This is a genomic window from Actinomadura sp. KC06 (assembly GCF_004348735.1).
Classification (GTDB): Bacteria; Actinomycetota; Actinomycetes; order Streptosporangiales; family Streptosporangiaceae; genus Spirillospora.
In genome coordinates, this window is the sequence record NZ_SMKT01000010.1 from 1 (window position 1) to 88,464 (window position 88,464).

The 88,464-nt window shown below is 72.0% G+C and carries 84 protein-coding genes; 32 read left to right on the forward strand and 52 right to left on the reverse strand.

Going from position 1 to position 88,464, the window contains the following annotated elements; all coding sequences use genetic code 11:
* Positions 1–868: DMT family transporter (locus E1287_RS05395; RefSeq protein ID WP_243718650.1), on the reverse strand; the 868-nt coding region annotated here is incomplete at its 3' end.
* Between the two features lie 92 nt (positions 869–960).
* On the opposite strand from E1287_RS05395, the gene E1287_RS05400 reads away from it, so the two are divergent.
* Positions 961–1,533: a TetR/AcrR family transcriptional regulator gene (locus E1287_RS05400; RefSeq protein ID WP_131963704.1), complete on the forward strand. Its 573-nt coding sequence runs from the start codon at positions 961–963 to the stop codon at positions 1,531–1,533.
* Positions 1,534–1,943: 410 nt separating this feature from the next.
* Here E1287_RS05400 and secA2 read toward each other — a convergent pair whose 3' ends face one another.
* Positions 1,944–4,271, reverse strand: a complete 2,328-nt coding sequence (gene secA2 / locus E1287_RS05405) for an accessory Sec system translocase SecA2 (RefSeq protein ID WP_131963705.1) — start codon at positions 4,269–4,271, stop codon at positions 1,944–1,946.
* A 231-nt stretch (positions 4,272–4,502) separates the two neighbouring features.
* On the opposite strand from secA2, the gene E1287_RS46240 reads away from it, so the two are divergent.
* On the forward strand, positions 4,503–4,634 hold the full coding sequence (locus E1287_RS46240; RefSeq protein WP_279503238.1) for a hypothetical protein: 132 nt from the start codon (positions 4,503–4,505) through the stop codon (positions 4,632–4,634).
* A gap of 61 nt (positions 4,635–4,695) precedes the next feature.
* Here the strand turns inward: E1287_RS46240 and E1287_RS05410 are convergent, their stop codons facing one another.
* Positions 4,696–5,922, reverse strand: coding sequence for an ROK family transcriptional regulator (locus E1287_RS05410; RefSeq protein ID WP_131963706.1), 1,227 nt, complete (start codon positions 5,920–5,922; stop codon positions 4,696–4,698).
* A gap of 269 nt (positions 5,923–6,191) precedes the next feature.
* On the opposite strand from E1287_RS05410, the gene E1287_RS05415 reads away from it, so the two are divergent.
* The 7 genes from E1287_RS05415 (at position 6,192) to E1287_RS05445 (ending at position 13,428) form a co-directional block, all read left to right on the forward strand.
* Positions 6,192–7,460, forward strand: a complete 1,269-nt coding sequence (locus tag E1287_RS05415; RefSeq protein WP_243718667.1) for an extracellular solute-binding protein — start codon at positions 6,192–6,194, stop codon at positions 7,458–7,460.
* A 22-nt stretch (positions 7,461–7,482) separates the two neighbouring features.
* On the forward strand, positions 7,483–8,454 hold the full coding sequence (locus E1287_RS05420) for a sugar ABC transporter permease (RefSeq protein WP_131963708.1): 972 nt from the start codon (positions 7,483–7,485) through the stop codon (positions 8,452–8,454).
* On the forward strand, positions 8,451–9,341 hold the full coding sequence (locus E1287_RS05425) for a carbohydrate ABC transporter permease (RefSeq protein ID WP_165968892.1): 891 nt from the start codon (positions 8,451–8,453) through the stop codon (positions 9,339–9,341). The genes E1287_RS05420 and E1287_RS05425 overlap by 4 nt, the downstream gene beginning before the upstream one ends.
* A complete protein-coding gene (locus E1287_RS05430) occupies positions 9,338–10,804 on the forward strand; it encodes a glycoside hydrolase family 3 protein (protein WP_243718652.1) in 1,467 nt (488 codons plus the stop codon). The genes E1287_RS05425 and E1287_RS05430 overlap by 4 nt, the downstream gene beginning before the upstream one ends.
* Positions 10,805–11,121: 317 nt before the next feature.
* On the forward strand, positions 11,122–11,586 hold the full coding sequence (locus E1287_RS05435) for an Rrf2 family transcriptional regulator (RefSeq protein WP_131963709.1): 465 nt from the start codon (positions 11,122–11,124) through the stop codon (positions 11,584–11,586).
* A 9-nt stretch (positions 11,587–11,595) separates the two neighbouring features.
* A complete protein-coding gene (locus E1287_RS05440; protein WP_131963710.1) occupies positions 11,596–12,387 on the forward strand; it encodes a DNA-formamidopyrimidine glycosylase family protein in 792 nt (263 codons plus the stop codon).
* 156 nt (positions 12,388–12,543) lie between these two features.
* The gene (locus tag E1287_RS05445; RefSeq protein ID WP_131963711.1) at positions 12,544–13,428 is read left to right on the forward strand and encodes a LysR family transcriptional regulator; all 885 of its coding nucleotides are present in this window, start codon (positions 12,544–12,546) and stop codon (positions 13,426–13,428) included.
* 122 nt (positions 13,429–13,550) lie between these two features.
* Here the strand turns inward: E1287_RS05445 and E1287_RS05450 are convergent, their stop codons facing one another.
* The 4 genes from E1287_RS05450 to E1287_RS05465 form a co-directional block, all read right to left on the reverse strand.
* Positions 13,551–14,018 carry a DNA starvation/stationary phase protection protein gene (locus E1287_RS05450; protein WP_131963712.1) on the reverse strand — a complete coding sequence of 156 codons (468 nt, stop codon included), beginning with the start codon at positions 14,016–14,018 and terminating at the stop codon, positions 13,551–13,553.
* 167 nt (positions 14,019–14,185) lie between these two features.
* Positions 14,186–14,542, reverse strand: a complete 357-nt coding sequence (locus tag E1287_RS05455; RefSeq protein ID WP_131963713.1) for a helix-turn-helix transcriptional regulator — start codon at positions 14,540–14,542, stop codon at positions 14,186–14,188.
* A gap of 111 nt (positions 14,543–14,653) precedes the next feature.
* Entirely contained in the window at positions 14,654–15,949 is a 1,296-nt protein-coding gene (locus tag E1287_RS05460) for a CinA family nicotinamide mononucleotide deamidase-related protein (RefSeq protein WP_131963714.1), read from the reverse strand.
* Positions 15,950–16,441: 492 nt separating this feature from the next.
* A complete protein-coding gene (locus tag E1287_RS05465; RefSeq protein WP_131963715.1) occupies positions 16,442–16,954 on the reverse strand; it encodes a DUF1990 domain-containing protein in 513 nt (170 codons plus the stop codon).
* Between the two features lie 90 nt (positions 16,955–17,044).
* Here E1287_RS05465 and E1287_RS05470 point away from each other — a divergent pair, with 90 nt between their 5' ends.
* Positions 17,045–17,830, forward strand: a complete 786-nt coding sequence (locus E1287_RS05470; RefSeq protein WP_131963716.1) for an MOSC N-terminal beta barrel domain-containing protein — start codon at positions 17,045–17,047, stop codon at positions 17,828–17,830.
* A gap of 19 nt (positions 17,831–17,849) precedes the next feature.
* On the opposite strand, the gene pgsA is transcribed toward E1287_RS05470, so the two are convergent.
* The 9 genes from pgsA to E1287_RS05515 all read right to left on the reverse strand — a co-directional run bounded on the left by pgsA (position 17,850) and on the right by E1287_RS05515 (position 30,213).
* Entirely contained in the window at positions 17,850–18,449 is a 600-nt protein-coding gene (pgsA, locus tag E1287_RS05475; protein WP_131963717.1) for a CDP-diacylglycerol--glycerol-3-phosphate 3-phosphatidyltransferase, read from the reverse strand.
* Complete coding sequence (rimO, locus tag E1287_RS05480) at positions 18,446–19,906, reverse strand: 30S ribosomal protein S12 methylthiotransferase RimO (protein ID WP_131963718.1); 1,461 nt, start codon at positions 19,904–19,906, stop codon at positions 18,446–18,448. Before rimO ends, pgsA begins: the two co-directional genes overlap by 4 nt.
* A 167-nt stretch (positions 19,907–20,073) precedes the next feature.
* Positions 20,074–20,829, reverse strand: a complete 756-nt coding sequence (locus tag E1287_RS05485) for a helix-turn-helix domain-containing protein (protein ID WP_131963719.1) — start codon at positions 20,827–20,829, stop codon at positions 20,074–20,076.
* Positions 20,830–21,016: 187 nt separating this feature from the next.
* The gene (locus E1287_RS05490) at positions 21,017–23,644 is read right to left on the reverse strand and encodes a DNA translocase FtsK (RefSeq protein WP_131963720.1); all 2,628 of its coding nucleotides are present in this window, start codon (positions 23,642–23,644) and stop codon (positions 21,017–21,019) included.
* Between the two features lie 94 nt (positions 23,645–23,738).
* Entirely contained in the window at positions 23,739–25,424 is a 1,686-nt protein-coding gene (locus tag E1287_RS05495) for a ribonuclease J (protein ID WP_131963721.1), read from the reverse strand.
* Positions 25,421–26,359, reverse strand: a complete 939-nt coding sequence (dapA, locus tag E1287_RS05500) for a 4-hydroxy-tetrahydrodipicolinate synthase (protein ID WP_131963722.1) — start codon at positions 26,357–26,359, stop codon at positions 25,421–25,423. The genes E1287_RS05495 and dapA overlap by 4 nt, the downstream gene beginning before the upstream one ends.
* A 316-nt stretch (positions 26,360–26,675) precedes the next feature.
* Complete coding sequence (locus E1287_RS05505; protein WP_243718654.1) at positions 26,676–27,755, reverse strand: hypothetical protein; 1,080 nt, start codon at positions 27,753–27,755, stop codon at positions 26,676–26,678.
* A gap of 435 nt (positions 27,756–28,190) precedes the next feature.
* Positions 28,191–29,216: a hypothetical protein gene (locus tag E1287_RS05510; RefSeq protein ID WP_131963723.1), complete on the reverse strand. Its 1,026-nt coding sequence runs from the start codon at positions 29,214–29,216 to the stop codon at positions 28,191–28,193.
* Between the two features lie 16 nt (positions 29,217–29,232).
* Positions 29,233–30,213: a DMT family transporter gene (locus E1287_RS05515; protein ID WP_131963724.1), complete on the reverse strand. Its 981-nt coding sequence runs from the start codon at positions 30,211–30,213 to the stop codon at positions 29,233–29,235.
* Here E1287_RS05515 and E1287_RS05520 point away from each other — a divergent pair.
* Complete coding sequence (locus E1287_RS05520) at positions 30,212–31,603, forward strand: PLP-dependent aminotransferase family protein (RefSeq protein ID WP_131963725.1); 1,392 nt, start codon at positions 30,212–30,214, stop codon at positions 31,601–31,603. The two genes, E1287_RS05515 and E1287_RS05520, sit on opposite strands and share 2 nt — an antisense overlap.
* Here the strand turns inward: E1287_RS05520 and E1287_RS05525 are convergent.
* Both E1287_RS05525 and E1287_RS05530 read right to left on the reverse strand, forming a co-directional pair.
* Complete coding sequence (locus tag E1287_RS05525; RefSeq protein WP_131963726.1) at positions 31,592–31,960, reverse strand: VOC family protein; 369 nt, start codon at positions 31,958–31,960, stop codon at positions 31,592–31,594. The two genes, E1287_RS05520 and E1287_RS05525, sit on opposite strands and share 12 nt — an antisense overlap.
* The gene (locus E1287_RS05530) at positions 31,957–32,235 is read right to left on the reverse strand and encodes a hypothetical protein (RefSeq protein ID WP_131963727.1); all 279 of its coding nucleotides are present in this window, start codon (positions 32,233–32,235) and stop codon (positions 31,957–31,959) included. Before E1287_RS05530 ends, E1287_RS05525 begins: the two co-directional genes overlap by 4 nt.
* Before the next feature lie 124 nt (positions 32,236–32,359).
* Here E1287_RS05530 and E1287_RS05535 point away from each other — a divergent pair, with 124 nt between their 5' ends.
* The 4 genes from E1287_RS05535 to E1287_RS05550 are packed head-to-tail and all read left to right on the forward strand — an operon-like array spanning position 32,360 to position 36,147.
* Complete coding sequence (locus E1287_RS05535) at positions 32,360–32,902, forward strand: CGNR zinc finger domain-containing protein (RefSeq protein ID WP_131963728.1); 543 nt, start codon at positions 32,360–32,362, stop codon at positions 32,900–32,902.
* A 58-nt stretch (positions 32,903–32,960) separates the two neighbouring features.
* Positions 32,961–33,500 (forward strand): GNAT family N-acetyltransferase, encoded by a 540-nt coding sequence (locus E1287_RS05540; RefSeq protein ID WP_131963729.1) that lies wholly within the window; start codon positions 32,961–32,963, stop codon positions 33,498–33,500.
* Between the two features lie 57 nt (positions 33,501–33,557).
* Complete coding sequence (locus E1287_RS05545; RefSeq protein ID WP_243718656.1) at positions 33,558–35,231, forward strand: MFS transporter; 1,674 nt, start codon at positions 33,558–33,560, stop codon at positions 35,229–35,231.
* 34 nt (positions 35,232–35,265) lie between these two features.
* A complete protein-coding gene (locus tag E1287_RS05550) occupies positions 35,266–36,147 on the forward strand; it encodes a 1,4-dihydroxy-2-naphthoate polyprenyltransferase (protein WP_131963730.1) in 882 nt (293 codons plus the stop codon).
* On the opposite strand, the gene E1287_RS05555 is transcribed toward E1287_RS05550, so the two are convergent.
* Positions 36,111–37,154 (reverse strand): hypothetical protein, encoded by a 1,044-nt coding sequence (locus tag E1287_RS05555; protein ID WP_131963731.1) that lies wholly within the window; start codon positions 37,152–37,154, stop codon positions 36,111–36,113. The two genes, E1287_RS05550 and E1287_RS05555, sit on opposite strands and share 37 nt — an antisense overlap.
* An 89-nt stretch (positions 37,155–37,243) precedes the next feature.
* On the reverse strand, positions 37,244–37,936 hold the full coding sequence (locus E1287_RS05560) for a uracil-DNA glycosylase (RefSeq protein WP_131963732.1): 693 nt from the start codon (positions 37,934–37,936) through the stop codon (positions 37,244–37,246).
* A 112-nt stretch (positions 37,937–38,048) separates the two neighbouring features.
* Between E1287_RS05560 and modA the strand changes: the two genes are divergently transcribed.
* The 3 genes from modA (at position 38,049) to E1287_RS05575 (ending at position 40,548) form a co-directional block, all read left to right on the forward strand.
* Positions 38,049–38,828, forward strand: a complete 780-nt coding sequence (gene modA, locus E1287_RS05565; RefSeq protein ID WP_131963733.1) for a molybdate ABC transporter substrate-binding protein — start codon at positions 38,049–38,051, stop codon at positions 38,826–38,828.
* 99 nt (positions 38,829–38,927) lie between these two features.
* Positions 38,928–39,596, forward strand: coding sequence for a Uma2 family endonuclease (locus tag E1287_RS05570; RefSeq protein ID WP_131963734.1), 669 nt, complete (start codon positions 38,928–38,930; stop codon positions 39,594–39,596).
* A 76-nt stretch (positions 39,597–39,672) separates the two neighbouring features.
* Entirely contained in the window at positions 39,673–40,548 is an 876-nt protein-coding gene (locus tag E1287_RS05575; RefSeq protein ID WP_131963735.1) for a sigma-70 family RNA polymerase sigma factor, read from the forward strand.
* Between the two features lie 62 nt (positions 40,549–40,610).
* Here the strand turns inward: E1287_RS05575 and E1287_RS05580 are convergent, their stop codons facing one another.
* The 17 genes from E1287_RS05580 to rimP all read right to left on the reverse strand — a co-directional run bounded on the left by E1287_RS05580 (position 40,611) and on the right by rimP (position 58,215).
* Positions 40,611–41,063 (reverse strand): GNAT family N-acetyltransferase, encoded by a 453-nt coding sequence (locus tag E1287_RS05580; RefSeq protein WP_131963736.1) that lies wholly within the window; start codon positions 41,061–41,063, stop codon positions 40,611–40,613.
* Positions 41,060–41,797: a 4-hydroxy-tetrahydrodipicolinate reductase gene (dapB, locus tag E1287_RS05585; RefSeq protein ID WP_131963737.1), complete on the reverse strand. Its 738-nt coding sequence runs from the start codon at positions 41,795–41,797 to the stop codon at positions 41,060–41,062. Before dapB ends, E1287_RS05580 begins: the two co-directional genes overlap by 4 nt.
* A gap of 35 nt (positions 41,798–41,832) precedes the next feature.
* On the reverse strand, positions 41,833–42,456 hold the full coding sequence (locus E1287_RS05590; protein WP_131963738.1) for an NAD(P)H-dependent oxidoreductase: 624 nt from the start codon (positions 42,454–42,456) through the stop codon (positions 41,833–41,835).
* 81 nt (positions 42,457–42,537) lie between these two features.
* Positions 42,538–42,909, reverse strand: coding sequence for a phage holin family protein (locus E1287_RS05595; protein ID WP_131963739.1), 372 nt, complete (start codon positions 42,907–42,909; stop codon positions 42,538–42,540).
* Positions 42,910–42,944: 35 nt separating this feature from the next.
* Complete coding sequence (locus tag E1287_RS05600; protein WP_131963740.1) at positions 42,945–44,264, reverse strand: pitrilysin family protein; 1,320 nt, start codon at positions 44,262–44,264, stop codon at positions 42,945–42,947.
* A gap of 129 nt (positions 44,265–44,393) precedes the next feature.
* Positions 44,394–46,736, reverse strand: a complete 2,343-nt coding sequence (locus E1287_RS05605; RefSeq protein WP_131963775.1) for a polyribonucleotide nucleotidyltransferase — start codon at positions 46,734–46,736, stop codon at positions 44,394–44,396.
* Positions 46,737–47,139: 403 nt separating this feature from the next.
* Positions 47,140–47,409, reverse strand: a complete 270-nt coding sequence (gene rpsO, locus E1287_RS05610; protein ID WP_067884254.1) for a 30S ribosomal protein S15 — start codon at positions 47,407–47,409, stop codon at positions 47,140–47,142.
* 211 nt (positions 47,410–47,620) lie between these two features.
* Positions 47,621–48,565 (reverse strand): bifunctional riboflavin kinase/FAD synthetase, encoded by a 945-nt coding sequence (locus E1287_RS05615; protein ID WP_131963776.1) that lies wholly within the window; start codon positions 48,563–48,565, stop codon positions 47,621–47,623.
* Positions 48,566–48,669: 104 nt separating this feature from the next.
* Positions 48,670–49,338 carry a hemolysin III family protein gene (locus tag E1287_RS05620; RefSeq protein ID WP_131963741.1) on the reverse strand — a complete coding sequence of 223 codons (669 nt, stop codon included), beginning with the start codon at positions 49,336–49,338 and terminating at the stop codon, positions 48,670–48,672.
* A 121-nt stretch (positions 49,339–49,459) separates the two neighbouring features.
* Positions 49,460–50,332 (reverse strand): tRNA pseudouridine(55) synthase TruB, encoded by an 873-nt coding sequence (gene truB / locus E1287_RS05625; RefSeq protein WP_131963742.1) that lies wholly within the window; start codon positions 50,330–50,332, stop codon positions 49,460–49,462.
* Positions 50,333–50,375: 43 nt separating this feature from the next.
* The gene (locus E1287_RS05630; RefSeq protein ID WP_243718658.1) at positions 50,376–51,863 is read right to left on the reverse strand and encodes a bifunctional oligoribonuclease/PAP phosphatase NrnA; all 1,488 of its coding nucleotides are present in this window, start codon (positions 51,861–51,863) and stop codon (positions 50,376–50,378) included.
* Positions 51,860–52,393, reverse strand: a complete 534-nt coding sequence (gene rbfA / locus E1287_RS05635; protein WP_131963743.1) for a 30S ribosome-binding factor RbfA — start codon at positions 52,391–52,393, stop codon at positions 51,860–51,862. The genes E1287_RS05630 and rbfA overlap by 4 nt, the downstream gene beginning before the upstream one ends.
* A gap of 78 nt (positions 52,394–52,471) precedes the next feature.
* On the reverse strand, positions 52,472–52,780 hold the full coding sequence (locus tag E1287_RS05640; protein ID WP_243718660.1) for a DUF503 domain-containing protein: 309 nt from the start codon (positions 52,778–52,780) through the stop codon (positions 52,472–52,474).
* A gap of 232 nt (positions 52,781–53,012) precedes the next feature.
* A complete protein-coding gene (gene infB / locus E1287_RS05645; RefSeq protein WP_131963744.1) occupies positions 53,013–56,036 on the reverse strand; it encodes a translation initiation factor IF-2 in 3,024 nt (1,007 codons plus the stop codon).
* A gap of 134 nt (positions 56,037–56,170) precedes the next feature.
* Complete coding sequence (locus E1287_RS05650) at positions 56,171–56,494, reverse strand: YlxR family protein (protein WP_131963745.1); 324 nt, start codon at positions 56,492–56,494, stop codon at positions 56,171–56,173.
* On the reverse strand, positions 56,460–57,545 hold the full coding sequence (gene nusA / locus E1287_RS05655) for a transcription termination factor NusA (protein ID WP_131963779.1): 1,086 nt from the start codon (positions 57,543–57,545) through the stop codon (positions 56,460–56,462). Before nusA ends, E1287_RS05650 begins: the two co-directional genes overlap by 35 nt.
* Before the next feature lie 25 nt (positions 57,546–57,570).
* Entirely contained in the window at positions 57,571–58,215 is a 645-nt protein-coding gene (rimP, locus tag E1287_RS05660; RefSeq protein WP_131963746.1) for a ribosome maturation factor RimP, read from the reverse strand.
* Between the two features lie 302 nt (positions 58,216–58,517).
* Here rimP and E1287_RS45415 point away from each other — a divergent pair, with 302 nt between their 5' ends.
* From E1287_RS45415 to E1287_RS05675, 3 genes are all read left to right on the forward strand, one after another.
* Positions 58,518–59,513, forward strand: coding sequence for a ferritin-like domain-containing protein (locus E1287_RS45415; protein ID WP_243718661.1), 996 nt, complete (start codon positions 58,518–58,520; stop codon positions 59,511–59,513).
* 86 nt (positions 59,514–59,599) lie between these two features.
* Positions 59,600–59,923, forward strand: a complete 324-nt coding sequence (locus E1287_RS05670) for a hypothetical protein (RefSeq protein WP_131963747.1) — start codon at positions 59,600–59,602, stop codon at positions 59,921–59,923.
* 99 nt (positions 59,924–60,022) lie between these two features.
* On the forward strand, positions 60,023–61,087 hold the full coding sequence (locus E1287_RS05675) for an SAM-dependent methyltransferase (protein WP_131963748.1): 1,065 nt from the start codon (positions 60,023–60,025) through the stop codon (positions 61,085–61,087).
* Between the two features lie 27 nt (positions 61,088–61,114).
* Here the strand turns inward: E1287_RS05675 and E1287_RS05680 are convergent, their stop codons facing one another.
* Complete coding sequence (locus E1287_RS05680) at positions 61,115–61,816, reverse strand: HAD family hydrolase (RefSeq protein ID WP_131963749.1); 702 nt, start codon at positions 61,814–61,816, stop codon at positions 61,115–61,117.
* Between the two features lie 161 nt (positions 61,817–61,977).
* Between E1287_RS05680 and E1287_RS05685 the strand changes: the two genes are divergently transcribed.
* Positions 61,978–62,247: a hypothetical protein gene (locus tag E1287_RS05685; RefSeq protein WP_131963750.1), complete on the forward strand. Its 270-nt coding sequence runs from the start codon at positions 61,978–61,980 to the stop codon at positions 62,245–62,247.
* A gap of 26 nt (positions 62,248–62,273) precedes the next feature.
* On the opposite strand, the gene E1287_RS05690 is transcribed toward E1287_RS05685, so the two are convergent.
* Positions 62,274–63,722, reverse strand: coding sequence for a hypothetical protein (locus E1287_RS05690; RefSeq protein WP_131963751.1), 1,449 nt, complete (start codon positions 63,720–63,722; stop codon positions 62,274–62,276).
* A gap of 169 nt (positions 63,723–63,891) precedes the next feature.
* Here E1287_RS05690 and E1287_RS05695 point away from each other — a divergent pair, with 169 nt between their 5' ends.
* The gene (locus E1287_RS05695) at positions 63,892–64,983 is read left to right on the forward strand and encodes a lysylphosphatidylglycerol synthase transmembrane domain-containing protein (RefSeq protein WP_131963752.1); all 1,092 of its coding nucleotides are present in this window, start codon (positions 63,892–63,894) and stop codon (positions 64,981–64,983) included.
* 134 nt (positions 64,984–65,117) lie between these two features.
* Complete coding sequence (locus E1287_RS05700; RefSeq protein WP_131963753.1) at positions 65,118–65,636, forward strand: flavin reductase family protein; 519 nt, start codon at positions 65,118–65,120, stop codon at positions 65,634–65,636.
* A gap of 9 nt (positions 65,637–65,645) precedes the next feature.
* Here E1287_RS05700 and E1287_RS05705 read toward each other — a convergent pair whose 3' ends face one another.
* From E1287_RS05705 to E1287_RS05730, 6 genes are all read right to left on the reverse strand, one after another.
* A complete protein-coding gene (locus tag E1287_RS05705) occupies positions 65,646–66,872 on the reverse strand; it encodes an ROK family transcriptional regulator (protein WP_131963781.1) in 1,227 nt (408 codons plus the stop codon).
* The gene (locus tag E1287_RS05710) at positions 66,872–67,630 is read right to left on the reverse strand and encodes an ATP-binding cassette domain-containing protein (protein WP_131963754.1); all 759 of its coding nucleotides are present in this window, start codon (positions 67,628–67,630) and stop codon (positions 66,872–66,874) included. Before E1287_RS05710 ends, E1287_RS05705 begins: the two co-directional genes overlap by 1 nt.
* Before the next feature lie 186 nt (positions 67,631–67,816).
* The gene (locus tag E1287_RS05715; protein WP_243718663.1) at positions 67,817–69,136 is read right to left on the reverse strand and encodes an ABC transporter permease; all 1,320 of its coding nucleotides are present in this window, start codon (positions 69,134–69,136) and stop codon (positions 67,817–67,819) included.
* A 13-nt stretch (positions 69,137–69,149) separates the two neighbouring features.
* Positions 69,150–69,935 carry an ATP-binding cassette domain-containing protein gene (locus E1287_RS05720; RefSeq protein WP_131963755.1) on the reverse strand — a complete coding sequence of 262 codons (786 nt, stop codon included), beginning with the start codon at positions 69,933–69,935 and terminating at the stop codon, positions 69,150–69,152.
* A 159-nt stretch (positions 69,936–70,094) separates the two neighbouring features.
* Positions 70,095–71,174 (reverse strand): substrate-binding domain-containing protein, encoded by a 1,080-nt coding sequence (locus E1287_RS05725; RefSeq protein ID WP_131963756.1) that lies wholly within the window; start codon positions 71,172–71,174, stop codon positions 70,095–70,097.
* Between the two features lie 448 nt (positions 71,175–71,622).
* On the reverse strand, positions 71,623–71,919 hold the full coding sequence (locus E1287_RS05730) for a hypothetical protein (RefSeq protein WP_131963757.1): 297 nt from the start codon (positions 71,917–71,919) through the stop codon (positions 71,623–71,625).
* Positions 71,920–72,166: 247 nt separating this feature from the next.
* Here E1287_RS05730 and E1287_RS44580 point away from each other — a divergent pair, with 247 nt between their 5' ends.
* Positions 72,167–72,916, forward strand: coding sequence for a hypothetical protein (locus E1287_RS44580; RefSeq protein ID WP_207934032.1), 750 nt, complete (start codon positions 72,167–72,169; stop codon positions 72,914–72,916).
* Positions 72,917–72,970: 54 nt separating this feature from the next.
* Entirely contained in the window at positions 72,971–75,493 is a 2,523-nt protein-coding gene (locus tag E1287_RS05740) for a M14 family zinc carboxypeptidase (protein WP_131963758.1), read from the forward strand.
* A gap of 47 nt (positions 75,494–75,540) precedes the next feature.
* On the opposite strand, the gene E1287_RS05745 is transcribed toward E1287_RS05740, so the two are convergent.
* Entirely contained in the window at positions 75,541–76,215 is a 675-nt protein-coding gene (locus E1287_RS05745) for a peptidyl-tRNA hydrolase (RefSeq protein WP_131963759.1), read from the reverse strand.
* Between the two features lie 152 nt (positions 76,216–76,367).
* On the opposite strand from E1287_RS05745, the gene E1287_RS05750 reads away from it, so the two are divergent.
* Together E1287_RS05750 and E1287_RS05755 are read left to right on the forward strand one after the other, a co-directional pair.
* Complete coding sequence (locus E1287_RS05750; RefSeq protein WP_131963760.1) at positions 76,368–77,438, forward strand: hypothetical protein; 1,071 nt, start codon at positions 76,368–76,370, stop codon at positions 77,436–77,438.
* Positions 77,439–77,589: 151 nt separating this feature from the next.
* Positions 77,590–79,293: a LamG domain-containing protein gene (locus E1287_RS05755; RefSeq protein ID WP_131963761.1), complete on the forward strand. Its 1,704-nt coding sequence runs from the start codon at positions 77,590–77,592 to the stop codon at positions 79,291–79,293.
* A 60-nt stretch (positions 79,294–79,353) separates the two neighbouring features.
* Here E1287_RS05755 and E1287_RS05760 read toward each other — a convergent pair whose 3' ends face one another.
* Positions 79,354–79,938: an HAD family phosphatase gene (locus E1287_RS05760; protein WP_131963762.1), complete on the reverse strand. Its 585-nt coding sequence runs from the start codon at positions 79,936–79,938 to the stop codon at positions 79,354–79,356.
* Between the two features lie 115 nt (positions 79,939–80,053).
* Here E1287_RS05760 and E1287_RS05765 point away from each other — a divergent pair, with 115 nt between their 5' ends.
* The gene (locus tag E1287_RS05765) at positions 80,054–80,722 is read left to right on the forward strand and encodes a TetR/AcrR family transcriptional regulator (RefSeq protein ID WP_131963763.1); all 669 of its coding nucleotides are present in this window, start codon (positions 80,054–80,056) and stop codon (positions 80,720–80,722) included.
* On the opposite strand, the gene E1287_RS05770 is transcribed toward E1287_RS05765, so the two are convergent.
* Entirely contained in the window at positions 80,719–82,851 is a 2,133-nt protein-coding gene (locus tag E1287_RS05770) for an MMPL family transporter (RefSeq protein WP_131963764.1), read from the reverse strand. The two genes, E1287_RS05765 and E1287_RS05770, sit on opposite strands and share 4 nt — an antisense overlap.
* A gap of 280 nt (positions 82,852–83,131) precedes the next feature.
* Here E1287_RS05770 and E1287_RS05775 point away from each other — a divergent pair, with 280 nt between their 5' ends.
* On the forward strand, positions 83,132–83,362 hold the full coding sequence (locus tag E1287_RS05775) for a hypothetical protein (protein ID WP_131963765.1): 231 nt from the start codon (positions 83,132–83,134) through the stop codon (positions 83,360–83,362).
* On the opposite strand, the gene E1287_RS05780 is transcribed toward E1287_RS05775, so the two are convergent.
* The 3 genes from E1287_RS05780 to E1287_RS05790 all read right to left on the reverse strand — a co-directional run bounded on the left by E1287_RS05780 (position 83,337) and on the right by E1287_RS05790 (position 85,014).
* Positions 83,337–84,014 (reverse strand): response regulator transcription factor, encoded by a 678-nt coding sequence (locus tag E1287_RS05780; protein ID WP_243718665.1) that lies wholly within the window; start codon positions 84,012–84,014, stop codon positions 83,337–83,339. The two genes, E1287_RS05775 and E1287_RS05780, sit on opposite strands and share 26 nt — an antisense overlap.
* 205 nt (positions 84,015–84,219) lie before the next feature.
* Positions 84,220–84,519, reverse strand: coding sequence for a Dabb family protein (locus E1287_RS05785; RefSeq protein ID WP_131963766.1), 300 nt, complete (start codon positions 84,517–84,519; stop codon positions 84,220–84,222).
* 39 nt (positions 84,520–84,558) lie between these two features.
* Positions 84,559–85,014 (reverse strand): NAD(P)H-dependent oxidoreductase, encoded by a 456-nt coding sequence (locus E1287_RS05790; RefSeq protein ID WP_131963767.1) that lies wholly within the window; start codon positions 85,012–85,014, stop codon positions 84,559–84,561.
* A 109-nt stretch (positions 85,015–85,123) separates the two neighbouring features.
* On the opposite strand from E1287_RS05790, the gene E1287_RS05795 reads away from it, so the two are divergent.
* Both E1287_RS05795 and E1287_RS05800 read left to right on the forward strand, forming a co-directional pair.
* A complete protein-coding gene (locus tag E1287_RS05795) occupies positions 85,124–86,824 on the forward strand; it encodes a phosphatidylglycerol lysyltransferase domain-containing protein (RefSeq protein WP_165968894.1) in 1,701 nt (566 codons plus the stop codon).
* A 60-nt stretch (positions 86,825–86,884) separates the two neighbouring features.
* Entirely contained in the window at positions 86,885–88,135 is a 1,251-nt protein-coding gene (locus tag E1287_RS05800) for a serine hydrolase domain-containing protein (RefSeq protein WP_131963769.1), read from the forward strand.
* A gap of 2 nt (positions 88,136–88,137) precedes the next feature.
* Here the strand turns inward: E1287_RS05800 and E1287_RS05805 are convergent.
* The coding region (locus E1287_RS05805; protein ID WP_131963770.1) for an SDR family oxidoreductase at positions 88,138–88,464 on the reverse strand (327 nt) is incomplete at its 5' end.

Below are 88,464 nucleotides of genomic sequence, written 5' to 3' on the forward strand. Positions count from 1 at the left end.
GGTGGGGGGTGGGTGTGTGGAGGGCTACGGTTACGGCGGCGGCGCAGACGAGGACGCCTAGCAGCGATAGCGGTGTCAGTGTGCTGCCGAACATGATCCAGCTCCACAGCATCGTCGTGGGTGGGGTGAGGTACAGCAGTGCGGAGACTCGTGCGACGCCCGTCCGGCGGACGTTCACCCAGTACAGCCCGTATCCGCCGAACATCGCTAGGACGACCAGGATGGCGACGGCCGTCCAGAACACCGGGTCGGCGGGCGGGACCAGCGCCCCGTCCGCGCCGGCGACGCCCGCGAACAGCACCGCGCTGACCAGGGCCTGGACGGCGAGAGCTTCGGGCAGGGCGGCGGCGGGCCGGGCGCGCCGTTCGAGGAGGGTCGCGCCGACGAGGGAGAGCATCGCCGCGAACGGGAGCAGGTACGCCCACGCCGGGGCGCCGCCGCGCACGTCGCCGCCGACGACGAGCGCGACCCCGGCGAGCCCGGCGGCGAACCCGGCGAACTGCCGCCTGGTGATCTGCTCGCCGAGGATCGGGACGGCGAGCGTGACGGCGACGAGCGGCTGCAGCGCGGTGATCAGGTTGTTGATCCCGGCGACGACGCCGTGCTCGGCGGCCAGGAAGACGCCGTAGAGGTATCCGCCCTGCGCCAGCGTCCCGATGACGACGTGCAGCACCAGGTCGCGGCGCGGGATCCGGCGCCGCCGCCACGCCAGCCACCCGCCGAGGACGGCCGCGGCGATGATGAACCGCCAGGCCAGCAGGCCGCTCGCGGGCGCTCCGCGGGTGCCGAGTTCCGCGCCGATGAACCCCGAGCTCCAGGTGACGACGAACGCGGCGCCTAGGAGGGCGTCCAGCCGGCGAGTGATCACGGGTCTCCTCATCAGGTATACATACCGGTATAGCAACACAGTACCTATACCGGTATGTATACTTGCGGTTTAGGCGTGACGAGGGAGGTGCCATGGCCGCTGTCGGCAACCGGCCGCTCACGCCCGCGGGACGGCGGGTGCTCCAGGTGGCGAGCGAGCTGTTCTACGAGCGCGGCATCGGGTCGGTCGGCATGGAGCTGATCGCCGCGGAGGCCGGGGTCACGAAGAAGACCGTGTACGACCGGTTCGACTCCAAGGACGCGCTGATCCTCGCCTACCTGCGCACCCGCGACGAACGCTGGCGCGACTTCGTCACCAAGCGCATCGCCGAGGTCGCGGACGCCCGTGAACGCATTCTCGCCACGTTCGACGCCCTCGCGGCGTGGCAGGCCGTCGAACCCGAGCGCGGTTGCTCGATGGTGAACGCCTGTGCGGAACTGCCCGACGCGTCCCACCCGGTGCACGGCGCGGCGGCCGAGCAGAAGGCATGGCTGAGGGATCTCTACGCACGCCTGATCGAGGACGCCGGGATCGCCGACCGGGCGAACCTGGCGGATCAGCTCCTCATCATCCACGAGGGCGCGGTCGTCGCGTTCAGTGTCGGCGGCGTCCGGAACGCGGCGTCGGTCGCCCGTGCTACCGCCGCCGCCATCCTGCCCCGCTGAACCAGACCGTCCAGCCGCATCGGGCGGGTCAACCGCACCGACAGGCCAGCCCCGCCAGGCGGGTCAGCCGCACCGGGCAGGCCACACCAGGCGGGTCAGCCCACACCAGGCGGGTCAGCCCACACCAGGCGGGTCAGCCCACACCAGGCGGGTCAGCCGCAGCAGGCAGGTCGGCCGCGCCGGGCAGGTCAGCCGCGCCCGTCGAATCAGCCGCACCGAGCGGTCAGTCCGCCGCAGCAAGCCGGTCAGCCGCACCGGGCAGGTCAGCCGGCCAGGCGAGTCAGGCGCACCGACAGGCCAGCCTGCAGCAGGCAGGTCAGACGCAGCAGGCGGGTCAGACGCGCCGGGCAGGGCAGGCGTATGGATCGGGGCGGGGTGCCGGGGATCGCGCGGGCAGGCCGGGCGGGGGGTCAGCGGCGGCGTTTGAACATGTTGATCATGCCGCGGAGGGCGCGTTCGTCGAGGGAGCCGAACGGGTTGTCGTGGACGAGGTACGTCCATGTCGCCGACGGACGTTTGAGGTCGGCGGCGTCCATGTCGATGCCGTCCTCCGACGCGGTGAGGGCCTCGAATGCCGCGAGCGAACGCTTCCGTGCGTCCGCGAGGAGGCGTTTGCCCGCCGGGACGGCCTCGCGGTTGAACTCGATCAGCGGGTCGAGGCCGCGGCCCAGCGACCGCAGATGGATGCCTTCGCGCAGGTCGGCGAGGTAGGCGAGGTGCTCGGACCAGCAGCGGTCCAGCTGGTACAGGACGATCTGCCGCGCGGCCGCCGCCACCGCGTCCGCGCCCGCGGTCTTGGTGAGTTCGGCGTGCTTGCCGGGGGCGTCCGCGGCCATGGTCCGGTCGGCGGCGTCGCCGCGCAGGACGGCGTCGCGTTCGGCGAGGACCTCCCGCCGCTGCAGGCCGATCAGGTGGTTGTAGCGCCAGGTGTTGCGGTGCAGTTCGAGATCGACGCCCTCGGCGACGCGCTGGGCGTGGCCGACGATCCAGTGCGCGCCCTTGTCGGTGATGAGGCCGTCGTCGCCGGACGACGCCTTCGTCTTCTCGTCGGGGGCGAAGCGGGTGACGAGGTCGTCCTGGAGGCTGGTGAAGAACACCGATCCGCCGGGGTCGCCCTGGCGTCCCGCGCGGCCTCTGAGCTGGTCGTCCAGGCGGCTGCTGTGGTAGCGGCCGGTGCCGATGACGAGGAGGCCGCCCGCCTCGGCGACCCGGTCGTGGTCGGAGCCCTCGACGTCGGCGGGGGCCGTGCCGGGCGGCGCGGACGGGTTGCCGCCGAGCCGGATGTCGGTGCCGCGCCCAGCCATCTGCGTGGACACGGTGATCGCGCCGTACGCTCCGGCCTCCGCGATGATCGCGGCCTCCTCGGCGTCGTTCTTGGCGTTGAGGACGACCCGGTCCAGCCCGGCCCGGGTGAGGCGGCGCGCGAGCCGTTCGGACTCGGCGACGTCGCCGGTCCCGATCAGCACCGGTCGCCCGGTGGCGTGCGCCTTGGCGATCTCCTCGACGATCGCGACCTCCTTGTCCGCGGTGGTCGCGTAGAGGCGGTCGGGCTCGTCGTCGCGGACGCAGGCGCGGTTCGGCGGGACGACGGCGATCTGCAGCGAGTAGAACTCCGTGAGCTGCCCCGCCACCGCCATCGCCGTCCCGGTCATGCCGCATCGCACCGGGTAGCGTCCGACCAGTTCCTGGACGGTGATCGAGTCGAGGATCTCGCCGCTCGGGGACGCCTCCAGCGCCTCCTTCGCCTCGACCGCGGCCTGGAGGCCGTCCGGCCAGCGCTGCAGCAGCGCGACCCGGCCGCGCGATTCGCTGATCAGCTTCACCTCGCCGTCGCGGACGAGGTAGTCCACGTCGCGGTGCAGCAGCACCTCGGCATGCAGCGCGACGTTCACGGCGGTGAGGGTGTCGAGGTGTTCGGACGCGTAGAGGTCCAGGCCGAGGACGCGTTCCACCTCGTGCGCCCCCGCCGGGGTGAGCTGGACGTTCCGCGCCTCGTCGTCGGTCGTGTAGTGCAGGCCGGGCCGCAGCCGCCGGACGAGGTCGGCGTAGCGGGGGTCGGCGGAGTCGAGGTCGGCGGCGCCCGCGAGGACGAGCGGCACCATCGCCTCGTCCACCAGCACCGAGTCGGCCTCGTCGATCAGCGCGACGGACGGCTCCGGCTGGACGACGTCATCGGCGTCGGTGGCGAGCCGGTCCCGCAGCAGGTCGAAGCCGATCTCGCTGACCGGCGCGTACGTCACGTCGGCCCGGTAGGCGGCCCGGCGCTCGTCCGGCGTGGACGACTGCCCGACCCAGCCGACCGACACGCCGAGCATGGCGTACAGCGGTCCCATCCATTCGGCGTCGCGGCGCGCGAGGTAGTCGTTGACCGACATGACGTGGACCTGGCGGCCGCGGAGCGCGTACCCGGCGGCGGCCAGGGCGCCCGACAGGGTCTTGCCCTCGCCGGTGGCCATCTCCGCGACGTGTCCGGACAGCAGCGCGAGCGTCCCGATGAGCTGCACGTCGAACGGCCGCTCGCCGAGCGTCCGGCGGGCGGCCTCCCGGCCGAGGGCGCACAGCTCCGCCAGGTCCTCCTTCCGGCGGAGGGCGGAGGCGGCCGCGGTCAGCTCGTCGTCGGACAGCTCCCGGACGCGCGATTCCCGCTCGCCCGCCTCGTCCACCAGGGCGCGGAACGGCGCGAGATCGACGCTGCCGGGCTTCTGGACGAGCCGCCGCAGCCGCTCACGCAGGGCCATGGCCACCCCTCGGTTCAACGATCACGGTTCCCCCAACGGGCCGGTACGGGAGTGCGTTCCTCACCATGATCTCAGGGGAACCCCCGCCCGTCCCAGGGGTGTTCTCCACACTTGGTCTGACCTCGAATTCATTCCTTGGACGGATCCCGCGGACCGCTCCCCTCTGGGAAGATGAGGACATCACGGGGTAGCGGGGGCGGGGGGATCGCCACCGCGGAAACAGGGTTCGCCATGACACCTACGGCACGCAAGGCGGCGGCGCTCAAGCGCAAGCGGCAGATCATCAGTCAGACCGTCATCGACCGGGCACTGAACGACCCGCGGCGCCATCGAGAGCAGGCCGCCGCGGCCACCGCCAAGTAAGAACGCTTACGAGCGCCTCCGCCACCAGGCGGGGGCGCTCGGCTCTTTCAAGACGTCCGGCTCAGGACGCCCCGGCCGCGGAGAAGACGTCGTCGCGGGCCTTCACCAGGGCCGCGTGCAGGGCGCCGCGCAGGACGGCGTTGCCCTCCACTCCCGTCATGGCCACGGCGGGACGGGTCGGGCTGATGCGGCCGACGATCTCCTCGATGCGGGTGGCGAGGGGGCGTCCGCCGGCGCGGCCGAGGTTGCCCGACAGCACCACGAGCCCCGGGTCCAGGACGATGTTGACCGAGGTCACGCCGTAGGAGATGCGGCGGGCGAGATCGTCCAGGAACGGGCCGCCGCGGGCCTCGTCGGCGGCGGCCGCGCGGACGCAGTCCACCGCCGTGGCCTCCTTGACGCCGTACTCGTGCGCGAGGGCGCGGACCGCGTCCGCGCCGACGAGCGCGCCGTAGCCGCCGGCGAGGGTCGGGATGCCCCAGGTCGTCGACTCGGTGACGCCCTCGTCCGCCGGGACGCGGCGGGCGGTGCCGAGCGGCAGCGGTGCGCCGGGGACGGGCAGGTAGCCGATCTCCCCCGCACCGCCGGACCGGCCGCGGTGCAGCCGTCCGCCCAGCATCACCGAAAGGCCCATGCCGCGGTCGAGCCACATGAGCGCGAAGTCGTCGGCTCCCCGCGCGGCGCCGTAGGCCCGTTCGGCGATGGCGGCGAGGTTGACGTCGTTCTCGATCGTCACGGGACGGCGCAGATCGGTCCGCAACGCGGCGAGGACGCCCTCGTGCCAGGAGGGAAGGTCGAAGGAGAACTGCACATCGCCGGACTGCGGGTCGACGACGCCGGGCGTGCCGATCACGAACGCGCTCAGCTTCGACAGCGCGACCTTGGCCGAGCGGCACGCCTTCACCACGGCGGCGTGCACCATCCGGACGGGCTCGTCCGCGCCGTTCGGGTCCACGGTGACCTGGGCGACGATGTGCCCGGTGATGTCGGCGACCCCGGCGGTGACGCCGTCCGGCCCGACCTCAAGCCCGGCCACATAGGCGCTGGACGGGACGACCGCGTACAGCGCGGCGTTCGGACCCCTCCCCCCGGCCTGCGATCCGACGACCGCGACCAGCCCGCGGTCCTCCAGTCTCGACAACAGCTGGGACGCGGTTACCTTGGACAGCCCGGTGTGCTCACCGATCTGTGCACGGGTCAGCGGGCCCTGCTGGACGAGCAGGTCCAGCGCCGCGCGATCGTTGAGCTCACGCAGGAGCCTCGGCGTCCCCGGGCGGTTGGCGACCATGCTGGTACCCCTCGATGTCTCAAGTGTCTCAATCCGCTAACGGCAGTTTTGTTTAGGAAAGTTTCTTGTTAGTTTACGCCCAAGCGCCGACCGGTCCGGTACCCCGGATCGGGGGCGCGCGCAGAGCGCGGACTGGCGAGCAGGGCGCCCGCGAGCGTTGCGAACGCGAGAGGGGCATGGCTGGGACCCTAAAGGGTCCCCATCTCCCCTCGCACCGCAGGCCACAAGGCCGCGCGAGGCGATGCCGGAAAGGATCCCCAGTGAAGTACATGAAGATTGCGGCCGTCGCTGCCGCGATCGCCCTGGCCGCCACGGCCTGCGGCGGCGATGACGGCGGCGAGGAAAAGGGCGCGACCAAGGACCCCGCCCAGCTCAAAGTCTGGATGATGGGCGAAGGAACCACGGAGCAGACGAAGTTCCTTGACGCCGTCGAGGCCGAGTTCAAGACCAAGCACCCGAACACGGACGTGCAGATCAAGTACGTGCCTTGGCCGCAGGTGGCTACAACGTTCCAGAAGGCGGCGGCCGGCGGCGAGGGCCCGGACGTCACCGAGCTGGGCAACACCGACGTCCAGTCCCACATCGAGCAGGGCAACCTCGCCGACATCAGCGAGGAGTTCGGCGACTGGGCCGACGGCAAGACGCTGAACAAGACCGCGCTCACCAACGACCAGGCGGACGGCAAGACCTACGCCGTGCCGTGGTACGGCGGCGTCCGGGCCGTCTGGTACCGCACGGACCTGTTCCAGGAGCTCAACATCCAGCAGCCGAAGAACTGGGCCGAGCTGACCGCGGCGGCGAAGAAGATCCAGGACTCGGGCAAGGTGGACGGCGGCGGCATCGCCGTCCCGAGCGACCAGACCAACGCGCTGCTCAGCTTCATCTGGGGCAACGGCGGCGAGGTCGCCACCAACGAGGGCGGCAAGTGGGTCGGCAAGCTCGACCAGCCGCAGGCCGTCGAGGCCGCCAAGTACTGGTCCGGCCTCGTCACCACCGACAAGGTGGCGTCCAAGAGCTACATCGGCAAGCACGAGCTGCAGGGCCCGCAGCGCGACTTCGCGCTCGGCAAGGTCGGCATGTACTTCGACGGCAGCTGGGCGCTCAAGGAGATGAAGAAGCTCGCCCCCAAGAACGTCGACAAGTGGGGCGTCTTCCCGATCCCGGCCAAGACCGGCGGGAACGCTCCCGTCATGGCGGGCGGCTCCGACCTGGCCGTCTGGGCCGACAGCAAGGCCAAGGCCGCGTCCTTCGACTACATCACGGTGCTGAACAACGCCAAGAACGCCAAGGCGTGGGCCGACTACAGCGGCTTCTCGTCCATGCGCTCGGACGTGAAGTTCTCCGACCCCAAGCTCGAGATCTTCACCTCCATCGCCGGCAACACCAAGTTCCCGCCCATCAGCGCCGGCTGGGGCGAGTTCGAGCAGGCCAAGAAGGTCCTCCCGAACGCGATCAAGGCGATCATGCAGGGCAAGTCCGCCGAGGAGGAGATGAAGAAGGCGAACGAGCAAGCCAACACCCTGCTGAACGCGTCTTAGAACCCGGCTGATCGGAACGTCCATGCTCGACACCGCACCGGCGGTGCGGAAAGCGCCCGGCCGGAGATCCTCCGGCCGGGCGCGCGCCCGCCGCGGGCCCCGCCTCGGGCCCTACCTGCTGATCGCGCCGACCGTGGTCGTGATCGCCATCCTGATGTTCTGGCCGATGATCCAGATCGGCATCATGTCGTTCCAGAAGGTCGGCAACCGCCAGCTGCGCGGCGAGCCGGCCGAGTCGGTCGGCACCGAGAACTTCGACACGATCCTCAACGACCCCTTCTTCTGGCAGACCTTCCGGCACACCGTGCTGTTCGCCGTCGTCGCGGTGTCGCTGACCATGCTCGTCGGGACGCTGGTCGGGCTGCTGCTCAGCAAGCTCGGCAAGAGGATGTCGTCGTTCGTCGCGGGCGGCGTCATGGTCGCCTGGGCCACCCCTCCGGTCACCGCGGCGATCATCTTCACCTGGCTGTTCGGCTCGACCGGCGGCGTCGTCAACTGGACCCTCGACCTGCTGCCGAACTTCCTCGTCGGCGGCGGCTGGTCCGACTACAACTGGTTCGCCACGCCGCTGTCCACGTACACCGTGCTCACCGTGTGCGTCGTCTGGCAGGCGTGCCCGTTCGTCGCCGTGTCCGTCCTGGCCGGCCTGAAGAGCATCCCCGGCGAGCTGTACGAGGCCGCCCGGGTGGACGGATCGGGCCCGTGGCGGACGTTCTGGAGCCTCACCTACCCGATGCTCAAGCCGATCTTCCTCGTGCTGATCGTGATGTCGATCATCTGGGACTTCAAGGTCTTCACACAGCTGTTCATCATGTCCGGGATGGCGAACCGCGACGCGTTCAACCTGTCGCTCTACGGCTACTCCGAGGCGTTCGGGTCGCTCAATCCGAAGCTCGGCATGGGCTCGGCGATCGCGCTGGTGCTCACGGTCATCCTGCTCATCGTCACCGCCCTCTACGTGCGGGTCATGGTGCGCCAGGGGGAGACGAAATGACGACCATGACAACGAGGCGCCAGGCCGGCACGCGGCGCCGTCCGCCCTCCAAGAAGCTGCGCCGCAAGATCATCCTGAACACGACGGGGGTGGTGGTCTTCCTCCTCGCCGTCTTCCCCGTCTTCTGGATGGCGTCCACCGCCTTCAAGCCCAACGACGAGATCTTCAGCACGACGCCGAAGCCGTTCCCCGCGCACCCGACGCTGGACCACTTCGACGTGGTGCTGAACGGCGGCATCGCCGAGGTCAGCTTCTGGGAGTACTTCCGCAACAGCGCGATCCTCGCGCTCGTCACCGTCGTCGCGTCGAGCCTGCTCGCGCTGCTCGCGGCGGTGGCCGTGGCGAGGTTCCGCTTCCGGTTCCGCACCACCTTCCTGATCATGCTGCTGATCGTGCAGATGGTGCCGCTGGAGGCGCTGGTCATCCCGCTGTTCCTCGACCTGAAGAAGCTCGACCTGCTGAACAGCCTGTCGGGCCTCGTCATCGTCTACATCGGCTTCGCCGTGCCGTTCGCGATCTGGATGCTGCGAAGTTTCGTCGCCGCGGTACCGCGCGAACTGGAGGAGGCGGCCGCCATCGACGGCGCCGGACCGATCCGGACGTTCTTCCGGGTCATGCTCCCGCTCGTCGCACCCGGACTGGTCGCCACCAGCATCTTCTCGTTCATCACCGCCTGGAACGAGTTCATCTTCGCCTTCACGTTCCTCGACGACCAGAACAAGTACACCCTCCCGATCATGCTGCAGTTCTTCTTCGGCCGCAGCGGCAACGCCTGGGGGCCCATCATGGCAGCGTCGACGCTGCTCACCATTCCCGTCATCGTGTTCTTCCTGCTCGTCCAGCGCCGCATGGTGTCCGGCCTCACCGCCGGGGCGGTGAAGGGGTGACCACCGACGACATCGCGACCACCGCGGACATCGCCCGGCTCGCCCGCGGCACCCTCCTCCCCTCCTTCCCCGGACCGACCGCGCCGCGCTGGCTGCTGGACGAGCTGGAGGCCGGCCTCGCCGGCGTCACCCTGTTCGCCCTCACCGGCAACGTGCAGAGCCCGGAGTCCCTCGCAGCGCTCACCGCGCAGATGCGCAAGGCCGGCGACCCGTTCGTCACGATCGACGAGGAGGGCGGCGACGTCACCCGCCTCGGCGGCCACCAGACGGGCAGCCCCTACCCGGGCAACGCGGCGCTCGGCGCCGTCGACGACCCGGAGCTGACCCGGCGGATCTACCGGTCCCTGGGCGCCGAGCTGGCCGACGTCGGCGTCAACTTCAACTTCGCGCCGTCCGTGGACGTCAACACCGCCGACGACAACCCGGTGATCGGCACCCGCTCGTTCGGGTCCGACCCCGAGCTCGTCGCCCGGCACGCCGCCGCGTCCGTCACCGGCACGCAGGAGGCGGGCGTCGCGGCCTGCGCGAAGCACTTCCCCGGCCACGGCGCCACCGTGGACGACTCGCACCTGTCGATCCCGCTCGTCGACGCCGACCTGGAGCTGCTGGACCGGCGCGAGCTGGTCCCGTTCCGGGCGGCGATCGAGGCCGGCACCCGCGCGGTGATGACCGGGCACCTCAACCTGCCCACCATCACCCGCGGGGTGCCGGCGACCCTCTCCCCCGAGGCGATCACCGGGCTGCTCCGCGAGCATCTCGGCTACCAGGGGGTGATCGTCACCGACGCGCTCGACATGGAGGGCGCGAGCGGCGCGATCGGCATCCCCGAGGCGTCCGTCCGGGCGCTCATCGCGGGCGCCGACCTGCTGTGCCTCGGCCCGAAGGAGCACGCCGAGACCCTCGAGGCGACCCTCGCCGCCATCGGCGAGGCCGTCCGCACCGGGCGGCTGTCGCCGCACCGGCTGCAGGACGCCGCGGACCGCACGCGCCGGCTCAAGGAATGGCTCGACGGCCACTCCTCCGCCGTCGTCGACCGCGCCGCCGGCCTGGAGGCGGCCCGCCGCGCCATCCGCGTGTCGGGCTCCCTGCCCGGCTGGGACGGCGCGCCGCTCGTCGTCGAGACGGAGTCCACCGGCAACATCGCCATGGGCCCGACCCCCTGGGGCCTGAGCCCGTGGGCGCCCGACGCCGTGCAGGTGGACGGGGCGAACGGGGCGGCGGACCGGGTCCTGGACCGTGCCAAGGGACGCGGCCTCATCGTCGTGCTCCGCGACGCGCACCGCCACGCCGCCCAGCGCGCCCTCACCACCGCCCTGCTGACGGCCCGTCCGGACACCGTCGTGGTGGAGATGGGACTGCCCGTGTGGCGCCCCGGCTCCGCCGTGTACCTCGCGTCCTACGGCGCCGCCGCCGCCAACGCCCAAGCCGTCGCCGAACTCTTGGGCCTGACCCCCGCCACCTGACCCGCCAACGAAAGACCCGCGACGCGCCCGCCGGACAACAGCCCGGTTCCGCCGGGCGCGTTGCGCTGTGCCTAGTGCAGCGCTCTCCTCCTTCGGGCGCTGGGCGCCCTCCATCGTCGAGCACTGCGCGCGATCGCTGCATCGCTTCGTCTCGCCTTGACGGCTCGCTGCGCGATCAGGTTTCTCGCAAGCTCGAAACCTGCCTTCGGACGCGATCGCAGGCGTTGAGGTTGTCGCATGGTTGCGGCGGTGGCCGAGGTAGGTGGTCCGGGGGTCGCGGTGCCGGAGCGGTGCGGCGGACAAGCGATAATGGTCGTATGCGATTGTCCGCCCGGGTCGACTATGCGTTGCGCGCCGCTGCCGAGCTGGCGGTCGCCGGGAGCCACCCGGTGACCGCGGTACAGCTCGCGGAGGCGCAGCAGATCCCGCCCAAATTCCTGGAGAACATCCTCGGCCAGCTGCGCCGGTCCGGTCTCGTCCGGAGCCAGCGGGGACCCGAGGGCGGCTACTGGCTGGCGCGGCCGGCCGACAAGATCTCCCTCGCCGACATCATCCGTGCCATCGACGGGCCGCTGCTCGGCGTGCGGGGCGAGCGCCCCGAGCACGTCGGGTACCAGGGGCCCGCGCGTTCGCTGCAGGACGTGTGGATCGCGCTGCGCGCCAGCGAGCGGTCCATCCTGGAGCAGGTCACGCTCGCGCACATCGCCGAAGGGAAACTGCCCGAGCCCGTCCAGAAACTGACCGAGGACCCGTCCGCCTGGGAAAGCCCCTCGTTCATCTGAGGCCCTTCCATGCCGGAAGGTGACGTCGTCTGGCTGACCGCCCGGCGCCTGCGCGAGGCGCTCGCCGGGCGGCCGCTGGTGCGTTCCGACTTCCGCGTCCCCCGGTTCGCGACCGCGGACCTGCGGGGACGCACCGTCCTGGACGCCGTGTCGCGCGGCAAGCACCTCCTCGTCAGGGTCGAGGGCGGGCTGACCGTCCACACCCATCTGCTGATGGAGGGGCGCTGGCAGATCCGCCGGGCCGGGCCCGTGCCGCGCGACCACCGCGTCCGGCTCGTCCTGGCGAACGCGGAATGGCAGGCGGTCGGCCACTCCCTGGGCCTGGTCGAGCTGGTGCGCACCGCCGAGGAGGATCAGGCGGTCGGCCATCTCGGGCCTGACCTGCTCGATCCCGGCTGGGGGCAGGAGACGGCCGCGGCGGCGGTCGCGCGGCTGGAGGAGGACCCCGGCCGGACGATCGGGGAGGCGGTGCTCGACCAGACCCGGCTGGCCGGGATCGGCAATGTCTACAAGGCCGAGATCCTGTTTCTGCGGGGCGTCCACCCATGGACCCTGGTCGGGAACGTTCCCGACCTTCTCGGCCTTGTGGAGCTCTCTCACAGGCTGCTGGACCTCAACAAGGACCGGCACGGCCACATCACCACCGGCGACCTGGCCCGCGGACGCGAGCACTGGGTCTACGGCCGCGCCGGACGCCCTTGCCGCCGCTGCGGAACCCGCATCGAACGCGGCGAGCAGACGTCCCACGGCGGCAAGCGCATCACGTATTGGTGCCCCCGCTGCCAACCGGCCCCCGGCTAGAGGTCGACGCCCGCCCGTCGCCCGGGTCGACTGGGGCGGGTCGCCGCCTGGCGGGGCGCTGGATCCGGGCGCCCGTGTTGAGAATCCTCGGTGTGCGATCGTTCCAAGTCAATTCTCGGGTTTTCTTATTGATCTCCTCGCCGTAGCTTGGGTCTTGTGACCCTGGACGATCTGCGCGTGTTCGTGGCCGTGTGCGCGGCGGGCAATCTCAGCGCGGTGGCGCGCGATCTGTCGTGCAGCCAGTCGGCGGTCAGCCAGCATGTGAAGCGGCTGGAACGGGAGACCGGGCTGGTGCTGCTGGAGCGGCGTCCGCGCGGGGTGGTGCCGACGCGGGCGGGACGCGTCCTGCGGCAGGCCGCGGCCGAGGGGCTCTCCGGGCTGGACGCCGCGCTGCGCCATCTCGACGACCTGCGACGCGGCGTCGGCGGGACGGTGCGGGTCGCGACGGGGGCGACCACCGTCCGGCATTTCATGGCGGCGGGCGTGGCGGCGTTCCGGGGCCGCCATCCCGAGGCGGCGCTGCAGTTCGAGACCGCGGGGTCCAGCCGGCGGTGCCTGGAGGCCGTCCGCTCGCATGCCGCCGATCTCGCTTGGGTGACGACCGGGCCGCCGCTGGAGGGTGTCGAGCAGCGGGCCTCTCACGAGCTGCCGTGGATGCTCGCCGTCCACGCCGATGATCCGCTGGCCCGGCGGACGGCCATCGCGCTGGAGGACCTGTCGGGCATCCGGCACATCGAGCTGCCCGAGCACTCCACCTCGCGCCTGCATCTGGAGACGCACCTCGAACGGCACGGGGTGCGGCTGACGTCCACCACGAGCGTCGCCGACTGGGACACCGCGCTGCTGCTCGCCGAACTGGGGCTGGGCCACGCGATCCTGCCCGCACTGCCGGGATGGGGGCGCGGGAGCGGGGACGTCCGGCTGGTGCCCATCCCGGACCTCCCGCCGCTCACCGCGGGGTGGGCGGCACGGCGGTGGGACGCGCTGAGCCCGCTCGCCGTCGAGTTCGCCGACACCGTCCTGGAGCATCTGCGGACGTGAAACGGCCCCGGACCTCGCAGGAACGGTCGGCGAGGGCCGGGGCCTCGTCGGCTCCGGGGCGGCGCGCCGGGGATCGCGGCGGCGCGCCTTGCCAGGCCGGCGTCATTGGGCTCCTGGACGCGTCAGGTCTGCGCCTGGAACATCCAGTGCTGCTTCTCCAGTTCGCGGGCGATGCCGATGAGCAGGTCCTGCGTCACCGGGTCGGGCTCGTCGGTGACCGCGATGCGCTCGCGGAACCGCGCGATGATCTGCGCCAGGATATCGGTGACCGCGGCGACGACCTTGTCGTCGTCGAGATAGCCGCCCTCCAGCTGCGGAAGCCTCGTGCGGTCGGCGACCGTGCGGGCGCGGCCGTCGGGGTTCACGCCGATCGTGACGGCGCGTTCGGCCACGTCGTCCTGGCCGCTGCGGGCGAGGGCGACGATCTCGTCAAGGTGCTCGTGGACGACTTTGAAGTTGCGTCCGGTGAGGTTCCAGTGCGCCTGCTTGGCGACCAGGGAAAGGTCGATCAGGTCGATGAGGGAGCCCTGCAGGGCGTCCCCTGCGACCTTCTTGGCCTCGTCGTCGATCGGGCTCTTGACCGCCGCCATGATGGGGCTCCTTCCGCGTCGTTACGGGTAACCGTTACAACACGGGAACCTCCCCGCAAATGCCGCATTCATGCGTGAGACCGCGCACACCCGCGGCCCCGATCGGACGCATGAACGCCCGGGAAGCGCCCGAGAACAGGCGTCGACGACGGGCCGTCGAGAGCGGGTCAGGCCGCGACCATGTCGGCGCGGAACTCCCCGGTGATCTCTTCGGGCGTCTCCGGGATGCTGTCGGCGGAAATGCGCTCGTGCTCCGGCGGCGCGCCCGCCATGACGGGCTCGTGCTGCAGCTCGGCCAGGGCCAGCTGGTCCGCCACGTCCCTGAGGACGTGCGACAGCGGAACGCCGAGCGCCTTGCAGATCGAGGACAGCAGTTCCGACGATGCCTCTTTCTGCCCCCGTTCCACCTCGGACAGGTAGCCGAGTGACACCCGCGCGGCCGCGGACACCTCACGGAGGGTGCGTCCCTGGCGCAGCCGCAGCTGCCGCAGTACGTCACCGAGCAGCTGGCGAAGCAGGACCATCGTCTCGCTCCCTCCCTCAGTTCGGACCATCTGCCGGTTCCACCGTACCCGGCTTGACGGCGGCCATGGCAGACCGTTGAATTCGTGTTCGCTCGGAACGTAACGCTGTAATCAGCCCCGATCTTCCCGATCCGCCTGAGCCTTCCCGCTCCGCTCCGTGACGTCAAGCCCGAGCAGGACGCGTCTCAGCAGCTCAAGGGCGTGCACGACGGTCATCCGCCGGATCACCGCGCGGGATTCCGGGCCGGTGCCCGGCACGGGGAGTTTCGGAGCGAACACGGTGAGCGACTCTCCTGGACCGGCCACACCGATGTAGATCGTCCCGACCGGGCGGCCGTCCTGCGGGTCGGGGCCCGCCACACCCGTCACGGCGAGCCCGTACGTCGCGTTGAGCGCGTCCCGCACACCCGCCGCCATCGCGGCCGCCACGTCCGGGTGGACGGCCCCCTCCTCGGCGAGCAGTTCCGCCGGGACGCCCAGCAGCCGGTGCTTGGTCTCGGTCGCGTACGTCACCATGCCGCCGGCGAACGTCGCCGACGAACCCGGCATCGCGGTCAGCTCCGCGCCGATGAGCCCGCCGGTCAGCGACTCCGCCGTGGCGACGGTCGCCGAGCGCTCCGCGAGCAGCCGGTGGACGACCCGGTCGAGCGACTCGTCCTCCGCCCCGTACACGGCGTCGCCGAGCAGATCCCGGACTCGCGCCTCGACGTCCGCGAGGCGCCCGGCGGCACCCGGCCCCGCGACGCTGATGCGGACCTTCACCTCCGCCGGGTCGGGCAGGTAGGCGAGCCGCACCCCGTCCATCGCCTCGACCTCGGCGAGCCGCGTCGCGACGACCGACTCCCACATCCGGGCGGTGCGCAGCGTGCGGCGCGCGACGGCGGGCAGCCCGGCGATCTCCGCCAGCTCCGGCAGGACGGTCTCGTCCATGATCGTGCGCATCTCGAACGGGACGCCCGGCAGCGCGTAGACGATCCCGCCGGGCAGCTCGACGCGCAGGCCGGGCGCCGAGCCCGCGGAGTTGGCGAGGACCCGCGCGCCCTCGGGGACGTCCGCCATGCGCAGCGCCATCGGCTGCAGCTCCCGCCCGGCGCGCTCGACCCGCTCGCGCAGCCGCCGCTCCAGCGCCGGGTCCCGGACGAGCCCGACGCCCGCCGCCTTGGCGAGCGCGTCGCGGGTCAGGTCGTCGTAGGTCGGCCCGAGGCCGCCGGTGCTGATGACGGCGTCGGCGCGGCCTAGCGCGGCGGTCACGGCCTCGACGATCACGTCCGTCTCGTCGCCGACGACGACGCTGCGGGTCACGTCGACGCCGTGGTCGGCGAGCCTGCGGCCGAGCCACGCGGCGTTCCCGTTGATCGTGTCGCCGAGGAGCAGCTCGTCCCCGACGGTGAGCAGTTCGACCCGCATCGCGTCCCCATCCCGCTGTTCACCGGCCCTGCTCTTCACCGGCAGGGCGCCACGAATCTACCGGCGGCACCCGCGCGGACGGACCGGGGCGGCCGCCGGTTGTCCGCGAAAACGACCGAATGAGGACGGGCGCGGCCGCGGCCGATCGAACCGGTCCAAGCGGATTTCCCTCTTCGCTCGCCCTTGAATTGCGACGGCCGCGCTTTGTGTCCCCTCACGGAGCCGTCCCCGCCACCGTGTGCGACGGGCATGGCGGACGAGGCGCATATCGTCGGCGGCCGCTACTGACATCGTGTCCACCAATTCTCTGAAGTGCAGGTCACAATGTGAGTCAAAACTCATTCGTCCGATTCGTGCGCGCGGGCATTCGTAGGGATAATTGCGTCCACGGGGCCTCGAACGGGGCTGCGGGGCCACGACCGGGGTGGGCGTGGCCCCGCAGCCCACTTCGTCACCGCCCCCCGCGCCCACCGTCAGCCGCGCACACAGACGTCAGCCGCGCGCGAGCCGCCGCAGGACGGCGCCGCACCGCCCGGCATAGACGCGCTGGAACATCCCGACGAACGGCCCCGCCAGCTTCGACACCGCAGTCGCCGGACGGCTGAACGCGGTGACGGTCAACCACACGTCGCCCTCATCGTCCAGATGCACGACGAACGACTCCTCGCCCGACTGCGGATGCCCGGGGAGCGTCCCGTACGCCCATCCGGCGTAGCGCTCCTCCTCGCGCGTCCACACGATCCGGCACGGCGCCTTCAGCCGCAGCGGGCCGGCCCCCATCGCGATCACGACGCTGACGCCCGGCGCGGCGCGCGGGGCCGACGCCTCCACCCGCACCGGGATCGCCCGGTGCATCCAGAACTCCATGACCGCGTCGGCCGCGTTCCGGAACACCGCCGGGCCGTGGCCCACGTGCATCCGGCGCCGCAGATGCCGGTACCCGGCCGGCCGCTCCGCGTCTCGCGTGGCTCCGACCTCGGGATACGTGAAGTCCTGTGCGGTCATGCCCGTCCTTGCCTCAAAGCTGACGAATCAGCGTCAAGTATCGCCGGATTCTCTGGCCCGGCCGCGCGGCGGGCCCGTAGCGTCCGGATCATGAGAGCGGTCGTCGCCGGGCTGAACGTCTTCCCGATCAAGAGCGGGGGCGCCGTCGCGCTCGCCGAGGCCGCCCTGACGCCGGACGGCCTGCGCCACGACCGCGCGTTCATGCTCGTCCGCCCGGACGGACGGCACCTGTCGCAGCGCGAGGTCCCCGAGCTGGCGCTGCTCCGTCCCGAGTACGACGGGGTCAAGCTCACCGTCCACACGCCGCTCGCGGGCACGCCGCTGGTCTGCGAGGCGGCGGACGGCCCCGCCCGGGACGTGACCGTCCACCGGCGTCCCTGCCTGGGGATCGACCAAGGCGAGGACGCGGCCGCATGGTTCTCGTCCGTCCTCGGGCTGCCGTGCCGCCTGGTCCGCTTCACCGGGACGCGCCCCACCAGGCTCGGCGACGGGACGCTGACGTACGCCGACGGCTACCCGCTCTCCGTGCTGTCCGCCGAATCGCTGGACGACCTGAACCACCGGATGGACGCCCGGCTCCCGATGAGCCGGTTCCGGCCCAACATCGTCCTGCGCGGCCTCGGCCCGTACGGCGAGGACGCCGTCACCCGGCTGCGCGCCACCGGCGCCGACATCGAGCTGATCAGGCCCTGCGGCCGCTGCGTCATCATCAACACCGACCAGGAGACCGCCCGGCGCGCCCCGCACCCGCTCCGCGCGCTCGCCGGCTACCGCACGCAGCTCTTCGACGGCGCCCGCGAGGTCATGTTCGGCCGTCTCGGCATCCCCCGGGCACCGGGCGTCCTGCGGGTCGGCGACGAGCTGACGGCGTCCTGAGACGCCTGCAGCGCGGCCGTCAGGGCGTGCCGGGCGCGTCCGGCGCGCGGCGCAGCCGCCATGCCTGGACGAGGTAGTCCGCGCCCGTGACGACCGTGACGGCCAGCGCGGCGCCCATCGTGATCCAGCGCAGGTAGTCCAGCGGGCCGGGCAGGATGTACAGGCCGATGGCGATGACCTGCAGCATCGTCTTCAGCTTGCCGCCCTTGCTCGCCGGGATCACGCCGCGGCGGATCACGACGAACCGCAGCACCGTGATCCCGATCTCGCGGACCATGATGACGATCGTCACCCACCACCACAGCTCCCCCATGATGGACAGGCTGACCAGCGCCGCGCCGGTGAGCGCCTTGTCGGCGATCGGGTCGGCGATCTTGCCGAAGTCGGTGACGATGCCCCGGGCCCGCGCGATGTCGCCGTCGATCTTGTCGGTGATCGAGGCGACCGCGAAGACCCCGAACGCGGCGAGGCGCCAGGCGGTGCCGTCCAGGAAGAACATCCAGACGAAGACCGGGACCAGCGCGATCCGGACGATGGTCAGCGCGTTGGCGATGTTCCAGACACCGGCCGGCGGCGGGTCGTGCGGGCCCGCCACCGGATCCGGGGCGCCGGCGATCATGACAGGTCCGCGCTGGGACTCGCGCTGAGGTCCACGCCGTCGCTGCCGGTGACGCGGGCCGCGACGATCTCGCCGAGGGCCAGTCCGGCGCCGCGGACGCGGACCGTCCCGTCCACCTCCGGGGCCTGATGCGCGGCGCGGCCCTCGAACTCGCCGTCCTCCGCCTTCTCCTCCAGGAGGACGTGGACGTCCGAGCCGATGCGGTCTTCGGCGCGCTGCGCGGTCAGCTCGTCGGCGAGGCTCGTCAGCTCCTCGACGCGGGCCGCGACCTCGGCCGGGTCGACCTTGCCGTCGAGGCTTGCGGCCTCGGTCCCGTCCTCGTCGGAGTAGCCGAACACGCCGACCGCGTCGAGGCGGGCGGCGGAGAGAAACTCCGCCAGCTCCTCGAAGTCGTCCTCGGACTCGCCGGGGAAGCCGACGATGAAGTTGGAGCGCACGCCCGCGTCCGGCGCCAGCGCGCGGATCTGGTCGAGCAGGCCCAGGAAGCGCTCCCGGTCGCCGAACCGCCGCATCGACCGCAGCACCGGGCCGCTCGCGTGCTGGAACGACATGTCGAAGTACGGGGCGACGCCGGGCGTGCCGCAGATCGCCTCGATCAGCCCCGGGCGCGTCTCCGCGGGCTGCAGGTAGCTGACGCGGACGCGTTCGATGCCGTCCACGGCGGCGAGGCCGGGCAGCAGCTTCTCCAGCGCCCGCAGGTCGCCGAGGTCTTTGCCGTAGGACGTCGAGTTCTCGCTGACCAGCACCAGCTCGCGGACGCCGTGCCCGGCGAGCCAGCGGGCCTCCTCCAGCACCTCCGCCGGAGGACGCGACACGTACGCGCCGCGGAACGCCGGGATGGCGCAGAACGTGCAGCGCCGGTCGCAGCCGGACGCCAGCTTCAGCGGCGCCACCGGACCGCCGCCGAGCCGCCGCCGCAGCACCCGCGGCCCGGACGCCGGCGCCACCCCGTCCGGAAGGTCGTCCTGGCCCGAGAGGTCGTCCTGGCCGGGGACGGCGGCGTGGCCCGGGATCGCCATTCCCGAGGACGAGCGCTCGACCGGGGAGATCGGCAGCAGCGTGCGGCGGTCGCGCGGGGTGTGGGCGGTGCGGCGGCGTCCCGCCATCACGTCGTCGAGCCGGTCGCCGATCGCGGTGTAGTCGTCGAAGCCGAGCACCGCGTCGGCCTCCGGCAGCGCCTCGGCCAGCTCGCTCCCGTACCGCTCCGCCATGCACCCCGCGGCGATCACCTTTGCGCCGGAGTCGTGCGCGGCGAGCAGCGTGTCGATGGAGTCCTTCTTGGCCGCCTCGATGAACCCGCAGGTGTTGACGACCACCACGTCCGCGCCCTCGGCCCCGTCGGCGCCTTCGGCGAGGTTCCAGCCCGCGTCCTCGATGCGCGCGGCGAGCTCCTCGGAATCGACCTCGTTGCGGGCGCAGCCGAGCGTGATGAGCGAGACCTTGCGGCGAGTGGACATCCCCCTAAGGTAATGGCCCCGGACGCCCAAGGGGACCAGCGGCCTCGCCCGTCTGGCGGGTCGCCGGGGAGGGACGCGCGGTCAGGCGGATCATTGTGGGGGGACGACCCCCCACACCCCCCGGTCAGGCGGATCATTGTGGGGGGACGACCCCCCACACCCCCCGGTCAGGCGGGCTCGGGGTCGTCGCGGTCGAAGCTCAGCCGCTGCACGCCCCGGCCCTTGCCGGGCGAGCCGATGTCCTTGCCGTTGACGGTCAGGTTGACGCTGCCGCCCACGCCGACCACGAGCCGGACCTTCTTCTTGTCGGTGAAGTCCTTCTCGTCGCCCTCGCGGAGCATGCCGCTGAACAGCGTCCTGCCGTCGTCGCCGCGGACGTTCAGCCAGGTAGTGCGCTCGGCCACCACCCGGACCTCGACCTTGGTGCGCGGCGCCGCCGCGACCGGGTCGCGCTTCTCCGGCAGCGTGGGCGCCGCCGGGGCGGAGGTCGTCGGCGCGGGCGTCCCGGCGACCTGCCGGGCGGTGCGCCGCTCGCTCCCGCCGCCCTGCCCGATCACCTGGACCACCCCGTAGATGATCACGAGGGCGAGCGCGAGGGCCATCGCCGCGCTCCAGTTCGCCGACCTGCGCTCGCGGAACGCGACGGGCTGCTCGGGCTCGAACGCCGACACGGCCGACACCGGCTGCGGCGCGCCGCCGTGCGTCGCGTCGAACTCGGCGACGAGCGGTTCCGGATCAATGCCGATGACCCGCCCGATGCTCCGGATGTGCCCGCGGGCGTAGAAGTTGCCGCCGCACGCGGAGAAGTCGTCGGCCTCCATGCCGCGGATCACGGTCTCGCGTATCCGCGTTTGGAGACTCACCTGTGTCACCGAGAGACCGGCCCGCTGACGCTCCTCCGCCAAGGTCTCACCGATGCTCACGCCGGGCCTCCTTCGAAGGTGCTCGTCGCCGATCTCCCGCGACACACAAGTCTAGGAACGGCCATGCCCGCTGAGCGACAGCCAACACGTTGGAAACAGGGCAAGATTTCGCATCATTCCGCAACGCGCCGGAGGCCGACGCCTCAGTGCCGCTTCGGTGACGTTTCCCTGTCACCCGAGCGTCGCCTCAGCCTCCGCCGCGCAGCTCCGCGAGCACCCCGGGAAGGTCGTCCGGCTTCGCCAGGACGTCCCGCGCCTTGGAGCCCTCGCTCGGGCCGACGATGTCGCGGCTCTCCATCAGGTCCATGAGGCGGCCGGCCTTGGCGAACCCGACGCGGAGCTTGCGCTGCAGCATCGACGTCGACCCGAACTGCGTCGACACGACCAGCTCGATGGCCTGGACGAGCAGATCCATGTCGTCGCCGATCTCCTCGTCGATCTCCTTCTTCGGCCCGGCGGCCGCGGCGACGTCGTCCCGGTAGTTCGCCTCCATCTGCCCCTTGCAGTGGTCGACGATCCCGTGGATCTCCTTCTCCGCGACGTAGGCGTTCTGGATGCGCATCGGCTTGCTCGCGCCCATCGGCAGGAACAGCGCGTCGCCCTGCCCGACCAGCTTCTCCGCGCCCGGCTGGTCGAGGATGACGCGGCTGTCCGACAGCGACGACGTCGCGAACGCCAGCCGGGACGGGACGTTCGCCTTGATGAGCCCGGTGACGACGTCCACCGACGGGCGCTGCGTCGCGAGCACCAGGTGGATGCCGGCGGCGCGGGCGAGCTGGGTGATGCGGACGACCGAATCCTCAACGTCGCGCGGCGCGACCATCATCAGGTCGGCCAGCTCGTCCACGATGACGAGCATGTACGGGTAGGGCGTGTAGACGCGCTCGCTGCCGGGCGGCGGGACCAGCTTCCCGGCCTTGACCGCCTTGTTGAAGTCGTCGATGTGCCGGTACCCGGACGCGGCGAGGTCGTCGTAGCGGCGGTCCATCTCGCCGACGACCCATTCGAGGGCCTCGGCGGCCTTCTTCGGGTTGGTGATGATCGGCGTGATCAGGTGCGGGATGCCCTGGTACATCGTCAGCTCGACCCGCTTGGGGTCGACGAGGATCATCCGGACCTCGTCCGGCGTGGCGCGCATCAGCACGGACGTGATCAGCCCGTTGATGCACGTCGACTTGCCCGCGCCGGTCGCGCCCGCGATGAGGATGTGCGGCATCTTCGCCAGGTTCGCTACGACGGTGCGCCCTTCGACGTCCTTGCCGAGCCCGACGATCATCGGGTGGTGCTCGTTGGTCGCGGCGGGCGAGCGGAGCACGTCGCCGAGGCTGACGATGTCCTTGTCGGTGTTCGGGATCTCCACGCCGATCGCCGACTTGCCGGGGATCGGGGAGATGATGCGCACGTCGGCGCTCTTCACCGCGTAGGCGATGTTCTTGGTCAGCGCGATGACCTTCTCGACCTTCACCGCCGGGCCGAGCTCGATCTCGTACCGGGTGATGGTCGGGCCGCGGGTGAACCCGGTGACCTGCGCGTCGATGTCGAACTGCTCCAGCACGCCGGTCAGCGCGTTCACGACCGTGTCGTTGGCCTTGGTGCGCGGCTTGGTGACGCTGCCGGGGCGCAGCGACGACGGGTCGGGCAGGACGTAGATCTCGCCGGACGACGACAGCGGCAGCTGCTCGGAGCGGAGCGGAGCGGGCGTCGGGTCGGGCACGTCGGCGGAGCGCGGGGCGTCGCCGCCCGCGACGTGCTCGTCCATCGGCGGCGCGCCGTCGTCGTCGGCGGGCGGCGCGGGCGGCGGGACGTCCGGCTGGAACGGGTCGGGCTCGAACAGGTCGTCGGCGAGGTCGCGCTGCGGACGGTCGCCCTTCTTCGGCTGGTCTTCCAGCAGGGGCGTGTCGTAGGGCCGGGAGTGCTCGCCGACCTCCAGCTCGTCGCTCTCGTCCTTGTCGGACTTCTTCTTGCGGCGGCGCTTCTTCGGCGCGTCGCCGTCGCTCTCGCCCTCGTCCTTGGCGGGACGCTGCGGACGGCCCTGCAGCGTCGCCACCGCCCACAGGTCGGAGACCCGCTCGGGCACGCGGTTGATGGGCGTCGCGGTGACGACCAGCAGGCCGAACCCCGACAGGAGCAGCAGCAGCGGGACGGCCACCCAGCCGCTCAGCGCCGCGTCCAGGGGTGCCGACACGACCCAGCCGACGACGCCGCCCGACTCGCGGACGCCGTCCATGTCCTTCGCGGGCGACGGGACGCCCGCCGCGATGTGCAGGATGCCGAGGACGCCGACGCCGAGCGCGGTCATGCCGATGACGATGCGTCCGGTGTCCTCGTGGTGCTCGGGGTGGCGCAGCGTCCGCCACGCCAGCAGCGCCAGCAGGATCGGCAGGATCATCGCCATGATGCCGATGCCGCCGCGCACGACCTTCTCCAGCGCGATCGTGACGACGCCGTCCGGGCGGAACCAGGTGACCGAGGCCAGCACGATGGACGAGCCGAGCAGCGCGAGCCCGAGCCCGTCGCGCCGGTGCTCGGGGTCGAGGCTGCGGGCGCCGTGCCCGTAGGCGCGGAAGATCGACCCGACCGCGACCGCGGCGAGCAGGTACAGCTTGAACAGGAGCTTGAAGAACCCGAGCACCGCCTGGGAGATCGGGTCGGGCTTCTGCGGGGAACGCCCACGGCCCGAACCGCGGCCCGAGCCGCGGTTCCCCTTCGAGCTGCCGCTCGAACGCTTCCGGGGGGACGACCCCGCGGACTTGCGAGCCGAACTGCCCCCCGCACGCGAAGAGGTTTTCGTTCCCCCAGACGCACGTGTGGCCATGGTTATGAGAGTAACCAAGGACCCAAGAGGTTCCCGGGATGGCGGACGGGCGTGTTGACCGACGCCCGTCCGCGCGGTAACCGGGAGACCCGGGCTACACCTCCACGACCACCGGGACGATCATCGGCCGGCGGCGGTAGTTGTCGCTGACCCATTTCCCGACGGTGCGGCGGATGAGCTGGCCGATCTGGTGCAGGTCGTTGACGCCGTCGCCGGCCGCGTCCCGCAGCACGCCCTCGATCCGCTCGATGACCTCCTCGAAGTCCTCGTTGACGATGCCGGCGCCGCGGGCGTGCACCTCGGGCCCGGCGACGAGCTTGCCGGACGTGGAGTCGATCCCGACGACGATGGACACGAAGCCCTCCTCGCCGAGGATGCGCCGGTCCTTCAGCGAGGTCTCGGTGACCTCGCCGACCGACAAGCCGTCCACGTAGACGTAGCCGGCGGGCACCGCGCCGACGATCTTGGCGCGGCCGTCCACGAGGTCGACGACGACGCCGTCCTCCGCGATGACGATGTTCTCGTCCGGGACGCCGGTGAGCGCGGCGAGCTTGGCGTGCGCGCGCAGGTGCCGCCACTCGCCGTGGATCGGGACGAAGTTCGCCGGCTTGGTCACGTTCAGCACGTACAGCAGCTCGCCCGCGGAGGCGTGCCCGGACACGTGCACGAGCGCGTTGCCCTTGTGGACGACCCGCGCCCCCCACCGGGTGAGCCCGTTGATGACGCGATTGACGGCGTTCTCGTTCCCCGGGATCAGCGACGACGCGAGCATCACCGTGTCGCGGTCGGTGATGCGGATCGAGTGGTCGCGGTTCGCCATCCGCGACAGCGCCGACATCGGCTCGCCCTGCGACCCGGTGCACACCAGCACCAGCCGGTCGCCGGGGATGTCGTCCAGGTCCTTCTGGTCGACCATGATGTCGTCCGGGACGCTGAGGTAGCCGAGCTCGCGCGCGACGCCCATGTTGCGGACCATCGACCGCCCGACGAAGCAGACCTTGCGGCCGTTGGCGACGGCGGCGTCCAGGACCTGCTGGACGCGGTGGATGTGCGAGGCGAAGCAGGCGACGATGAGCCGCTCCTGCGCGGTGCGGAACACCTCGTCCACGACCGGGCCGATGTTGCGCTCGCTGGTGACGAAGCCGGGCACCTCGGAGTTGGTCGAGTCGGACATCAGCAGGTCGATGCCCTCGGCGCCGAGCCGCGCGAAGCCGGGCAGGTCGGTGAGCCGGCCGTCCAGCGGGAGCTGGTCCATCTTGAAGTCGCCGGTGTGCAGGACGAGCCCGGCGGGCGTGCGCACGGCGAGGGCGAGCGCGTCCGGGATCGAGTGGTTGACGGCGAGGAACTCGATGTCGAACGGCCCGAACGTCCGCCGCTCGCCCTCCACCACCACGTCGGTGACGGGTTTGATGCGGTGCTCGGTCAGCTTGGCCTCGATCAGCGCCAGCGTCAGCCGCGAGCCGACCAGCGGGACGTCGCGGCGCTCGCGCAGCAGGTACGGGACGGCGCCGATGTGGTCCTCGTGGCCGTGCGTGAGGATGACGGCCTCGATGTCGTCCAGACGCTCCCTGATGTACTCGAAGTCGGGCAGGATCAGATCGACGCCGGGCTGCTCGGTCTCGGGGAACAGGACGCCGCAGTCGACGACGAGCAGGCGTCCGCCGTACTCGAACACCGTCATGTTGCGGCCGATCTCCCCCAGCCCGCCGAGCGCGACGATGCGCAGCCCGCCCTCGGGCGGCGCGGGCGGGTCCGAGAGCTCCGGGTGAGGATGACTCACCGGGCGACCTCCGGGATGACGACCTCCGGCACTTTGACTCCCCCTATCGTGAGGTCTTCACGCAGGCGCGCCGCGAACTCCGGCGGGGCCTCCACGAGCGGCGCGCGAAGCGGGCCGCCGCCGGGCAGGCCGAGCAGGTTCAGCGCTGCCTTGACGGCGATGGCGCCCTGCGTACGGGTCATGATGGCGGCGACCACGGGCAGCAGCCGCCGATGGATCTGCAGCGCACGCGCGTGCTCGCCGGCGCGGTAGGACTCGATCATCTCATGCAGCTCGGCGCCGACGACGTGCCCCACCACGCTGACGAACCCGGCAGCGCCGACCGACAGCCACGGCAGGTTCAGGTTGTCGTCGCCGGAGTACCAGACCAGGTCGGTCTCGGCCATCACCCTGGACGCGCCGAACAGGTCGCCCTTGGCGTCCTTGACGGCGACGATCCGCGGGTGCTCGGCGAGCTTCACCAGCGTGTCGTTCTGGATCGGCACCCCGGCGCGGCTCGGGATGTCGTACAGCATGGCCGGAAGGCCCGTCGCGTCGGCCACCGCCGTGAAGTGGTGGACGAGGCCCTCCTGCGGGGGCTTGTTGTAGTACGGCGTCACCACGAGCAGAGCGTGCGCGCCGGCGGCCTCGGCCTCCCGCGCGAGTTTCAGGGTGTGCTCCGTGTGGTTGGTTCCGGCACCGGCGACGATCACGGCGCGGTCGCCGACCGCGTCGAGGACCGCCCGCAGAAGCTGCTGTTTCTCGTCGTCGCTCGTCGTGGGCGACTCGCCCGTCGTCCCGTTGACGACCAGGCCGTCGTGGCGCCGCTCGTCGACCAGGTGGGTCGCGAGGCGCGCGGCGCCGTCATAGTCGACGCCGCCGTCCGGCAGGAACGGGGTGACCATCGCGGTCAGCATCCGCCCGAACGGAGCGTCAGGTGTTGTGCTGGGTGCCATGCATCGAACGGTACCGTTCCGGCCGTACCAGGTGGACCCGCAGGTCCAAGCTGAGATCCAAGCCGTTGCGAAGGCGTTGCGGGACGCGGCGTGGAGGAAGCCGCCGCCACACGCTCGGGGGTACGCGTGGCGGCGGCTCCACATCCACATCGTGGCACGCAAATGCGTCGTTACGGGGTCAGTCCGGCCACTTCCCGGACTCGGTTGCGTAACGTGACCCCTTGGTCATCCTGTGCGGCCCGACGTGCGGGTATCCCGCCGCGGGGGCGGATGGGACCGTTCCCTGATCGCCGCGGGCCTTCGGCGTCCCGGGGGCTCAGCCGCGGACGGTCTCTGGGGGTCGGCCGCGGGCGGTCTCGGCCGTCCGGGGTAGCCACGCGGAGCGGTAATGGGCCCATTCGTCCGGTCCGGTGGTCCAGTCCGCGTACACGCCGACGCCGAACGGGCGCTTGGGCGGCCGTTTCAGGTCATCGATCCCGCGCCGGACGCCCCGCAGCGCGACCTCCAGGTCCTCCGCCCAGCCCATGAGGGGGCGGTAGGTGGGGACGCCCATGAACACCGTGGCGCGGTCGCCGATGAGCTCCAGCGTGGTGCGGGTGTGCCGGGCGAAGTGCCATCCGGTGAGGGCCTTGGTCGGCAGCGTCACGTCGTAGGTCATGATCGCGACCTGGTCGGCGAGACCGGCGACGTCGCGCAGGAAGTCCTCGGTCGGGCGGGGCGGCTGGTGGTACCTGCCGCCGCGCGGGAGCAGCGCCTTGTAGACGGGCTGGGCCTCGTCCATGAGTGTCTGCTGCTCCAGCGCCACCGACAGCAGCCTGCCGCGCGAGCGGGTCAGCTCGCTGGTCGCCTTCATGAGCGTCATGAACGCGGCGTCGTCGGGGTAGATCGGCTCGAAGTCGTAGTGGATGCCGTCGAACCCCAGGTCGAGGAAGACCGCGTCGGTCTTGAGCACGTTCGCGCGCACGGCGGGGTCGTCCAGCTCGATGACGCCGTCGCCGTCCACGATCCGGATCTGGCCGAGGTACGCCTGCGCGCGCACGCCCGGCGCGTACTCGCGGACGGCCTCGATCAGCTGCCGGGCGTAGCGGTACTTGTGGGCGGGGACCGTCCCATCCGCCTCGAAGGGGCCGGTGTGGAAGAACACGTCGGTGATGCGGTTCCGCCGCAGCAGTTCTCCTAGCGCGCGGTACTCGGCGTCGGTGTGCGGCTCGCCGACCCACTGGTGCCGCGCCCACAGCGCGTTCGCTGCGGTGCCGCGCGCCTCCGGCTCCTGCTGCCACCACACCCACGCCCCGGCGAGCACGAGCGCCGCCAGGCCGAGCACGTAGGCCGCGGCCCAGCCCGTCCGGCGCAGCGCCCTGCCCACTCCCCCACGAACCCGTCCGCTCTTCGCCACCCCGCAATGATCCCGGATCTAACAGGCAGATCGGACACGACATCCCTCGGTTCGCCCTCGCGCCGTCCAGCCGCCGCCCATGAAACGACCAGGCTTTGGACGTGATCGCGCGCCGCGCGCGGCGGCCGTTGACACCGGGGGAACCCTGTGATGACCAGGCGGCTCGGCGGCGCGGGCCCACCGGTTCTCGACGGGAGCCGCCCGGATCTCACCCGTTCCACCGGGATGGAGGTCGAGCCGACATGCGAGTACGACCGGATCAGGCCGAACCCAGACCTCTGATCAGCACACGCGCTCTAGTGATCTTCCTCGTGGCGATCGGCGCCGCCGCGCTGACCGCCGCCTCTCCGCAGTTCGCGATTCCGATAGGAGTGGGCGTGGGTGTCGTCACCCTCCTCGCCCACATCGTCAAGGACTGACCCAGAAAACGGGAACTCAGAAAACGGGAATTATGTCTTCGGGGTCGATGACGGTGACCTCGACCCCGGAGATGTCGAGCTCGGGGATGGCGGGGAACTCGATCCCCCAGCGTTCGACGATGGCGCGGACGCGGGCGATGGCGATCTTCCAGTTCTCCGCCTGCTCCTCGAACGACAGGACGCCGAGCCCGGCGTCGCGGGCGTGGTCCATCAGGACGCGGTGGTTGGTGAGGAAGTAGGGCGGCAGGTCCCAGAAGCCGTCCGGCGGCTCCCAGAGGATCATCGACAGGAACACGAACCCGGCGCGGAGCTGCTTGGTGATCTGGCCCTTGACGTCCTCGGTGAGGCCGGGCCACTCGTTCTCCAGGATGGTCATGCAGATCTGCAGATGCCGCGACTCGTCCCGGCCGATCTTCTTGAACATCTCGTCGAAGACCGGGTGCGTCGTGCCGGTGGCCATGCCGCGGAAGAGGGTGGACGCCGCCATCTCGCCCATCATGAAGCTGGTGAACAGGACGGCGAGCGAGTACTTGCGGACGGCCGTGTTGTAGCCGTGCCAGTAGCGGCCGCCGTTGTGGTAGAGCCAGCCGATGTTGTTGTGCGCGGCCTTCTCCAGGTCGGTCTCGGGCCGCCAGTCCAGCGGGCCGCCCGGCCAGAGCTTCGCGATCGTCCGCTGGCAGCACTCCTCGTGGTTCATCTCGTCGCGCGTGATCGAGAAGAAGCACTTCCGGACGGGGTCCTCCTCGTGCTGCTCGAACGCGTGGATGGTGGCGCGGGCGAACACGGCGGGGCCGGAGGCGTCGAAGTTGGCGAGGACCGCGAACCAGTACATGATCCCGAGCCGCTGCTCCGGCGTGAAGTCGCCGGGGCGCAGGTCGTCCCAGGGCAGGTCGGCGGGGTTCCAGACCACCCGCTTGGACTTCTCGTAGATGGCGGCGAGCTTGTCGGTCTCGACCCGCCATTCCATCGGGTAGATGTTCGGCTGCGGGATCTCGGGGGCGGGCCAGAACCCGCCCTCGGGAACGGTCAGCTTGTCGGCCATGGACGCCCCCCGGAAGTCATCGGCGCGTGACGCTCCCTTCCTCCATCGTGCGCGACGGGCGCGCGTCCCGCAAACCCTGGGGCGCCCGGTCGACGCGGGTGCGCTGGGTGAGGGCCACGCAGACCAGCACGGCGACGGCGGCGAGCGCGGTCGTGGCGTCGATCAGCTCGCCGAGGAGGATCCCGGACCAGAGAAGGGTCATGACCGGCTGGGCGAGCTGGACCTGGCTGGCGCGCGCGATCCCGGCCCGTGCCAGGCCCTCGTACCAGGCGAAGAAGCCGATGTAGGCGGAGAAGGCGGCGACGTAGGCGAAGCCGAGGGTGGCGCGTCCCGTCCAGTCGGGGTCGGTCGTCGCGAGCAGCCAGACCGTCACCGGAACGGTGATCGGCGCGGAGAGCACGAGCGCCCAGGAGATGACGCGCCAGCCCGGCATGTCGCGGGCGAGGCGCGCGCCCTCGGTGTAGCCCGCCGCGCAGGTGACCAGCGCGCCGAACAGCAGCAGGTCGGCGGCGGTGAAGTGGCCCGCGCCGCGGATCAGCGCGAACCCGGTGACGCAGACCGCGCCGGCAGCGCCGGCGAGCCAGAACGCGCGGGACGGGCGCTCCCCCGCCCGCAGCACGCCGAACACGGCGGTGACGGCGGGCAGCAGCCCGACCACGACGGCCGAGTGGGCGGACGAGGCGCCGTGGTCGAGCGCGAGTGTGGACAGCACCGGGAACCCGAAGACGACACCGGCGACGACGACCGCGAACCCTGCCAGCTGATCGCGGCGCGGGCGGGGCGCCCGCACCGATAGCAGTACGACACCGGCGAGGACGGTCGCGGCGGCGGCGCGGCCGACGCCGATGAGGTACGGGTCGAGCCCCTCCAGCCCGAAGACCGTGCTCGGGATCGTGAAGGAGTAGATCAGGACGCCGATGCCGGCGAGCCAGAGGCCCGCTCCCGGGCCGGTGTCCGCTATCGGCGCGGAGGCAGTAGCGCTATCCTTGGTCTTCATGAAACACGATAGCAGTGTGGCGGCGCTCGCCGACTCGCTGCGTGCCGACGTGCACCGGATGGGCGCCGGGGAGCGGCTCCCGTCCAGCCGGAGCCTGGTCGAGCGGCACGGGGTCAGCCCGGTGACGGTGTCGCGGGCGCTGGCCCTGCTGGCGGCCGAGGGCCTGGTGGTGACGCGGCCGGGCAGCGGCGCGTTCGCCGCCGGGCGCCGCGAGGCCGCCGCCGAGCCTGCCGATCTCGGCTGGCAGGCGGTGACGCTCGGCGACCGGTCCGTCGACGCGGCCGGGGTGTCGTGGCTGCTCACCCCGCCGCCGGAGGGCGTGATCGCGCTCAGCGGCGGCTATCTGCACCCGACGCTGCAGCCCGCGCGGGCCCTCGCGACGGCGATGGCGCGGGCGGCCCGCCGCCCGGACGCCTGGGAGATGCCGCGGCTCGGCGGGATGCCCGAGCTGCGCGCCTGGTTCGCCCGGACGGTCGGCGGCGCCGTCTCCCCCGCCGACGTGGTGATCACCAGCGGCGGGCAGCAGTCGCTGACGACGGTCCTGCGGGCGCTGCTCCCGCCGGGCGCACCGCTGCTGGTCGAGTCGCCGACGTACCTGGGCGTCATCGCGGTCGCGCGGGCGAGCGGGCTGCATCCGGTGCCCGTGCCGGTGGACGCGGACGGCGTCCGTCCCGACCTGCTCGCCGAGGCGTTCGCGATGACCGGGGCGCGCGCCTTCTACACCCAGCCGACCTTCCACAACCCGACCGGCACCGTGCTGGGCGACGAGCGGCGCGCCCAGGTGCTGGAGGTGGCGCGGGCTGCGGGCGCGTTCGTGATCGAGGACGACTTCGCCCGGCACCTCGGCATCGTCCCACCCCCGCCGCCGCTGATCGCGCAGGACGGCGACGGACGGGTCGTGCACATCGCGTCGCTGACCAAGGCCACCGCGCCGAGCCTGCGGGTCGCGGCGGTCATCGCGCGCGGCCCGGTCGCCGAGCGGATCCGCGCGACGCAGCTCGTGGAGGAGTTCTTCCCGGCCAGGCCGCTGCAGGAGGCGCTGCTCGAACTGGTCAGCTCGCCGGGCTGGCCGCGGCATCTGAGCGCCGTCCGCGCGGCGCTGCGGTCGCGCCGCGACGCGATCCTGACCGCGTTCGCCCGCGACCTGCCCGAGCTGCGCGTGAACCGTCCGGGCGGCAGCCTGCACCTGTGGGCGCGGCTGCCGGACGGCGTGGACGACACGGCGCTGGCCGAGGCCGCCCTGCGCGCCGGTGTCCTGGTCAGCGCAGGGCGGCCGTTCTTCCCCGCCGAGGCCCCCGCCCCGTACCTCCGGATCAGCTACGGGACGGCGGCCTCGGAGCCGGAACTGGCGGAGGGTGTCCGCCGCCTCAGCACCGTCCTACGTTCCTGAAGCGGTACAGAAGCAGAATTCGTTACCCTCCGGGTCACGCCAGACCTGAAAGGGGGCCTGCGGGTTCCCCATCGGGTCGCCCGCGGGCGTCGCGCCGAGCCGCCGTGCCCGCTCCCCCGCCGCGTGGATGTCGGGCACGTCCAGGTCGAGGTGGACGCGGTTCTTGATCTTCTTGGTCTCGGGGACGGCCTGGAACGCCAGCACCGGGCCGTCGCCCGCGAGCGGCTCCAGGTCGAGCCATTCGTCTTCGCGCGAGGTCGTCTTCATGCCGAGCAGCCCGCCCCAGAAGGCGGCCATCGCGTCCAGGTCGGTGCAGTCGAACACGACGGTGGTCACGGTGGGGGTGATGTCGCTCATCGCACTCCCCCGGCCGTCCGCAGGACGTGCGCCGAGCGCGCCGCGGCCCGCTTGCAGCCGGCCGCAGGCGGTGCCGGGCGGCGGCCGTGGCGCTGGGCGCCGATCCGGTCGGGCACCCCGTCGCGGAGCCACCGGCGGATCCGTCCGGCGCGCTCGATCGACCGCGCGCGGGCGATGAGGGTCGCCTCGACGATGTCGGCCTGCAGCCGGGCGTACTCGCGCTCGGCCCATGCGTGCCGAGCGGCGGGCCCCGCGAGGTACGGCAGCGCCTTCATGATCGTCCTCCCGTTCGTTGACACCATCTAAACACTAACGCTGGTGTCGCCGAGATGCAACCGGTAAAATGAGTATGCCGGTGTCGCAGGTTGGTAGACTGCGCGCGAACAGGCAGGAGAGGTGATGGCCGAGGCTCAGGACGACCCCGCGCCGCTGCTCAGGGACTTCGTCAACACGCTCAACATCGACGCCGCCGAGGACGAGCTGACGACGCCCGAGCGGCTCGCCGCGTGGCTGGCCGGGCGCGGGCTCGTCCCGGACGGCGCACGGGCGTCCGGCGCCGACCTCGCCACCGCGATCACGCTCCGGGAGGGCCTCCGCGAGGCCATGTCCGCACACCACGGGCCGCGCGAGGCCGAGTTCCCCGACGACCTGGAGGACGCTCTCGCCGCCGTGCCCCTGCGGGTCAGGTTCGCCGGGGCGCGTCCGGGCCTCGTCCCGCTCGACCCGCCCGGCACGGCCGCCGCCGGCCTGGCCCGGCTCGCCGTCGCGATCATGGACGCGGTCGCCGCCGGGACGTGGTCCCGGCTGAAGGTCTGCCAGGAGGACACCTGCCGCTGGGCGTTCCTGGACACGTCCAAGAACCGGTCCCGCGCCTGGTGCTCGATGAGCACCTGCGGGAACCGCACCAAGACCCGCGCCTACCGGGCCCGCCGCCGGGCCTGACCGCGTCCCGGGGGCCTAGTGTGGGCGGTGACCCCGGACGGAGAGGACGTGCCGCGCCATGGCCGATGTCGGAGTGCGGCCCGCACGGCGGGCGGACGCCGCCGCCGTCGCCGGCATCCAGGTGCGGGCCTGGCGGCAGGGCTACCGCGACCTGCTGCCCGCCGCCGTCCTCGCCGAGGTGACCGGGCCCGCCGCGCTCGAGGTCTGGCGGGAGAAGTGGATGGAGGCGGCCACGGCGCCGCCGAGCCCGCGGCACCGGCTGCTCGTCGCCGTGGCGTCCGACCTCGTCGTCGGTTTCGCCGCGCACGCCCCGGCCGAGGACCCCGACCTCGACCCGGCCGACACCGCCGAGCTGATCACGCTGCTCGTCGACCCGCTGCACGCCCGCGCCGGACACGGCAGCCGGCTGCTCGCCGCGACCGCCGACCTGCTCCGCGAGGACGGCTTCGCCACCCTGACCACGTGGGCGTTCGAGGACGACGAGGTGACGCGCACGTTCCTCGGCTCCGCCGGCTGGGCCCCCGACGGGACGGCCCGGACGCTCGACATGGGCGAGCCCGTCCGGCAGATCCGCCTGCACACCGACATCAGCGGCTGAGCCGGTTGGGCAGGGGGCGGTGCGGACCGCGGGCGCCCCGCCCATATCTTTGAAGCCGTGCCCGAGCCCACCTCCCTGACGCCGCCGCGCGCGCCCGTGCCCGCGGAGGCCGCCGCCGGACGTCGCCGCCGCTGGCTCGGCATGGCCGTGATGAGCCTCGGCGTCTCGCTGATCGTGGTGGACGCCACCATCGTGGGCGTCCTGCTGCCGAGGATGGTCACCGACCTGGGCCTGACGACCACCGACGCCGAATGGGTCACCTCGATCTACGCGCTGGTGTTCGCCGCGCTGCTGATCCCGTCCGGCCGCGCGGGCGACCTGTTCGGGCGGCGCCGGATGTTCGTGCTCGGCGTGGCGGTGTTCGCGGCGGCGAGCGCCGGCGCCGCGCTCGCGGGCGACGGCTCGGCGCTCATCGGCGCACGCGCGCTCCAGGGCGTCGGCGCCGCGATGGTCCTGCCGGCGACGCTGTCGACGGTGAACGCCGTGTTCACCGGCCGGGAGCGCGCCGTCGCCTTCGGGATCTGGGGCTCGATGATCAGCGGCATGGCGGCGCTCGGGCCCCTCGCCGGCGGCGCGCTCGCCACCGGCGGCGGATGGCGCTGGGCGTTCGGGGTCAACCTGCCGCTCGGCGCCGCGCTGATCGCCGGCGCGCTGTGGCTGATGCCCGAGACCCGGCAGCCGCGTCCCGGAACGGCGCGCCGCGGAAAGGCGGGGCGTGACATCGACTGGCTCGGCGGGCTGCTGTCCACGCTCGGGCTCGGCGCGCTGGTGTGCGGGATCATCGAGGGCCAGACGTACGGCTGGTGGGCCGCGACGCGCCCGTTCTCGACGGCCGGGCTCGACTGGCCGGAGTCGGGGCCCTCGCCCGTCCCGGTCGTCCTGGCCCTCGGCGTGGTGCTGCTCGCGGTGCTGGTCGTGGTCGAACGTTCCCGCGCGGCGGCCGGACGCTCCGTCCTGCTCGACCTGGACCTGTTCCGCATCCCGAACTTCCGGCGCGGGAACCTCGCGTCGGCCCTGATCAACGTCGGCGAGCTGGGGCTGCTGTTCGTCCTGCCGCTGTTCCTGCTCGGCGTGCACGGCACGAACCCGCTGGAGATCAGCGTCGCCATCCTGCCGCTCGCCGTCGGCGCGTTCCTGTCCGGCGGGTACGCGGGCAGGCTCGCCAACCGGCGCGGCGCGCACCGGGTCGTGCAGATCGGCATGGTGCTGGAGGTCGCGGCGGTCGTCGCGCTGGGCGTCACGGTGTCGGCGTCCACCGGCGGGCTCGGGCTCGCGCCGTGGATGCTGCTGTACGGGCTGGGCCTCGGCCTGACGTCGGCGCAGCTGACGAACGTGTCGCTGGCGGACGTCCCGCAGGCGCAGGCGGGGCAGGCGTCCGGCACCCAGTCCACGGCCCGGCAGGTCGGCGCGGCGCTCGGCATCGCCGCCATCGGGACGGTGTTCGCGACGAGCCTCGGCCACGCGATGACCGACCGGCTCTCCGGCTCCGCGCTCCCGCCCGAGGAACGCGCCGCCGTCGCCCACGACCTGCGCGAGAGCGCCGGAACCTACGGACGCGAGCTGCACGACACGCCCGCCCGCGCCGTGGAGGCCCGCGCCGCCGACGAGAGCCTCGCCGTCGCGACCAGGCATGCGGCCCTCACGACCGCCGCGATCCTGGCGCTCGGGCTCGCCGTGTCCCTGCGCCTACGCCCGAGCATTGATCACCATCGGGAAGAATCGAAGGGATAGTCCCCCTGTCGCCCCACGAGAACGAGCGGTAACTGTGGCCACGCTCTCCCAATGGGTCGCCGGATCCCGGCCCCGCACCCTGCCCGCGTCCCTCGTCCCCGTCGTCGTCGGCACCGGCGTCGCGGCCGGCGAGGGCGGTGCCGGTGAAGGCGGCGCCGTCTGGTGGCGCGCGGTGCTCGCCGCGGTCGTCGCGCTCGTCCTGCAGATCGGCGTGAACTACTCCAACGACTACAGCGACGGCGTCCGCGGCACCGACGAGGACCGCGTCGGCCCGCTCCGCCTCGTCGGGTCCAAGGTCGCGCCGCCGAAGCAGGTCCTCGCCGCCGCGCTCGGCTGCTTCCTCGCCGCCGCCGTCGCCGGGCTCGTCCTCGCCGCCGTGACGACCTGGTGGCTGCTCCTCGTCGGCGCGTTCGCGATCCTCGCGGCCTGGTTCTACACGGGCGGCAAGACCCCGTACGGCTACCGGGCGCTGGGCGAGGTGTCGGTGTTCGTCTTCTTCGGCCTCGTCGCCGTCGTCGGGACGGTGTACGTCCAGGTCGAGGGCCTGCCGTGGGAGGCGTGGGCGGCGGCGGTGCCGATCGGGCTGCTGGCCTGCGGGCTGCTCGTGGCCAACAACCTGCGCGACATCCCCACCGACCGCGAGGCCGGGAAGCGGACCCTCGCCGTCGTGCTCGGCGACCGCTGGACCCGCCTGCTGTACGCGGCGTGCACCGCGCTGCCGTTCATGATCGTCCTGGTGCTGGCGGCCCCGCATCCGTGGGCGCTGATCGCGCTGCTCGCCGCGCCGCTGTCGCTCCCGCCGACGCAGAAGGTGCTGGGCGGTGCGGCCGGCCCCGCCCTGATCCCCGTGCTGGGCGAGACCGGCCGGCTCCAGATCGCCTACGGCGTCCTGCTGGCGGTCGGGCTCGCGCTCTGAGCATCCCGCTCGGCGGCCCGGCCGGTGACCTGAGCGTCCCGCTCGGCGAGCAGGACGGCGCCGGTGACGCCCATGAGGAGCCCCGCGAGAAGCCCGCAGAGGGTCGTCAGGTTGAGCGCGCTGGACGAGCCCGAGCCGAGGACCTCCGGCTGGCTGAGCGCCGCGATGAGCCGGTAGAACGACCACGCGAACGTCGCGCCCGCGCCGATCCACACGCCCGCCAGCGGCACCGCGAACCGCTCCGGACGCCCCGCCCGCTGGACGATCGCCAGCAGCGCTACCGCGCCCGCGAGCGCCATCAGGCCCATCACACCGTCGGCCAGCTGCTGGACGGCCCCCCGATGGTCGAGTGCCTCGCCGTGGATCCCGGCCGTCCCGCCGAACGCCCAGTAGAACTGCACGGCCGCGAAGACGACGGCGAACACCCCCGCCGTGCGCGCCAGAAGCACCTGCAGCTCGTGTGTCGCGCCCTTGGCGACGTCCTGGGTGCGGACGGCGAAAACGTCCGGCCACCTTTCCCGCGCGTAAAGCACGAAGGCCGTGAGCAGCCCTAGCCCCTGCAACGTGAATCCCGCGTACACGACCACGTACACCCAGCCCTGGATCGCGTTGTCGGACGCAGTGAGCGGCTCGGACGAGAACAGCGTCTGGAGGAGTGCGCCGAGCGGGACGGCGAGGGCGATCGGCGCGAGCAGCCCGGCGCCGATCCACATCGGCGTCAGCACCAGCCACGCCGGGACGCGCAGGCCCCAGCGGAACGTGAACGCCAGGACGACCAGCACGGCCACCGCGTCCATGGCCATCGTGATCGCGTTGCCCACGTAGAGGGCGGAGCTCTTGGCCGCCTCCGCGTCGCTCCACCCGACCGTGCTGCCGGACAACCACGCGATCTTGAGGCTGAGGTAGGGGACGCACGCCGCGACGGTCGCCGCGCACACGCCCAGCCGCAGCCGCCCCGGCCCCGCGCCCGCGACGGGCGCACTCCCGGTGAGAACTGAAACGGTCATGCCCCGACGATGGCGCGGACGGCCTCCGCGCCACTTCCCGCCACCGGGTGAAACCGCCCCCGCACTTCCCCCGCAGGGGTGAGGGCGCCTCAGTCGGACCGCGCGGCCGCACCCCAGTCGATCTCGGGAAGGCCGGCGTCCACCAGGGCCTTGTTCACGGCGCTGAACGGCCGCGTCCCGAAGAACTTCTTGGCGCTGAGCGGGCTTGGGTGCGCCGACTCGATCACGGTGTGCTGCGCGCCGGTGATGAGCCGGGCCTTCTTGCGGGCGTAGGCGCCCCAGAGCACGAACACCACGCGCTCGGACTTGTCGTTCAGGGCGCGGATCGCGGCGTCGGTGAAGTCCTCCCAGCCCTTGCCGGCGTGCGACCCGGCGTCGCCGCCGCGGACGGTCAGCACCGCGTTGAGCAGCAGCACCCCCTGGTCGGCCCAGCGGGTGAGATCGCCGGACTTCGCGACCGGCACCTCCAGGTCGGTGGCCAGCTCCTTGTAGATGTTGCGCAGCGACGGCGGCAGCCGCACGCCGTCGCGCACGCTGAAGCTGAGCCCGTGCGCCTGGCCGGGCCCGTGGTAGGGGTCCTGGCCGAGGATCAGGACGCGGGCGCCGCCGAACGGGCAGTGCCGGAACGCGCTGAACAGGTCCTCGCGCGGCGGGTAGACGGTCTGGGCGGCGTACTCCCCCGCGACGAACGCTCCCAGCGCGGCGGTGGCGATCGGGTCGAGCAGCGGGTCGAGCCGCTCCCGCCAGTCGCCGGGCAGCATTTCCATCAGGTCGAGGGACATCGTCGGGCCTCCGGGACGTGATCTTCAGTCGCGGCTCACCCTAGTGCGCGGCACTGACACGCCAGGGCCGAATCCCGGGAGCGCACCCGTCGCAACCGTAGGATGAAGCCATATGCCCGATTCCCCCCGGCGGCGGCGGTTCCGCGCGTCCGTGCTGCTCGTCGCGCTCGCCGTCCCCGGCCTCGGCGCGGGCTGCGGCGGCTCGTCCGGGCCGACGACGCTCACCGTCCTGGCCACCACGTCGCTGACGGAGGTGTCCGAGGAGATCGCGACGGCGTACGCCCAGGAGACCCCCGGCATCAGGCTCCGGTTCGAGTTCGCCGCCGCGCCCGATATGGCCGACCGGCTGTCCGGCCACGATCCCGCGGACGTGCTGGTGACGGCGGACAAGACCGACATCGACGAGTCCGACGACTATCTGGCGAAACCGCACCGGATCGTCGCGCAGACCTCGCTGACCATCGCCGTCGGCCCCGGAAACCCCCGGCGCGTCCGCGGCCTCCACGACCTGACGCGCCGCGGCCTGCGGGTGGCGGTCGGCGCCGGGACGGTCCCGGTGGGCCGCTACACCCGCCAGGTGTTCGCGAAGGCTGGGCTGACCGTCCGGTGGAGTTCGGAGGAGATCAGCGCGCGGGCCGTCCTGGACCGGGTGCGCTCCGGCGAGGCGGACGCGGGGATCGTCTACGTCACCGACCTGCGCTCGGCGGGCGTGGCCGCGAGCAGCGTCCCCATCCCGGCGGCCGTGAACGTCACCGCGGCCTTCCCCGCGGCGGCCGTCCAGGACAGCGACCACGGCGAGGACGCGAACGCATTCATATCGTGGCTGACCGGCCCATCCGCGCAGAAGCTGTTCAACAAATACGGCTTCGCCACCCCGCGCGCCCCCCAGTGAACGGCGCTCTCCAGGGCGTGATCACCGAATCCGGGTACGCTGACTACACGCGGTCCTCTACGATGACGGGAGCCGAACGTGACGGAGGAATCACCCAAAGTGAGCACACTTGCCACTGTTCACCACCGCCGCGAGCTCCCCGACACCCCCTACAACCTCTGGATGCGGGACGAACTCGCCGATGTACTCGATCTCCCCCACGACGGCACCCGAGTCGAGATCATCGGTGGGGAGATCATCGTGTCACCAGGGCCGGACTATGGCCACAACGCCGTCATCCGCGGTATCCAGCAGCGGATCTTCGCCGCAGAGCTGACGGACCCCTCGTTCCCGTGGCGTTGCATCGCGACACAGGACGTGAAGCTCAGCGACATCCATGACGGTTACATCCCCGACCTTTGCGTGCTGAGTGAGGAGAACGACAGGCGGGCACGGACCGCGCAACTCAAGAAAGTGGTCCCCCAGATGCTCGAACTGGTCGTCGAGGTCACCTCGCCGTCGACGGCATGCGACGACCGCAACCCCGGCCCCAGGCGATCCGCACTGACGAAATGGAACGGCTACGCCCGTGTCGGCGTCCCGTACTACCTGCTGGTCGACCGTGACCCGCGGGCGGCGCGGACCACGTTGTTCACCACCCCCGACGCCGCCAAGGGCGAATACACGGAGTCGGTGAACTGGGCGTTCGGGGAGCCCGTCAAGCTGCCCGAGCCGTTCGGGCTGGAGATCCCCACGGACATCTGGGAGCCGTGGCAGCAGGGCGGCTGAACCCGTCCGGCCCCTGTCACATCTCTTTCGTTCGCTTCGTCAGTGCTATGACATGGGCCTGACGAGGGGGAATGTGATGGACGAGCGCGAGTTCCTGGCGGACGAGTTCGAGCGGCACCGCGTGCATCTCAGGGCGGTCGCCTACCGGATGCTCGGGTCGCTCGCGGAGGCGGACGACGCCGTCCAGGAGTCGTGGTTCCGGCTCAGCCGCTCCGACGCCGACGCCATCGAGAACCTGGGCGGCTGGCTGACCACAGTCGTCGGACGCGTCTGCCTCGACATGCTGCGCTCCCGCACCGCACGCCGCGAAGACCCGCTGGAGGAGCGCCTTCCGGATCCGGTCATCGGCCCGGCGTCCGGGCTCGACCCCGAGCAGGAGGCGCTGATGGCCGACTCCGTCGGGCTCGCGCTGCTGGTGGTGCTCCAGTCGCTGACGCCCGCCGAGCGGCTCGCGTTCGTCCTGCACGACACGTTCGCCGTCCCGTTCGAGGACATCGCCCCGATCGTCGGACGCTCCCCCGCCGCCGCCCGCCAGCTCGCCAGCCGGGCCCGCCGCCGGGTGCGGGGCTCCGCACCCGTCCCCGAACGCGACCCGGTCCGCCAGCGCGAGGTCGTCGCGGCGTTCCAGGCCGCGGCGCAGGGCGGCGACTTCGAGGCCCTCGTCGCCGTCCTGGCCCCCGACGTCGTCCTGCGCGCCGACACCGGCGCGCCGACCGGACTGATCGAGGTGCACGGCGCGAAGGCGGTCGCCGGTCAGGCGCTCATGTTCCGCCAGGGCGGCGGCGAACCGCGCCCGGCGCTGGTCAACGGCACCGCCGGTGTGGTCGGCGTCGTGAACGGACGCGCGAGGTCCGTCCTGTCCTTCACGATCGTGGACGGCCGGGTCGCCGCCATCGACATCCTCGCCGACCCCGAGCGCCTCGCCCGCCTGGACCTCACCGTCCTCGACTGACCGTCCTCCAGCCCCCACCCACCGCCATTCAACGGACGAGCTCCGCTCGACTGACCCCGGGCTCAGCCGCCGGGTGCGAGCGAGCGGCGGAAAAGGACGCGGTCGCTGCCCGGGCCGTCATGGCCCTGGCCGTGGACGACGGTGAAGCCCATCGCCTCGTGGAAGGCGATCGAGCCGGTGTTCCGCGGAGACGTGAGCGCATGGACGACCGTCCGGCCGTCGGCGGCGGCCAGAGCGAAGAAGGTCTCGTAGAGACGGCGTGCCAGGCCCGTACCGCGGAAGTCCGGGTTCACGCCGACGAAGTGGACGTAGGCGGCGTCGGGCTGGGACGGCGACAGGAAGCCGACGAGGCAGCCCGCCAGCTCGTCGCCCGACTCGGCGACGAGACTGGTCCGATGGAAGTGGTCGAGGAAGAGGCGGGGCAGGATGCCGTGGATCGGGCGGCCCCACCAGTCGTCCACCACGGCGATGATGCGGTCGTAGTCGGCCGGCGTGGCCGCGCGGACGCCGGTCACAGGCCGAGGAGGGACTCGATGCCCAGGGTGAGGCGGTCGAGATCGGGGATACGGCGGACGGCGAGCAGGACGCCCGGCATGAAGGACGCGCGGTCCATCGAGTCGTGCCGGATGGTGAACAGCTCGCCGTGGCCGCCGAGGACGACCTGCTGGTGGGCGACGGCGCCGGAGAGGCGGACGGCGTGCACGCGGACGCCGTCCACATCGGCGCCGCGGGCCCCGTCCACCTCGGACGTGGTGGCGTCCGGGGACGGGGACACGCCGGCCTCGGCGCGGGCCGCGGCGACCAGTTCGGCGGTGCGGTAGGCGGTGCCGGACGGGGCGTCCGCCTTGTTCGGGTGGTGCGTCTCGACGATCTCGACGGACTCGAAGAACGGGGCCGCCTTCTGCGCGAAGTGCATCATCAGCACCGCGCCGATGCCGAAGTTCGGCGCGATGAGGACGTTGCCGGGCGCGTCTCCGGCCAGCCAGGAGCGGACCGTGTCGAGCCGGGACGGGTCGAACCCGGTGGTGCCGACGACCACGTGCAAGCCGTGCTCGACGCACCACTGGAGGTTGTCCATGACGACGCCGGGGTGGGTGAAGTCGACGACGACCTCGGCGCCCGTCAGCGCGTCGCGCGGGTCGTCCTGGTCGACGGCGGCGACCAGCTCCATGTCGTCGGCCCCCTGCACGGCACGGCACACCTCGGACCCCATGCGCCCCCGCGCGCCCAGCACCCCGACCTTGATCACGTGTTCCTCCCGGTAGGCGTGGGGCGAGCCTATCGTCAGAAGCGCTTGCCGAGTTCGCGCGCCTCGGCGTGCGCGGTGCGGCGTCCGGTGTCGGCGTCGGCGGTGGCGAGGTTCGGGCGGAACGCGACGGTGCTGATGTCGGTGATCCCGGCCCAGCGCAGCCAGCCGTCCAGGAACGGCATCTGGTGGTCGGCGCCGAACGCGGGCGGACGGCCCTCGCCGTATACGGCGCTGGTGTACAGGACGGCGGCCTTCTTGCCGCTGAGAAGGCCGCTGTAGCCCTTCTCGGGGTCGAAGGAGAAGACCCAGCCGGGCTGGGACACGACGTCGATGAACTGCTTGAGGATGTACGGGACGTTCGTGTTCCACATGGGGACGCTGAACAGGTAGCGGTCGTAGGAGTCGAAGCGCTCGAAGACGCGTCGCGCGGCGCGCCAGGCCTCGGCCTGCTCCCCGGTCGGCTCGTTCCCCGCGAAGACGGCCATCTTGGCGGCGGTCGCGGCGGGGCCGAACTCGGGGAGCGTGCCGTCCCACAGGTCGTGGTGGTCGACGACGTTGCCGTGGGTCTCGCGGTAGGCGTCCAGGAACGCGTCCGCGAGCGCCAGGGACTCGGACGCGGTGCCGCGGGGGGACGCGGAGATGTGCAGCAGGCGGGACATGGGGGATCCTCTCCGAAGACATACGGACTAAAGTCCGGTTACTCGCTTCGGAGATTAGCGGACCCTGGTCCGGTTAGCAACCTAGTCGTCCGCGACGAACAGGTTGAGGGCCCAGCTGACGACGCCGATGATGATCGCGCCCCAGAACGCGGGCCAGAACCACTCGACGTGGAACGGCAGGTCCAGCTCGCCCGCGACCCAGCTCGTCAGCATGAGCAGGCCCGCGTTCACCAGCAGGGCGATCAGGCCGAGGGTCAGAATGTAGAACGCGCAGCCCAGGACCTTGATGACCGGCTTCAGGACGGCGTTCACGACGCCGAAGATCGCGGCGACCGCGAGCAGCGTCAGGGCCCGCTCCCCCGTGTCCCCGGCGGTGAGCTCGACGCCGTCCAGCACGGCCTCGGCGACCCACAGCGCGATCGCGGAGATGACGAGCCTGATGAGGATCTTCACCCGCCGGGACCTACCCGATCATGGGCGGGCTAACGTCAGGCGGCGAACTCGCGGTCTCCCACCGGGCCGATGACGGTGAGGGCCTGCGGGCCTGCGAGGACCTCGCTCGCGATGGCGCGGACGTCGTCCAGGGTGACGGCCTCGATGCGGGCCAGGACCTCGTCCACAGGCAGCAGCGACTCGTACACGAGCTCGCTCTTGCCGATGCGGCTCATGCGGGAGCCGGTGTCCTCCAGGCCGAGGACCATCGCGCCGCGCAGCTGTCCCTTGCCCCGTTCCAGCTCCTCGGCGGTGAGGCCGGCGCCGGCGGCCTTGTGCAGCTCGTCGCGGCAGATGGACAGGACCTCCTCGGCCTTGGCGGGCTGGCAGCCCGCGTAGACGCCGAAGATGCCCGAGTCGGCGTACTGGGCGGTGTAGCTGTACACCGAGTACGCCAGGCCGCGCTTCTCCCGGATCTCCTGGAACAGGCGGGACGACATCCCGCCGCCGAGCGCCGCGTTCAGCACGCCGAGCGCGAACCGGCGGTCGTCGGTGCGGGACACGCCCGCGCCGCCGAGGATGATGTGGGCCTGCTCGGTGTCCTTGTCGATCACGACGTTGCGCGGGTCGATCGGCGCGGGCGCCCCGTCCAGGCGCGGCGGGGCGGGCTCGGCGTCGCCGGCCAGGTGCCCCTCGAACGCCCGCGACACCAGCCGGACGACCTCGTCGTGGTCGATGTTGCCCGCCACCGAGACCACGAGCTGGGACGGGACGTAGTGCTGCCGGTAGTAGCCGTGGATGCGCTCGCGGGACAGCGCGTTGATGGAGTCCTCGGTGCCGAGGATCGGACGGCCGAGCGGGGTGTCGCCGTACAGCGCGGTGGCGAACTCGTCGTGGATCAGGTCGCCGGGGTCGTCGTCGCGCATGTGGATCTCTTCGAGGATCACGCCGCGTTCGGCCTCGACGTCCTCGGGGCGGTTCACCGACGCCGCGACCATGTCGGAGACGACGTCCACGGCGAGGGGGAGGTCGGCGTCCAGGACCCGCGCGTAGTAGCAGGTGTACTCCTTGGCGGTGAACGCGTTGAGGTCGCCGCCGACCGCGTCGACCGCCGCGGAGATCTCCAGCGCGGAGCGCCGCTTCGTGCCCTTGAACAGCACGTGCTCCAGGTAGTGGCTGGCGCCGGCGTCGGCGGGCGCCTCGTCGCGGGAGCCGACCGCCGACCAGATGCCGAACGCGGCGGACCGCACGGTCGGCATCGTCTCGGTGATGATCCGGAGCCCGCCGGGCAGGACGGTGCGGCGCACCGCGCCGGCCCCGTCGGTGTGGATCGTGGTGGTGGTGCCGGGCTCCTGCGCCCTCGCCGGCAGGGTCACGTGTCGCTCACATTCCGTCAGTTGAAAGCACCGACCGGCCATCCCGCGAAACAGCCAAGCGCAGCTTGTCCTTAGAAAGGGTTGGCTGGGTGGGGGCTGTGGGATGGCCGGTCGGTCATGGATCCGGGGTCAGGAGTTGCGCTGGCCGGAGTCGTCGCCGCGGCGGGTGCGGCGGCGGCGCGGGCGGCGCTCGCCGTCGTCGCGGCGCTCCCGGCGCTCGCCGTCGCCGTCGTCGTCGCCCTCGCCGTCGGCGGCGGCCGCGGGACCGCCCCCGTCGCCGGGCTCGGACCGCTCGGCGGCCTCGCGCTCGATCACGTCGACCGGCACCAGCGACAGCTTGCCGCGCTGGTCGATCTCGGTGACCTCCACCTGGATCTTCTCGCCGACGCCCATCACGTCCTCGACGTTCTCGATCCGCGCGCCGCCGTGCAGCTTGCGGATCTGCGAGACGTGCAGCAGGCCGTCCTTGCCGGGCAGCAGCGACACGAACGCGCCGAACGTCGTGGTCTTGACGACGGTGCCGAGGAACCGCTCGCCGACCTCCGGCATGTGCGGGTTCGCGATCGAGTTGATCGCCTGCCGCGCGGCCTCGGCGGACGGGCCGTCGGTGGCGCCGACGTAGATCGTGCCGTCGTCCTCGATCGTGATGTCGGCGCCGGTGTCGTCCTGGATCGAGTTGATCATCTTGCCCTTGGGGCCGATGACCTCGCCGATCTTGTCGACCGGGACCTTGATCGTGATGATCCGCGGCGCGTACGGGCTCATCTCGGCGGGCGCCTCGATGGCCTCCTGCATCACGTCCAGGATCGCCAGGCGGGCGCCCTTGGCCTGCTTCAGCGCGGCGGCCAGCACGGAGGCGGGGATGCCGTCGAGCTTGGTGTCGAGCTGCAGCGCGGTGATCACGTCGCGGGTGCCGGCGACCTTGAAGTCCATGTCGCCGAAGGCGTCCTCGGCGCCGAGGATGTCGGTCAGCGTGACGTACTCGTCGCCCTCGTTGATCAGGCCCATCGCGATGCCCGCCACCATCTGCTTCAGCGGGACGCCCGCGTCCAGCAGCGACATGGTGGACGCGCACACCGAGCCCATCGAGGTGGACCCGTTCGACCCGAGCGCCTCCGACACCTGCCGGATCGCGTACGGGAACTCCTCGCGGCTCGGCAGCACCGGGATGATGGCGCGCTCGGCGAGGGCGCCGTGCCCGATCTCGCGGCGCTTCGGCGACCCGACGCGGCCCGTCTCGCCGGTGGAGTACGGCGGGAAGTTGTAGTTGTGCATGTAGCGCTTGGTGCGCTCGGGGTTGAGCGTGTCGATCATCTGCTCCATGCGGAGCATATTCAGCGTCGTCACGCCCAGGATCTGGGTCTCGCCGCGCTCGAACAGCGCCGAGCCGTGCACCCGCGGGATGACGTGCGCCTCGGCCGTCAGCTGGCGGATGTCCTTCAGGCCGCGGCCGTCCATGCGCAGCCCGTCGCGGATGACCCGCTCGCGGACCAGCTTCTTCGTGACGGCGCGGTAGGCGGCGGAGATCTCCTTCTCGCGCCCCTCGAACGTCTCGGCGAGCTTCTCCGCGACGCCCGCCTTGAGCTCGTCCAGGCGGGTCTCGCGGTCCTGCTTGCCGGCGATCGTGAGCGCCTGCGCGAGGTCCTCGCTGACGGCGTCGGTGACGGCGGCGAGCACGTCGTCCTGGTAGTCCAGGAAGATCGGGTACTCGGCGGTCTCCTTCGCGGCGACGGCGGCGAGATCGCTCTGCGCCTTGCACAGCGCCTTGATGAACGGCTTGGCCGCCTCAAGGCCCTCCGCGACGGTCTCCTCGGTCGGCGCGGCGGCGCCCTCGCCGACGAGCTTGAGGGTGTCGCGGGTGGACTCGGCCTCGACCATCATGATCGCGACGTCGCCGTCGGCCAGGACGCGCCCGGCGACGACCATGTCGAAGGTGGCGTTCTCCAGTTCGGGGTGGGTCGGGAAGCCGATCCACTGACCCTCGATCAGCGCGACGCGGACGCCGCCGATCGGCCCGGAGAACGGCAGCCCGGCCAGCTGCGTCGACATCGAGGCCGCGTTGATCGCGACGACGTCGTACAGGTGGTCGGGGTGCAGCGCCATGATCGTCTCGACGATCTGGATCTCGTTGCGCAGGCCCTTGGTGAACGACGGGCGCAGCGGCCGGTCGATCAGCCGGCAGGTCAGGATCGCGTCCTCGGACGGACGGCCCTCCCGGCGGAAGAACGAGCCGGGGATGCGCCCGGCCGCGTACATCCGCTCCTCGACGTCCACGGTCAGCGGGAAGAAGTCGAGGTTGTCCTTCGGCTTCTTGGACGCGGTCGTCGCCGACAGCACCATCGTGTCGTCGTCGAGATAGGCGACGGCGGAGCCGGCCGCCTGGCGGGCCAGCCGGCCCGTCTCGAAGCGGATGGTGCGGGTGCCGAACGTGCCGTTGTCGATCACGGCCTCGGTGCTCTGCGCGCCATCGATGCGCACGGCTTCTGTCACGGGAAACCTCCTTTAGGTTCCATATCGGTCCTCGCGGCCGTTTCCCGTGGTCTTGCACGCTGCCGGTCTTCGATCGAAGCGCCCGGATCGAGATCTCCCGCCGATGCGGCGGGACGGATCCGGAAGCCACTACCGAGGACCGGCCCGCACCAGCGGTGTCCGCGAGGCTTGTCTGCAGTTTTGCGGCCGGTCCCGCGCCCCTGTGCGGGGCGAGCGGGCGGCCGGTTGCGCACTGGGTGCCCTACCCGTCCGGCAGGGTCCTGCTCGTGTGCGAGCGGACCCCGGGGCGGACCCCCGGGCGCGTCCGGACGAGGCGTCGCGGCCCCGTCCGGCCATCGGGCCCAAAAAGGAAGGGAGCGGCCCGGCGGGCCACTCCCTGACCGTTCTAGCGGCGCAGGCCGAGTCGCTCGATCAGCTGCCGGTAGCGGTTGATGTCCTTGTTGGAGAGGTACTTCAGGAGCCGGCGACGACGGCCGACCAGCAGCAGGAGGCCGCGGCGGCTGTGGTGGTCGTGCTTGTGCTCCTTGAGGTGCTCGGTCAGATCGTTGATCCGACGCGTGAGCAGCGCGACCTGGACTTCCGGCGATCCGGTGTCACCCTCAGTGGTCGCGTACTCCGAGATGATCTTGTTCTTGGTGGCGGTGTCGAGCGACACGTGGCTCCTTCGATGCGATCGTCACCCGCAGATCCGGGCCCGTGGGCGCGCGGGTCCGCATGGTGCGTTTAAGAGAGTGGCGGGCCGCATGAGGGTGCAGCCAGCCGCGCCGGGGCCCTTCCCGGCGACTATTCACCGTACCATGCCGGAAAGCCCCCCGGTTACGAAGCGGAAAGCCCCGTTGTCGCAGGGTACGCGTATTCCTGGCGTTCTATTCCGATGTGATCTCGCGGGCGCGGGCCACGTCCCGGTGCATCTCCTCGATCAGCGCCTCGACCGAGTCGAACTTCAGCGTGTCGCGGATGCGGGCGGTGAAGTCGACCGCCATGTGCTCGCCGTACAGGTCGAGGTCGTCGCGGCCCAGCGCGTACGCCTCGACGGTCCGCTCCCCCGCGCCCTCGAACGTCGGGTTCGTCCCGATGGAGATCGCCGCGGGCCAGCGGAAGGCGGGATAGCGCTCGGAGTCGCAGACCAGCCAGCCCGCGTACACGCCGTCGGCCGGGATCGCGGTGTGCGGCAGCGTCTCCAGGTTGGCGGTCGGGAAGCCGAGCGCGCGGCCCCGCATGTGGCCGCGCACGACGACGCCCTCGACGCGGTGCGGACGGCCGAGCGCCCGCGCCGCCGTCTCGACGTCGCCCGCGTCGAGCCGCCCGCGGATGTAGGTGGACGAGATCGTGTCGCCGTTCGCCACCAGCGGCATGCCCTCGGTGGTGAAGTCGTACTTCTCGCCCAGCTCCCGCAGCAGCGCCACGTCGCCCTTGGCCTTGTGCCCGAACCGGAAGTCCTCGCCGACGATGACGTGGGCCGCGTGCAGCCGGTCGACCAGGACCGACTGGACGAACTCGTCCGGCGGCACCTTCGACAGCTCAAGCGTGAACGGCACCACGACGACCGCGTCGGTGCCGAGCCCCTCCAGCAGCCCGATCCGGCGCCTGGTGCTCGCGAGCAGCGGCGGATGGGTGCCGGGACGGACGACCTCGTCCGGGTGCGGATCGAACGTGATGACCACGGACCGCAGGCCGCGGCGGCGGGCCTCCTCGGCCGCCGTGCCGACGATCCGCTGGTGGCCGCGGTGAACGCCGTCGAACACCCCGATGGTGACCACCGAGCGGCCCCAGTCCGCGGGAACCTCGTCGAGGCCATTCCAGCGCCGCACCATGCTCTCCCTGCGTAGGACGTGCCTTCCCGGTCGTGTGGCCGCCCGGTTTTTGCTGCCGTCCTAAGAGTGCCATGCGCGGGCCGCCCGGGTGGCACCCGGGTTCACGCGGATTGGTAGACGACCAGGGAGACGGCGATGTACTGCAGGATGTAGGCGGCGAGCGTGCAGGCGTGGAACACCTCGTGGAACCCGAACCAGCGCGGCGACGGGTTGGGACGGCGCAGCCCGTACACCACCCCGCCGACGCTGTAGCAGACGCCGCCGAACGCGACCATGAGGCAGGCGGCGAGGCCCGCGCCGTCCAGGAACTGCGGCATGAAGAACACCGCCACCCAGCCGAGGACGATGTAGAGCGTCACATAGAGCGCACGGGGCGCGCCGATCCAGGCCGTCCGGAAGACGACGCCGGCGATGGCGCCCGTCCAGACGATGGCGAGGACGGCCACGCGGACGCCGCCGTCCAGCGCGAGGACGGCGAACGGCGTGTACGTCCCGGCGATGATCAGGTAGATGTTGGCGTGGTCGAAGCGGCGCAGGACCTCCAGCAGCCGGTGCGAGGTCTGCCGGTGGTAGGTCCCCGAGATCCCGAACAGCATCCCCGAGGTCGCCACGTAGATCGCCGACGCGAGCCGCGCCTCCACGCTCGGGCCCAGCGCGACCAGCACCAGCCCGGCGACGAGCACCGCGGGGAACGCGCCGATGTGCAGCCAGCCGCGCAGCCGCGGGCGGGTCGGGGACGCCACCGGCGCGCCGTCGTTCACGGTGGTCATTGACACCTCCTCACCAACAACCTACGGAATCGTAGGTTACGCGACCGTAGGTAGAAATGCACCGCCTCCCACCGGTGATGATCGCCACGAGCGGTGGGTCCCGTCCAGGCCGGTCGGCTGATCAGGAGATGAACACCGCGAGCGGCTTGGCGACGTTCCCGTGCTCCTCGACGAGCGCCAGCAGCGTCCCGTCGGGCGCGAACACGCCGATCGGGCCCGGGCCGAGCCCGGCCGCCGGGAGGCGCCCGCCGTGCGCGACCTTGCGGGCGTCGTCGTCCGACACGTCCCGGCGCGGGAACACCGCGGCGACCGCCTCGCCCATCGGCAGGATCTCCGGCTTCTCGGCGAGCTGGTCGAGCGTCCGGGCCATGCCGAGGTCGTAGGGGCCGACGCGGGTGCGGCGCAGCGCCGTCAGATGGCCGCCGCAGCCGAGGGACGCGCCCAGATCGCGGGCCAGCGCGCGGATGTACGTGCCGGACGAGCACGCGATGGCCGCGTCCAGGTCGATCACGTCGTCGTGCCGCCGGACGTCCAGGACCGCGAAGTCGTGCACCGTCACCGGACGGGCCGCGAGCTCGACCTCCTCGCCCTTGCGCGCCATCTTGTAGGCCCGCTCCCCGTTCACCTTGATGGCGCTGACCTGCGGCGGAACCTGCCGGATGGGCCCGGTCAGCGCCGCGACGCCCGCGTGCAGCGCCTCGTCCGGCACCGACGCGGCGGATGCGGTCGCGGTGACCTCGCCCTCGGCGTCGTCGGTGTTGGTCGACACGCCGAGCCGGATCGTGGCGTCATAGCCCTTCTCGGTCAGCGCCAGGTGCCCGAGGAGGCGGGTGGCCTTGCCGATCCCGAGGACCAGCACGCCCGTCGCCATCGGGTCGAGCGTGCCCGCGTGCCCGACGCGCCGGGTCTTCGCGAGCCGCCGCATCCTGCCGACGACGTCGTGCGACGTCCAGCCGGACGGCTTGTCCACGATGACGAGTCCCGAGTTCTCCACGCCCGCTCCGAAAGTCAGTCCAGTCGGTCCCGGTCGGTCCGGGTCAGTCCAGCTCGCCGGGGACGCGCAGCGCGGCGCGCAGCCGGTCGATGATCCAGGCGGGCTCGCCGCCCATGGTGAACGCGGCCGCGGTGCGGTGCCCGCCGCCGCCGAGCTCGACGCAGGCGCGTCCGACGTCGACCGAGCCCTTCGAGCGGGTCGACACGTACCACTCGCCCCGGTCGTTCTCCTTGCACACGACCGCGACCTCGGCCTCGTCGGTGCGCCTGAGCTGGTCGATGACGCCTTCGAGCTGGTCGTAGTCGACGTCGCGGGCGTCCCGGTCGGAGCGCGCGATCGTCGTCCAGACCAGGCCGCGGCCGCCCGCCGCGTCGCGCTCCAGCCGGGCCCGCGCCAGCGCGCCGGCGAGGACCTGCAGGTAGCCGAACGGCGCCCGGTCCCACAGCTCCCGGCTGACCGCCTCCGGCCGGACGCCCGCCGTCAGCAGCCGTCCCGCCAGGTCGTGGACCTCGGGCGTCGTGCACGGGTACTTGAACGAGCCGGTGTCGCTCGCCAGCCCCGCGTACAGGCCCTGCGCGATGTCGCGGTCGAGCGGGACGCCGAGCCTGCGGATCAGCTCCTCGACCAGCACCGCCGTGGCGGCGGCGTCCGGGTCGACGAGGCGCACCCCGCCGAACCCGGTGTTGGACGCGTGGTGATCGACCACGATCAGCGCTCCGGCCCGTCCGGCGGCGCCGGCGAGCGCGCCGAGCCGCGCCTGCCCGGCCGCGTCCAGCGAGATCATCAGCTCCGGCGCCTCGGGCATCCGCGCGGGCTCGACCAGCAGTTCCTGCCCGGGCAGGAAGCGCAGGATCGCGGGCACGGTGAACGGCTCCCCGAACGATGCCAGGCACCGCTTGCCCATCGCACGCAGCGCCTGCGCGAGCGCCAGCATCGAGCCGAGCGCGTCCCCGTCCGGCGCCACGTGGCAGGCGAGGCAGACCTCCTCCGCCGCCCCGATCAGCTCGACGGCCCGTTCCCATTCCGACTCCCCGAGCACCCGGACCGCTTCACCGGATGCATGAGGCTCGGCCCCGACCGGCGGCTCACCGAACACGGCCGACGGCCCGACCGATGCGGACAGGTCGGCGAGCCCCGACTGCGCGCCGCCGGCGGCGGTAGGCGATTCGGCAGACGCGACCGATTCGGACAACGGTGGCTGCGCAGCAGGCGCAGAAGCTTCGACGGCCACGAACGCCTCGACCGACGCAGGTCGCTCGGCCGACGCAGGCCCCTCGGCCATCGTGACCGACTCGACCGGGCCGGGGGGCTCGATGGCGGCCAGGGGGTCGGACGGCGCGGTCGGTTCGAGGACGGACGAGGGTTCGGTGGGTGCGGGCGGCTCGGCCGGGGTGACGGGTCTCGGGCGGAGGGCGCCGCCGCGTGGGATGACGTCGTGGCCGTTCGCGGAATGCCCGTCCGCGTCGTGCAGCAGGCATTCCTCGCTCCAGCCGGCGCCCGGCGCGTCCGCGCGCCCCTCCGGTCCGCTCACGACGGCGGGCGTCCGGAACGGCCGTCCTCACCGTCCCCCGCGGCGTCGTGCCCGTCGAAGTCCGCGTCGTCTTCGTCGTCCTCGTCCTCGTCGAGGTCCTCGTCCTCGTCGGGGCCGTTCTCGCGGTACGGGTTCGCGTCACCGGCCGGAGAAGCGCCCTGCGCGGCCTTCGCCACTTCCGCGTCCTTGGCGCGGGCCTGCGCGAGGAGGTCGTCGATGTGCGCCGCGTTCTCCATCAGGGAGTCCATGACGAAGGTGAGGCTGGGCGTGTGCCGGACCCCGGTCTTCCTGCCCACCTCCGACCGGATGACGCCCTTGGCGCTCTCCAGCGCGGCGGCGGTCTCGGCGCGTTCGCCGTCCGACCCGTAGACCGTGTAGTACACGGTCGCGTCGCGCAGGTCGTTGGTGATGCGGGTGTCCGTCACGGTCACGAAGCCAAGCCGCGGATCCTTGATCCGCCTCTCCAGCATCTCGGCCACGATCTGCTGGATGCGGTCGGCGAGCTTACGCGCCCGAGCTGCGTCCACCATGATCGCACTCCCTTTCTATGGTCTGACGACCCTTCCATGGTCTATCGATGACCCCGCCCGCGCTCCGTTTCGGCGCAGTCAGTCGTCGTCGTTGAAAAGCCGCTGCCGCGCGGACAGCAGCTCGATCTCCGGCCGTCCGGCCACGAACCGTTCGCACTGGTCGAGCACCTGGGTGCAGTTCGCGGCGCTGCCGGACACCACCGCCACCCCGATCTCCGCCCTGCGGTACAGGTCGTTGCCGCCGGTCTCGGCGACCGCCACCCCCGGGAAGTGCTTGTGCACCTCGGCGATGATCGGCCGCAGGACGGACCGCTTCTGCTTCAGCGAGCGGACGTCCCCCAGCAGCAGGTCGAGTGTCAGCGCACCCACGTACACCTGGTCGATCACCTCGGGATCTTCAGAAGATGGAACGACGGAGGTCACCCGCCGTGTTCCCGGCGGCACCCTGAAGCGGGATGAGCCGGACATGCCAGACGCCAGGCTAGAAGATCCGCCTGGCGCCGTGTCACCGATTGAACGATCACATCACCCGTTGCCGGAGATACCGCCGGGACACCGCCGGAGATACCGGGACGCGGGGACGTCCGCGCGGACGTCCCCGCGTCCCGGTCACGAGACTTCAGTCGCGGGGCTTCTCCCGCATCTCGAAGCACTCGATGACATCTCCGAGCTTGATGTCGTTGTAGCCCACGCCGATACCGCACTCGAAGCCCTCGCGGACCTCGGTCGCGTCGTCCTTGAAGCGGCGCAGCGACGACACCGTGAGGTTGTCGGAGACCACGACGCCGTCGCGGACGAGGCGGGCCTTGGCGTTGCGCTGGATGACCCCCGAGGTGACCATCGAGCCGGCGACGCTGCCGATCCGCGGCACCTTGAAGATCTCGCGGATCTCCGCGGTGCCGAGCTGGACCTCCTCGAACTCCGGCTTGAGCATGCCCTTGAGGGCCGCCTCGATCTCCTCGATCGCCTGGTAGATGATCGAGTAGTACCGGATGTCGACGCCCTCGCGGTCGGCCAGATCCTGCGCGTTGCGCTCCGGCCGCACGTTGAAGCCGATGATGACCGCGCCCTCGGACGCCAGCGACAGGTTGACGTCGTCCTGGGTGATCGCGCCGACGCCGCGGCGGATGATCCGCAGGTTGACCTCCTCGCCCACGTCGATCTTGAGGAGGGAGTCCTCCAGCGCCTCGACGGAACCGGACACGTCGCCCTTGAGGATGAGCAGCAGCTCCTGCCGCTCGCCCCGCTCCAGGTCCTTGAACAGCTCTTCGAGGGAGCTGCTCTTGCGACTCTTGAGCAGTTCGGCGTTGCGCTTGCGCGCGACCCGCTTGTCGGCGATCTGCCGGGCGACCCGGTCGTCCTCGACGACGAGGAAGTTGTCGCCCGCGCCGGGCACGGCCGCGAGGCCGAGCACCAGCACCGGACGGGACGGGCCCGCCTCCTGGACGTTGTTGCCGTTCTCGTCGAGCATCGCCCGGACGCGGCCGTGCGCCACGCCGCAGACGATCGAGTCGCCGACCTGGAGGGTGCCGCGCTGCACCAGCACGGTCGCCACGGCGCCCCGGCCCTTGTCCAGGTGGGCCTCGATGGCCGAGCCCTGGGCGGGCATGTCGGGGTTGGCCTTCAGGTCGAGCTCGGCGTCGGCGGTCAGGACGATCGCCTCCAGCAGCCCGTCGATGTTGAGCCGCTGCTTGGCGGACACGTCGACGAACTGGGTGGAACCGCCGAACTCCTCGGCGACCAGGCCGTACTCGGTGAGCTGCGCGCGCACCTTGTTCGGGTCGGCGCCCTCGACGTCGATCTTGTTGACCGCGACGACGATCGGGACCCCGGCCGCGGTGGCGTGGTCGATCGCCTCGGTGGTCTGCGGCTTGACGCCGTCGTCGGCGGCGACCACCAGCACCACCAGGTCGGTGGTGTCGGCGCCGCGGGCCCGCATGGCGGTGAACGCCTCGTGGCCCGGGGTGTCGATGAAGGTGATCTTGCGCTCTTCGCCGTCGACCTCGGTCTCGACCTGGTAGGCGCCGATGTGCTGGGTGATGCCGCCGGCCTCGCCCGCCTGCACGTTGGCGCTCCGGACGGCGTCCAGCAGCTTGGTCTTGCCGTGGTCGACGTGACCCATGACGGTGACCACCGGCGGACGGGACTGGAGGTTCTCCTCGCCGCCCTCGTCCTCGCCGTACTCGATGTCGAACGACTCGAGGAGCTCGCGGTCCTCGTCCTCGGGGCTGACGACCTGGACGTCGAAGTCCAGCTCGAGCCCGAGCGCCATCAGGTCGTCGGGGTCGACGGACTGGGTCGCGGTGACCATCTTGCCGAGATGCATCATGATCGCGACGAGCGACGCCGGGTTGGCGCCGATCTTCTCGGCGAAGTCGGTCAGGGACGCACCCTGCGGCAGCCGGATGGTCTTGCCGTTGCCGCGCGGAGCGGAGACGCCGCCGACGGCGGGCGCCTGCATGTTCTCGAATTCCTGACGGCGCGCCCGCTTCGACTTGCGCCCGCGTGCGGGGCGTCCGCCGGGACGGCCGAACGCGCCCTGCGTGCCGCCGCGACCGCGACCGCCGCCGCCCGGACGGGGACCGCCGAAGCCGGGACGTCCACCGCCGCCGCCTCCGGCGCCCGTGCGGGGACCGCCGAAGCCGCCGCCGGGACGGCCGCCGCCACCGGGACCGCGACCGCCGCCGCCCGGACCGCGGCCACCGCCGCCGGGACCGCGACCGCCGCCGGGACCGCCGCGCCCTGGGGCGCCGCCGCCACCGCCGCCGGAAGGCCGCGAGGAAGGCATGTTCATCGGGCTCGGACGCGGGCCGCCCGGACGCGGCGGCATGCTGCCGCCGCCGGGGCTCGGCCGCGGGCCGCCGGGACCGGCGGCTCCGCCCGGCCTCGGACCGGGACGCGGGCCGCCCGGAGCGCCGCCGCCACCCGGGCGGTCACCGCCCTGGCGCGGACCCGGACGCGGGCCCGGCTTGGGCGCCTGGCCCATGCCGCTGGCGTTCGAGCTGAACGGGTTGTTGCCCGGACGTGGGCGTCCGGGGCCGCGGCCGCCGCCGTCGGAGCGGGGGCCGGGACGCGGGCCCGGCTTGGGCGCGCGGGGACCCGGCTTCGGGCCGCCCGGCGCGCGGGTACCGGAACCGCCGGAACCGGACGCGGCCGGCGCGCTCGGGCCCTGCGCCGCGGGCGCGTCCACCGGCGTGCTCGGCACGGGCGGGACCGCGGGACGCGGCGGGGCCGGCTTAGCGCCGCCGCCGGGACCACCCGGACCGCCTTGACCACCCTGACCGCCACCTGGGGCGGCCGGGGCGCCTGGGGCGCTCGGGGCCGGCTTGGGCGCGGGCGGGCGCGGCCCGGCGGGCCGCGGGGCCTGCTGCCGCGTGCCCTGAGAATCGGAGGGGCCGCCGGACGGTCCCGGACGCGGCGCGCCCGGACGCGGACCCGAAGGACGCTTCGGGGCGGCCCGCTTGTCCCCCTGCTGGGAGGACGACGAATTTGAGAAGGCTTCTTTCAGCCTGCGTTCGACCGGCGCCTCGATCGTGGAGGACGCTGACCTGACGAACTCGCCCATCTCTTTGAGCTTGGCCATGACGACCTTGCTCTCTACACCGAACTCCTTGGCGAGTTCGTACACCCGGACCTTGGCCACTGCACTCCCTACTCGGTCCGGGGGTGCGGCCTCCGGACCGTCGCTAACTTGCCGTACTCATAGCGGCGTGCTCATCGAGCGCTCATAGCAATCTCGACCTGCTTCCGACTAGACGTCGCTTACCTTCGGCCATATCAGCCATCCTGCTGCTGCGCGGCGCGTGCCGCAAGCCGAGCCCGCAGCGCACCGGCGTCGAGCGGCCCCGGAAGGCGGAACGCCCTCGGGAACGCCCGACGTCGCTCTGCGAGCTCGAGACATCCCGGATCGGGGTGCAGATGCGCGCCCCGTCCCGGCAGCCGCCCACGCGGATCGGGGACGATGACGCCCTCGACCACTACCAGGCGCAGCAAGTCGGACTTGACCGAACGAACCCGACAGCCCACACACGTGCGGACAGGGGCCGATCGGCCATGTGTCATGAGTCTACCGCGCCGACGCGTCGGCGGGACCGGTCGCATGCGCTCCTGGCGTAGAAGATCCAGATTCGCCGGGCTCGGCGGCCTTGGTGGCCGTTTCCCCGGACGCGGCGGACTGCCCCGGCGCGGCCCCCTGCTCGGGCTCGGTGTCGGACCTGATGTCGATCCGCCAGCCGGTGAGCCGGGCTGCCAGCCGGGCGTTCTGGCCCTCCTTGCCGATCGCGAGGGACAGCTGGTAATCGGGCACGATCACCCGGGCGACCCGGGCGTCGGCGTCGACCACCTCCACATGCGAAACCCGCGCGGGCGACAGCGCATTCCCGACGAACTCCGCCGGGTCCTCCGACCAGTCCACGATGTCGATCTTCTCGCCGTGCAGCTCGGCCATCACGTTGCGGACGCGGCTGCCGAGCGGGCCGATGCAGGCGCCCTTGGCGTTCACACCCGCCTTCCGGGAGCGCACCGCGATCTTGGTGCGGTGGCCGGCCTCGCGGGCGATCGCCGCGATCTCCACGGTGCCGTCCGCGATCTCCGGGACCTCTAGCGCGAACAGCTTGCGCACGAGGTTCGGGTGCGTCCTGGACAGCTGGATGGACGGGCCGCGGTGGCCCTTGCGGACCTGCACGACGTAGGCGCGCAGCCGCTCGCCGTGCTCGTACTGCTCGCCGGGCACCTGCTCCTGCGGCGGCAGGACGGCCTCGATCTTGCCGAGGTCGACCAGCACGTTCCGCGGGTCCTTGCCCTGCTGGATGATGCCGCTGACGATGTCGCCCTCGCGTCCGGCGTACTCGCCGAACGTCAGCTCGTCCTCGGCGTCGCGGAGGCGCTGCAGGATCACCTGCTTGGCGGTGGTGGCCGCGATGCGCCCGAACCCCGTCGGGGTGTCGTCGTACTCTCCGACGGGCTCGCCTTCCTCGTCGGTCTCGGTCGCCCACACGGTGACGTGGCCGCTCTGGCGGTCCAGTTCGACGCGGGCCTTGGGGGCCGCGCCCTCCGTCCGGTGGTAGGCGATCAGCAGAGCGTCTTCGATGGCCTTGACGGCCACGTCGAGCGAGATGTCCTTCTCGCTCTCCAGGCCCCGCAGGGCGGTCATGTCGATGTCCACGAGGTTCCCCCCTCTAGTCCGGCTCAGCCGGAGAACGCGTTCCCTCGGCCGTGCCCGCAGGGTGTTTGAACTCCACCTGCACTCGGCCGCGCCCCAGCTCGCCCAGGCCGAACCGCCGCCGGACGGTCTCCGTCGCGGCGGCCTTCGGCCCGGCCTTTCCCGGCCCGGCCGATTTCGGTCCAGCGGACTTGCCGCCCTTGGCCCCGGCTCCCTTGTTCCGGCGCTTCTGGACGACGTCGATCTCCACGGCCTCGTCGTCGGCCGCGACCACGCGGCCCTCGACCTGGCCTCCCTCGGTCAGCGGGGCGACGACCAGCCGGCCGACGGCACGGCGCCAGTGCCGCGGCTCGGTGAGGGGGCGGTCGACGCCCGGGGAGGTCACCTCCAGCACGTAGGGCGAGGTCCCCATGACATCGGCGGCGTCGAGCAGCTCGGAGGCCGTCTCGCTGATCGCGGCGATGTCGTCGAGGCCGACGCCGTTGTCGCCGTCCACGACGACCCGCACGAGGCGGCGCCGGCCGGCGGGCCGCACGTCGACCTCCTCCAGGTCGAAGCCGGCCTCGCCCACCGCGGGCGCGAGCAGCCTGGTCAGCTCGGCGGCGTCGGCGCGCGCCGGGCGCCCCCCTTGAGCGCGGCCGCCGCGGGACTCGACGCTCATGGGACCCTCCTCCTGTTGTGCCGCCAGCGACCTGTCGTGCCGCCTGCGGAGCGTGCCGCCTGCGATCGCGGACGTCGCCGCTCGTACCTTGACACCTCAAGACTATCGACAGCCGGGGACCGCAGCGGTTTTTCGATCGGCTCACCGGCGCGGCGGATATGGAATGCTTGAGCAGGCCCGATGGACGAGTCCCGGGAGCCGGGCCGCAGAGGGCCGCCGCCACCACTCCACCGGGTGAGGAGACTCCCTTGCCAGAGGCCGTGTCGCGCCCGCCCGAATCCGTGTCCCGCCAGCCGGAATCCATGTCGTACCAGCCAGAGTCCGTGTCGCGTCCGCCAGAATCGGTGTCGCGGCGCGCGCTGCTGGGCCGGGGGGCGGCGCTGGGCGGGGGAGCGCTCGTCCTGCCGTGGCTGGTGGGCTGCGCGGCGGAGGCCGCGGCGCCGCGCGAGGACGTGCCGACGCTGGTCGGCGCGATCGCGTCCGAGCAGAACCTGATCGCCACTTATGAGGCGGCGCGGTCGGTGAACACGTCGCTGGCCGGACGGCTGGAGCCCGTCCTGGCCCATCACCGGGAGCATCTCGCCGTCCTGAAGCGCCATTACGTGCCGGGGTCGGGCGACCGGGCCGGCGAGGGCGGCGCCATCCCGGCTCCCAGCGCGTCCCCTGTGCCGCGGGGCGGCGCTGTCTTCGTGGTGTTGCGGGAGGCGGAGGAGCGCGCCGCCGAGGAGCGCAGGGCCGAGGCCGCCAAGGCGGCTCCGGGGCTGGCCCAGCTGCTGGCGAGCATCGGCGCGTGCGAGGCGGGCCATGCCATGAGGGTGAAGGGGCAGGCCCCGCGGGTGCGGTCGAAGTCCGGCGCAGAGGCCGTCCAGTCGGCGCTGGCCGCCGAGCACGCGGCGGTGTACGGGTACGGGGTGCTCGGGGCGCGGCTGCAGGGGCCGCTCCGGCAGACCGCGAAAGCCGTCTGGAACGCCCACCGTGCCCAGCGCGACACGCTGATCTCGCTTCTGTCCGGCACACCGGTCGCCGCGGCGGCCGTCTACGAGCTGCCGGTCAAGGTCACCTCGGTGCGCAGCGCCGCTCAGCTCGCGGCGGCCTTGGAGGACGATCTGGTCCCCGCCTACATCGGTCTCGTCGGCGTCTCAGCCCCTGACCTGCGGGCCTTCGCCGCCGACGGCGCGCAGCGGGCCGCGGCGCGATCGGCCGCCTGGCGCGGCAAGGCGGGCGCGCCGATGCCGCGGGACGCGTTTCCCGGGCTGCCGTCCTCGGCGCTTTCCCCGCGCTCCGAATCGGGTGAGTGATCTTCCGCACCCCGGGAACGAAGTGCCCGATTTATCGCGTTCATCCTTTTACATGGGGATGACTCGGGGGAGGAGTCCAGATCGGCATGACCACGATTCCGCAGGGGAGCGCCCTCGATGAACTCCGGGCGGCCTACCACGAACAGCTGACGCAGCTCGCCGCCGAGCGCGACGCCGCCCGGCGCCAGGCGCGCAGGGCCCAGGCCCAGGCCGACGTGGCGCGGGCCGATCTCGCCAGTTTGAAGAGCCGCGTCCACGAGCTGCTGAACGCCGCCGCACGGCACCTTCCGGACCTTCCGGCCGTGGAGGCTCCCGCGGCGCAGCGGGCCCTTCCGGCCGCGTCCGGCTCCGCCGGTTCTGACGAGTCTGGTTCCGCTGAGTCCGGTGAACGTCCCGCCCGAGCCGCCTGACCCGGGAGGAACGGCCCCGACAAGGGCCGTCGGAGACCGCCGGGAACGCCTGTTCCCGGCGGTCTCCGCCGTCCGGGACGAGGCTGTAAGGTCGGGCGAATGACCGCGTACGGCCTCCTCGTCTCCCCCTCGCACAACCGGGTCTACGCCCAGGCCGCCGCCGCGCTGGTGAAGGCGGAGCTGACGGTGTTCAGCGAGCGGGCACTGGACGGGCGCGTCCGCGATGTCCAGGAGACCGCGATCGGCGGCGTCCCGTACGTGACGTTCTCCGCCGACGAGCTGACGGAGCAGGACGTCCGCCTCCTGTCGAACCTGTCGTCGCTGTACGCGCTCTTCCGGATCGAGGACGAGCTTCTCCGTCCCGTCACGCTCCAGCCGCTCGACCTGTTCGGCAGCGACCTCCTCACCATCCAGAAGTACTCGGGCAAGACGAACGAGTACTTCACCAAGCTGCTGCTGAACGTCACCGCGATGGCGACCGACTCCCCCATGGACCTGGTCACCGGGCGTCCACGCGTCCTCGACCCCATGTGCGGCCGCGGCACGACCCTCAACCAGGCCATGATGTACGGCCTGGACGCCGCCGGGATCGACATCGACGGCAAGGACTTCGACGCCTACGCCGCCTTCATCAAGACCTGGCTGAAGAACAACCGGGTCAAGCACCAGGCCGAGGTCGCCAACGTCCGCCGCGAGAAAGCCGTCCTCGGACGCCGCCTGCACGTGACCCTCGGCGCGTCCAAGGAGCGCTACAAGAGCGGCGAGACGATGGAGATCACCGTCGTGAACGCCGATTCCCTCGATGCCGGGAAGTTCTTCCGGCCAGGGTCGTTCGACATGATCGTGACGGACGCGCCGTACGGGGTGCAGCATGGGAGCCGTCCCAAGGGCGGGCAGGGGCAGCGGGGACGGAAGGGCAAGCTGCACCTGTCGCGCAGCCCTGTCGAGCTCCTCACGGCCGCCGTTCCCGAATGGGCCCGGCTACTGCGCTCCGGCGGCGCCATCGGCATCTCGTGGAACACGTATGTGGGGCGCCGTGAGGAGCTTGCGGACGTCCTCGCGTCCAACGGGCTGGACGTCCAGGACTCCGACGCCTACCGCGGCTTCCGCCACCGCGTCGACCAGGCCATCACCCGCGACCTCATCACCGCCCGCAAGCCCTGACCAGCACCGCCTGCGCGCGCCTCGCGGTCATGGAGCGTGCCAGCGTTCGATGTGCGGGAGCAGCTCGTCCAGGCCGTGGATGAGGGCGTCGGGCGGCGTGAGGCCGGGACGCTCGAAGGCGTGGGTGGTCTGGTGCCGGATCTGGACGGCGCGCAGCCCGGCGGACTTGGCGCCGTGGATGTCGTCGTACGGGCGGTCGCCGACGTAGACGCAGGACGCGGGATCGGTGGCGCCGACGGCGTCCATGGCGGCGCGGAACGCCTTGGCGTGCGGTTTCGTCCAGGGGATCTCGCTGGAGTAGACGGCGCCGTCGAGCAGGTGCAGGACGTCGTCGCGGGCGAAGATCCGCTCGTGCAGCTCGCGCGACCAGATGGTGTTGGACAGGACGCCGACGCGGATGCCGCGCTCGCGGAGGGCGTTGAACAGGCCGGGGACGGCGGGGTCGGTGTGGGTGTGCGGCGTCCAGGTCTCGAAATGGGTGGCGAGGAGCGCTTCGGTGGCCTCGACGCCGGCGATCTCGAAGACCTCGGCGAGGGTGGCGCTGCGCTGCTCCTCGTCGCAGCGGCGGCCGAGCGCCAGCTCCGCGTCGGCGAGCGCGGCCGCGGCCTTCTCGACGTCGTCCGGGGGCAGGTGGGCGGTGCAGATCGCGCGCCACAGGTCGGCCAGTTCGATGTCGTGCCACGGGGTCAGCGTGCCGCCCCAGTCGAAGATCACAGCTTGTACGCCCATGCTCCGGATCGTAACCACCCGCGCGGCATGGACGATCACTCCCGAACGCGACGCTTTCGTCCACCGGGACGGGAGGTTTCGTCCGGCGCGAGCGGGAGTAGGGCGGCCGTCAGCGGGGATACCGGTCCGATCAGCGGAAACCGACACGGACTGGAGGAGCCATGAGGGCGCGCAAGCCCGGTGAGGCCAGGGACTTCCGCGACGACATCGACGACATGGGCGACAACACCCAGGACGAGCAGATCGGCCTGACGGAGGAGTACGTCACCGACCCGCCCGAGGAGTTGGAGATCGAGGAGCCCCAGCAGAGCAGGGACGGGCTGGGCATCACCGAGTACGAGCGGCAGACGGCCAGGGAGGGCGACGACGAGCGGCCCCGACCGGACACGCCCGCCGAGTCCGACGCCGTCAACCCCACCCGGAGACCATGAGCACGCTGCCGCAGGGCAGGGAGCGGTTACGGCATGCCCGGCTTCTGCATCTCCTTGCGGTAGATCCAGTACAGCATTCGCTGGCCCGGACGCTCGGTGACGCCCCAGACGCGGTCGCCTCCCGAGTACGGGTCGAAGGCGAGGGACTCGCCGCCGATCGGCCCGACCAGGTGGAACGGTGAATTGCCGTCCCCGTCGCGGTCGCTGTAGATGGAGCCGGGCGAGGCCCCGTTGGACGTGTTGTAGTAGATCGTGTCTCCCGTCCCGCTGTGGTAGCCGGAGACGCCCTGCACCTTCGTGAGGTTCGTGCCGTACACGACCGATGACTTCACCCGTCCGGACGCGTCGGTCTTCAGCGACCCGTCCGCGTTGAGGGGCCACCGCACCACGCGCATGGGCCGCGCGGACGTCACCCCGCCCGCGGTCTTGAACTCGGCGGTGAGGAGGCTCTTCGGCGAGGTGGTCGGGTCATAGGAGACCGTGCTGAAGCAGAGGTCCTGGTTCTGGGCGTCCGGCACCTTGTCCCAGGCGGGGCAGGAGCCGGCGTTCTCGGGACTGAACGCGGCCGTCTGGAACAGCGCGTACTTCTCGTTGTGGGCGTAGAACTTGCCGTCGTCGCCCACGCCGAGGATGTTCTTGCCGGTGGCGACCCGGTAGGTGCGCCGGATGTCGTACACCCGAAGCCCGGACGTGCTGGCCGTGTAGAGGAAGTCGCCCGCCAGGGCGGTTCCGCCCTGGTGCTGCTTGGCCTCCGCGACGCCCTTGGTGGTGACGGATCCGGTCGGCGGCGCGGCGGGCGAGACGTCCTTGAACGCGAGCTTCCCGTCGGCGGTGGCCGTGGGGATCGCCAGTGTGACGGGCTGGTAGGCGCCCTTGGCCTGGACGCGCGGACGGGTGCCGACCGTGATGCGCGACCCGTCCGTCACCCAGTCGTCGCCCTCCTTGTGCCGGTGGTACCAGCTGAGGACGACGCCGTCGAGCTGCTCGGTGCGGCTGATGGCGACGCCCTGCGGGATCCAGTACTGGGAGCTCTTGTCGCCGTTGTCGAAGCACCACGCGCCGAGCGTCACCTTGGCGTCGACGGCCATGACGGCGTCGTTGGAGCCGCATTCGCTCTTCCAGCTCAGCCCGTTTCCGGCGCCGGCAGCCGCGGCGGCGAGGTTCGGCTGGCGTGTCATGCCGCGGTCGGGGTTCGCAGCCATCGCGTCGAGTTGGCGAAGGGCGTCCGCCGGCACGGGCTCGGACTTCATCGTGAACGAGACTCCGGGGAGCGGCGCGGTGTCTCCGGCGGCGGCCGCCGCGGCGGCGGGCGAGATCGCCACCGTCCGCGGGGTCCCGGACGGCAGCGCCACGGCGGCGGCGACGGCGAGCACGGCGCCGCCCCCGAGGCCGATCATGGTCGTCGTTCGGGGGGTGTACATGGTGACCTTTCCGGGAGACAGGCAGAAATAGGACAGATCGGAGATCCTGGGCACTTATTGATCATCTGTCAGAGCAACGCGCGAGGTTCCCGACCGAACCGTTCGCCGCGCCGTGACGGGCGGGGCAAGAGGTCGTCCGGCGATTCGCGGGCGTACCACGGGGAATGTCAGGATTCGGGCTTAGGCTGCTCAAAAATGGGCGGATCTGCGAGGTAACCGGGACATGCGGCGGGCGGGCGTGATCGTCCAGTGGGCGCTCGTCCTCGCCGCGCTCGCGACCCTCCCGCTCTACCGCGACGAGCTGCCCGACCTCGGCACCGTCTGGACGGCCGCGACGCACGCCGACCCGGCCTGGCTCGCCCTGGTCGTCCTGGCGGTGGCGGGCTCGATGGGCGCGTTCGCGCGGCTCCAGCGCCGGCTGCTGCGCATCGGCGGCCTGCGGATGTCGCTGCGCCGCGCGTTCGCGATCACCTACGCGGGGAACGCGCTGTCCACCACGCTGCCGGCCGGACCGGCGGTGAGCGTCGTCTACACGTTCCGGCAGTTCCGCCGCGGCGGGGCGTCGGCGCAGCTCGCCACGGCCGTGATCGTGGCGGGCGGCGTGATCACCACCACCGCCTACTCGCTGATCGGCCTGCTCGCGCTGCTGGCGGCCCCGCACGCCCGCGGCCCGGCGTTGGTCGTCCTGGCCATACTCATGACGCTGCTCATCCCGGCCCTGCTCTGGCCGCGGACGCGCGCCCTGGCGACTGCCCCGATCCGGCGCGCCTACCGCGCCGCGATCGCCCACCCCAAGATCGCACCGCACGTGGAGCGGCTGGCGGACGTCCCGCACAGCCTGCGCCCGACCCGCCGCGACTGGGCCGCACTGATCGCGCTCTCCCTGCTGAACTGGGTGTTCGACATCCTGGCGCTGCTGTCGGCGGCGCACGCGGTCGGCATCGGCGCCGCCCCGGACGGCGTCGCCCTCGCCTACTTCGCGGCCCAGGCGGCGGGCAGCCTCTTCCCGCTGCTGCCCGGCGGTCTCGGCGCGATCGAGGGCAGCATGGCCGCCTCGCTGGTCGCCCTGGGTGCGGCGCTCTCGCCCGCCGCCGCGGCCGTCGGCCTCTACCGGCTCGTGTCCTACTGGGCCGTCGTCGCGGTCGGCTGGATCGCGTGGATCATCCTCCACGAGGGCCTGCGCCTCCCGGCCCGCGCCAAGGCGCTTCTGGCCGGTTCCGGACGCCTTCTCCTGGACGGCCTGGCGACCGTCGCCTACGTCGCGCCGTACGCGGCCGTCCACCTGCGCGCCCAGGCCGGCGCCCGCCGCCCCTGACCCGCCGCCTCATCAGCCCAGCGACCGACCCCTGCCTCGGACCTTCGACCGAGATCACACTTTCCGGGAATCAACATCACAAAAAGGGGGCTTTAGTGGTCATCGACCGACCCGATGCCACGAAACGGACTCCCATGTACGGATCGCCCAACGGCCCGTCCGCGACACCGGTGCTCGACGTCGACGACAGCAAATTCCGCTCGGTGCTGAGCCGATTCGCGACCGGCGTGGTGGCCGTCGCCGCCGTCGAGCCCGAATCGGGACGTCCGACCGGCCTGGCCGCGAACTCGTTCACGTCCGTCTCACTCGACCCGCCCCTCGTGGCGTTCTGCGTCGCGCACACCAGCACCACCTGGCCGCGCCTGCGAGCCGCCGGCCGCCTGTGCGTCAACATCCTCGGCGAGCCGCAGCTCGCGATCGCCGAACGCCTGGCCCTCAGCGGCGGCGACAAATTCACCGGCGTCGACTGGACGGAGTCCCCCGGCGGCGCCCCGATCATCGACGGCGCTCTCGCCTGGATCGAATGCTCGGTGACCCAGGAACACCCCGCCGGCGACCACACGATCGTCGTGGCCCACGTCCACGCCCTGGCCGTCCACCACGACGACCCACCCCTGATCTTCTACAAGAGCACCTACACAACGCTCCCCTGACCAGCCTGTTCAGACGGGGCTGTCTTCGGGGGCTTTGAGGCGGGCCAGGACCTGGAGGGGGTCGGCCAGGACTTCGGCGAAGGCGAATTCGGCGGCGCCTACCAGGGTGGTGTCGTCGCCTAGGGCGGCGGTGCGGAGTTTCACCTTTTCGCGGGGGGCGGCTAGGGCGCCGGTGGCCAGGACGCTGCGGATCTGGGCGGCGGCGCCCAGGTAGATGTCGCGGAGCGTCCCGCCGAAGACGACGAGGCCGGGGTTGAAGATGTTGACGAGGTTGGCGACGCCGAAGCCGAGCCAGGTGCCGACGCGCTGCAGCGCCTCGCGGGCGACGATGTCGCCGGCGTCGGCGGATGCGACGATGTCGCGGACGGCGTCGCGGCCCGGCCGGCCCGGGATCTCCTCGCGGCCCGCGTGGGCGAGGAGGGTCCGCTCCCCCACCTCGGCCTCCAGGCAGCCCTTGGAGCCGCAGGCGCAGGGGCGTCCGCCCGGGTTGACGATCATGTGGCCGATCTCGCCGCCGTAGCCCTCGTCGCCGGCGAGGAGGCGGCCGTGCGCGATGATGCCGCCGCCGACGCCGACGTCGCCGTGCAGGTAGATCAGGTTGTCGGAGTTGACGCCCGCGCCGCGCTCGTGTTCGGCGAGCGCGCCGAGGTTGGCGTCGTTGCAGACGGAGACGGGGATGCCGAGGCCGAGGCGGCGGGACAGCAGGTCGCCGAGCCGCAGGTCGCCGACGTCGAGGTTGGGGCCGAACATGATGGTGTCGTCGGAGCGGCGGACCGTCCCTGGGAACCCGACGGTGGCGCCGACGCAGACGGCGTCCCGCTCGGCCTTGCGGACGAGGGAGCGGGCCCCGGCGACGAGCACGCCGACCAGGTCGGCCGGGTCGGAGTCGCGCGACCGGACGCCCTCGCGCCGGTCGAGGATCACGCCGCCGAGCCCCACCCGCGCGACGACGAGCCGGTCGACGCCGACCTCGAACGCGAGCACGTACACGCGGGTGGACTCGGGCCGGACGACCAGGGACGGGCGTCCGGCGCGCCGTCCGGGGCCGCGCGGCAGCTCCTCGCGGACGAGCCCGGCGGCGGTCAGGTCGGCCGTCAGCGCCATGATCGTGCTGCGGTTCAGGCCGAGGGACTCGGCGAGCGTCGCCCGGGACGCGGGCCCGCGCAGGTGGACGAAGCGCAGCAGCGTCCCGAGGTTGTGCCGCCGGATGTCCTCTTGTGACGGGCCGCCCTTCATCATCGGCGCAGCCCAAGCTCGCCGCTGGTCCCCGCGGTGATCAGCTCGACGACCTGCCGGTGCGTGACGTCGGCGGTGCTGACCTGGGCGACCATCCGGCCGAGGTACAGCGCGGCGATCCGGTCGGAGACCGCGAAGACGTCGTTCATGTTGTGCGAGATCAGCACGACGGCGAGGCCCCGGTCGGCGAGCCGCCGGACGATCTCCAGCACCTGCTGGGTCTGCGCGACGCCGAGCGCGGCGGCGGGCTCGTCCAGCACCACGACCTTGCTGTCCCACAGGACGGCGCGGGCGATCGCGACGGTCTGCCGCTGCCCGCCGGACAGCGTCGAGATCCGCCGCCGGACGGAGCCCATCGTCCGGACGGAGAGGCCGGACAGCGTCCGGCGCGCCATCTCCTCCATCGTGTCCTCGTCGAGCGCGAGGCCGCGGCGCTGCTCCCGGCCGAGGAAGAGGTTCTCGACGATGTCGAGGTTCTCGCAGAGCGCGAGGTCCTGGTGGACGATCTCGATGCCGAGCCGGGTGGCGTCGCGGGGGCTGGAGACCCGCACCGGGCGGCCCTCGAAGCGGAACTCGCCCGCGTCGAACGGGTGGATGCCGCCGATGCACTTGACCAGAGTCGTCTTCCCTGCGCCGTTGTCGCCGACGAGCGCGGTGACCTCGCCCGGATACGCCGTGAACGCGACGTCGTGCAGGACCTTCACGGAACCGAAGCTCTTGTCGATGCCGCGCAGATCCAGTGCTGGCGTCACTGACATGCCGAGGGGCTCCCACCGTGCCGCACCGCCGCCGCGCGCCAGGCGGTCGTGGTCCGTGAGCGTATCAGCAGCGTTCCACGGCCCGGAAGCGCCGTCCGGACGGCCCGGACCCGGGCCTTCGGGCAGGGCCGGGGAGCCGATGGGCCGGGCCACCGGCTCCCGTCCGTTCGCGGCCGGGTGCACGGGTCATCTCCCCGTGCTCGACCGCCGGCGCCTGGCCAGCGCGTCGATGCTCGCGGCCAGCAGCAGCACCAGCCCGGTGATCAGGTAGCTGAGGTAGGCGCTGGTGCCGAGCAGCCCGAGCCCGTTGTCGATGAGCGCGATGACGAGCCCGCCGAGGACGGCGTCGCGCGCCTTGCCGCGCCCGCCGAACAGGCTCGTCCCGCCGATGACGGCGGCGCCGACCGCGTACAGCAGCGTGTTCCCGCCGCCGGCGCTGGTGGCGACGGAGTTGAGCCGGGACGCGGCGACGATGCCGCTGACCGCCGCCAGCCCGGACGCGATCATGAAGACGGAGATCCGGATGCGGGTGACGTTGATGCCGGCCCGCCGGGCGGCCTCGGAGTTGCCGCCGACCGCGTAGATGTGCCGCCCGTAGGCGGTGCGGCCGAGGACGAACGTGCAGACGATGAGCAGCGCGCCGACCAGCGGCACGCCCCACGGGATGCCGCCGAGCATGATCAGGGGGCTGGGCGCGCGGTCCAGGCTGAGCACGTAGGTGCTGATCAGCAGGGCCGCCGCGACGACGGCGCACTGCGCGACGACGAACTCGATCGGCTTGGCGTGCAGGTGCCGGACGTGCTGGCGCCGCCACCGCAGGAGCTGCGTGGCCGTGTAGCCGGCGACGCAGAGGCCGGCGAGCGTCCAGCCGAGCCAGATCGGCATGTTCTTGTTGGACAGCGCGACGATGACGTCGTCGCGGACGGGCACCGTCCCGCCCTCGCCGATCAGCCGCAGCGTGACGCCCTGCAGGCCGAGGAAGAACGCGAGCGTGACGACGAACGACGGTATTCGCAGCACGGAGACGAGCCAGCCGATGGCCGTGCCGATGACGATGCCGATCGCCACGCCGGTCAGCACGGCGGTGTACCAGGGCTGCCCGGCGTCGGTGATGAGCTTGGCGAGCACGGCCGCGCACAGCCCGCTGGCGACGCCGGCGGCGAGGTCGATCTCGCCGAGGAGCAGCACGAAGACGAGGCCCATCGCGAGGATCGTGATGGGCAGCGCCTGCACGGACAGGTTCGCCATGTTCCCCTTGCTGAGGAACGTGTCGGGCTTCAGCGCGGTGAACAGCACGACCAGGGAGACCAGGCCGAGGACGGCGGGCAGGGCGCCGAGCTCCCCCGCCTTGATCCGGTGCCAGTAGTCCAGCAGCGCGGACTTCATGTCGTGCTCGCGGCGGTCGGTCGCGAAGTCCGAGTCCGCCAGCGTCATGGCCTTGCTACCGGCGCCCTTCGTGAGGTCGGCGCCCTTGGCGACGTCGTCGCCCGGGATGTCGGTGGACACCTGCGTCCTCCCTTCAGATGCTCTCGGCGGCGGTCTGCGGCGCGAGGCCGAGATCGCCGGAACGGCCGGCGGTGATGAGCTCCACGACCTGGCCGTGGGTGACCTCGGCGCGGGCGACGTCCGCCGCGACCCGGCCGAGGTACAGCGCGGTGATGCGGTCGGCCACCTCGAACACGTCGTTCATGTTGTGCGAGATGAGCACGACGGCGTGCCCGGTGTCGGCGAGCCGCCGGACGAGATCGAGGACCTGCCGCGTCTGCGCGACGCCGAGCGCGGCGGTGGGCTCGTCCAGGATGACGACCTTCGACTCCCAAAGCGCGGCCTTCGCGATCGCGACGGTCTGCCGCTGCCCGCCGGACAGGCTCGCCACCTGCTGCCGGACGGACTTGACCGTGCGGATCGACAGCCGCGCGAGCGTCTCCCTGGCGGCCTCCTCCATGGACGGCTCGTCCAGCACGAGGCCCTTGCGGCGCTCCCGTCCGAGGAACATGTTCTGCACGATGTCGAGGTTGTCGGCGAGCGCGAGGTCCTGGTAGACGACCTCGATCCCGAGTTCGGACGCGGCGCGCGGGCCGTCGACGGTCACCGGGCGGCCGTCGAACTCGATCCGCCCGGAGTCGAAGGGGTGGATCCCGGCGATGCACTTGATCAGGGTGGACTTGCCCGCGCCGTTGTCGCCGACGAGGGCCATGACCTCGCCGAGCCGCACCGTGAAGTCCACGTCGTGCAGCACATGGACGGCGCCGAAGCTCTTGTTGAGCCCGGTCAGTCGGAGGACGGGGTCTCCGTTTTCTGCCACGTATTTCCTTCCGTGTCTCCCTGGCGAGAATGGTGCCCTGCAGGGTGCTGCGGCTGTCGCGGGGGTGGTGCTCGTGGCGGGCCCCTTCGCCCCGGGTTTCCGGGTAATCCGGGACGTCCCCAGCGGATCGGGGCCCGCCACGAGGTCAGGAGCGGCGCGCTACTTGATGCCCGCGTCCGCGCACTTGGCCGCGTAGGCGCCCTTGCAGAGGTCCGCCTTCTTGATGAAGCCGTCGTCGACGACCTGCTTGACGTTGTCCTTGAAGACGGGGATGGGAGTGAGCAGCACGGACGGGACGTCCCGCTTGCCGGTCGGATCGTTGACCGTCCCGTTCGTCTCGCCCTTCTGGCCGTTGATCAGGGAGACGGCGAGCTTGGCGGCGGCGTCGGCCTCCTGCTTGACGGGCTTGTAGACCGTCATGCACTGGTTGCCGTCCAGGATGTTCTGCAGGCCCTCAAGGGTCGCGTCCTGTCCGGTGACGGCGACCTTGCCGGCCTGCTCGTTCTTCTTGAGGATCGACACGACCGCGCCGCCGAGCGCGTCGTTGGCGGCGACCACGCCGTCGATCTTGCCCTGCTGCTCGGTCCACATCTGCTCGAAGATCGTCGCGGCCCGCTCCGCCTTCCACTCCGGGACGGCCTGCTCGGCGACCTTCGTGTAGGTCGTCGCCTTGTCGAGGACGCTGTGCGCGCCCTGTGAGAAGAGGGTCGCGTTGTTGTCGGTCGGCGCGCCGTTCAAGTAGACGATGTTCGACTTCTTCTCGCCGAGGCATTTCTGCAGGCCCTTGCCGAGTTCCTCGCCGACCTTCACGTTGTCGAACGACACGTAGTAGTCGGCGACGCCGCCGAGCGTGAGGCGGTCGTAGTCGATGGTCTTGACGCCCTGCGCCTGCGCCTTGCGCTGGACGGCCGCCGCGGAGTTGGAGTCGAGACCGTCCACGATCAGGACGGTGACGCCGCTGGTCAGCATCTGGTCGGCGATCGTCTGGAAGCGCTGGGCCGAGCCCTCGGCGTTCTGGATGTCGTAGCCGACGCCCGCCGCCTTGAACGCCTGCTCCAGGTAGGGCCGGTCGAAGCTCTCGTACCGGACGGACGAGGTCGTGTCGGGCAGGATCACGCCGACCTTGCCCTTGGCCGATCCGGAGCCGTCGCCGGACTCGCCGGAGTCGTCCCCGCACGCGGTGAGGGTGAGCGCCGCGGCCGCGGTGAGAGCCGTCAGGCTGAGGATCCCCTTGCGCATAGCCCGGGTCCTTTCTGGGGGTGGCCGCGCCGTGCCGCGGCCGGGGGGTAAGGCCGAGATGTCGGTGTACGAGCCCACCGACTTGAATGTTGTGCCCCGCAACTTATGTCGGCCTTGTCCGTCACGCCAGACCCGATGCCCGGTTGATTTGTTGTTGGCGGTAACAATCATGTAACGCGAGATCAAGCCGGGCCTTCCCTCGCGCCACGGCTTCCGCGCGCACGCCAACGCGCACGCACCCGTCGCGGGCGCGGCGCGTTCAGAATGTTCGGCGCGTCAACATTCACCCCCGGCCGACCGTCAGCCGTGCAGGGAGATCAGCCGAATGTCCCGAAGTCAGCGCATGGCGAGCCCGGCAGTGACGAGACCGGGAGGTGAACGAAACCGGCAGGTGACCGAGACCAGCTGATGGCGAGACCGGCCGGTGACGAGATCGGCGGGTAGCGGGTCAGCGGGTGGCGAGAACCTGGGCGATGCGGGCGGCCGCGGTGGGAGCGTCGTCGGCGGGCGCGATGCGCTCGGCCCACGACCACCAGTACCACCAGCCGTCCGCGGCCTGTTCCGCCAGGACGTTCTCGGTCAGGGCGGACGCGTCCGGGTTCATCACGTGCAGGACGGGCGACTGCCCGCGGGGCAGGACGATCCGCACCCGGAAGCCGCGCTCGACCAGTACGTCCCCGAGCTCTTCCAGATATTCGATCCGCGTCCTCGACGGCGCGGTGGTTCCCGTATCGTCAGGCGTCATCCTCGGTTCCTCACGGCAGATCCTCACGGACTCCGCGCGGCCCGACGAGATCCCAGCCTCCCCCTTCGTCCGCCAGTGTGCAAGCACCGCCGGGCAGGTCGGCCCGGCCGAGCCCGTCCACCAGCCCGCCCATGACCGTTCGCGAGCCTCTTCACGGGTCCGGCGAGCGGCGCGCGTTTCGGACGTCGACGGGCGGTTATCCGGGATATCTTGCGCATAGCAGATGAACAGGACTTGGGGGCGAAGTATGACGCTGGGCCCGGATCCAGCAGCCGACCCGGACGCCACTCCGATCCTCGGCGTCCCGGCGGGCGGCCCGCAAGGAGCCGCCCAGGGACCCGCCCAGGGACCCGCGCCGGGCGCCGCGCCGGGGCCCGCCCCAGGTCCCGGACAGGCGCCCCCGCAGGCCAGGCCCCGCGCGGGCGTGCGAACGTGGCACCGGTTCCACTCCGCGATCGGCGTGTTCCTCATCGCGTACGGCCTGACGGGGCTGCTGAGCGGATTCCTGCTGTGGAGCGACCGGCAGGACGAGATCGACGGCTACTTCGACTCCGGACCCGCGACAGGCATCCTCGTCCTGGTCAAGCTGGTCGAGGCCGTACTCGTGCTGTGCGCGATCGCGGGGGTGGCGCTGCGCCGCGACGTCCTGTTCGTGCCGTCGACGGCCGGGTGGATGGCGGGGTTCGCGATGTTCGCCGTCCTGGACGTGTTCACCGGCAGGTGGACCGGGCTGCTCGAGCACCTGCTCTACCTTGCGGGGTTCGTCCTCCTGCTGTTCCTGTCGTACGGGCTGAGCGCGAAGGCCCAGCTCGCGAGCGCACCGCGACCGGACGGCGACGCCTCACCCGGCGAATCGCCCGACGACGCGTCCGGCGACTCGGGCGGTTCGTCGAGCGGCCCGCACCGGCTCACCCGGACGCAGGAGTTCGCGCTCCAGGCGATCAACCGGGCCGCCGCGCTGACCGGCCCGCGGCCCCGCCCCGGCAGACACGACTGATCTTGGCAATAGTTGCCCTTGGTGGTCGTTGCGGACGGTGACACGTTGTGGCTCATGAGAGCCCGAAAACTGGTGTCGCCCCTGCTGGTGGCGGTGTCCCTGGCGGTGCCCGCGGCGCTCGCGGCGCCCGCCGCCGCACAATCCCCGACGGCCCCGGCCGGCTGCGATCCGACGCAGACCGAACCGGTCTACCGGGGCAAGGTCCCCTCCCCCAAGCAGGTACTCGGTTTCGAGCTCGGCGAGCGGCAGGCCACCGCCGCCGAGTCCGACAAGTATCTGGAGACGGTCGCCGCGAAGAGCGAGCGGGTGATCTCCGGGACGCTGGCCAGGTCGGCGCAGGGCCGTCCGCTGAAGTACGCCATCGTGGGACGGCCCCAGCTCATATCCAAGGCCGGGCTGGCCAAGGTCCAGCGGGAAGCCGGGCTGCTGCGGGACCCGCGCACGCCGCAAGCGCTGGCCAAGCGGATCACCGAGCGCGGCGTCCCGATCCTGTGGGTCAGCGGGAACGTGCACGGGAACGAGCCGAGCGGCACGGACGCGGCGCTCAAGGTGCTGCGCGACCTCGGCGACCGCACCGACTGCGCCGCCGCGTCGATCCTGGACAACGCACTGGTCATCGTCCTGCCGACGCAGAACCCGGACGGCCGGGAGGCGAACACGCGCCAGAACGCGTACGGCTTCGACATGAACCGCGACTGGTTCGCGCGGACGCAGCCGGAGACCGACGGCAAGCTGGCGATGCTGAACGAGTACCCGCCCGCGCTCTACATCGACGCGCACGAGATGGGCGGGACGTCGTACTTCTTCCCGCCGAACGCCGACCCGATCTACCACGAGACGCCGGAGCAGGCGATCGGCTGGATCAACGACCTGTACGGCGCGGCGATGGCGGCCGAGTTCACGCGGCAGGGCATCGACTTCTTCAACCGCGACGTCTACGACCTCTTCTACCAGGGGTACGGCGACACGGTGCCGACGAGCGCGTTCCACGCGGCCGGGATGACGTTCGAGAAGGGCGGCGAGAGCCCGTACCCCGACCGCGTGAAGGAGCAGTACATCACCCAGTGGGTGACGCTTTCGGCCGCGGCCCGCAACCGGCATCGGATCCTGAGCCAGTGGCGGCAGATGACGGTGGACGCCTACGCGCAGGGCAAGGCGGGGAAGCTGGAGCCCAACCAGATCTACAACCCGCCGAACCAGGTCGACCGTCCGGTGCCCGACCGTCCGGTGCGGAACTACTTCCTGCGGGACGACGACCCTGCCAAGCGCGACGAGGTGCGCACCATCGTCCGCCGCCTCCAGCGGATGGGCGTGGACGTGAAGAAGCTCGTCCGGCCGCTGCAGGTCCCCGACTTCAAGGCGTACGGGCATCCCGAAGCGAAGACGACCCTTCCCGCCGGCACGTACTGGATCTCCATGGCGCAGGGCCAGAAGCACTGGATCCAGGCGATGCTGAACGAGGACTCCTACACGCCGTTCCCGTACTTCTACGACGTGACGGCGTGGAGCCTGCCGCTGCTGGGGAACGTGTCGGGCGGGTCGTCCGGGGCCGTCCTGAAGCCGAAGGCCGTCCCGGTGGGGACGCTGCCCGCGCCGCGTCCCGGCCATGACGGCAAGGCCCCGAAGATCGGCATCCTCCAGCTCTCGGCGACGTCGTCGGCGACGCGCCAGTCGGCCGGATGGCTGCGGCACCGCCTCGACCGCGACTGGAAGCTGCCGTTCACGCTCCTGACCCCGGCGGACGTGGCCGCGGGCAAGCTGGAGGGCGTCGAGGTCCTGGTCACGCCGGACGGCCCGTCGAAGCCCGCCTACGACGCGCTCGGCGACACCGGCCGCACCGCGCTCCAGCAGTGGACGCGGGACGGCGGCCGCTACATCGGCTGGCAGGGCGGCACGGAGCTCGCGGCGCTGCTCGGCCTGACGACCGCAACGCTGACGGAGCCGACGTCCGACATCCCCGGCACGCTGTTCCGCGTCAAGGTGGACAAGACGAGCCCGCTCGCCGATGACGTCGGCGCCACGGCCTGGAACTTCACGTCCTACGACCCGGTGATGAAGGCGTCCAGCGGCGTCGTCGTGTCGTACCCGGAGACGGACTCGCCCGACTGGTTCGTGTCCGGGTTCGAGGAGGGCGCGTCCGAGCTGGGCGGCACCGCGGCGGTCGTGGACCAGCCCGTCGGCGAGGGACGTTCCGTGCTGTTCGCGGCGGAGCCCAACTTCCGCGCGTTCACCGACGGGACGGCCACGCTGCTCTACAACGCGATCCTCGGGCCGGACCCGGCCAAGGCGCAGGCCCCGCAGGCGGGCGCCACCGCGAGGGCGGCGGAGCAGGCGGCGGCGCTGCCGTCGTACGAGTCGCCGATCCGCGTCTCGGTCAAGGCGGCCGACGCGGCGAAGGCCGCAGCGGTCCTGCGGTCGGTCGGCGCCCGGTGGGCGGAGCGCCGCAGCGGCGGCGCCGTCCACTACGTGATCGACAACCCGCGCGGCCTGCCGACCGATCACCACCCGTTCGCGGGACGGCTCCCGTCCCTCATCAAGAAGGCGGGGATCGACCCGATCGCCGTCACCCTTCCCTGAGCGGAGCGGCGTGCCGGGCTGCGGGGCGCCCGGCACGCCGCCCACTCCTACTTACGTACGATCCACGCGATAGCGGTCATCGTGCCGGGCGGAACCTCGGTGAACCCGCCGTCACGGACCGCCACCGCCGCCTTCTTCACAGCCTGCCGCCATGGAACGTCTCTGGTCAGGTGGACACGGGCGTCGCCGTCCACCCAGGCGGCCACGTCCTTCCGCCGCCCCTGACGCAGCAGAAGCTGAGCGGCGTGGCCGCATTGGGCCGCGGCCTTGCCGGTCGTGATCGTCACGTCCGGATTGACCGCGATCACCGCGTACGGCGGTTCAGGCACGGGGCCCGGCTCCTGCGCCTCCGCCAGATCAAGGCCGGCGACCTGCAGTTTCGCCAGTTCGGGCGGGACGTCCGACACCGGACTGGGCGGAAACGCCCGCACCTGCGCGCCCGCGTGCTCGACGGTCACGCCGGGCAGCGCCTCCGCCTCCGGCCACCGCACGCCCCGCGCCCGCCGCGTCACCTTCCGGATCCGGCGCGCCTCCCATTCGCGGACGGCGTCGCGCCATTCCCCGTCCGGCTCCGTCGCCCGCGGGTCCGTGAGCAGCCGGACGACCGCGGTCGCCGCCGCCTCGCAGACCGCGGCATGCTCGGGCGGGTCGGCCTTCTCGGCGCGCACCACCAGCTGCATCGCCCAGGGCGGATCGTCGTGGGGATCGTAATCGGGTCGCACGCGTGGAGTATTCCAAACCCGATGCGGCTTTCCGGACACGGATGTGGGTACGGCAACTTGTGCCGTCCCTCGGACGTCTTTCCTGTTACGGGCCGAACGGCCCTCGCCGGAGACGGCGGGGGATGGCGGAGCAGTCGGGTCGGAGGTCGCCGGTGACCAGTGGCACGTGGAGCGACTCCATACCGGGAGTCGGGACGTACTTCGTCGGGATCGACGTCGCCCCGGGACGCTACCGATGCGACGACGGCAAGGGCGGCTGGTGGGTCCGCTTCACCGGCCCCGGCGGGGGCGACCCGGTCGGCTCGTGGCCGCTGCCCGCCGGCCCCACCGAGATCGAGATCGCGCGGACCGACTTCGCGTTCGAGACCCACGTCTCCACGTACTGGCGCCGGATCGCGCCGCCGCGCGCCCCCGAGGACGGCGCCCCCGCCGAGCCCCGCCCGGTCGCCGACCCGTCCCTGCGCGCCGACCTCGACACGCTCGTCGCGCGCCGCAGGCCGCTGCTGTGGCTGGCCCCGATGACGGTCCTCGGCTTCGGGCTGCTCGGGTGGCCGCTGCTCGGCTCGCTCTGGCTGATCGCCCTGGGCATGCTCGCCGTCCTGATCGCGCTCGGCACCCCGTCGGTGTCCCTCGACCTGCGCCGCGCCCGCGAGCTCGATCGGCGCCGCGACCGCTACCTTACCCCGGAGGACTTCGACGACGAGGGCCGCGCGATGCTGGCGCGCGTCCAGGCGGCGGTCGACGCCGTGCACGACTCCGCCGTCAACCGCGAGGGCCTGCTGGACGCGGTCGACAACGCCGTCACGCTGCCGCGCCAGGAATGGGAGATCGCGCAGGTGCTGGCGCGCCAGTCGAAACTGCGCGCCGACCAGGAGCGGATGGAGGGCGCCGCGACGCTCCCCGAGGTGACGGCGGCGCTGCGCCCGCTGCGCGACAAGCTCGACATCTCCGTCGAGGCCGTGACCCGCCGCGTGGAGGCCCTGGAACGCTACGCCGAACGCGCCAAGGCCGCGGACGAGGTCCTGCGCGCCCAGCGCCACCTGGAGACGATCGCGGAGAAGGCGCACGAGTACGACGAGCTCCTCGCCGACACCGTCCGCGACGACCTGGCCCTCCCCGCGATAGAGCGGCTGACCGACCAGGGCGACGAACTCGTCCGCACCCTCCGCGAACGCCTCTCGAAGGCCGCCGAGGCCGCCGAAGAACTCCCCCCGGCGCCCTGACATCCGGGCCCGCGGGGCCCTTGTCAAGATCGTGATCTTTCCGCGTCCGCCCCTGTCCTACCGGGGTGACAGGATTCACACCGTTCATCGGCACGACATCGCAGGCGCCCTCCTCCCCGCAGCGCCGCATGTCAACGTTCAGGAGGTGTGGATGCGTCCACGTCGAACCATCCAGGTGCTGCTCGCCGCCTTCGCGGTGGCGGTGCCGACCGCCGTCGCGGGGAGCGCGGGAGTGGCGGCCGCGGAGTCCCGGACCCTGATCCCGGCGCCCACCGTCACGTCGACCGACTACCCGGACGACGACGCCTGGCACGGCACCGTCGGCCAGTACGGGAACTTCACCTTCGAGGACCCGAGCAAGCAGGCGGCCCGGTACGTCTACACCATCAACGGCAGCCGGTACACCGAGGTCCCGACGGAGGCGGGCGCGCCGGTCACCGTGCCGATCGCGCCCGAACGCAGCGGACCCAACATCCTCGAAGTCGGGTCCTTCGGCCCGAACGGGGAGAACGGCCCCAGGACCACGTACGTGTTCAGGGTGAAGGCGGGCACGGCCGCGAAGGCCCGGTGGAAGCTCGACGAGCCCGCCGGGGCCCGCCGCCTCGCCGCCGAGACGCGGGAGGGCGAAGGCCCGGTCGCCGCCTGGACGGTGGGACGGGTCACGACCGGCGCGGACGGGCAGCTCGGGACGGCGGCGAGCTTCACGGGAGGCCAAGCCGTCACGAGACCCGTGGTGGACACGACCAAGAGCTTCAGCATGTCCGCCTGGGCGAGGCCGGCCCGGGACGGCGACTCCGTCGTCATCGCGGCGACGGGACGCCTGAGCAACGCGTTCGCGCTCCAGTCGCGCGGCGGCCACTGGGCGTTCGTGATGACCGGCTCGGACTCCCGCGGAGCGGCGACCGCGCAGGCCGTCGCGGAGCGGCCCGTCTACCGCGGCACGTGGGCGCACCTCGTCGGCTCGTACGACGCGACGAAGAAGCGGCTGCGGCTCTACGTGAACGGCGCGCTCGCGTCCGACGCGCCCGCGGGCGACTCGGCGTGGAACGCGCGCGGTCCGCTGCGGATCGGCGCCGGAGCCGGGCGCGGCGCGTTCCACGGCGACCTCGACGAGGTCCGCGTGTTCGACCGGATGATCGTGGCGGACGAGGCGGCGGAGCTCCCCAAGGTCCCCAAGCGGGTGCACGGACGCTGGAAGTTCAACGCCGACGGCGCCGACGACTCGACGTTCGGCAACCACATGGCGCTGCGGGGCGGCGCGGTCATCGATCCCAACGCCGGATTCCCGTGGACGTCCCCGGCGGGCCTCATGCTGAACGGCACGGGGGCCCACGCGGAGGCGGCCGGCCCCGTCATCCGCACGGACAGGAGCTTCACGATCGCCGCGCACGCGAACACGGAGCAGGCGCCGGCGAAGGCCGTGACGCTGCTGTCGCTGTCGGGTGAGAACGTCAACCGGTTCGCGGTCAGGTTCCTGCCGACGGACGAGCCCGGTTGGGGCCGCTGGCAGCTGGTGATGGCCGACGACGACACCGCGGGAGCGCGGACCTCCGTCGCGGAGCAGACGACGTACGCGGGGTGGTGGGACCACATCGCCGTCGTCTACGACGCCCCGACGCGGACGATGAGGCTCTACGTCAATGGAGACCTCGACGAGTCCAGGTCGGTGAAGCACGACGTGGGCGCGTTCGACGCCAAGGGCGCGCTCCAGGTCGGGCGCTCCGCGATCGGTGATCCGGAGCACTGGACGGGAGCCGTCGACGACGTCTGGGCCTTCCAGGGCGCGCTGACCTGGGAGCAGCTGGCCATGCTGAACGGCGGCATGGAGATCGACACCATGGAATGGCTGGACTGACCGCCGGAAGGGCGGTGGTGGCCCTCGTGGTCACCACCGCTCGTCGGTCGCCCGCGGCGGTTAGAGAATGGCGCGGATTTGGGTGGGGGACGTGAAGAGTTCGGCGCGCATTCCGGTTTTGCGGGCGGCGAGGACGTTGCGTTCGGTGTCGTCGAAGAAAAGGACGTCGGCGGTGCGGACGCCCAAGCGGTCGGCGCAGATCTCGTAGGCGCGCGGGTCGGGTTTGGCGACGCCGATGTGGCAGGAGTAGGTGAGCGCGTCGAAGCGGGAGAGCCAGTCGCCGTGGCGGGCCTCGAAGCGGGGCACGAGGTCGCCGATGATGTTCGACAGGAGGCCGAGGGTGCGGCCCTGGTCGGCGAGTTCGTGGACGAGGGCGACCATGGTGTCGTCCACGTCCGTCCAGCTGTCGAGGTCGGCCTCGATCAGCGCGGGGACGTCGGGGAACGCGACGCCGAGAGCGTCCGCGACGACCGCCCAGTAGTCGGCGCTCGCCTGGCCCGCGTCGTAGGCGGGGCGGCAGGACCAGTAGGCGTCCCAGAACGGCGTCCCCCCGACGCCGGCGATCTCCTCGATCCGCCGCACGGCCGCGGGGGTCTGCGTGCGCGCGATCACTCCGTACAGGTCGAAAACGATCACATCGGGCATGCCCTCGAGCCTATGCGGGATCCGCGGCGCCCGAACGTAGCAAGCGCTTGATGCATGCGCGTACCCTGGTGCCGACGGTCGAGCAGGCGACCGGGCGAGACGGCATAATGAGGGGGTGACGACCACGAGCGCCGAATCCGGACGATCCAGGCCCCGCGCGGCCGCCGAGGGCGGTGCCCGCCGCCGCGGAAAAGGCTCGGCCCCCCTGGCGTCGGAACGGCGCGAGCACCTGGTGCGACTGGCCGCCGAACTGTTCGCCGAGAAGGGATTCCAGGCGACCACGGTCCGCAACATCGCCGACGAGGCGGGCATCCAGTCGGGCAGCCTTTACCACCACTTCGACTCCAAGGAGTCGATCGCCGACGAGATCCTGTCGAGTTTCTTCAGCGAGATCATGTCGGCGTATAAGGCGGTGCTCGATGAGAGCGAGAATCCGCGCGACACCATCGCCGGGCTCGTCCGGGTCGCGTTCGGCACCCTGGAGCCGCACCGGGCCGCCGTCACGGTCATGCAGAACGACTGGAACTACCTGAAGGGAATGGACCGCTTCGCCTATCTCACCAAGTCCGAGGACGAGGTCGAGAAAATGTGGGTGGACACCCTCAGGACGGGTCAGGAGGAGGGCCTTTTCCGCGCCGACCTCGACCCGAAGCTCACCTACCGGATGATCCGCGACACCATCTGGGTGGCGGTCCGCTGGTTCCGTCCGGGCGGACGGCTCAACGCCGAGGGCCTCGCCGAGCACTACCTCAAGGTGATGTTCGACGGCATCAACCTCCACTAGACGTGGACGCTGTCAGCAGGTGATTCCGCGGGCGTCCGGCGGTTCGGCAGGAGGCGCGCCAGCGGACGGGGAATCCACCAGTTCGCCTCGCCGAACAGCTCCATCAGCGCCGGGACGAGCACCAGCCGCACGATCGTCGCGTCGATCAGGATCGCGACGCCGAGGCCGAGGCCCATCTGCTTGACGGCGACGTCCGCGCCGAGCAGCACCGACAGGAACACCATCACCATGATCGCCGCGGCGGCGGTGATGACGCGGGCCGTGCGGGACAGGCCCAGCGCGACCGCCTCCCGGGTGCGGACGCCCGACTCGTACGTCTCCCGGATGCGGGACACGAGGAACACCTCGTAGTCCATGGAGAGCCCGAACAGGATCGGGAACATCATCAGCGGCACCCAGGTCGTCACCGGCATGTCGGTGGGGAACCCGAGCAGGCTCCCGGCCCACCCCCACTGGACGACGGCCGTCAGCACCCCGTACGCCGCCGCGATCGACAGCAGGTTCATGAGGGCGGCCTGCAGCGCCACCGTCACCGACCGGACGAGCCCGACGAGCAGGAGCAGCGACAGGCCGACGACGACGGCGATCAGCCACGGCAGCCGGGTGCTGACGTCGTCGGCGAAGTCGATCGCGCCCGCGTTCGGGCCGCCGACGTAGGTCTGCGCGCCGGTCCCGTCCATGACGCGGGGGATGACGTCGTCGCGCAGCTCGTGGACGAGCTTCGGCGTCGCCTCGTCCTGCGCCCCGGTGGTCGGGAACGCCATGAGGATGGACGCGGCGCCGTCCTGGCTGGTGCGCGGCGGTTGGACGGCGGCGATGCCGGGGGTCTCGCGGACGGCCGCGGCCAGCCGTCCGGCGTCCGCCGCGCTCCCGCCCTCGGTGACGAGGACGAGCGGCGCGGACGTGCCGGGCCCGAAGCCCGCCGCCATGATCTGGCTCGCGCGGTACCCGCTGTGGTCGTGCGGCTGGGTGCTGGAGTCCGGCAGGCTCAGCCGCATCGACAGCGCGGGCACGGCCAGCACCAGCAGGACGGCGGCCGCGAGCAGCCCGGCGACGATGGGGTGCGCCTGGACGACCCGCGCCCACCGTTCGGCCAGCGGGCGGCGGCGTGACTTGCCGAATCCCGGGACGCGGAGGCGGTCGATGGAGCGTCCGGCGAAGCCGAGGAGGGCGGGCAGCAGCGTCACGGCGCCGAGCATGGTCATCAGCACGGCGGTGGCGGCGGCGACCGCGACGGCGTTGAGCAGGCTCTGCTGCATGACGAACAGGCCCATCAGCGCGATCACCACGGTGGTGCCGGCGAACAGCACGGCGCGTCCGGCGGTGGTGATGGCGGTGACGGTCGCCTCCTCCGGATCCTTCCCGGCGTGCAGCTCCTCCCGGTAGCGGGTGACGATGAACAGCGCGTAGTCGATGCCGACGCCGAGCCCGATGAGCGCGGCGACGATGGGCGCGAACGACGGCGCGGGCAGCGCGTGCCCGAGCAGCATGATCAGCGCGAGGCCGGAGCCGATGCCGAACAGCGCCGTCACGATGGGCAGCCCCATCGCCAGCACCGACCCGAACGCGACGAGCAGGATGACGATGGCGGCGAGCACGCCGATGGCCTCCGAGGGCCCGCCTCCGGGCGTCTCGGCGAGGTCGACGGCGGCCCCTTCGAGCTGGACCTGGACGGGCCCGCTGTCGCTGCGCACGTCGTCGAGCAGCGCGGTCACGTCCGCCTTGGGCATGTCGTCGGACGGGACGTCCAGGCTGCCGGTCGCGAACGCCGTCTTCCCGTCCTGCGAGATCTGCCCAGGCGTCTCGAAGGGCGACGACACCGACGTGACGTGCGGCGTCTTGGCGAGCCGGTCGATCGCCTGCTGCACCTCCGCCCTGGCCTCCGGGCTCTGGACGCCCGCGTCGGCGCGCACCGCCAAGGTGATCGAGTCGCCGCTCTGGTCGGGGAAGTGCTCGTCCAGCAGGTCGGACGCCTTCGCCGATCCCGAGTCGCCGCCGGAGAAGTCGTTCAGCGGCTCCGCCGCGAAGCCGAACCCGAGCACCATCACCGCGATCGTGCCGACGATCCAGCCCGCCACCGTGAGGCGCCGCCTCCGGAAGCAGAACCGGGCGAGCCTGGCCAACCTCATGAGAACCACCCTTGTGTACGTGCTGCCCTCAACGAGGTGACGTCAGGGCACTCGGGAATGTGACGGCAGGGTCCAGCGTTTCCCGACGATCAGGGTCGACACATCGGGCGGACGGTGTCATTCGCCCCTGGCGTGTACATCCGTTGGAGTACATCCGGCGCGGTATCCCACTGTGCGGGTCTCCTAACCCCCATAGTGTGCTTAGTCACTAATTGCCGAGTAGGGGTGACGCCTTGGCCCGTGGGGACGCTGTTGCTGGAGAGAACACCCGGGGGGCGGGATGACGGCTGATCGAGGCGCCGCCGGCCGCGATGAGCCCTCGCCGGCCGCCCTGCGCGCCGCCACGGCGCGCGGCCTGCAGGAGCAGTTCCCCGGTGTCCGCGTCTGGTACGGCGAGGCGACGGGATCGTGGTGGGCGATGGTGCCGCTGCGCATCGGCCCGCGGCTGCTGGAGGCGCCGTCCCCGCAGGAGCTGCGGGAGGAGATCATGAGCCTGCGGCGCCGGGGGTGACCAGCCCGGACTCGTAGGCCAGCACGACGAGCTGCGCCCGGTCCCGTGCGGCGAGCTTGCCGATCGACCGGCTGACGTGCGTTTTCACGGTCAGCGGGCTGAGCAGCAGCTGCGCCGCGATCTCGTCGTTGGACAGGCCGCGTCCGACCAGCCGGACGACCTCGCGCTCCCGGTCGGTGAGCCCGCCGAGCGCGACCGCCGGACGGGCCGGGTCGGGACGCCGCGCGACGAACCCCTCGATCACGGCGCGGGTCACGGCGGGCGCGAGCAGCGACTCGCCGCCCGCGACGACCCGGACGGCGCGCAGCAGCTCGTCCGGCTCGATGTCCTTCACCAGGAAGCCGGACGCGCCCGCGCGCAGCGCCAGGTACACGTAGTCGTCGTCGGTGTAGGTGGTGAGGACCACGACCCGGACGTCCTTCAACGCGGGGTCGGACACGATCCGGCGGGTGGCGGCGAGCCCGTCGACCTCGGGCATCCGCATGTCCATGAGGACGACGTCCGGGCGCAGCTCGCGGGCCAGCTCGACCGCCTCGCCGCCGTGCTCGGCCTCCCCGACGACCTCGATGCCGTCGCCCCCGGCAAGCAGCGAGCGGAAGCCGGCGCGGACCAGCGACTGGTCGTCGGCGAGCACCACGCGGATTGCGGTCACGCCGCAACCGTACGACGGTTCAGGCGCCTTCGTGTGGACGGCGCCACCTCGCAGGACGTGTCCGGCGCGCGGGGCTCGTCCGCGGTGGCGCCCGCCGGGGACGGGGCGCGATCCGTCCCCGGAGGGCGTCTTCGGTGACGGTAACCCGAAAATCGTTCGGACACAAGCGCTTGTTAGGTTCCGTTGGCGGCGCGTCCGTCCGCGCTCACGTCGTGTACTGGATGGACGCGCGCTCCGCCGTGATCGGCGTGATGTACCGGTCGACCACCGCCCGGTGGGACGGGTGGTCGCGATAGGCCAGGTAGGCGTCGCGGTCGGCGAAGTCCGCGACCAGCACGAAGTCGTAGGCGGCGGGGTTCACGCCCGCGTCGGCGCCCAGGCTGTACTCCCGGATCTCCGGGATCACGGCGGGCAGCTCGCGGAGCCGCGCCGCGACCTCGTCCTGCTGGCCGGTGGTCGTCCCCTCGGCCCACCTGAACATCACCACATGCCGGAAACCGTTCATGGCGGCACGCTACCGGGGACGGCCCCGAAGATCGCAGGCCTAGACCTCGCCGAGTTCGGCCGCCGTGATCGCGCCGAGCTCCCAGCACGCGTCGAGATCGGCCTTGGACGGCTCCCCGACGACGACCACGGGCGGCTGGACGGCCTTCCACGCCAGCCCTGTGGTGATCGATTCCAGTGCCCGCAGGCCGCCGGTCGCGTCGTTGTTGCCGTGCAGGAACGCCCCGAACGGGCGCCGGACGGTCTCCTCCAGGCACGGGTAGTAGATCTGGTCGAAGAAGTGCTTGAGCGCCCCGGAGAGGTATCCGAGGTTGACCGGCGATCCGAGGAGGTAGCCGTCCGCCTCCATGACGTCCACGGCGGTGGCCGCCAGCGCCGCGCGGGACACCACGTCCACGCCCTCGACCTCGTCGGTGGACGCCCCCGCGCGGACCGCCTCGAACATCGCCTGGACGGACGGCGACGGCGTGTGGTGCACGATCAGCAGCCTCTTCATCCTCACGAGCCTAACGCCGGGGGCGGAAGGGGCCTGACGTGGTAAAAGATCCGGTTCGGGGAATGACGTCCAAAGGATCTTGGTGGTGGGCGCACCGGAGGTGTCCTTCGTGCAAGCAGGCGATTCATCGTGGCAAGCCGCTCCCGTCCGGGCGCGGCGGGGCCGGGCGGGACGGGGCAGGGCCGGGCGGGGCAGGACGCGGCCGGTCCGGCCGCTCGCCGCAGCGACGCTGGCCGTCGCCGTGCTTGTCGCGGCGCCGGCGCTGGCGGCGTCCCCGCCGTGGCTGGGTGAGCTGTCCAGGCTCGTCACCGGCGGCCCGCTCGCCCCCGCCCACGCCGTCCTGCTCGGCCTGGCCCTCGCGCTCGTCGCCCGCGGCGTCCTGCTGCGACGCCGCGCCGCCTGGTACGGCCTGGTCATCCTGGTCGTCCTCGCGCTCCTGGCCGTCCTGACCGGCGACGACGCGACGTGGCGGCTGCCGCTGCTCGCAGCCGCCCTCGGCGGGCTCTGGCTGGAGCGCGACCGGTTCACGGTCCGCCCGCATCCCGACCGTATCCGCACGGCCGTGAAGACCGCGGCGCTCCTCGTCGTCGCCGCGGTCGGCGGATCGCTGCTCTTCGGCGGCGTGTCGATCCGGTCGGTCGGGCAGGTCGCGGCCGGTCTCGGCGCGACCGGCGCGCCCATCGACGGCGCGCCGTGGCTCCCGGACGTCCTCGGCCTCGGCGGGGCGGCCGGGCTCCTCGTCGTGATCGTCACGCTCCTGTCCCCCGACCCGCCGCCCCCGCCCGGCGACGACCCGGAGCGCGGCCGCGTCGCCGGGCTCGTCGCGCACCCCGGCTCCGACACCCTCGCCCCGTTCGCGCTGCGCCGCGACAAGGCGTACGTGTTCAGCGCGGACGGGCGGGCCGTGATCGGGTACCGGGTGCAGTTCGGCGTCGCGGTCGCGGGCGGCGACCCGGTCGGCGACCCCGCCGCGCACGGCGACGCGGTCAGGTCGTTCCTCGCGCTGTGCCGGGCGTCCGGCTGGCGTCCCGCCGTCCTCGGCGCGAGCGACGGCCTCCTGCCTGCATGGGGACGGCTCCGCTCGATCGGCTACGGCGACGAGGTCGTGCTCAGCCCGCGCGAGTTCACGCTGTCGGGACGGCAGATGCGCAACGTCCGCCAGGCGGTCAAGCGCACGGTCAACGCGGGCGTCACGTCCGAGCTCGTCCCGGAACGCGATCTCGCACCGGACCTGCGCGAACGGCTGCTGGACGTCGCGTCACGCTCCCTCGGCGGCGCGGCCGAGCGCGGCTTCGCCATGAACCTGGACGAGCTGCTCACCGGCCACCACCCGGGAGCGGTCATCGCGATCGCCTACGACGCGGACAAGCGGCCCATCGCGTTCCAGCGCTACGTCACCGCGGGCGGAGGCATCAGCCTGGACGCGATGCGCCGCAGCCCCGGCGGCCCGAACGGCGTCAACGAGCGCCTCATCGTCGAGATGGTCGAGTACGCGTCCCGGCACGGCCACGAGGTCGTCTCGCTGAACTTCGCCGCGTTCCGCGAGCTGCTGGACGCCGAGGAGCGCACCGTCCTGGAGAAGGCCGGCTACCGCGCCCTGCGCCTCCTCGACCCGTGGATCGCGGTCGAGTCGCTCTACCTCTTCGACAAGAAGTTCAGGCCGTCCTACAAGCCGCGCTACGTCGTCTTCCGTTCCTGGTCCGACCTCGGGTGGCTGGCCGCCGCGCTCCTCACGCTGGAGTTCGCCCGGACGCGCCCGGCCAGGCGAGCGGAGGAGCCCGTCGCCGAACCCGTCCGCCACCTCGGGTGACGGGCCATCCTAGAACGTGATTCTATGGGGTCTCCGACGTTCCGACGAGAGGGCCCGCGCATGACCAGCATCGTGGAGGGCCACTGCGATCCGGCCTTCGCCGCAGTCCGCGACGCGTTCGAGGAGAACTTCGCCGCCGGACGCGAACTGGGCGCGGCCGTCGCCGTCTACGCAGGCGACCGCAAGGTCGTGGACCTCTGGGGCGGCATCGCCGACCGCCGTACCGGACGCGCCTGGCTGCCCGGCACGCCGTGCTTCGGGTTCTCCTGCACGAAGGCGATCACGGCGACCGCGGCACTGCTGCTCGCCGAGCGCGGCGCGTACGAGCTGGACGGCCCGGTGACGGACTGGTGGCCGGAGTTCGGCGCCGCCGGCAAGGACGGCACGACGGCCGCGCATCTGCTGTCGCACCAGGCCGGTCTGCCCGCGTTCGCGCGTCCCGTCCAGGCGGAGGAGGCGGCGGACCCGGCGTCCCTCGCCGCCGAGCTGGCCGCGCAGAAACCGGAGTGGACGCCCGGCGAGGCCCACGGCTACCACGCGTTGACCTACGGCTGGCTGGCCGGTGAGATCGTCCGGCGGCACTCCGGCAGGACGGTCGGCGCGTTCGTCAGGGACGAGTTCGCCCGCGACCTCGACCTGTGGATCGGCGCACCCGACGACGTGATCGAGCGCTCCGCGAAAATGTCCGCCGGCCGCCGCGTCGGAGCCACGTCCGAAGCACGCGGATCCGACACGCAGCCACACGAAGCCGACACGCCACCGCACGAGGCCGACACGCGACCGCACAGCGCCGCCACCTCGCCAAGGTCGCTCCCCGACGACCTCCTGGGGCGCTTGGCCGCCGCCTTCTTCGACCCGGAGAGCGCCATGAACCGGGCGCTCAACAACCCGCATCCGGGCAAGGGCGGCTACAACAACCCGGTCGTGCTGCGCGCGGGCTGGCCGTCCGCCGGGATGCTCGCCACCGCGCCCGCGCTCGCCGCGTTCTACCGCGACCTCCTGGCCGGACGGATCCTGCGCCCCGAAACCCTGCGGGACGCGATCCGTCCCCGCGTCAGCGGCCCCGACCGGACGATGCTCGTCGACAGCACATTCGGTCTGGGCTTCATGCGTCCCGCCCAGACGTTCTTCACGCCGGAGGCGGCGCGGGAGTCGGCGTTCGGGCACACCGGCGCCGGCGGCGCAATCAGCCTCGCCGACCCCGACGCCGGTCTCGCCCTCGCCTACCTCCCGAATCTGATGAGCCACATGGCGACCGGCGACCTGCGCGCCTACCGCCTCACCGAGGCCGCATACGCCTCGCTGACCTGAATTCACTGCATGGTGATGCCGCCGCTGACCGAGATGGTCTGGCCGGTGATGTATTCGGCGCGGTCGGTGCAGAGGAACGCGACGAGCCCGGCGATGTCGTCCGGACGGCCTATGCGACGCAGCGGGATCTGCCTGACCAGCTTGTCGAGCATCCCGGACTTCTGTTCGGACGCGTGGTCGGCGTCGCCGCGGAGCATCGGCGTGTCCGTGGGCCCGGGGCAGACGATGTTGGACGTGACGCCGCCGCGCGCCGCCTCCCGGGCCAGCGTCTTGGCGAGCCCGAAGAGCCCGGACTTGGTGGCCGCGTAGGCCGCCTCCCCGCCCCCGCC

Bases quoted from the DNA above. Each gene is read 5' to 3' on its own strand.
- secA2 (WP_131963705.1), bottom strand. From the start codon at position 4,271: ATGGCCCTGCGTGAGCGGCTGCGGCGGCTCGTCCAGAAGCCCGGCAGC.
- E1287_RS05775 (WP_131963765.1), top strand. From the start codon at position 83,132: ATGACGGCTGATCGAGGCGCCGCCGGCCGCGATGAGCCCTCGCCGGCC.
- E1287_RS05460 (WP_131963714.1), bottom strand. From the start codon at position 15,949: ATGCGGGTCGAACTGCTCACCGTCGGGGACGAGCTGCTCCTCGGCGAC.
- E1287_RS05535 (WP_131963728.1), top strand. From the start codon at position 32,360: ATGGCCGAGGCTCAGGACGACCCCGCGCCGCTGCTCAGGGACTTCGTC.
- E1287_RS45415 (WP_243718661.1), top strand. From the start codon at position 58,518: ATGTCGTACCAGCCAGAGTCCGTGTCGCGTCCGCCAGAATCGGTGTCG.
- E1287_RS05700 (WP_131963753.1), top strand. From the start codon at position 65,118: ATGTACGGATCGCCCAACGGCCCGTCCGCGACACCGGTGCTCGACGTC.
- E1287_RS05730 (WP_131963757.1), bottom strand. From the start codon at position 71,919: ATGACGCCTGACGATACGGGAACCACCGCGCCGTCGAGGACGCGGATC.
- E1287_RS05470 (WP_131963716.1), top strand. From the start codon at position 17,045: ATGAGAGCGGTCGTCGCCGGGCTGAACGTCTTCCCGATCAAGAGCGGG.
- E1287_RS05710 (WP_131963754.1), bottom strand. From the start codon at position 67,630: ATGTCAGTGACGCCAGCACTGGATCTGCGCGGCATCGACAAGAGCTTC.
- E1287_RS05675 (WP_131963748.1), top strand. From the start codon at position 60,023: ATGACCGCGTACGGCCTCCTCGTCTCCCCCTCGCACAACCGGGTCTAC.
- E1287_RS05790 (WP_131963767.1), bottom strand. From the start codon at position 85,014: ATGAAGAGGCTGCTGATCGTGCACCACACGCCGTCGCCGTCCGTCCAG.
- E1287_RS05695 (WP_131963752.1), top strand. From the start codon at position 63,892: ATGCGGCGGGCGGGCGTGATCGTCCAGTGGGCGCTCGTCCTCGCCGCG.
- E1287_RS05490 (WP_131963720.1), bottom strand. From the start codon at position 23,644: ATGGCCACACGTGCGTCTGGGGGAACGAAAACCTCTTCGCGTGCGGGG.
- E1287_RS05560 (WP_131963732.1), bottom strand. From the start codon at position 37,936: ATGTCCCTCGACCTGATGGAAATGCTGCCCGGCGACTGGCGGGAGCGG.
- modA (WP_131963733.1), top strand. From the start codon at position 38,049: ATGCCCGATTCCCCCCGGCGGCGGCGGTTCCGCGCGTCCGTGCTGCTC.
- E1287_RS46240 (WP_279503238.1), top strand. From the start codon at position 4,503: ATGACACCTACGGCACGCAAGGCGGCGGCGCTCAAGCGCAAGCGGCAG.
- pgsA (WP_131963717.1), bottom strand. From the start codon at position 18,449: ATGATCGCCGGCGCCCCGGATCCGGTGGCGGGCCCGCACGACCCGCCG.
- E1287_RS05410 (WP_131963706.1), bottom strand. From the start codon at position 5,922: ATGGTCGCCAACCGCCCGGGGACGCCGAGGCTCCTGCGTGAGCTCAAC.
- E1287_RS05575 (WP_131963735.1), top strand. From the start codon at position 39,673: ATGGACGAGCGCGAGTTCCTGGCGGACGAGTTCGAGCGGCACCGCGTG.
- E1287_RS05450 (WP_131963712.1), bottom strand. From the start codon at position 14,018: ATGGCGGCGGTCAAGAGCCCGATCGACGACGAGGCCAAGAAGGTCGCA.
- E1287_RS05755 (WP_131963761.1), top strand. From the start codon at position 77,590: ATGCGTCCACGTCGAACCATCCAGGTGCTGCTCGCCGCCTTCGCGGTG.
- E1287_RS05800 (WP_131963769.1), top strand. From the start codon at position 86,885: ATGACCAGCATCGTGGAGGGCCACTGCGATCCGGCCTTCGCCGCAGTC.
- E1287_RS05685 (WP_131963750.1), top strand. From the start codon at position 61,978: ATGAGGGCGCGCAAGCCCGGTGAGGCCAGGGACTTCCGCGACGACATC.
- E1287_RS05770 (WP_131963764.1), bottom strand. From the start codon at position 82,851: ATGAGGTTGGCCAGGCTCGCCCGGTTCTGCTTCCGGAGGCGGCGCCTC.
- E1287_RS44580 (WP_207934032.1), top strand. From the start codon at position 72,167: ATGACGCTGGGCCCGGATCCAGCAGCCGACCCGGACGCCACTCCGATC.
- E1287_RS05420 (WP_131963708.1), top strand. From the start codon at position 7,483: ATGCTCGACACCGCACCGGCGGTGCGGAAAGCGCCCGGCCGGAGATCC.
- E1287_RS05540 (WP_131963729.1), top strand. From the start codon at position 32,961: ATGGCCGATGTCGGAGTGCGGCCCGCACGGCGGGCGGACGCCGCCGCC.
- E1287_RS05590 (WP_131963738.1), bottom strand. From the start codon at position 42,456: ATGTCCCGCCTGCTGCACATCTCCGCGTCCCCCCGCGGCACCGCGTCC.
- E1287_RS05530 (WP_131963727.1), bottom strand. From the start codon at position 32,235: ATGAAGGCGCTGCCGTACCTCGCGGGGCCCGCCGCTCGGCACGCATGG.
- E1287_RS05620 (WP_131963741.1), bottom strand. From the start codon at position 49,338: ATGACCACCGTGAACGACGGCGCGCCGGTGGCGTCCCCGACCCGCCCG.
- E1287_RS05680 (WP_131963749.1), bottom strand. From the start codon at position 61,816: ATGGGCGTACAAGCTGTGATCTTCGACTGGGGCGGCACGCTGACCCCG.
- E1287_RS05440 (WP_131963710.1), top strand. From the start codon at position 11,596: ATGCCGGAAGGTGACGTCGTCTGGCTGACCGCCCGGCGCCTGCGCGAG.
- dapA (WP_131963722.1), bottom strand. From the start codon at position 26,359: ATGGCACCCAGCACAACACCTGACGCTCCGTTCGGGCGGATGCTGACC.
- E1287_RS05435 (WP_131963709.1), top strand. From the start codon at position 11,122: ATGCGATTGTCCGCCCGGGTCGACTATGCGTTGCGCGCCGCTGCCGAG.
- E1287_RS05555 (WP_131963731.1), bottom strand. From the start codon at position 37,154: ATGACCGTTTCAGTTCTCACCGGGAGTGCGCCCGTCGCGGGCGCGGGG.
- E1287_RS05650 (WP_131963745.1), bottom strand. From the start codon at position 56,494: ATGCGACCGGTCCCGCCGACGCGTCGGCGCGGTAGACTCATGACACAT.
- E1287_RS05510 (WP_131963723.1), bottom strand. From the start codon at position 29,216: ATGGCCGACAAGCTGACCGTTCCCGAGGGCGGGTTCTGGCCCGCCCCC.
- rbfA (WP_131963743.1), bottom strand. From the start codon at position 52,393: ATGGTGGACGCAGCTCGGGCGCGTAAGCTCGCCGACCGCATCCAGCAG.
- nusA (WP_131963779.1), bottom strand. From the start codon at position 57,545: ATGACCGCCCTGCGGGGCCTGGAGAGCGAGAAGGACATCTCGCTCGAC.
- E1287_RS05520 (WP_131963725.1), top strand. From the start codon at position 30,212: ATGAAACACGATAGCAGTGTGGCGGCGCTCGCCGACTCGCTGCGTGCC.
- E1287_RS05760 (WP_131963762.1), bottom strand. From the start codon at position 79,938: ATGCCCGATGTGATCGTTTTCGACCTGTACGGAGTGATCGCGCGCACG.
- E1287_RS05465 (WP_131963715.1), bottom strand. From the start codon at position 16,954: ATGACCGCACAGGACTTCACGTATCCCGAGGTCGGAGCCACGCGAGAC.
- E1287_RS05455 (WP_131963713.1), bottom strand. From the start codon at position 14,542: ATGGTCCTGCTTCGCCAGCTGCTCGGTGACGTACTGCGGCAGCTGCGG.
- E1287_RS05705 (WP_131963781.1), bottom strand. From the start codon at position 66,872: ATGAAGGGCGGCCCGTCACAAGAGGACATCCGGCGGCACAACCTCGGG.
- E1287_RS05400 (WP_131963704.1), top strand. From the start codon at position 961: ATGGCCGCTGTCGGCAACCGGCCGCTCACGCCCGCGGGACGGCGGGTG.
- E1287_RS05740 (WP_131963758.1), top strand. From the start codon at position 72,971: ATGAGAGCCCGAAAACTGGTGTCGCCCCTGCTGGTGGCGGTGTCCCTG.
- E1287_RS05785 (WP_131963766.1), bottom strand. From the start codon at position 84,519: ATGAACGGTTTCCGGCATGTGGTGATGTTCAGGTGGGCCGAGGGGACG.
- E1287_RS05515 (WP_131963724.1), bottom strand. From the start codon at position 30,213: ATGAAGACCAAGGATAGCGCTACTGCCTCCGCGCCGATAGCGGACACC.
- rimP (WP_131963746.1), bottom strand. From the start codon at position 58,215: ATGAGCGTCGAGTCCCGCGGCGGCCGCGCTCAAGGGGGGCGCCCGGCG.
- E1287_RS05725 (WP_131963756.1), bottom strand. From the start codon at position 71,174: ATGCGCAAGGGGATCCTCAGCCTGACGGCTCTCACCGCGGCCGCGGCG.
- rimO (WP_131963718.1), bottom strand. From the start codon at position 19,906: ATGTCCACTCGCCGCAAGGTCTCGCTCATCACGCTCGGCTGCGCCCGC.
- E1287_RS05415 (WP_243718667.1), top strand. From the start codon at position 6,192: ATGAAGATTGCGGCCGTCGCTGCCGCGATCGCCCTGGCCGCCACGGCC.
- E1287_RS05670 (WP_131963747.1), top strand. From the start codon at position 59,600: ATGACCACGATTCCGCAGGGGAGCGCCCTCGATGAACTCCGGGCGGCC.
- E1287_RS05425 (WP_165968892.1), top strand. From the start codon at position 8,451: ATGACGACCATGACAACGAGGCGCCAGGCCGGCACGCGGCGCCGTCCG.
- E1287_RS05525 (WP_131963726.1), bottom strand. From the start codon at position 31,960: ATGAGCGACATCACCCCCACCGTGACCACCGTCGTGTTCGACTGCACC.